The 93,112-nt window shown below is 63.6% G+C and carries 68 protein-coding genes, 1 pseudogene and 1 CRISPR repeat array; of the genes and pseudogenes, 41 read left to right on the top strand and 28 right to left on the bottom strand.

Going from position 1 to position 93,112, the window contains the following annotated elements; translation table 11 throughout:
- Window positions 1-146 precede the first annotated feature (146 nt).
- Together CKO27_RS09775 and CKO27_RS09770 are read left to right on the top strand one after the other, a co-directional pair.
- Entirely contained in the window at window positions 147-2,753 is a 2,607-nt protein-coding gene (locus CKO27_RS09775; RefSeq protein ID WP_200374698.1) for a DEAD/DEAH box helicase family protein, read from the top strand.
- A 195-nt stretch (window positions 2,754-2,948) separates the two neighbouring features.
- The gene (locus CKO27_RS09770; protein ID WP_200374697.1) at window positions 2,949-4,244 is read left to right on the top strand and encodes a peptidase MATCAP family protein; all 1,296 of its coding nucleotides are present in this window, start codon (window positions 2,949-2,951) and stop codon (window positions 4,242-4,244) included.
- A gap of 1 nt (window position 4,245) precedes the next feature.
- Here CKO27_RS09770 and CKO27_RS09765 read toward each other — a convergent pair whose 3' ends face one another.
- Together CKO27_RS09765 and CKO27_RS09760 are read right to left on the bottom strand one after the other, a co-directional pair.
- On the bottom strand, window positions 4,246-5,091 hold the full coding sequence (locus CKO27_RS09765; RefSeq protein ID WP_200374696.1) for a GNAT family N-acetyltransferase: 846 nt from the start codon (window positions 5,089-5,091) through the stop codon (window positions 4,246-4,248).
- 19 nt (window positions 5,092-5,110) lie between these two features.
- A complete protein-coding gene (locus CKO27_RS09760) occupies window positions 5,111-5,398 on the bottom strand; it encodes a YdhR family protein (RefSeq protein WP_200374695.1) in 288 nt (95 codons plus the stop codon).
- On the opposite strand from CKO27_RS09760, the gene CKO27_RS09755 reads away from it, so the two are divergent.
- The 3 genes from CKO27_RS09755 to CKO27_RS09745 all read left to right on the top strand — a co-directional run bounded on the left by CKO27_RS09755 (window position 5,397) and on the right by CKO27_RS09745 (window position 9,983).
- Window positions 5,397-5,927 (top strand): DsrE family protein, encoded by a 531-nt coding sequence (locus CKO27_RS09755; protein ID WP_200374694.1) that lies wholly within the window; start codon window positions 5,397-5,399, stop codon window positions 5,925-5,927. The two genes, CKO27_RS09760 and CKO27_RS09755, sit on opposite strands and share 2 nt — an antisense overlap.
- 313 nt (window positions 5,928-6,240) lie before the next feature.
- The gene (locus tag CKO27_RS09750) at window positions 6,241-7,497 is read left to right on the top strand and encodes an HD domain-containing phosphohydrolase (RefSeq protein WP_200374693.1); all 1,257 of its coding nucleotides are present in this window, start codon (window positions 6,241-6,243) and stop codon (window positions 7,495-7,497) included.
- Window positions 7,494-9,983, top strand: coding sequence for a sensor domain-containing protein (locus CKO27_RS09745; RefSeq protein ID WP_242470830.1), 2,490 nt, complete (start codon window positions 7,494-7,496; stop codon window positions 9,981-9,983). The genes CKO27_RS09750 and CKO27_RS09745 overlap by 4 nt, the downstream gene beginning before the upstream one ends.
- A gap of 19 nt (window positions 9,984-10,002) precedes the next feature.
- Here the strand turns inward: CKO27_RS09745 and CKO27_RS09740 are convergent, their stop codons facing one another.
- Window positions 10,003-10,782: an IclR family transcriptional regulator gene (locus CKO27_RS09740; RefSeq protein ID WP_200374692.1), complete on the bottom strand. Its 780-nt coding sequence runs from the start codon at window positions 10,780-10,782 to the stop codon at window positions 10,003-10,005.
- 358 nt (window positions 10,783-11,140) lie between these two features.
- Between CKO27_RS09740 and CKO27_RS09735 the strand changes: the two genes are divergently transcribed.
- The 10 genes from CKO27_RS09735 (at window position 11,141) to CKO27_RS09690 (ending at window position 24,806) form a co-directional block, all read left to right on the top strand.
- Complete coding sequence (locus CKO27_RS09735; protein WP_200374691.1) at window positions 11,141-13,339, top strand: phosphoketolase family protein; 2,199 nt, start codon at window positions 11,141-11,143, stop codon at window positions 13,337-13,339.
- Window positions 13,340-13,692: 353 nt separating this feature from the next.
- Entirely contained in the window at window positions 13,693-15,024 is a 1,332-nt protein-coding gene (locus tag CKO27_RS09730; protein ID WP_200374690.1) for a four-carbon acid sugar kinase family protein, read from the top strand.
- Window positions 15,025-15,160: 136 nt separating this feature from the next.
- A complete protein-coding gene (locus CKO27_RS09725; RefSeq protein WP_200374689.1) occupies window positions 15,161-16,579 on the top strand; it encodes an acetyl-CoA carboxylase biotin carboxylase subunit in 1,419 nt (472 codons plus the stop codon).
- A 45-nt stretch (window positions 16,580-16,624) separates the two neighbouring features.
- A complete protein-coding gene (locus CKO27_RS09720; protein ID WP_200374688.1) occupies window positions 16,625-17,092 on the top strand; it encodes a Uma2 family endonuclease in 468 nt (155 codons plus the stop codon).
- Between the two features lie 79 nt (window positions 17,093-17,171).
- Window positions 17,172-18,989, top strand: a complete 1,818-nt coding sequence (oadA, locus tag CKO27_RS09715; RefSeq protein ID WP_200374687.1) for a sodium-extruding oxaloacetate decarboxylase subunit alpha — start codon at window positions 17,172-17,174, stop codon at window positions 18,987-18,989.
- A gap of 82 nt (window positions 18,990-19,071) precedes the next feature.
- On the top strand, window positions 19,072-19,641 hold the full coding sequence (locus CKO27_RS09710; protein WP_200374686.1) for a Uma2 family endonuclease: 570 nt from the start codon (window positions 19,072-19,074) through the stop codon (window positions 19,639-19,641).
- Between the two features lie 71 nt (window positions 19,642-19,712).
- Window positions 19,713-20,624 carry an aldose epimerase family protein gene (locus CKO27_RS09705; protein WP_200374685.1) on the top strand — a complete coding sequence of 304 codons (912 nt, stop codon included), beginning with the start codon at window positions 19,713-19,715 and terminating at the stop codon, window positions 20,622-20,624.
- Entirely contained in the window at window positions 20,621-23,485 is a 2,865-nt protein-coding gene (glnE, locus tag CKO27_RS09700) for a bifunctional [glutamate--ammonia ligase]-adenylyl-L-tyrosine phosphorylase/[glutamate--ammonia-ligase] adenylyltransferase (protein ID WP_200374684.1), read from the top strand. Before CKO27_RS09705 ends, glnE begins: the two co-directional genes overlap by 4 nt.
- Before the next feature lie 114 nt (window positions 23,486-23,599).
- Complete coding sequence (locus CKO27_RS09695) at window positions 23,600-24,523, top strand: branched-chain amino acid transaminase (protein ID WP_200374683.1); 924 nt, start codon at window positions 23,600-23,602, stop codon at window positions 24,521-24,523.
- Window positions 24,524-24,605: 82 nt separating this feature from the next.
- The gene (locus CKO27_RS09690; RefSeq protein WP_200374682.1) at window positions 24,606-24,806 is read left to right on the top strand and encodes a zinc-finger domain-containing protein; all 201 of its coding nucleotides are present in this window, start codon (window positions 24,606-24,608) and stop codon (window positions 24,804-24,806) included.
- Between the two features lie 257 nt (window positions 24,807-25,063).
- On the opposite strand, the gene CKO27_RS09685 is transcribed toward CKO27_RS09690, so the two are convergent.
- From CKO27_RS09685 to cobF, 5 genes are all read right to left on the bottom strand, one after another.
- Window positions 25,064-26,302 carry an outer membrane beta-barrel protein gene (locus CKO27_RS09685; protein ID WP_200374681.1) on the bottom strand — a complete coding sequence of 413 codons (1,239 nt, stop codon included), beginning with the start codon at window positions 26,300-26,302 and terminating at the stop codon, window positions 25,064-25,066.
- A 2-nt stretch (window positions 26,303-26,304) separates the two neighbouring features.
- Window positions 26,305-27,453 carry a glycosyltransferase family 4 protein gene (locus CKO27_RS09680; protein ID WP_200374680.1) on the bottom strand — a complete coding sequence of 383 codons (1,149 nt, stop codon included), beginning with the start codon at window positions 27,451-27,453 and terminating at the stop codon, window positions 26,305-26,307.
- Window positions 27,454-27,523: 70 nt separating this feature from the next.
- Entirely contained in the window at window positions 27,524-28,663 is a 1,140-nt protein-coding gene (locus CKO27_RS09675; protein WP_200374679.1) for a radical SAM protein, read from the bottom strand.
- A 5-nt stretch (window positions 28,664-28,668) separates the two neighbouring features.
- Window positions 28,669-29,931, bottom strand: coding sequence for a glycosyltransferase family 4 protein (locus CKO27_RS09670; protein WP_338115967.1), 1,263 nt, complete (start codon window positions 29,929-29,931; stop codon window positions 28,669-28,671).
- A 472-nt stretch (window positions 29,932-30,403) separates the two neighbouring features.
- Window positions 30,404-31,177 carry a precorrin-6A synthase (deacetylating) gene (gene cobF, locus CKO27_RS09665; protein ID WP_200374678.1) on the bottom strand — a complete coding sequence of 258 codons (774 nt, stop codon included), beginning with the start codon at window positions 31,175-31,177 and terminating at the stop codon, window positions 30,404-30,406.
- Between the two features lie 374 nt (window positions 31,178-31,551).
- Here cobF and bchE point away from each other — a divergent pair, with 374 nt between their 5' ends.
- Together bchE and CKO27_RS09655 are read left to right on the top strand one after the other, a co-directional pair.
- Window positions 31,552-33,198, top strand: coding sequence for a magnesium-protoporphyrin IX monomethyl ester anaerobic oxidative cyclase (gene bchE, locus CKO27_RS09660; RefSeq protein ID WP_200374677.1), 1,647 nt, complete (start codon window positions 31,552-31,554; stop codon window positions 33,196-33,198).
- Window positions 33,199-33,346: 148 nt separating this feature from the next.
- Window positions 33,347-34,912, top strand: a complete 1,566-nt coding sequence (locus CKO27_RS09655; RefSeq protein WP_200374676.1) for a cobyric acid synthase — start codon at window positions 33,347-33,349, stop codon at window positions 34,910-34,912.
- 268 nt (window positions 34,913-35,180) lie between these two features.
- On the opposite strand, the gene CKO27_RS09650 is transcribed toward CKO27_RS09655, so the two are convergent.
- The 4 genes from CKO27_RS09650 to CKO27_RS09635 all read right to left on the bottom strand — a co-directional run bounded on the left by CKO27_RS09650 (window position 35,181) and on the right by CKO27_RS09635 (window position 45,126).
- Entirely contained in the window at window positions 35,181-35,897 is a 717-nt protein-coding gene (locus CKO27_RS09650) for a hypothetical protein (RefSeq protein WP_200374675.1), read from the bottom strand.
- A gap of 358 nt (window positions 35,898-36,255) precedes the next feature.
- A complete protein-coding gene (locus CKO27_RS09645) occupies window positions 36,256-40,005 on the bottom strand; it encodes an EAL domain-containing protein (RefSeq protein WP_200374674.1) in 3,750 nt (1,249 codons plus the stop codon).
- A gap of 51 nt (window positions 40,006-40,056) precedes the next feature.
- A complete protein-coding gene (locus CKO27_RS09640) occupies window positions 40,057-44,445 on the bottom strand; it encodes an EAL domain-containing protein (RefSeq protein ID WP_200374673.1) in 4,389 nt (1,462 codons plus the stop codon).
- Window positions 44,446-44,547: 102 nt separating this feature from the next.
- Window positions 44,548-45,126, bottom strand: a complete 579-nt coding sequence (locus CKO27_RS09635; protein WP_200374672.1) for a response regulator — start codon at window positions 45,124-45,126, stop codon at window positions 44,548-44,550.
- 240 nt (window positions 45,127-45,366) lie between these two features.
- Between CKO27_RS09635 and CKO27_RS09630 the strand changes: the two genes are divergently transcribed.
- On the top strand, window positions 45,367-47,712 hold the full coding sequence (locus CKO27_RS09630; RefSeq protein ID WP_200374671.1) for a PAS domain-containing sensor histidine kinase: 2,346 nt from the start codon (window positions 45,367-45,369) through the stop codon (window positions 47,710-47,712).
- Window positions 47,713-47,764: 52 nt separating this feature from the next.
- On the opposite strand, the gene CKO27_RS09625 is transcribed toward CKO27_RS09630, so the two are convergent.
- Window positions 47,765-49,105, bottom strand: a complete 1,341-nt coding sequence (locus CKO27_RS09625) for an MFS transporter (RefSeq protein ID WP_200374670.1) — start codon at window positions 49,103-49,105, stop codon at window positions 47,765-47,767.
- A gap of 221 nt (window positions 49,106-49,326) precedes the next feature.
- On the opposite strand from CKO27_RS09625, the gene aqpZ reads away from it, so the two are divergent.
- Entirely contained in the window at window positions 49,327-50,055 is a 729-nt protein-coding gene (aqpZ, locus tag CKO27_RS09620; protein WP_200374669.1) for an aquaporin Z, read from the top strand.
- 48 nt (window positions 50,056-50,103) lie between these two features.
- Here aqpZ and CKO27_RS09615 read toward each other — a convergent pair whose 3' ends face one another.
- Entirely contained in the window at window positions 50,104-50,715 is a 612-nt protein-coding gene (locus tag CKO27_RS09615) for a hypothetical protein (RefSeq protein ID WP_200374668.1), read from the bottom strand.
- A 483-nt stretch (window positions 50,716-51,198) separates the two neighbouring features.
- On the opposite strand from CKO27_RS09615, the gene CKO27_RS09610 reads away from it, so the two are divergent.
- Together CKO27_RS09610 and CKO27_RS09605 are read left to right on the top strand one after the other, a co-directional pair.
- Entirely contained in the window at window positions 51,199-52,581 is a 1,383-nt protein-coding gene (locus tag CKO27_RS09610; protein WP_200374667.1) for a V-type ATP synthase subunit B, read from the top strand.
- Complete coding sequence (locus CKO27_RS09605; protein WP_200374666.1) at window positions 52,578-53,276, top strand: V-type ATP synthase subunit D; 699 nt, start codon at window positions 52,578-52,580, stop codon at window positions 53,274-53,276. The genes CKO27_RS09610 and CKO27_RS09605 overlap by 4 nt, the downstream gene beginning before the upstream one ends.
- A gap of 139 nt (window positions 53,277-53,415) precedes the next feature.
- Here CKO27_RS09605 and CKO27_RS09600 read toward each other — a convergent pair whose 3' ends face one another.
- The 5 genes from CKO27_RS09600 to mfd all read right to left on the bottom strand — a co-directional run bounded on the left by CKO27_RS09600 (window position 53,416) and on the right by mfd (window position 60,958).
- The gene (locus CKO27_RS09600) at window positions 53,416-54,033 is read right to left on the bottom strand and encodes a hypothetical protein (protein WP_200374665.1); all 618 of its coding nucleotides are present in this window, start codon (window positions 54,031-54,033) and stop codon (window positions 53,416-53,418) included.
- A 118-nt stretch (window positions 54,034-54,151) separates the two neighbouring features.
- Complete coding sequence (locus tag CKO27_RS09595; RefSeq protein WP_338115965.1) at window positions 54,152-54,820, bottom strand: CpsD/CapB family tyrosine-protein kinase; 669 nt, start codon at window positions 54,818-54,820, stop codon at window positions 54,152-54,154.
- Between the two features lie 194 nt (window positions 54,821-55,014).
- Window positions 55,015-56,775 (bottom strand): lipopolysaccharide biosynthesis protein, encoded by a 1,761-nt coding sequence (locus CKO27_RS09590; RefSeq protein ID WP_200374663.1) that lies wholly within the window; start codon window positions 56,773-56,775, stop codon window positions 55,015-55,017.
- Between the two features lie 358 nt (window positions 56,776-57,133).
- On the bottom strand, window positions 57,134-57,346 hold the full coding sequence (locus CKO27_RS09585) for a UPF0175 family protein (protein ID WP_200374662.1): 213 nt from the start codon (window positions 57,344-57,346) through the stop codon (window positions 57,134-57,136).
- Between the two features lie 129 nt (window positions 57,347-57,475).
- On the bottom strand, window positions 57,476-60,958 hold the full coding sequence (gene mfd / locus CKO27_RS09580) for a transcription-repair coupling factor (RefSeq protein ID WP_200374661.1): 3,483 nt from the start codon (window positions 60,956-60,958) through the stop codon (window positions 57,476-57,478).
- A gap of 854 nt (window positions 60,959-61,812) precedes the next feature.
- On the opposite strand from mfd, the gene CKO27_RS09575 reads away from it, so the two are divergent.
- The 10 genes from CKO27_RS09575 (at window position 61,813) to CKO27_RS09530 (ending at window position 74,091) form a co-directional block, all read left to right on the top strand.
- The gene (locus tag CKO27_RS09575; protein ID WP_200374660.1) at window positions 61,813-62,178 is read left to right on the top strand and encodes a response regulator; all 366 of its coding nucleotides are present in this window, start codon (window positions 61,813-61,815) and stop codon (window positions 62,176-62,178) included.
- A 31-nt stretch (window positions 62,179-62,209) separates the two neighbouring features.
- Complete coding sequence (locus CKO27_RS09570) at window positions 62,210-64,477, top strand: chemotaxis protein CheW (RefSeq protein WP_200374659.1); 2,268 nt, start codon at window positions 62,210-62,212, stop codon at window positions 64,475-64,477.
- Window positions 64,470-64,973, top strand: a complete 504-nt coding sequence (locus CKO27_RS09565) for a chemotaxis protein CheW (protein ID WP_200374658.1) — start codon at window positions 64,470-64,472, stop codon at window positions 64,971-64,973. The genes CKO27_RS09570 and CKO27_RS09565 overlap by 8 nt, the downstream gene beginning before the upstream one ends.
- A 212-nt stretch (window positions 64,974-65,185) precedes the next feature.
- Window positions 65,186-67,414, top strand: a complete 2,229-nt coding sequence (locus CKO27_RS24950; RefSeq protein ID WP_200374657.1) for a methyl-accepting chemotaxis protein — start codon at window positions 65,186-65,188, stop codon at window positions 67,412-67,414.
- Complete coding sequence (locus tag CKO27_RS09555) at window positions 67,399-68,247, top strand: CheR family methyltransferase (RefSeq protein ID WP_200374656.1); 849 nt, start codon at window positions 67,399-67,401, stop codon at window positions 68,245-68,247. Before CKO27_RS24950 ends, CKO27_RS09555 begins: the two co-directional genes overlap by 16 nt.
- Window positions 68,248-68,259: 12 nt before the next feature.
- Window positions 68,260-68,871, top strand: coding sequence for a chemoreceptor glutamine deamidase CheD (cheD, locus tag CKO27_RS09550; protein ID WP_200374655.1), 612 nt, complete (start codon window positions 68,260-68,262; stop codon window positions 68,869-68,871).
- A gap of 58 nt (window positions 68,872-68,929) precedes the next feature.
- Window positions 68,930-70,138, top strand: coding sequence for a methyl-accepting chemotaxis protein (locus CKO27_RS24945; RefSeq protein WP_200374654.1), 1,209 nt, complete (start codon window positions 68,930-68,932; stop codon window positions 70,136-70,138).
- Window positions 70,139-70,155: 17 nt separating this feature from the next.
- A complete protein-coding gene (locus CKO27_RS09540; RefSeq protein ID WP_200374653.1) occupies window positions 70,156-71,250 on the top strand; it encodes a protein-glutamate methylesterase/protein-glutamine glutaminase in 1,095 nt (364 codons plus the stop codon).
- A gap of 1 nt (window position 71,251) precedes the next feature.
- The gene (locus CKO27_RS09535) at window positions 71,252-71,557 is read left to right on the top strand and encodes an STAS domain-containing protein (RefSeq protein ID WP_200374652.1); all 306 of its coding nucleotides are present in this window, start codon (window positions 71,252-71,254) and stop codon (window positions 71,555-71,557) included.
- 8 nt (window positions 71,558-71,565) lie between these two features.
- A complete protein-coding gene (locus CKO27_RS09530) occupies window positions 71,566-74,091 on the top strand; it encodes a SpoIIE family protein phosphatase (protein ID WP_200374651.1) in 2,526 nt (841 codons plus the stop codon).
- 300 nt (window positions 74,092-74,391) lie between these two features.
- On the opposite strand, the gene CKO27_RS09525 is transcribed toward CKO27_RS09530, so the two are convergent.
- Together CKO27_RS09525 and CKO27_RS24940 are read right to left on the bottom strand one after the other, a co-directional pair.
- The gene (locus CKO27_RS09525; protein WP_200374650.1) at window positions 74,392-74,817 is read right to left on the bottom strand and encodes a flagellar basal body-associated FliL family protein; all 426 of its coding nucleotides are present in this window, start codon (window positions 74,815-74,817) and stop codon (window positions 74,392-74,394) included.
- A gap of 111 nt (window positions 74,818-74,928) precedes the next feature.
- Complete coding sequence (locus CKO27_RS24940; protein WP_200374649.1) at window positions 74,929-77,715, bottom strand: methyl-accepting chemotaxis protein; 2,787 nt, start codon at window positions 77,713-77,715, stop codon at window positions 74,929-74,931.
- A gap of 195 nt (window positions 77,716-77,910) precedes the next feature.
- Between CKO27_RS24940 and CKO27_RS09515 the strand changes: the two genes are divergently transcribed.
- On the top strand, window positions 77,911-78,174 hold the full coding sequence (locus CKO27_RS09515) for a hypothetical protein (protein WP_242470829.1): 264 nt from the start codon (window positions 77,911-77,913) through the stop codon (window positions 78,172-78,174).
- A gap of 30 nt (window positions 78,175-78,204) precedes the next feature.
- Here CKO27_RS09515 and CKO27_RS09510 read toward each other — a convergent pair whose 3' ends face one another.
- On the bottom strand, window positions 78,205-78,579 hold the full coding sequence (locus CKO27_RS09510; RefSeq protein ID WP_242470828.1) for an Hpt domain-containing protein: 375 nt from the start codon (window positions 78,577-78,579) through the stop codon (window positions 78,205-78,207).
- Between the two features lie 253 nt (window positions 78,580-78,832).
- Between CKO27_RS09510 and cysM the strand changes: the two genes are divergently transcribed.
- Window positions 78,833-79,723 (top strand): cysteine synthase CysM, encoded by an 891-nt coding sequence (gene cysM / locus CKO27_RS09505; RefSeq protein WP_200374647.1) that lies wholly within the window; start codon window positions 78,833-78,835, stop codon window positions 79,721-79,723.
- 132 nt (window positions 79,724-79,855) lie between these two features.
- On the opposite strand, the gene CKO27_RS09500 is transcribed toward cysM, so the two are convergent.
- The 3 genes from CKO27_RS09500 to CKO27_RS09490 all read right to left on the bottom strand — a co-directional run bounded on the left by CKO27_RS09500 (window position 79,856) and on the right by CKO27_RS09490 (window position 81,387).
- Window positions 79,856-80,356 carry a bacteriohemerythrin gene (locus tag CKO27_RS09500; protein WP_200374646.1) on the bottom strand — a complete coding sequence of 167 codons (501 nt, stop codon included), beginning with the start codon at window positions 80,354-80,356 and terminating at the stop codon, window positions 79,856-79,858.
- A gap of 178 nt (window positions 80,357-80,534) precedes the next feature.
- Window positions 80,535-80,990, bottom strand: coding sequence for a hypothetical protein (locus CKO27_RS09495; protein WP_200374645.1), 456 nt, complete (start codon window positions 80,988-80,990; stop codon window positions 80,535-80,537).
- A 94-nt stretch (window positions 80,991-81,084) separates the two neighbouring features.
- Window positions 81,085-81,387, bottom strand: a complete 303-nt coding sequence (locus tag CKO27_RS09490; RefSeq protein WP_200374699.1) for a hypothetical protein — start codon at window positions 81,385-81,387, stop codon at window positions 81,085-81,087.
- 99 nt (window positions 81,388-81,486) lie between these two features.
- Between CKO27_RS09490 and CKO27_RS09485 the strand changes: the two genes are divergently transcribed.
- Window positions 81,487-82,086: a histidine phosphatase family protein gene (locus CKO27_RS09485; protein ID WP_200374644.1), complete on the top strand. Its 600-nt coding sequence runs from the start codon at window positions 81,487-81,489 to the stop codon at window positions 82,084-82,086.
- Between the two features lie 135 nt (window positions 82,087-82,221).
- Here CKO27_RS09485 and CKO27_RS09480 read toward each other — a convergent pair whose 3' ends face one another.
- Complete coding sequence (locus tag CKO27_RS09480) at window positions 82,222-84,192, bottom strand: DEAD/DEAH box helicase (RefSeq protein ID WP_200374643.1); 1,971 nt, start codon at window positions 84,190-84,192, stop codon at window positions 82,222-82,224.
- Entirely contained in the window at window positions 84,189-85,067 is an 879-nt protein-coding gene (locus CKO27_RS09475; RefSeq protein ID WP_200374642.1) for a hypothetical protein, read from the bottom strand. Before CKO27_RS09475 ends, CKO27_RS09480 begins: the two co-directional genes overlap by 4 nt.
- Before the next feature lie 110 nt (window positions 85,068-85,177).
- Here CKO27_RS09475 and CKO27_RS09470 point away from each other — a divergent pair, with 110 nt between their 5' ends.
- From CKO27_RS09470 to cas2, 7 genes are read left to right on the top strand one after another with little or no spacing between them, the layout of a single operon-like run.
- Entirely contained in the window at window positions 85,178-85,906 is a 729-nt protein-coding gene (locus CKO27_RS09470; RefSeq protein WP_200374641.1) for a CRISPR-associated endoribonuclease Cas6, read from the top strand.
- Window positions 85,903-88,713, top strand: coding sequence for a hypothetical protein (locus tag CKO27_RS09465; protein ID WP_200374640.1), 2,811 nt, complete (start codon window positions 85,903-85,905; stop codon window positions 88,711-88,713). The genes CKO27_RS09470 and CKO27_RS09465 overlap by 4 nt, the downstream gene beginning before the upstream one ends.
- Before the next feature lie 25 nt (window positions 88,714-88,738).
- A complete protein-coding gene (gene cas7d / locus CKO27_RS09460; RefSeq protein ID WP_200374639.1) occupies window positions 88,739-89,797 on the top strand; it encodes a type I-D CRISPR-associated protein Cas7/Csc2 in 1,059 nt (352 codons plus the stop codon).
- A gap of 3 nt (window positions 89,798-89,800) precedes the next feature.
- A complete protein-coding gene (locus CKO27_RS09455; RefSeq protein WP_200374638.1) occupies window positions 89,801-90,433 on the top strand; it encodes a hypothetical protein in 633 nt (210 codons plus the stop codon).
- The gene (locus CKO27_RS09450; RefSeq protein ID WP_200374637.1) at window positions 90,421-90,987 is read left to right on the top strand and encodes a Dna2/Cas4 domain-containing protein; all 567 of its coding nucleotides are present in this window, start codon (window positions 90,421-90,423) and stop codon (window positions 90,985-90,987) included. The genes CKO27_RS09455 and CKO27_RS09450 overlap by 13 nt, the downstream gene beginning before the upstream one ends.
- Window positions 90,988-90,990: 3 nt before the next feature.
- Window positions 90,991-91,965, top strand: a complete 975-nt coding sequence (gene cas1 / locus CKO27_RS09445; protein WP_200374636.1) for a CRISPR-associated endonuclease Cas1 — start codon at window positions 90,991-90,993, stop codon at window positions 91,963-91,965.
- Window positions 91,966-91,977: 12 nt separating this feature from the next.
- Window positions 91,978-92,256, top strand: a complete 279-nt coding sequence (gene cas2, locus CKO27_RS09440; RefSeq protein WP_200374635.1) for a CRISPR-associated endonuclease Cas2 — start codon at window positions 91,978-91,980, stop codon at window positions 92,254-92,256.
- A gap of 118 nt (window positions 92,257-92,374) precedes the next feature.
- A CRISPR array of direct repeats spans window positions 92,375-92,977; the repeat unit is 28 nt; unit sequence ATTTACGCATCCCATAGGGAGTAGAAAG.
- Between the two features lie 25 nt (window positions 92,978-93,002).
- Here the strand turns inward: cas2 and CKO27_RS09435 are convergent.
- Window positions 93,003-93,112, bottom strand: a pseudogene (locus CKO27_RS09435) (IS110-like element ISSm3 family transposase); the annotation flags it as partial.

The raw sequence follows: 93,112 nt of genomic DNA, 5'->3' as shown, positions 1-93,112 counted from the left end.
GTCGTTGCCGCTGCGCGGCGCGCTGACGAGGATGCATGGGGGCTGGCTCCACGGGTGGGCAGTTGGGTTTGGCCACTCTCAGCCTACCACCACCGCCAGCCTTTCTCATGCGTTTCAGCAGGTTGGGCTTATCTTAGTGCCATTCGGTGCTGACCACGTTCGACGCCTATCTGACCGAGCTGTCGGCACAGAAGGCGAAGGCGGATAAGATCAGCGCCGCCAATGTCGGAGAGACCGACCCGGATCTGTTGCGGGAGGTGCCCGATTTCCCCGTCAAGACCTGGCAGGCCCTCAAGACGGTGGGCCAGCTTCCACCCTCGCGCGTGGCCATCCCCTACTCACCGCGCCTGGATGGCATCGGCCGGCCAACGCCCAATGCCGTGTTCAAGGTGCCGACCGGCGGTGGCAAGACTTATCTGGCGGTTGCCGCGCTCTCCCGGCTCTTCGGGCGCTATCTGGGCCGCAACACCGGTTTTGTGCTCTGGATCGTGCCCAACGAGGCGATCTACAGCCAGACCAAGCGCCAATTGACCGACCGCCAGCATCCCTATCGGCAGATGCTCGACCGCGCGGCGGCGGGGCGGGTGAGGATCCTGGAAAAGACCGATCCGCTCGACGCCCGCGATGTCGAATCGCATCTGTGCGTCATGCTGCTGATGCTGCCATCGGCCAACCGGCAGAGCCGCGAATCCTTGAAGATGTTTCGCGATCGCGGCGACGTGCAGGGGTTCTTTCCGCCCGAGGGCGACGTGGAAACCCATCGGCTGGTGCTGGACCAGATCCCCAATCTCGACGCTTACGGCAAATCCGCCGAAGCCGGGGCCTTCTGGCCGCTGGTCAAGGATTCGCTGGGGAACGCGCTGCGCCTGATCCGCCCGGTAGTGGTCATGGACGAAGGTCACAAGGCGATTTCGGAACTGGCCTTCGCGACCCTCTACGGCTTCAACCCCTGTTTCGTGCTGGAGCTGACCGCGACCCCCAAGGACGTGGCGGCGCGAGGCGGCGCGAACCCGCGACCGGCCCGCCATGCCAATATCCTGGTCGAGGTGCTGGGGACCGAACTGGACCGCGAGGGCATGATCAAGATGCCCCTGAATCTCGATCCCCGCCAGGGGACCGACTGGCGCAATACCCTGAGCGCGGCGCTCGACCGGCTGAATCGGCTGCATACCGAGGCGCGGCGTCTGCACGGCGAGCGTGGCCGCTATATTCGCCCCATCCTGCTGATCCAGGTGGAACGCACCGGCCGCGATCAACGCGACGGCGTCCATATCCATGCGCTCGACGCCAGGGACTGGTTGCTCACGGCGGGGCTGGACGAGGCCGAAATCGCCATCAAGACCGCCGATACCAACGAACTGGCCAACCCCGAGAATCAGGATCTGCTCTCACCGGCCAACCGGGTGCGGGTCATCATCACCAAGCAGGCGCTCCAGGAGGGTTGGGATTGCCCCTTCGCCTATGTGCTCTGCGCCCTGGCGGCCAGCCAGAATCTGTCGGCGCTGACCCAACTGGTCGGGCGCATCCTGCGCCAGCCACAGGCCGACAAGACGGGTATCCCTCTACTTGACGAAAGCTATGTCATCACTCACCACGCCGCGACGGCGGGCGTGGTGGAGGCCATCAAGACCGGGTTGCAAGAAGACGGGCTGGGCGATCTGGTGAAAGAACTCAGAATCAGCGGCGACAGCGGGGGGCGTGGCGCCGGCGTCCGTCAGGTTCCCCGGCGCGCGGCATTCGCCAAGACTGACATCTATCTGCCGCAGGTGCTGTCGGTGGAAGGCGGCAGGATCCGGCCGCTCGATTATGAGCAGGACATCCTGTTCCACCTAGACTGGTCGGCGCTCGATCCCGCGCCGCTGATCGCGCGGATTCCCGACAACGCGCAGAGCGTCGAACAGCAGATGCGCCGCTTCCGGCTGGCCGATGTGGGCAAGGAACGCATCCTTGACGAGGTCATGGGTCACAGCGGGGAGAGGCTGCGCTTTGATCCCGCCTATGCGGTGCGGATGGTCTCCGATCTGGTGCCGAATCCCTGGATGGCCCGCGAGATCATCGGGCGCCTGCTGTCGGGGTTGGTCGCGCGCGGATTCGACGCCGAGAAACTGGGCACGGTGGGCGGGTTGATCATCGAGCAACTGCGCCATTGGCTGGACAGCGAACGCGACCGCATGGCCGAGGCGGTGTTCCGGGCGGCGGTCGCCGAGGGGCGGATTCAGTTTCGGCTGAGGACCGATGGGCACAACTGGCGGATGCCGTTCCAGGCCGACACCTACGAGCCGGAAGGCGCCGAGCAACTGATCGGAAAGAGCGGCGGACCACTGCAAAAAAGCCTGTTCGCACCGCTCTACAAAGGCGATTTTTCCAGTCAGGACGAGCGCGACATTGCGGTCTATCTCGACAGCGAGGCGACCCTGACCTGGTGGCATCGCAACGTCGCCCGCCAGCAGTACGGGATTCAGGGCTGGCGGCGAGGGCGGATCTACCCCGATTTCATCTTTGCCCTGCAACGTACCGAGGGAAGGAAGCGGATCGTAGCGCTGGAAACGAAGGGTGCTCAGTTGGCGGGTAATCTCGATACCGAGTACAAGCAAGCCGTGTTGCGGCTCATGTCCGATCACTACGCCATCGAGGAGGCTCCGCGCGTGGGTGAGATCGACCTGATCGACGTCAGCGGGACGGTCGTGCAGTGCGATCTGGTGCTGATGCCGGACTGGAAGACTAGGCTGCCCAACGAATTCTTGGTTGAATGATCGATCGTTTGAGGGTATCGAGACTCAAGATCGAGCCGTGTTCCACACGCCAGGAGACGGAGCCTTTGGTCGGTGCGACAGGGTCCGGGCTTTCAGGATCCGTCCATTCATGGCGAACACACGGAACTTCGTCCAGGATAAGGACTGTCCAGAGTCATCCACCAACATCCTCGCCAACCTCGTGAGTGTTTCCGTATGACCGACGCGACTGAACGTGAGAAGGAGCGTATTCGCGATATCACCCGTGTGCTCCACGGGGCTTGCCGGCCGCTGCGGATCCTGAGCACGCTGGCCTGGGCGCCGGAGGTGAAGGAGATCTTTCTGGCCAAGGATGGTCGCGAGTTGCCGGAGGTGAGCTATCCGGCCTTCGATCCAACGCCCTGCATCGAGGCGGTGCGCGAGGCGCGTCGCCGTATCATCCCGGTGACCACTATCGATCTCTGGCTGGACCGTCACGCGCTGTCGATCGAGTTGGGGGCGCGGATGCTGGCGGCGGTCGGGACCACGGGCTTTTTCGAGTACGGCCGCCAGATCTATGGCGAGCCGACGGCGCCCTTGCGCTATGTGCCCGTGACGCCGCTCGATCTGGCTCAAAGCGTTCTCGATACCATCACCAATCTCGCCCACATCGAGATCCATACGGCCCCGCCCTGCTACCACTCGGCGGAGTCGGTGGCGGAGGATCTGGAGCGCGCGGTGCGTGCCCATTTCGGCGATCAGGCTCCGGCCATCGAGCTGGTGGACCGGCTCTCCGCCAATGCCCTGGCGACCGCGCGGAGAATTCGGGTGCGGCGTGGCGCGCGCTTCACCGATCGTGATTTCACCCAACTGCTGCATCACGAGGCCCATATCCACGTCGCCACCTCGCTCAACGGCCAGGCGCAAACCGATCTGCCGCTGCTCGCGGCCGGGCATCCGGGCACCACGCGCACCCAGGAGGGGCTGGCGGTGTTCGCGGAGATCATCAGTGGATCGATCGAGCTGGATCGGCTGCGGCGTCTGGCCGATCGGGTGCTGGCGATCCAGATGGCCATCGAGGGGGCGGATTTCCTGGAGGTCTACCGCTTTTATCTGGAGCGGACCGGCGACCCGGATCAGTCATTCGAGAATACGCGGCGGGTGTTTCGCGGTGGCGTCATGACTGGCGGCGCGCCCTTTACCAAGGATCTGGTCTATCTGCTGGGGCTACTCCAGGTGAACAACTTCATTCGCGCCGGTTTCGCCGCCGGGCGGGCCGACTGTCTCAGTCTGCTGTTCTGCGGCAAGCTGGATCTCTTCGACATTCCGGCCCTGTGCGAGCTGTACGCCATGGGACTCTGTCGAGCGCCGCGCTTTCTCCCGCCCTGGATCAGCGACCCGCGCTATCTGCTGGCGATCCTGACCTTTTCCGTCTTCAGCAGCCGGGTGAATCTGGAGCCGATCGTCGAGGTGGCGAGCAAGCTGCTGGACAGCGCCCCGGTGGTGCGGATGCCCGCGCGCGCGGAGGATTGATTCAGCCTAGCTCGAAGCTGGTGACGCCATGGGTTCGCTCCAGCGCCAGATCGGGGATGGGGCCGGTGTACATGCGGGCGGTCTCGAACACGGGCGTCAGGCCATGGCGCTCGGCGAGTGCGACGGCGGCTGGGTTGGGTTCGGGGACGTCGAGGTAGATCGGATCGCCGGCGGGGAGTTGGGCGCTTAGGGCGCTGAACAGGGTCTCGGCGGCGCTTGGCGTGTCGGCGAAGAGCGGGCCGATCTTGTGTCCCTGACGGCAGGCGCGTCGCACGCCATAGCCGACGAGACGATCCTTCTGGATCAGGCCGAGCGCCAGGGTTCGGGGTTGGGCGATCCAGCGTCGCAAAAAGGCGTCGCGCTCGGTCGGGAAGAAGGCGCGGTCATAGGCGGCCAGATCCGCGAAGGGCCAGGTGTCCAGCGGGACCAGTCGGCCAGCGGTGGGGACCGGCGCGGGAGCCGGATGGCCCTGTCCCTGGTAACGCACATGGCGGTAGGCGAACTGGAAGCCGGAACGGCGGTAGTTCTCCTGTTGCGCGAGCACGCCGTCGAGGGCGATGTTCCGCCCGGCCAGGCGCTCCATGGCCGCCTGCCAGATCGCCCAGCCGTGTCCCTGTCCGCGCCGGTCCGGACGCACCAGATAGAAACCCAGGAAGCCGAAGTCCTCGCCATGTCGCACGGCGGAGATCATGGCCACCGGCTCGTCTGCGATCCGTCCGATCAGAAATCCCTCGGGGTCGGCGGCCTGATAGGGATCGGCATCGAAGAGACCCGGATTCCAGCCCTCGGCGGCGGCCCAATCGAGGGCGAGGCCGATCTCGTCGCGGGTCATGGAGCGAATGTGCATAGCGACCTCCTTGATTGAGCTACAGGGGCGCCCGGTCGATCCGGGACAGCTCCGGGTTGACGTCGAACAGCTTGCCGTTGATGCCCGAGATTCCGAGGGCTTGCGGACGTTGACCCTGCATCGTTCGGTACGACTGGGCCGAGGCTCGGTCGTTAAAGAGATCGATCCCGCCCACTTCGCCGGTATCGGGGTTCTCGGTCCAGATTTTCCAGCCGCCCGGTCGGGCGGCGGCACTCTCGGGATTCGCGCCAACGAACCCCAGATGGGGACTTATCCGACCGCGATCACCGCCCTGGGTATCCGCCATGAATCCAAACCGCCTGGCCGTTCCGGTTCTCGCGCTGTTCATCGTCCCCGCCTGTCTGACGGCGTCGCCTTCCGCGCATGCGGAGGCCCAGGTGGTGCAAACCCCTTACGGGCCTCAGAAGGTGGTGCTCGACTTCTATCTGGACGAACCGCGCAAGATCAACGCGGCGCTCTACTGGTTGCGCTCCCTGATCAACCCGCTCATGGACGCGCCCTATAACTACTCGCCGGAGTCGCTCGATATCCTGGTCATCATCCACGGCACCGAGATCGTCACCACCGTGAAGCACAACCACGCGAAGTACGAGGAGGCCGCGGAGCGCATGAAATACTACGCCGAGCTGGGGGTGAGATTCCGGGTATGCGGCCTGGCCGCGCAGGACTACGGCTATTCGGCCAAGGATTTCTACGACTTCATCGAGATCGCGCCCTCCGCCATCACCGAGCTGGCCCACTGGCAGCTTCAGGGCTACGCGCTGATCACCCCCCAGATCATGATCAAACGACAGACCATCGAGGAGATTCGCTGATCGCGCGGACGGTGCCGAGGGGGCGAATCGACGGGATCGACGTCGGCGTTGATCGCTGAAAAGATGGGCACGCTTCGCCTTGCCCATCCTGCGGATCGGGGCTGGAAAGTCTGGTCAGCCGCCAGCTATTTCTACCAGGGGTTGACGAAACCGCATCCGACTTGATGTAAGTTAGCAGGCGGATGGCTTGGGCAACCCAAGCGAGCGAGGAACCGGCCATCATCGACACCGCGCCCGCGGATAGCGCTTGATCCGCGCTTAACCGAGGCGGCCCTAAAATCGCCTAAGGGCTCCGACACAGGCACTCGAAGACGTGAGCGATACCCAGGCGCAATTCATCGATGTCGACGAACTGTGCGTCGGCATGTACATCTATCTGGATCTGGGCTGGATCGGGCATCCATTTGCCCTCAATAACTTCAAGATCGCCTCGCCGGATCAGATCGAGACGATTCGCGGCCTGGGTCTGAAGCGCGTGCGCTGGTCGCCGGACAGGAGCGATCTGGCGACGTCCAGCGTGGCCGCGTCGGTGGCCGAGACGCCGGGGGTCTTGCCCTCGCCGCTCGATGAGCGCCGCCAGCTATTGCTTGCCCAGCGCGCGAGCCTGGACCGTTGCGAGCGGGAGTTCTCCGGCGCCACGCGCGCCTTCCGCGACATTCTCAAGCTGGTGCCGGCCGAACCCGAGGCCGCGCGGGAGCGGGCCGAGACGATGGTGGGCGATCTGGTCGGAAAGCTCCTCGGTCAAGGTGAATCCTTCATCCGCCTGCTCTCCGAGCAGGCCGGCGAGAAGGCGACGCTGCATTCGATCAACGTGACGGTGATCTCGCTGCTGCTGGGTAAGCGTCTCGGATTCGATGCCGCGCGGCTCGGCGGGCTCGGACTTGGCGCCCTGCTGCACGATATCGGCAAGATCGAGCTGCCGGAGCGGCTGCGCTGGCGCGTCGACGGACTCAGCGCCGCCGAGCGCGGCCTGTTCCAGCAACACGTCGCCCATGGGGTCAAACTGGCGGAGCGGATGCGCCTGGAGTCGGAGGCGCGCGCGATCATCGCCCAGCATCATGAATACGTCGACGGAAGCGGTTTTCCTCGGCGTCTGACGGGCGAGGCCCTGACGTCCGAGTCCTGCATCGTGAGCCTGGTCAACCATTACGACACCCTCTGCAATCCGGTTAATCCCGTGGCGGCGATCACGCCTCACCAAGCCTTGTCGTTGATCTTCGCCCAGTCCAGGAAGAAATTCGATGCCGACATCCTGGGCGCCTTCATCCGCATGATGGGAGTGTATCCGCCTGGCTCGATCGTCATGCTTACCGATGGCCGGCATGCCCTGGTGGTCTCGGTGAGCGCGTCGCGTCCCTTGAAGCCGCGGGTACTCATCCATGACCCGCGGGTGGCGCGCGAGGAGGCCCTGGTGGTCGATCTCGAGGACGAGCCCGACCTGGGAATCCGCCAGAGTCTGAAACCGGTGCAACTGCCGCGGGCCGTCTTCGACTATCTCTCGCCACGCCAGCGCATGTGCTATTTCTTCGAGCGCGCCCGCGATCCGAGCGACGCGCGGGAGGGCCGATGAGCCGGATGCGCGATCTCTCACCCAATGGGTTGGCCGCGGACGACTTCGGCGCGGGTAACCGTCTCGACCTCTGGCAAGCGCTCATCGAGGGCTTGATCGAGGCGGCCTGGCTGGTCGACGCCTTGGATCTGCGTATCGTCGCCGTCAACCGGGTGGCCGAGGAACTGCTTGGACTCTCGCGCGCGAGCCTGATCGGGCGTCCGGTGATCGAGCTGGCCGTCACTCCGGAGGATGTGTTTTTCTGGGAGGACGTGGCCGCCGGGCGAGCCGACTCACTGCTGTCGGAGACCATGCTGCGCCGTCACGATGACAGCCTGGTGATGGTGCTGCGCCGGGTGAGCCGGGTGCAATGCGCCGATGGCCGGGCCTTCTATATCGTCGGCATGGCCAACCAGAGCGAGCGTCGGGCGGTCGAGAGCGAGTTGGAAAAACTGGTGGCCGAGCTGCGCGCGACCCTGGAGTCGACCGCCGATGGCATCCTCGTCACCGATCTCGACGGGGCGATCCGCGGCTTCAATCAACGCTTCGCCGAGCTGTGGAATCTGCCCGAGTCGCTCCTGACCGAACGCAACGACGCCGGGATCTACGACTGGATGGCGCGCGAGGTGCTCGATGCCGGCGACTACGCCGCGCGTATCCAGGCGATCAGCCACGATCCACTGCTGGAGGGATCGGATCTGCTCGTGCTGCGGCGTGGCGAGGTGTTGGAGCGGGTGACCTTGCCGCAGTACGCGCGCGGTCATCCCATCGGGCGCGTCTATTCGTTTCGCGATATCACCCAGCGACTGGCCGACGAGAAACGTCTCAAGCTCGCCTCCCGCGTGTTCGAGGCCAGCCTCGATGCCATCTTCGTCACTGATCCCGAGTTTCGCATCGTGGCCGTCAATCCGTCGTGCGAGCGCATGACCGACTGCCGGTCCGCCGAACTCACCGGACAGACCCTGACCCAGTCGCTCCATCGCTGGCTTGGCGACTATCCGCACCGCGCCATCGAGGAGGCGCTGGCCCGCGACGGCCTCTGGCAGGGGGAACTCCTGCAACGCAAGAAGGACGGCGTGTCGTTTCCCTGTCTGGTCTCGCTGGTCCGGGTTCTGGACGCCGATGGGGCGCCCTTTCATTACGTCGGTTTCGTCAAGGATCTGTCCGAGGCGGCGGCGGCGCGCCAGCGCATCGAGCAGTTGGCCTATACCGATGCCCTGACCGGCCTGCCCAACCGCATCCGTCTCACCGAACGCATCGAATTCGCCATCGGTCTCGCCCAGCGCGACCGGACCAGCTTTGCCGTGCTCTTCATCGACATCGATCGGTTCAAGCAGATCAACGACTCGTTGGGGCACATCTTCGGCGACCGCGTGCTGGTCGAGGTGGCGCGACGCATCAAGCAGTGCCTGCGCCAAGTCGACACCACCGCCCGTCTGGGAGGCGATGAGTTCGTCCTGCTGCTGCATCAGGCCAACGGATTCGGCGCGGAACAGACCGCGCGCCGGCTGCTGGAGACCATGGCCCGGCCGTTCGATATCGACGGGATGAAATTCTCCCTGACCTTGAGCATCGGCATCGCACTCTACCCGGAGGATGGCGAGACCCTCGACGACCTGATCAAGAACGCCGACAGCGCCATGTACCACGTCAAGGAGCGCGGGCGCGGCGATTTCCGTTTCTATCGGCGCCAGATGAACGTCGATCTCCTGACCCGCATGAAGCTCGATCATGCGATGCGCGAGGCGCTGGCGGCGGGGCATTTCCGCCTTGCCTACCAGCCGCAGGTCGATCTGCGGAGCGGTCTTGTGATCGGGGCCGAGGCCCTGCTGCGCTGGAAGGACCAGGATCTGGGCGAGATCCCGCCAGGCCAGTTCATCCCGATCGCCGAGGAGACGGGTTTCATCGTCGCCCTTGGCGGCTGGGTGCTGCGCGAGGCGATCCGGCAGGGCGAACTGTGGCAGGCCCAGGGCCTCGGGTTGACGATGTCGGTGAACGTCTCGGCGGTGCAGTTCCAGCAGGCGAATTTCATCGAGTCCCTGGCGCAATGGCTGGCGGAGAGCCATCTGCCACCCGGCTGGCTGGAACTGGAACTCACCGAATCCATCCTGATTCAGAACGTCGACGAGACCCTGGTTCGGCTCGACACCCTGGTTGGTCTCGGGATGCGGCTCGCGATCGACGATTTCGGGACCGGCTATTCCAGCCTGGCCTACCTGAAGCGATTTCCAATTCACCGGTTGAAGATCGATCGTTCGTTCGTGCAGGACATTCCCGACGACGAGAGCGATGCCGCGATCGCCACCGCCGTGATCAATCTGGCGCGCGCCCTCAACCTGCGGGTGATCGCCGAGGGTGTCGAGAACGACATCCAGCGGGCCTTTCTCCTGGAGGCTGGCTGCGATGAATATCAGGGTTATCTCTGTTCCCCGGCCCTGGCGCCATCCGACTTCGTGGCCCTGGTGGAACGGATCGGTCTCGCCGAGGGGCCGGTCCGATCCCCGTGAATGGGACGTCGTCCGCGGTCTAGAAAACCGCCTGAACCGAGTAGCCCAACTGGGCGGACAGCGTCCGGCCCGCCTCCATCAGATCCTCCACCCACTCCAGCCGTCGCCGCGCGATGGGCGCCGAGACCGAAAGCCCCGCGCTCACGTTCCCCGTGCCGTCATGGATCAACACCCCGATGCAGCCGACGTCCATCTCCGCCTCCTCGTTGTCCAGCGCGTAGCCGCGCGCCAGTGCCTGGCCGCATTCGGCGATCAGGCCGGGCAGGGTGGTGATGGTGTTGCGGGTGTAGGCGGGGAGATTGGTGCGCTGGGCATAGGCGCGGATCGCGTCCTCGCCGGCCGCGCCCAGCATCAGCTTGCCGACGGCGGTCACATGCAGCGGGGCGCGCGCGCCAATCAGTTGCTGGACATGGATCATGCGATTCGGCGTCGCCTTCTCGATATAGACCACGGAGTCGCCCTCGCGGATGGTGAGATTCACCGACTCGCCGAAGCGGTCGCGCAGATCCTCCATGATGGGGCGGGCGATGGCGCGCACATCGACGTTGCCGTGCAACCGCACCCCCAGTTGCAGCAGCCGCAGCCCGAGTCGGTAGTGACTGGCCGCGTCCTTCTCCACGAAACGGTTCTGGATCAGCGACGCCAGAATGCGATGCGCGGTCGAGACGTTTAGCCCGGTCTCCGCCGCCAGGATCTTGAGACTGACGGGATCCGGATAGCGGGCGATGGCGTCGAGCAGCGAGGCCGCGCGGTCGATGACCTGGATACGGGTCGCCTGACTGGTGTCTTCCTGGTTCATGGGAAATTATCCGACGTATTTTCGTATTATGAAAACATATGTGTCGGAGTTTGTCCCTACGGATGCTTTCGCTTCTCGCAAAACGGCCTCGGCCGACCGATCTCCAACCCATCCTGGATCGTCTCTCCTAGCTTGCCCGCCTGGTCGGTTCAACGGATAACCGAAATGACGCCGAGCGTGGAGCCCGCTTCGGCGAGCGCTCGGCGATGGCCTGAGCGGGGTGGTCTGGCGGCCCAGGTGTTCCGCATCGTGAAAACCGTTCACTATTGCGGAATATCGCTCCTCTCCGTAGAGTGGCATCAACGCCCCCACATGGGCCGAGGCGGATCCAACAAGACCTAATAGAGGGAGAGAGACGATGACGACCGCATCCACACCCGATTTCCGCGACGGCCTTCTGCATTTCAGTTCGCCTCCGGCCGATTTCGCCCGGCTTGGCCATGCTCCGGCGATCCGCGAGGGCCAGAACGGTATCCAGGAGATCGACGAGGCCGCCGTTTACCAGACGCGGCTGGTGGCCGATGCGCTGCGCTATCTGACCCTTCAGCTCTGCGCCTCCAAGCAGTCCGGGCATCCCGGCGGTTTCGCCAGCTCGGCGGATGCCTATGCCTCGCTGGTGATGCTGGGCCACACCAACATTGTGACCGAGGTGGGCCATCACGCCCCGGGCTTCTACAGCGCCATGTTCCTGGATGGCTCGCTGGAGGCGATGGGCATCCGCACGGTGACTGATCTCCAGGCACGCTTCCGTGAGCGCGACGGGCTGCTCGGGCATCTCTCGGGTGCGATTCCCGGTCTGCTGGCCCCGGCGGGTCCGCTCGGGCAGGGGCAGCACTTCGCCATGGCGGGTGCCTATCTGAATCGCGATAAGCTCTTCCCCTGCACCATCGGGGACGGTGGTCTGGGCGAACCCTATATCCTCTCGGCGATGAAGCATTTCCACACCGCCTATCCGGAGGTGACCAACTTCCTGCCGGTGCTGATCTGGAACGGCTACAGCCAGGAGCATCACTCCATGGTGTCGCTGATGAGCAACGAGGCCATGACGGCCTACTGGCGAGCGCATGACTTCGAGCGTGTCATCCTGATCGATGCCAAGACGTTCGACGACGCGGGTCAGGACGGGGCCTACGTGGACAGCACCCTCTTCGGTCCCGAGGCGCGCATGGCCTTCAGCCGCGCGGTGCTCGAAGGCGTGCGCGAGGCGGCGGACGCGGCCATGAACGGGACGCTCACCGCCGTCATCATCAAGCAGCTCAAGGGGGCCGGAGTCCATGCGAGCGGGGCCAAGTCGCACAACCTCTATCCAGGCGACACGGCCGACAAGCCCAACATCGCCGCCGCCCTGGAACGCGGCGCCCTGGCCCCGGAGATCTGGTCGCTGGTGCGGACCAACATGGCGCGCGCCGGCGGTGGTCCCGCCGGTCGCACCGTGGTGACCGAGTTCGAGCGTCCGCTCACGGACATCGGCACGCTGCCGATGCAGGCGTTCGCCCCCGGCGAGCAGGCGGTTCCGGCCAGCGCCATGGCCAACATGGTGGCCGAGCTGGGCCGGCGCGATCCGGAGTTCGTGGTGACCAACGCCGACGGCACCGAGGCATCGGCCATGAAGGCGATCAACGAGGCGCTCAAGATCCGCCATCCGACCGCCGATCCGCTCTACAACCAGACCCCGAGCGGTCAGGTCTACGAGCCGCTGAACGAGGACGCCTGCGCGGGCTTCGCGGCCGGTCTGGCGCTCTTCGGCGGGCGCTCGCTCTGGCTCTCCTACGAGAGCTTCGCGATCAACGGCTGGCCGATCGTGCAGACCGTGGGGCAGGCAATGGCCGAGCTGCGCCACCGCACCCCGGCGGTGGTCTCCATGTTCACGGCGGGCGCGCTGGAACAGGGCCGCAACGGCTGGACCCACCAGCGCCCGGAGATCGAGAACTACATCGGCGGTCAGATGCGCAACGGCAACGTCTATCTGCTCTATCCGGCCGATGCCAATATGATCCAGGCGGCCTACGGCTGGGCGGTGGGGCAGTTCAACAAGTGCATCAGCCTCATCGCCTCCAAGTCGCCGCTGCCGGTGTACACCACCATGGAACAGGCGAGCGCGGCGATCGAACGCGGGGCAACCTGTCTGTATGAGTCTTCCCAGGGGTCCGGGGGCGCCATCGTTTTCGCCGTGACCGGCGATATGGTGTTCCAGCCGGTGTTCGTGGCCAAGGATCGGCTGGAAGCGGACGGCTATCGAGTGCGAATCGTCGCCGTGGTCAATCCGCGCCGACTCTATCGCTCCCGTGACGTCGCCTGGTCGCACAGCGCCGAGCCGGACGACCGTTTCATGGACGACGCCGAGTTCGAGGCGCTCTTCGATGGCGACGCCCTGATCGGCGTGAGCGGCGGCGGGACGGTGGCCCTGGAGCCGGTGATGCTGCGCAGTCGCGCGGCGGCGCGGGATCTCTTCGGCTGGCAGCGCGGCGAAACCACCGCAAGCGCGGGCGAGCTGATGGCCTTCAACGGCATCTCACCCGAAACCCTGGCGGAACGCGCCCGGGCGATGCTGGCGTAGGATGGGTAGAACGGCCACGGAATGACCCCGAAGATCGGCACGGACGCCGATGGCCGTGAAACCCATCGAATCCCGCTCCAGCGCTTAAGGTGATTTCCGGGAAAGTCCATACCCAACCTAAAGCTCCGGAAATGGACAGGATTTACAGGATGTTTCAAGATTTACAGGATTAAAAACAGAGCCTTAATAATCCTGTTAATCCTGCGAAATCCTGTTAATCCTGTCTATGACGAGGCGGATCGCGGGTACAAGGTTTCCCGGAAATCGCCTAAGGGGATCGATGGGTTTCGCTTCGCTCTACCCATCCTTACCGCGCTTCGGAGCGGGTACATTCAATGAGGAGCCTGTATCCCATGCCCCAGACACCCACCACCAAGATCATCGCCATCGACGATGACCCGACCGGCTCGCAGACGGTTCATTCCTGTCTGCTGCTGACCCGCTGGGATCCGGATACCCTGATCGAGGCGCTGACCGACCACGCGCCGCTCTTTTTCGTGCTCAGCAACACGCGGGGCATGGACGCGGGAGCGGCGGCGGAGGTGACGCGCGAGATCTGCGTCAATCTGCGCGCGGCGCTGGAAACGCTGGCGGCGGCGGGTCGGCCGATCCAGCCGATCATCGTCAGCCGCTCGGACTCCACCCTGCGCGGTCACTATCCGGTCGAAACCGATGTCATCGCCGAGGAGCTTGGCCCCTTCGATGCCCATTTCCTGGTTCCGGCCTTTTTCGAAGGGGGCCGTATCACCCGCGACGGGACGCACTATCTGATGGTCGACGGCCAGCCGGTTCCGGTGAGCGAAACCGAGTTCGCGCGCGATTCGGTATTCGGCTTCAAGCACGCCTTCCTGCCCGATTACGTGGAGGAGAAGACCGCCGGGCGCATCCGCGCGGGTCAGGTCGAGCGCTTTTCCCTGTCCGATGTGCGTGGCGACATCGGCGCTCGCCTGCGGGCCTTGAACGGCAACGTCTGCTGTGTCGTCGACGCCGAGCGCCAGTCGGATCTGGACGGCTTCGCCCGCCAGGTGCTCGCGGCGGCGGGGGAGGGCAAGCGCTTTCTCTTTCGCAGCGCGGCCAGTCTGCTCACCGCCTTCGCCGGGCTGCCGCCCCAGCCGGTGGCGGCGGATCGAATGTCGAGCTACGTTCGCGATGGACGCGCGGGCGTGGTGCTGGTGGGCTCGCACGTCGCCAAATCGACGCGCCAGTTGGAGACCCTGATCGATACGACCGACGTGATTCCGGTCGAGATCGATCTGGAACGATTGATCCAGAACGAGGAGGCGTTATTCCATGAGCTGCTCGACCGTCTGGAGACCGCCCAGCTCGAGAATCGTGGCCTGGTGCTCTTCACCAGCCGGGGCGAGCGCCAGTTCCCGACCAAGGCCGACCGGCTGGCGTTCGGCGAGCGGGTTTCGGGCTTCCTGGTCAGGATCGTTCAAAACCTGCCGCGCGAGATCGGTTTCCTGATCAGCAAGGGCGGGATTACCTCAAACGATACCCTGAGCCGGGGTCTGGCCCTGCGCACCGCGCGAGTGCTCGGTCAGATCCATGCCGGCTGTTCGGTGGTGCGCTGTCCGGCCGATCACCCGCGTTACCCGGATCTTCCAGTGGTGATCTTTCCGGGTAACGTCGGCGACGACGCGGCGCTGGCCGAGGTGTATCGAATCATCAATGGATCTTATTGATCGATCATCGATTTCAATTTTCCCCCTGCCTTTGTACAATCCCCCCGAGTGACGATGCTGCTTAGCAGCATCGATCGCGAGACCCACGCGCTCCGCCACATCGGCCTCCACGAACGGCCGTCCCAGAGGCAAACCGATGCTTCGTAAGATCCTGATCGCCAACCGCGGCGAAATCGCGGTGCGCGTCATCCGCGCCTGCGCCGAGATGGGCATTCGCTCGGCGGCCATCTATTCCGAGGCGGATCGTCATTCGCTCCACGTCAAGAAGGCCGACGAGGCCTACTGCCTGGGCAGCGATCCGCTGGCCGGTTATCTGAATGTGCACAACATCGTCAATCTGGCGGTCATGACCGGCTGCGACGCCGTGCATCCAGGCTACGGCTTTCTGTCCGAAAATCCCGAGCTGGCGCTCGCCTGCGCTCGGCGCGGGGTGACCTTCATCGGGCCGAACGCCGAGGTGATCGCGCGCATGGGCGACAAGACCGCCGCCCGTCAGGCGATGCAGAAGGCGGGCGTGCCGGTCACGCCGGGCAGTCCCGGCAACCTGGCGAATCTCGACGAGGCCCTGGCCTGTGCCGACCAGATCGGCTATCCGGTGATGCTCAAGGCGACCTCGGGTGGCGGTGGTCGCGGCATCCGTCGCTGCGACGACCCGGCGGCGCTGCGCAACAATTTCGAGCGCGTCATCTCAGAGGCCACCAAGGCGTTTGGGCGCGCCGAGGTGTTTCTCGAAAAATGCGTGGTCAACCCGCGCCATATCGAGGTACAGGTGCTGGGCGACCATCACGGTCACTGCATCCACCTCTTCGAGCGTGACTGTTCCATCCAGCGCCGCAACCAGAAGCTGATCGAGATCGCCCCCTCGCCCCAGCTCGACGACGCCCAGCGTCAGTATGTCGGCGGACTGGCGGTGCTGGCGGCGCGCTCGGTCGGCTATACCAATGCCGGCACGGTCGAGTTTCTGCTGGACTCGGACGGGCGTTTTTATTTCATGGAGATGAACACCCGCATCCAGGTCGAGCACACCATCACCGAGACCATCACGGGCGTCGACCTGGTCGAGGAACAGATCCGCGTCGCCGCCGGTCTGCCGCTGCGCTACCGACAGGACCAGATCAAGCGACGCGGCTACGCCATCCAGTTCCGCATCAATGCCGAGGATCCCAAGAACAACTTCCTGCCCAGCTTCGGCCGCATCACACGCTATTACGCGCCCGGCGGTCCCGGCGTACGCATCGATGGGGCCATCTATACCGGCTACAAGATTCCGCCCTATTACGACTCCATGCTGGCCAAGGTGATCGTCTGGGCGCTGGAATGGGAGGACGTCGTCAATCGTGGCCACCGGGCGCTGCGCGACATCGGCGTCTATGGCGTCAAGACGACCATTCCCTTCTATCAGGAGATCCTGCGCCATCCCGATTTCCGCGCCGGGAGCTTCGATACCGGATTCCTGGAGTCGCACCCGGAGTTGCTCAACTACTCCACCAAGCGCCGCCGCGAGGACGTCGCCGCCGTGCTCGCCGCCGCGATCGCGGCCCATGCGGGCCTGTAGGTCGCGGTCGTCGTCAACCCCAGCGTCCATGCGAGTGCAGACATCATGCAATGGTCAGAGATCGTCGTCGATCCCGCGCTCAAGGATTTGCCGTACAAGATCGAAACCAACGAATACGGGCAGATCGTCATGTCGCCGCACAAACGGATCCATGCCATCTGGCAGGGCGAGCTCGAATGGCGACTGCGCCACGCTCTACCCATGGGTCGCACCGCGCCGGAGTTCGCGATCGATACCCGACTGGGCACCAAGACGCCCGATGTCGTTTGGTATTCCCGAGACCGCGAGGCCGACCTGCTGGCCGATCAGAGCCTGGCGCCAGAGATCTGTATCGAGGTGCTCTCCGGGAGCAATACCGATCGCGAACTGACGACCAAGGGGAGGCTGTACTTCGAGGCTGGCGCCCTGGAGTTCTGGCTGTGTGACGAAACCGGCGCGCTGCGCTTCCATACCCCCGAGGGTGAGCGGACGCATTCGGTGCTGGCGCCCGATTTTCCGCGACAACTGACCTGAGGGGTTGGCCCGTCCGACCGAGCCGACCCAGATCCGGTTATTCACTTGACCGATTGCCTCGCTTTCCGAGATCGAGACCATGCCGAAGATCAACATCACCGACGTCATTCTGCGCGACGCCCATCAATCCCTGTTCGCGACGCGCATGCGCACGGAGGACATGCTGCCGATCTGCCCCAAGCTGGACGCCATCGGCTATTGGTCGCTGGAATGCTGGGGCGGGGCGACCTTCGATGCCTGCGTGCGCTTCCTCAAGGAAGATCCCTGGGAGCGGTTGTGCAAGCTGCGCGAGGCGTTGCCGAACACCCGGTTGCAGATGCTGCTGCGGGGTCAGAACCTGCTCGGCTACCGCCATTACTCCGATGATGTGGTGCGTGCCTTCGTGCGCCGCTCCGCCGAGAACGGCATGGATGTCTTCCGCATCTTCGACGCGCTCAATGATCCGCGCAATCTCAAGACCGCGATCGAGGCGACCAAGGCGGCCGGCAAGCATGCGCAGGGGACCATCTGCTATACGGTCAGCCCGGTCCATGATGTGGCCGGTTTCGTCAAGCTGGGCAAGGAATTGGCCTCGATGGGGTGCGACTCCATCGCCATCAAGGACATGGCCGGTCTGCTGACGCCCTTCGTGACGGCGGATCTTGTCAAAGCCCTCAAGGATAGTCTGGACCTGCCGCTGCACCTGCACTCGCACGCCACCTCGGGGCTGGCGGACATGTGTCATCTGAAGGCGATCGAGAACGGCTGCGACACCATCGATACCGCCATCTCTTCCATGGCCGGCGGCACCTCCCATCCGCCGACCGAGAGTCTGGTCGCGGCGCTGCGCGGGACCGAATACGACACCGGCCTGGACCTGGAGGCGATCCAGGAAGTCGGCATGTACTTCTATCAGGTGCGCAAGAAGTATCACCAGTTCGAGAGCGAGTTCACCGGAGTCGACACCCGCGTTCAGACCAACCAGGTTCCCGGCGGCATGATCTCCAACCTGGCCAACCAGTTGAAGGAACAGAACGCGCTCGACCGCATGGGCGCGGTGCTGGAGGAGATCCCGCGCGTGCGCAAGGATCTCGGCTATCCGCCGCTGGTCACCCCGACCTCCCAGATCGTCGGCACCCAGGCGGTGCTCAACGTCCTGACCGAGAAGCGCTATCAGACCATCACCAACGAGGTGAAGCTCTATCTCCAGGGGCGCTACGGAGCCGCCCCGGCGGCGGTCAATCCGACCTTGCAGCAACAGGCGATCGGCATGGAGGATCTGATCGATTGCCGTCCGGCGGACCTGCTCAAACCGGAACTGGACCGGCTGACCAAGGAGATCGGGACGATCGCCGCGTCGGACGAGGACGTGCTCACCTACGCCATGTTCCCGGAGATCGGGCGCACATTCCTTGAGCAGCGCGCCGCTGGCACCCTGGTTCCGGAGCCGTTGGAGCCGCCACCAAGCGGCATGGCCAAGTCCGCTCCGACCGAGTTCAACATCAACGTCCACGGTGAGACCTACCACATCAAGGTCACGGGCGCGGGTCATAAGGATCAGGCCGAGCGCCATTTCTATTTCACCATCGACGACATCCCGGAAGAGGTCGTGGTCGAGACGCTCGACGAGCTGGTACTGACGGGCGGCGCGGATGGCGCGGTTAGGAAGGCCATCGCCGGCAAGCGTCCCAAGCCCAGCCTGCCGGGCCATGTCTCGACCTCCATGCCGGGCAACATCGTCGACGTGCTGGTGCGCGAGGGCGATCGGGTCACGGCGGGTCAGTCGGTCATCGTGACCGAGGCCATGAAGATGGAGACCGAGATCCAGGCGCCGATCGACGGCACCGTCACCGGCGTGTTCGTGGCCAAGGGTGACTCGGTCAATCCCGACGAGGTGCTGCTGGAGATCAGTCCCTAATCGGCGATCGGGCCTGGACCAGCCGAGGATGTCCTGGGGTTTATAATAGATGGACAATCCTTGGCTTCCAGAGGGATCCCGCATGGCCCAGTCCTCGACCCAACCCCTTCCAGCGACCTACGGCGATTACCAGGCTTGGCCGGACGATCAGCGCTATGAGCTGATCGAGGGCCTGGTCCAGGCGATGGCTCCAGCGCCGTCGGTGAGTCATCAGCAATGGGTCTTGAGTATCGCGACCCAGGCCAGGAACGCCCTGCGAGGCCAGCCTTGCCAACCCTTCGTCGCCCCGGTGGATGTCCTCTTTCCGCGCGGGGACGAGGCGGACAGCGAGGTGCGGACGGTCCTTCAGCCGGATGTCTTCATCGTCTGCGATCCTTCCAGGATCGAGCGCAACGCCATTCGCGGCGCGCCCGATTGGGTGGTGGAGGTGCTGTCGCCCGGCACCGCTTCGCGCGATCACATCGCCAAGCGGCGGATCTATGAGTCGGCCGGTGTGCGCGAGTATTGGCTGGTGCATCCGGAGGATCGTCTCCTCATGATCTATCGCCTGGAGCAGGGCGTCTATGGCAAGCCCGAGGTCCAGGAGCTGCATGGCGAGACGGCGATCGGGATCCTGCCCGAGGTGATCATCCAGTGGGACGAGCCGCTCTGATGTCGCCCTGGCCGCCGGCCTTTTCCCCCGCTGGCTCCACCCGAATGCCGATAGCCTCCCCAGGAGAGACCGTGGACATCGACGCCTTGAATGCCGAGTTCGGCCTGGCCGGAACCTTGCGCTTCGTCGCGGGGCGCGGTGGGCTGCCGCTGATGGAGATCGAGAACCCGCTGGCGACGGCGACCATCACGCCCCATGGCGGACAGGTGCTGTCCTACCGTCCGGCCGACGCTGCGGAGGATCTGCTGTTCGTCAGCGAGCGCGCCCTGTTCGCGTCCGGCGAGGAGATCAAGGGCGGCATTCCCATCTGCTGGCCCTGGTTCGGGCGCGATCCGGAGGATCGGGGGCGACGCATTCACGGTTTCGCGCGGACCTTTCCCTGGTCGGTGCTGGCCTGCGCGGCCCGGCCGGATGGCTCGACCTGGGTCAAGCTGGGGCTCGCGGACGATGCCGATACCAGGGATATCTGGCCCCATTACTTCAATCTCTGGGTGGAAATCAGCGTCGGCGCGACCCTGTCCGTGGAACTGACGACGCGCAACGCGGGCGACGGACCCTTCCGGATCACCCAGGGATTGCATGCCTATTTCAAGATCGGCGATCCGACCCGTCTGGCGGTCAGCGGGCTGGACGGCTGCCGCTACATCGACAAGGCCGCCGGTGCGGGGGACGCGCTCGTGCTCCAGGATGGCCCGGTGAGGGTTGCGGCCGAGGTCAATCGAATCTATGAGGCCGTGCCGTCCAGTCTCGCGATCGAGGATCCGGTGCTGGGCCGGCGCATCCGCATCGACAGCCGGCACAGCCGCACCTGCGTGGTCTGGAATCCCTGGGTCGAGAGCGCGCGGGCCATGCCGGATCTGGACGACCTGGATTACCAGCGCTTCCTCTGCGTGGAGACGGTCAACACCGCCTCGGAGGTGATCGATCTGCCGCCTGGGGGCGAGTCGCGGCTCGCCGCCGACTATCGCATCGAGCCGCTGTGAACAGGCCCCTGGGGGACGATCATCCGGACCCGGCGATCGAGTCCCATTGGCGTGACTGGCTCGACTGGGCCAGCGCTCAGGACCTCGCGCTCCCGACCGATTCCGCGTTCGAGCCGGCGCGTCTGGCGGTTTGGGAGGCGAGCGAATATGTCGCCATCTCGGCCGCGCGCCATCCCGCCGATCTGGCCGATCTGATCGCGAGCGGTGATCTCGGTCGTGCCTATGCGGCGGGCGATCTGGCCCGCCGGCTGGAGCCGAGGCTCGCCGGGGTCGCCGACGAACCGGCGCTTCAGATGGCGCTGCGCCGCTTCCGTCGCCGCGAGATGATGCGCATCATCTGGCGCGACATCGTCCGCGCGGCGCCTCTGCCCGAGACCCTGGAGGATCTCTCCGAACTGGCCGATGTCTGCATCGGCGCCGCCCTGGCGCTTCTGGAACCCTGGACCCGCGCCGAATTCGGCACCCCGCGCGACCCGGAGGGTCGGGCGCTGCGGCTGGTCGTGCTGGCCATGGGCAAGCTCGGCGCGCGCGAGCTGAATCTCAGCTCGGACATCGATCTGATCCTGGCCTTTGCCCATTCGGGCACGGTCGAGGGCGGTCATCGTTCGCTGACGAACGAGCAGTTCTTCGTGCGGCTCGGACAGCGTCTGCTTCAGGCGTTGGCGAACACGACGATCGACGGCTTCGTCTTTCGCGTCGACACCCGGCTGCGGCCCTTCGGCGAGGTCGGCCCTCTGGCCATGAGTTTCCAGGCGATGGAGGACTACTACCAGTCCCAGGCGCGCGAGTGGGAGCGCTACGCCATGATCAAGGCGCGGCCAGTCGCCGGTGACGCCGAGGACATGGCCGGCCTGATGGCGATGCTTCGGCCCTTCGTCTATCGCCGCTATCTGGACTTCGGCGCCTTTGAGTCGCTGCGCGATCTCAAGCGGATGATCGCCAAGGAACTCTACCGTCGCGGGATGGACGCCAACATCAAGCTGGGTCCGGGCGGCATCCGCGAGATCGAGTTCATCGGTCAGGCGTTCCAACTGGTGCGCGGCGGGCGCGATCCGGACCTTCAGGTTCGACCGATCCGCGAGGTTCTCGCCTTCCTGGCTCGCAAGGGACTGATGCCGGCCGAGGCCATCGCCCGGCTCGACGCGGCCTACGAGTTTCTGCGCCTGGTCGAGAATCGGCTCCAGGCCCATCGCGATCAGCAGACCCATAAGCTCCCGGAGGATGAGCTTGGACGCCGACGTCTGGCGCGCTCCATGGGCTATCCCGACTGGTGCGCGTTCGCGACCGAGCTGGAGCGCCATCGCGGTCTGGTGCAGGAGCAGTTCGACGCGGTCTTCGCCGCGCCCGCGACCGAGCCCGAGGCGCATGAGTCCAGTCTGCTCACGCTCTGGCGCGGCGGGCACGAGGCGATCGATGACGTGGAACTCTTGCAGGAGGCCGGGTTCACGGATCCCGAGGCGGTGCGGATCCGCATCGAGCAGTTCCGCGACGTCAGCGCGCGCAAGGGACTCAGCACGCGCGGTCGGGAGCGCCTGGCACAGGTGATGCCCCAGGTGCTGCGCATCGCCTCCGAAGGCCCCTGTCCGGATCTGGCGCTGGAGCGGGTGCTGCGCGTGATGGAGGCCATCGTGCGGCGCACGGCCTATCTGGCCATGCTGATCGAGCATCCGGTCATCCTCTCCCATCTGGCGCGACTGGCCAGCCTGAGTCCCTGGTTCACGGACCAGATCGGTCGTCATCCGCTGTTGCTCGACGAACTGATCGATCCGCGCCGGCTCTACGCGCCGCTGCGCCGGGAGGATCTGGAGGCTGAGCTGGATGCCTTGCTGGCCCATGTGGACGCCGATGACCTGGAGCAGCAGATGGAACGCCTCCACCAGTTCGCGCAGGGCAATCGGTTACGGGTGGCGGCGGCGGATCTGACCGAGGTCATCCCGCTGATGGTGGTCAGCGACTATCTGACCGAAATCGCCGAGGTCTCGGTGGCTCGCGTGCTGCGGCTGGCCTTCGAGCATCTGCTCTCGCGTCATGGGCGCCCGACCGCGATCCAGGGTTCGGAGACGGGATTCCTGATCCTGGGCTACGGCAAGCTGGGCGGGATCGAGCTTGGCTATGGCTCCGACCTGGATCTGGTTTTCGTCCATGGCAGCGAGAGCGTCACCGCCATGACCGCCGGTCCCAAGGAGATCAGCAACGAGCAGTTCTACGCCCGGCTCGGTCAGCGGATCATTCATATGATGACCACCCGGACCCCCTCGGGAATTCTCTACGAGGTCGACATGCGGCTGCGCCCGGATGGCGGCAAGGGCCTGCTGGCGCGTTCGCTGACCTCCTTCACCACCTATCAGGAGCGCGATGCCTGGACCTGGGAGCATCAAGCCCTGGTGCGCGCCCGCCCGGTCGCCGGCGACCCTGGACTGGCGCGGAGCTTCCAGGAGGCGCGGCGAGCGATTCTCCAGCGCGAGCGCGATCCCGAGACCCTGCGGGCTCAGGTGCGCGAGATGCGCGCCAGGATGCGCGAGAGCCTGGACAAGACCCGCGACGGCTGTTTCGATCTCAAGCAGGGCGCGGGCGGTATTGCGGATATCGAGTTTATGGTTCAATACGCTGTCCTGCGCTGGGCGGCGGCCCATCCGGAACTGACGGACTGGACCGATAACGTGCGCTTGCTCGAAACCCTGGCACGGCTCGATCTGCTGCCGGGGCAGGCCGCTCAGGATCTGACCGAGACCTACAAGTCCCTGCGCGCGGCCTATCACCGCGGCGCCTTGCAGGAGCAGCCCAAGACCATCCCGGATGACGAACTCTTGCCCGAGCGCGAACGGGTCCGGGAACTCTGGCGTGGATTGATGGAAGACTGATGGGCTCGGGAGCGCGCGACTCCGATACCTTAAGGATTAGAGCGGCGCGGGTGTTCTGGATTCATATCGAGCTTGGGATCGATGGTCCCGAGTCAAGTCAAGTGGAGTTGCGACATGACGACGATGGCGGACCGTGACGGCCTGATCTGGCTGGACGGGGAAATGGTGCCTTGGCGCGAGGCTAGGATTCACGTACTGACCCACACCCTGCATTACGGCATGGGGGTCTTCGAGGGCGTCCGGGCTTACAAGACGTCCAGGGGCGCGGCCATTTTCCGCCTGGAGGAGCACACCAACCGGCTGTTCAATTCCGCCCATATTCTCGGCATGGCCATGCCCTGGGATCGCGCGACCCTCAACCAGGCTCAGCGCGACGTGGTGCGCGAAAACGGGCTGGATTCGGCCTACATCCGTCCCATGTGCTTCTATGGCTCCGAGGGGATGGGGCTGCGCGCGGACAACCTGAAAGTCCATGGCATGGTCGCCGCCTGGTCCTGGGGTGCCTATCTGGGCGAGGACAACATGCGCAACGGCATCCGCATCAAGGTGTCCTCCTTCACCCGTCATCATGTGAATACCACCATGTGCCGGGCCAAGGCCAACGGCAACTACATGAATTCCATGATGGCGCTGCAGGAGGCGCTGCGCGACGGCTACGACGAGGCTTTGCTGCTCGATGCCTCCGGCTTCGTGATGGAAGGCAGTGGCGAGAACATCTTCATCGTTCGCGATGGGGTTCTTTACACCCCGGATCTGACCTCCGCCCTCGACGGCATCACCCGCCGGACCGTGATGGCGCTCTGCGAAGAGCTTGGTCTCAAGGTGGTCGAGAAGCGCATCACCCGCGACGAGGTCTATATCGCCGACGAGGCCTTCTTCACCGGCACGGCGGCCGAGGTGACACCCATTCGCGAGGTGGACGGACGCGCGATCGGCGCCGGAACACGCGGCCCCATCACCGAACGCTTGCAGACACTCTACTTCGACCAGGTGCATGGCCGGCGCGACCAGCACCCGGAGTGGCTTACGCTGGCGTGAGCCAGCCGGGGCGCCACGCGGGATCCGGCGGGGCTTCCCGACGGATCCCAACCTCCCGATCTCGATGAGTGAGTATCCATCCATGTCGAACACAGCCGCCGCGACGACCTCGGAAATGCCAACCATCCAGGTCACCACCAAGGATCTGCCGCTCTCATGTCCAATGCCGGGCGCCCCGGTCTGGAACATGCATCCGAGGGTTTATCTGCCGATCGAGGACGAGGCGGACCAGGAGTCGGTCTGTCCATACTGCGGGGCCAGATACCGGCTGGTCGACGATTGAGGATCGAGGCGGGTTCCAGGAAAGTCCGTACCTGGCCGAAAGGTCCGGAAATGAACAGGATTAACAGGATTCATCAAGATTTACAGGATTAAAAATAGAGTCTTAGAGCCTTATAAATCCTGTCAATCCTGCGAAATCCTGTTAATCCTGTCTATGACCGGGCGGATCACGAGTACAGAGTTGCCTGGACATGCCTCGGTGGCGACTCGCCGTTCCTTTGCCTGGTGACGGGGTGGGTGCTTCCTCATCGGGAAATCCTAGAACCCCGCGCTCACGGTCAGCCATAGGGACTGGGAATCGTATTCCCTCAGCGCCCGGTTCGACTCGCGCGATTCGTCCCGGAAGCTGAGTCCCAACTCAAGATATCGGCGTGGTTCCCAATCGAGCCCGAGTTCCAGGACGCGGACCCGGTCCCGGCGATCCCCGGTCTCGAACCCCAGCTCATCGTCCTGCCCGCCATCGAAGGCCCGATTTTCATAGCTAGCCAGGCCGCGCAGACTGGTTTTCGGCATGAATTGCCATCTGGGCTCCAGGCTGATGCCCTCGATCACGGCATAGTCGGCGATTTCATCATCCAGGTTGCTGATATCGCGCCAGGCCGTGGCCTTGAGACTGCTCTTTCCCGTGGGTTTCCAGGTGGCCGAGACGCGCCCGACGAAGCCGTCGAAATCGCGTTCGTCGGCGACATCGTGCCGGCGGGCCTTGTAGCCGGCGCTGGCGCTCAGCCGGGTCTTGCCGCTCAATTTCCAATCGACCGAAGGTCCCAGGGTGAGGTCGTCGTAATCCCGATCGTCGCGGTTCTTGAAATCCGCCGAGGCGTATGTCGCGCGCAAGCTCAGTGTATTGCCGGCTTTGCTCACATAATCGAGGTTGGCGCCATAACCCAGGATGGTCTTGTCCAGTTCCTCGGAGTCGCTGAACGACACATCCGCCCAGTCGATTCGCGCCCCCAGCCGCCAGCGGGTCGTCAGCCAGCGATTGGCGCTCGCCTGTAACCGATGTCGCGAGAGCATGTCGTTGGAGGGCAGAAGCTCGTTGGCGAAGTCGCGCTGTTTGTGGTCATAGGAATAGCCGAACTCACCCTCCCACAGGCGTCCCAGAACCCACTTCCAGAGCACTTTGGCGTCACCGCCGACATGATTGAATTCGCTGAAGCGCTCGTAGTCGTTGCGATAGACGCTGGCGTCGAGTAGGAGGCGCTGGCGGCTGAATTTGAATTCCGTGTCGAACCCGGCTTGGAGGGTGAGGTAGCGGTCGGATCGATCGCCGAGGCCGTCCGGATTGCGCAGGAGGTTGGAGTCGGTCGTCGCCGTCACGGATGCCTGGGGATGCAGATCCTTCAGGGTCTCGACCCACTTGGGCACCTCCGTCTCCGCCGCGCTGGGTCGGCACATGGCCATGGCCAGCAGCGATAGCGCCAATGGGGCGAGCCGCCGCCTCGGTCTGGGCGGTTCCCGGCCATCCGCGCTGCTCGGGCGTTGAGGTGTCCTCGCCATCGTCACTCCGGTAGCCAAGCCATGCGGATCCGCTCGCCCCAGCCGTTCTGCCCGACACGTTTGTAGACGCCCAGGGTGGCGCACGCGATCGAGCGCCAGTCGTATTCCCTCCTGATCCAGTCCTGAAGACGGACACGGTCGTCGGCCGGTCGCTCGCGGTTGGCGGCGCGGCGCAGACAGTCGGCCAGATCCTGGGTGTCGCCGACGCGGAAATACTGCTCGGGCGGGAGTCCGACCTCCAGATTGGCCGGGATGTCGCTCGCGATCGAGGGCAGGCCGTGACTGAGGGCCTCCAGCAGGGCGATGGGCAAGCCTTCATGGGTCGAGGGGAGGGCGAAGATCCCGGCATTGGCATAGATCTCGGACAGGGCGTCCCCGGTCTGGAAGCCGGTCAGCACCACGTCCGGGGATTGTCCGGCCGCCGCCACGACCCGTCGGACGTAGGTGTCATCGGCGCCCAGATCACCGACCAGCACCAGCTTCCAACCCTGGAGTCGCGCCTGCCCGAAGGCCGCGATCAGATCCAGGTGACGCTTCTCGGGCACCATTCGGCTGACCGTGAGCACGTAACGCTCCGCCGTCAGGCCGTAGCGCCCGAGCGTGCCGCTAGGCTCGAAGGCGCCCGGGATCTCGACGCCATTGGGGATGCGGAAGGAGTCACGGGCGTATTTGCGACGCACCAGATCCCGGATCACGTTGGAGATGACGATCCGCGTATCCGAGTACTGGATGCCCAGACGCTCGCCCAGCCGCAGGAGGCCTTTCGCCGCGGGGCTCCATTTCTCGCGGTCGTAGTCCGGTCCGTGGTGGGTGACCACCACCTTCAAACCCATCAGCTTGGCCAGGGGCGCAAATAGCGAGGGACCGATGGCGTGGATGTGCAGGACATCCGGGCGTCGCCAGCCGGCGTAGAGCGCCCCCAGAAAGGAGTGGATGAGGGCCTCGGCCCCCGTCGAGCCGGGGCACCAGAGGCGAGTGAAGCGAATTCCGGGCAGGCCCTGGTTGGTGCGCTTGCTCCAGTAGGGGGAGCGGACCAAGACCTCTATGTCACAGCCCATGTCGCGCAATCTCGGATAGAGATGCTCCGCGTGGGTTTCGACGCCGCCCTGAATGCCAGGGAAGCCGCGCAAGCCGAGTACCATGATGTGCATGTCCACGCTCCTGTCCAGTTCGTTACTCGTCTCGGAAGACCGGGCGGTCTTCCATCCCGCGCCAGGGGCGCTAGCGATTCACGAATTCAGCCAGTGGGTAATGCTGGGCGGGCGTCACCAGTCCGCGCTGGACGACGATCTCGTTCTTCACCTTCTGACCCAGGAATGACTTGCGCGGGACCAGCGGGCTTTCCTTCACCTCGCGGTAGTTGATGTAGGCGGCGAAATCCACGTTCTTGCCGAGCGAGACGCGCAGCTTGTTCATGACCACCCAGGCCAGGGGCGAGAACTTCGGCAGTTGCGGAGCCAGGCGCGAGCGCATGGCGGTGCGTGCCGTGGTGACCATCCAGCAGTTCTGGGTGCAGGCGTCGACCTTCTTCAGCGAGGCGCGTGTCTGGTCGCTGTTCATGATCTCGTCCCAACCCTGACGCGCCAGATTCCCGAGCGGCAGGTCGGAGCGCACATTGCAGGCCCAGACATCGGACCAGGGGTCGACGAAGGCGAAATCGCGTCCGGCGGTGCAGGGGATCAGACGGTCATGCCCGAGGATCTTCTCGATCAGACCCAGATTCAGATAGGCGCGGAACCAGTTTTTGATCTTGTTGGTGCGCAGCATGGCGGTAATGAGCGCCTCGACCTCCTTGGCGACCCTGGTGCGGTTGTAGAAGTAATTGTCGTTCTTGTAGAACTGCCAGGCGTTGTGGAGCGTGGAGGTGGCCAGCTCGACGCCTTCCCGCCGGGCCATTTCATAGACCTTGACCAGTTGCTCGGCATTTTCGTCCTGGATCACCATGGCGAATCCGAGATCGGTACCGCCCGCCTCGCGCAGCATGCGGATGCCGGCGAGCTTGGTCTGGAAGCCGTCCTTCTCGCCCCGGATCGCGTTGCTGGTCGCCTCGTCGCCTTCCACGCTGAAGCGGACCTTGATGTCGGGATAGCGCTTGATGATGGGAACCAGCCGCTCGGGGTGCAGACCGTTCGAGCTGATCTCCATGATCCTGGCCTTGGGATAGAGCTCGTCGACCAGCTCGGGCAAGTCCTTGCGCAGGGTCGGCTCGCCACCGGACAGGTTGAGGTTGTCGAACCCGCCCGGGAGTTTCGACAGGGTTTCTATCGAAACCTCGTCCTTGGGTTCGGTGGGGTTCTTCCAGATGTAGCACATCTGGCAGCGTGAATTGCAGCGGAAGGTCGAGATGACGGTCAGATCCATGGTCGTTATTCCCCTGGAGTCGAGAATTGAGGTGAGGCGTGAAGGAGATCCGGGGCGTGAACCGGCTTGAGCAGGCCCTGATAGAGACGGAGCAGGGCGCTGTTGTGTCGTTTCAGTGAGAAGTGTTCCTCCACCCTTCGCCGCGCCGCGAGGCCTTGCCGATGGCGCAGGTCTGGATCGCGCATCAGACGGGTCAGGGCGTCGCGCAGCGCCACCCGGTCGCCGGGCTGGAACAGGAGTCCGGTTTCGCCGTCGAGTACCAGTTCGGGAATGCCTCCGATGTCGCTGGCCACGACCGGCTTGCCCAGGGCCATGGCCTCCAGGACCGACATCGGACAGTTCTCCAACCACTCCGAGGGGACGACGATCAGCGAGGCCCGGCGAATGGTCTCGCGCAAGGCGTCGCCCGTCAGATGTCCGAGAAAGCGGGCCTTCGGATAACGCGCGCGGATGTCTTCTTCCAGCGGCCCCGTGCCCGCGATGGCGAGATCGACCTCGTCCGCGATCCCGGCGTGCGACGCGAGCAGGGTTTCGATGCCCTTTTCGTGCGAGAGTCGCCCCAGATAGAGGGCATAGCCGTCATCCTCGCTGGCCTCCGGCGGCGCGTCGCAATCGATGCCGTTGTGAATGACCTCGACCTGGCTCGGCGCGAAGCGATGCGCGGTCACGGATCGGTGCATGAAGGCGCTGGGCGCGATCAGCCGGTCGACCTGCTCGTAGCTTCCGATCAGACGCTGAAACCAGGCCTCGGCGTAGAGCAGGGCGCTCTTGCCGAGCGACCCATCCGCGCAGCGGTGCCGGACGACATTCGAGAAGCGGCCGCCGAGACAGTCCGAGCAGACCTGGCCCTGGCGCAATCTTGTATAGACCGGGCACACGGGTTTGTAGTCGTGCAGGGTTAGCACCACCGGGATACCGCGTCGCTTGGCGGCCCCGATGATCGATGGGGTCAATTGATGGTAGATGTTGTGGGCGTGGACGATATCGGGTCGGGTCCGATCGATCAGCCGGCCGATGTTGCGCACCGCCTCGGGGGAATGAATCAGCTTCAGGGCCGAACGGATACGCGCTCCGGCCCCGGTCGCGCCCTCGTAGGATTGGTAGCTGACGAAGTCGTCGCTGTAGTCGCTGGGCGAATTGCGGGGATCCCGCATCGAGAAGTCGATGACCTCGATGCCCGTCTTGAGCAAAAACGCCTTCTCCTGAAACATCACGGCCTCGGAGCCGCCGTTTCGGAAGAAGAACTTGTTGGCCTGAAGGACTTTCACACTGGCGGCTCCCGGTTGGATGTCCACCAGCTCACTGGAAGAAGCGTGCCAGATCACCAGGGCCAGTGAGCCTCGGGGGTGGGAGCGCGGGGGGCGTTGGAGGGCTAGAGGTTGGCTGGTGGCCTCGCACGGCCGCGGCTTGGCCGAGGAAACCCGGATGACGTGTGAATCCGGCTGGCTGTCGGAAGCGGATCCTTCCTGTCAACCTGTTGCGCGAGGCTTACAGAGTCGGAAAGACCCGGTCTCGACCGGCCGGAGGCTGTCGGTCACCGGCGGTATGGACAGGATTAGGTGGTTTACGGAAACCTTGTACCCGCGATCCGACTAGTCATAGACAGGATTAACAGGATTTCGCAGGATTGACAGGATTTTATAAAATCCTGTTTTTAATCCTGTTAATCCTGTTAATCCTGTCCAATTCCGAAGCTTTCGTCGGATATGGGGTTTTCAGGAAATCGCCAAGGGCGCGCGCTCAGGCATCGTCGCCCTTGCGGCGGCGCAGCAGATAGATATCCATCAGCCAGCCTTTCTCGTCCCTGGCCTGAGCCTTGATCCGCCGCAGCTCGTCGAGTACCTCGTCCAGCGGACCCGCGACCAGCGTCTCGTCGGGGGTGCCCAGATAGCCGCCCCAGTAGATATCCATGTCCTGGCCGGTGAAACGCTGGAAGGAGGCGTTGTAGTCGAGCATGACCACGGCGTTGTGAAACTCGGCCGGGTCGCGGGTCTCGGCCTGACGGCCGGTGGTGATGGTGATGCTCTCACCGATGCGGTTGAGCGGGATTTTGTGCCTGGCGGTTAGAACCTGCACCGAGGTAATGCCCGGAATCACCTCGAAATCGAGCGGTTCCGCCGAGGTCGCGACCAGATCCGCGATCAGGCTGACGGTCTGGTCGTATAGGGATGGATCGCCCCAGATGAGGAAGGCGCCGGACTCCCCGTCGCGCAGCTCGTCGGCGATCAACGAGGCGAAGAGGGCGCGCTTCTGGTCATGCCAGACGAGAACGCCTTCCTCGTAACCGGGTTCCCGCATGGTCCGCGGCGGACTGGTCGCCGTGACCACCCGATAACCATCCTCGCCGAGATAGCGGCTCAGGATGTCGCGCCGGAGCCGCAGCAGTTCCTCCTTGCCCCGGCCCTCCTTTTCAAGCAGGAAGAAGACATCCGTTTTCTTCATGGTCTCGATGGCTTGTATCGTCAGGTATTCGGGGTTACCCGGTCCGACGCCGATCAGATAAATTTTCTTCATGTTGATTCGTCATTTTCGAACATTGGCGCGCGGAACCGGCACGCCCAGGTCGTGGCCGAGGACACGGTATCCTGGATAACAATCGCTGCCGATAACCACTCATTTTCCGTGGTGATGGCGGGGGAACCAAGCCTCGCAATCACCCTCGAACCCAGCGCTGTTTGATGGGCGCGACCCCAATCGCCACCGCGCTCCGGGGCTGGGACCACGCGGCGGTGGCGAATGCCGACAGGATCGCTTGCGCCGGCCCAAACAGTCTCATGAGCCATGGCGGTTTCGCCTATCCATTGGTAACATGCCCAATTCTCGGTGCTTTACCTACCCACGCCGGAGCCTAATTCGAGGCCGACGATCAAGAGAACCCGGAGCTGATCATGCGTATCCTTTTTGTCCACCCAAACTATAGCGCCGGTGCCGCCGATATCGCTGGCAACTGGTCGCCGGCCTGGGTCGCCTATATCGCGGGCTATCTGAAGGCGGGCGGCTACCAAGACTATCAGTTCATCGACGCCCTGGTGGACAAACTGGACGACGATCAACTGCGCGCCGCCATCCGCGCCGCCAAGGCCGACGTGATCGCAACCACGGCCATGACACCCATGATCTACACCGCGCAGCGCGTGTTGCAGATCGCCAGGGAAGAGCACCCCAACGCCATTACCGTGCTTGGTGGCATCCATGGCACCTTCATGTTCCAGCAGGTACTGGGCGAGGCGCCCTGGATCGATGTCATCGTGCGCGGCGAGGGCGAGGCCGTGACCCTGAACCTGATCCGCGCCATCGACGAAGGCCGTTGGCCGGCGGAGCGCGAGAAGATCAACGGTATCGCCTATCTGGATGACAACAGCCAAGTCGTCGCCACCCCGGCCGAGCCATCCATCAAGGATGTCGACTCCATCTGGCCGGACTGGAGCGTCCTGGAGTGGAAGAAGTACATCTACATCCCGCTCGGCGTGCCGGTCGCGACTCCCAACATGGCGCGCGGCTGTCCCTTCACCTGTAGCTTCTGCTCGCAGTGGAAGTTCTGGCGCGACTACCGCGTGCGCGATCCCAAGCGCATGGTCGACGAGATCGAGGAACTGGTGAAGGTCCACGGCGTCGGCTTCTTCATCCTGGCCGACGAAGAGCCTCAGATCAACAAGGCGAAGTTCGTCGAGTTCTGTCAGGAGCTGATCGACCGCGACCTCGGCATCCACTGGGGCATCAACACCCGCGTGACCGACGTTATGCGCGACGAGGACCTGCTGCCCTTCTACCGCAAGGCCGGACTGGTGCATATCTCGCTCGGAACCGAGGCCGCCGCTCAGCTCAACCTCGACCGTTTCGTCAAGGAAACCACGATCGAGCAGAACAAGCGCGCCATTCAGCTCTTGCAGCAGAACGGCATCGTGACCGAGGCGCAGTTCATCGTCGGCCTCGAAAACGAGACCCGCGAGACGCTCGAAGAGACCTATCAGATGGTCATGGACTGGGGCGCGGACATGGCCAACTGGTCGATGTACACCCCCTGGCCCTTCTCCGACATGTTTGCCGAGATGGGCGACAAGGTCGAAGTCTTCGACTATTCGAAGTACAACTTCGTCTCGCCGATCATGAAGCCGGACAACATCGACCGCGCCGAGCTGCTCGACGGGGTCATGGCCAACTATCGGCGCTTCTACATGCGGCGCATGTTCTTCCAGTATCCCTGGGTGAGAGACCCCTTCCGCCGCCGCTATCTGCTTGGCTGCATCAAGGCGTTCCTGAAGAGCGCCATGGAACGCCGCTTCTATCAACTGGGCGATCAGCACTACTGGGGACCGCTGTTCAAGAAACTCATCCGCTTCGACTACGACAAGAGCAAGACCAAGATCGTCGAGCCCGATCACAACGCCTGGAAGAAGGCGCCCGCCGCCAAGCGTCCGGCGGTCATCAGCGCGGTCGGCGCGGCGCCTCAAGCCTGCGGCGGTGGCCCCAAGGCTTGCGGTGGCGGTAACGAGCAGATGACCGAGGAGCAGATCAAGCAGTACGACAACGCCTGATCGGCCGCCAGCCCCCAGCTTTTTTGATCAAGTCCGACATGTTTGGAGGACTGAAAGCTGGAGGCTGAAAGCTGAGAGTCCATTATTCATTCGGCCCGTATTCGCCAAGGATGGTGAATACGGGCCTTTTCGTTTCGAGACCGAACCGATGACCGATTCCGCTCCCACCATCACCATCGACCTGCCCCCGATGCAAGATAGCGGCCCGCGCCGCGCCCGCGTGCTCATGATCCAGGGCACCGCCTCCGATGTCGGCAAGAGCCTGTTGGTCGCCGGTCTCTGTCGGGCCTATGCGCGACGCGGGCTGGTGGTGCGCCCCTTCAAGGCGCAGAACATGAGCAACAACGCGGCTGTCACCATGGATACCGACGCCCGGCCGGGTCCGGACGGCGAGACTCCGCGCGGCGAGATCGGGCGCGCCCAGGCGCTGCAGGCGCGCGCCTGCGGTGTGCCGCCCTCCATCCATATGAACCCGGTGCTCCTCAAGCCCCAGACCAATATCGGCTCGCAAGTGGTGCTGCGCGGGCGCGCCCTCGGCAACTGCCCGGCGCGGGTCTATCACGAGATGCGCCATGGCCTGATGCCGGCCGTGATGGACAGCTTCGAGCGCCTCTGCGCCGAGGCCGATCTGGTGCTGATCGAGGGTGCCGGCAGTGGCGCGGAAATCTATCTGCGCAAGAGCGACATCACCAACATGCACTTCGCCGAGCGCGCAGGGGCGCCGGTGGTGGTGCTCGGCGATCTGGACAAGGGCGGGACCATGGCCTCGCTGGTCGGTACCTGGCTGCTGTTGGATCAGGCCGACCGCGACCGGGTCGTGGGCTATATCGTCAACAAATTCAGAGGCGACTTCTCGCTCTTCGAACCGGCTTGCGTGACCATCACCGAACACACCGGCTGGCCCTTCGTCGGCATGGTGCGCTGGTTCGAGGGCGCGGCCCGGCTGCCGGCGGAGGATTCGCTGGCGCTGGAGCGCCCCGCCGAGACCAGCGGTGGCACCCTCAACGTCGCCATTCCGCGTCTGTCGCGGGTGGCCAATTTCGACGACATGGATCCGCTCGCCGCCGAGCCCAGCGTCAACCTGCGCTGGATCAATCCCGGTCAACCCATTCCCGCCGAGACGGACGTGATCATCCTGCCCGGATCCAAGACCACCCGCGCGGATCTGGACGTGCTGCGTCGCGAGGGCTGGGATATCGACATCCTCGCCCACGTTCGCCGGGGCGGGCGCGTCGTCGGACTCTGCGCCGGTTTTCAGATGCTTGGCCGTGTCGTGCGTGATCCCCTGGGCATCGAGGGCGATCCGGGCGAGACGCTCGGGCTTGGCCTGCTCGACATCGAAACCGAGATCGGCGGTGATAAACGTCTGATCGAGATCGACGGAGAGGACCGGCGCAGCGGCTGCCGGATCACCGGTTATGAGATGCACATGGGGCGCACCAGCGGAGCGGGACTGGAGCGCCCCTGGCTTAGGCTCGTGGACGGGGGAGACCCGCGTCCCGAGGGCGCCATCAGCCCGGACGGCCGCGTCATGGGCGGTTATCTGCACGGCATCTTCGGCGCGGACGCCTTCCGCGCCCACTGGCTGGAACAGGTCGGCGCCCTATCCTCGGGGCTCGATTTCGAAGCCCGCACCGAAGCCGCCCTCGACGCCCTCGCCGACCACTGCGAGGCCTGCCTGGACCTGGACGCCCTGCTCAAGCTGGCCCGCTGAGTTCGGAGGCTTCTCGGTAGGATCCGATAGGCGGCAATCGTGGTGAATGGCGATCGATTCCCGGATAGAGCCGAATAGGCGGCCTTATTTCGCCTTTTCGCTCCTGTCACCAACAATTCTCATTGTGGCCAAAGGGCGAGAGATTCGCCCATCAAGCCGCGCCATCAGCCGCTGGATCGGACGTTTAAGGCGGCGTGTTTTCAGTCGCGCTGACAGGCCGTCCCGACGAATAGGGCGGCCTGTCGTCAGATAGTTGAGGCTTTGGCGGCTATTTATCGCAGGCAACAGGATTCAAGTCATCCGTCCAGGGTGCGCCGACGACAAAGGTTTCCACGTCCCAGGCGGTCCAAGTCGATTGATCGGCAAAATCCGGTGTGGCGGCTGAGTCCGCGACGATGCCGACCAGTCCCCAGATGCCCGAGTGCAGATCGTCGAATGATACATAGGAGCGCAGCAGTATATCAGTGACTGTTCCACCGAGATTTTCAAAGGCAGACAGATAGATATGTTTCACAGGATCGATATCGCTCACGTCCGCGAGCGGTATCATGGTGATCTGGTTGAAGCCATATGCGGTACGCACCAAGGCCCAGATCTTCGGATCACAGGGGACGGGGAGGTCATTGGCGTCCTTGCAAGGAGGACTGAAGGGATTGTCAGGGTTTGCCGCATTATCGGCCGAGGCGCCGAGGGCATTGGGGTTATAGAAGAATAAATAGACATCCTGTGTTGGAGCCGTGGCATCTAGGTAAGCCTTGCCCGCGTTGTAAACCATCTTGAAGGAGAGCGCGTCTAACTTATCTGTCGTGCAGGGGGTATAAGAGGTTGACGTGGGCAAGTTTTTCTGTTTTCCGACCGCGTCGGCCGCACTGCCCTTGGGCTTGGATGCGGTGATCTTCATTGAGTAACTGTAGGCTGCGGAATAGCTCGCAAAGGGGATCAGGGTGAGACAGGCGGCGAGAAGGATGCTGAAATATTTCGACATGACAGATGCTCCGAAATGAAAATCCACGAACAGAGCGATTGTATTGAGGCTCTCTAGTGAAAATCGAGAATACAATCACGTTTCCCTGTCCACGCGAGCCGTTTGTTGCTCGTTGCTGAGATGTTTTGCACATCAATAGCGATTAACGGCCGACGGTGGAGTTACTGAAGCGGTTTTTGAACGGGCCCAGGTCAATCGCTGCCTGGAAGACTGGGTAGCGCCCCAATCGATAAGATTTCGTGGGAGCGGCTTTTAGCCGCGATGAGCGCCGACGCGAGGTTTTTCGCGGCTACAAGCCGCTCCCACGGCTGTGCTCGTTTGTCGTTATCCTACGAATCGAGGCACTACCCCACCCATCTCATCCCGGCACCGACTCCTGCAAGGAAACCGACTCCTTGCGTGCCTGGTGGTCGCCGAGAAACGCCTCGAATGCCTCGCGGCCGAGCGGTTTGGAGAAGAGAAAGCCTTGGCCGATCCGACAGCCTTCGCGTATCAGGAAGGATTCCTGGGCCGGGGTTTCCACTCCCTCGGCCAGGACATCGAGCGAGAGGCTCTTGGCGAGACCGATGATGGCCTTGGCGATGGCGACGTTGTTGATGTCGTTGGGGATGTCGGAGACGAACGACTGATCGATCTTGAGCTTGGTCAGGGGTAGCGCCTTGAGATAACTCAGGGACGAGTAACCGGTTCCGAAGTCGTCGATCGCTACCTTGACGCCCAGTTGACGCAGCCGCGACAGGCGCCGTGATGTCGATTCCGGCGATTGCATCATGGTGGATTCGGTGATTTCCAGCTCCAGTGTGGTTGGGTCGAGCCCGACCTTGGCCAGTACCGACTCGATCATGTCGATCAGGTCTTCCTGTTCGAACTGCTTGGCCGAGAGATTCACGCTCATCTGGGCGCTGGGCTGGATGAACCCCGCGTCCTGCCACGACTTCATCTGGCGCGTGGCCTCCCGCAGTACCCATTCGCCGATCGGGATGATCATGCCCGATTCTTCCGCCAGTGGGATGAACTTGGCGGGCGAGACCAGCCCCATCCCTGGGTGCCGCCAGCGGACCAGCGCCTCCATGCCGCACACCGCGCCACTGGCGAGATCGAGCTGGGGCTGGTAGTGGAGCACCAGTTCATCGTTGACGACCGCCTGGTGAAGATTGGCTTCGAGCAGCACGCGTTCGAACGCCTTGGCGGTCAGCTCGCGCGCGTAGAACTGGTAGCTGTTGCGGCCCTCTTCCTTGGCGCGGTGCAGCGCGGCATCGGCGTTGCGGACCAACTCGTCCACGGTCGTTCCGTGGTCGGGGTATAGGCTCATGCCGATACAGGCGCCAAGAAAGAGATCGTGGCCCTGGATCTCGAAGGAGTCGCCGAAGAGCTTCAGAATCTTGCGCGCCACCACGGCGGCGTCGGCGTCGTCGCGAATCTGGCCGAGGATGACCGCGAACTCGTCGCCGCCCATGCGCGCGATGGTATCGTCTTCCCGGAACAGTGAGCGCAGACGTCCGGCGACCGCCTGGAGAACCTTGTCGCCATAGCTGTGATTGAAGCTGTCGTTGATCTGCTTGAAGCCGTCCAGGTCGATAACGAGCACGCCGAGCTTGGCGCGGCGCCGGTGGGCGCCATGAATCGCCTGGCTCAGACGGTCGGCGAACAGCAGGCGGTTGGGCAGCCCGGTCAGGGCGTCGTGCTGGGCGAGGTGCGCGTAGCTGAGATCCTTCTCCTCGATCCGCGCGAGCAAGGCCAGGTGGTCGGTGATGTCGCGCGAGACCTCGATGATGCCGAGGATCTGGTTGGCCTCGTCCCGCAAGGGGCTGGCGGCGACCTCGAAGGTCCGCGCGAAACCATCTCGGGCGCGGTGGTTGTGCATCAGCTTGCAGGGAAGGCCGGTCTGGAGAACCTGTTCCAGCGGACAGGGATGATCCTCGCCGGAGCAGGGTAGCTCGCGGCCGTGCGATATCCGATGGCATTTGAGGCAGGACTCGGTGAGTCCGGTGTCGGCGATGGTTTCGCGCGCCACCCGGTTCATCCGCATCACCCGGTAATCGGCGCCGATGACCAGAAGCGGGTCATCGATCCCATCGATCACATGCTGCAGGAAGGCGCGCTCGCCCTCTAGGGCGCGTTCGGAGCGGTTGCGCTCGGTGATGTCGAGCGCGGTGAAGGTGGCGCCGGCGCTCGGATCCTCCTTGTCGAGGAGCGAGGAACTCAGGAGAACCTCGATCCGCTCGCCGTTCTTGCATTGCATCCGGGTCTCGATGCTTCCCGTGCCCGACTCCCGGATCCGTTGATATTTCTCGCGTCCGACCCGCTCGAATTCGGCCTGGTCGGGATAGAGGATCCGTGCGCTCCGACCCATGAGTTCGTCGCGCGCGTAGCCGAGCATGGCGCAGAAGGTCTCGTTGACCTCGCGGATCACGCGATCGACGACCAGTCCGATACCGATGGGCGCGGCCCGGAAGATGCTGCCAAGCGTCTGTTCACGCGCGCGCAGCCGGCGCTCGGCCTCCTTGCGTTCGCTGATGTCGCGGGCGATCCCGATGCCGAGCCGGCGATCGCCTAGGCGCATCGTCGAGAGCGACAGCTCGACGGGAAAGAGTTCGTCGTCCTTGCGACGTCCCTCGAGTTCGATGGTCTTGCCGACGGCCGATCCCTCGCCGGTGGCGGCGAAATGGCGGCGTCCGCGATCGGCCGCCCCTTGGTAGGACGCCGGAGCGATCAACGCATGCAGGTTGCGTCCCAGGGCCTCGTCGGCGCTGTAACCGAACATCCGCTCGGCGGCCGGATTCCAGGCGGTGATGCTGTCGTCGCGGCTATCGAAGATGACGAAGGCATCGCGCATGCTCTCCATGGCGACGCGCAGACGCTCCTCGCTCTCCGCCAGTCTCAGCTCCGTGGCCTTGCGGGCGCTGATGTCCTGGAGAAAGCCTTCCAGATGGGTCACCGCGCCCTGTTCATCGAACCGGGGGCGCGCGCGGCAGTTGATCCAGCGGATCTCGCCATCCGGCCCGAGGATCCGATAGTCGCTATCGTATTCGAGCCCTGTCGCGAGGCTGGCTTGGATGGCCTCCAGGACCGACTGGGCATCCTCGGGATGCAATACCCGCCGCAGGGTCTCGATGCCGGCGGGTGTCTCCGGCGGGAGACCGAACAGACGATGGATTTCCTCGGACCATTCCGCGGTCATGGTTTTCGCGTCCAGCCGCCAATGTCCAAGATGCGCGTAGGTCTGGGCCTCGCGCAGTTGCTGGTCGCGCTGGTCGATCCGATCGGCCATGCGGTTGAAGGCGGTGGCCAGGTCGGCGAGTTCGTCCCGGCCCTCTACGCGCACCCGCGCCGCGTAATGGCCACGCGCCAGTTCCGCGGTGGCGTTGCGAATGCGCCGGAGCCTGCCGATGACGAAATACTGAATCAGTCCGCCGGTGACGGCGAAGAGCATCAGGAAGATCAGCAGATGATCGCGCATGGAGCGCCGGAACAGGCTGTCGGCACGCCGCTCGATCTCCTCGACCGGCAACCGGATACTCAGGATGGCGCGCATATCGCCCTCGACATAGCCGGTGGCGGGCTTGAAGCGGGCGCCGATCCCCGCGGGCCAGGCGCCTGGATCGCCGTGGCAGGCCAGACAAGCGGCCTCGGCCCGGATGGGTTGCGTATAGACGTAGAAGCGCCGGCCCTCGGGGCTTGTGAAGGGCGTCAGGTGCTCTTCCTGGTCGGGGTTTTGCTGAAAGAAGGCGATCGCCTCGGACTCGATCGCGTCCGGCCGATTGTCGGGGTCGCGGCTCTCCCGACTGGCGATCCTGACCTCATGACCCGATGGATACCACTGGCCTATGTCCTGGGAGAAGCGCGCCAGCGCGTGCACGGGCAGTAGTCCAATGGTTTGGTCCGTGACCGGCAGTCCGGTTTCGGCGAAGGTTTTCTCTTGGACGTGGCGCGCGGCCATGAGCACCGTGCGGATGGTTCTCGCCTCGATGAGAACCGCGTCCTCGACGCTCTGGCGTGTCGCTTGGTAGTGATCGATCTGCATGACCACCAGCCCGATCAGCAGGGCCGCGCCAATGCCTAGCCAGAGTTTGAGCTGGAGTCGGGACATGCCAATGGACTTCGTCATAGCGTTCATCAGGGGGCCAGGCGTCGTGGGCCTTCAGGTCGGGCCGAGGGTTCAAGGCGTCGCGAACGGCGATAGGAGCGAACGCGCGTCGGCCCAGCCGGTCTCCAGGTCGAACGGCGCCAGGGGCCGACCGAAGAGATAGCCCTGAACCTCCAGACAGCCCGCCCGGAGCAGGAAATCCGCCTGCTCCTGGGTCTCGACACCTTCGGCGATCGTTTCCAGACCCAGGCTCGTGCCAAGCGCGATGATGGCGCGCACGATGGCATCGTCGTTGATATCCAGCGTGAGGTGCTCGACGAAGGAACGGTTGATCTTGAGCCGATTGAGCGGCAGGCGTTTCAGATAGGCCAGCGACGAGTAGCCGGTCCCGAAGTCATCGACGGCGAGCGTCACGCCAAGCGATCGCAGTTCCTCCAGGGCCAGGATGGCGCGCTCGGGTTGACGCATGATCATCGACTCCGTGACCTCGAGCTCCAGACGTCCCGGCTCGATGCCGGACAGGGCCAGGATCTGGCGGACCTGTTCGACCAGTCCGCCGCCCTCGAGTTGGTGAACCGAGAGGTTGACGGCGATCCGCGGCACGCGGAATCCCATTCCATCCCAGGCGAGGATCTGGCGGGCGCTTTCCTCCAGCACCCAGGCGCCGAGCGCGTCGATGATTCCGATGTCCTCGCACAGTGGAATGAAGGTCGTCGGAGAAATCATGCCGAGTTCCGGATGGCGCCAGCGGCACAGCGCCTCGACGCCGATCAGGCGCAGGTCGCCCAGGCCGAACTGTGGCTGATAGTGGATCAGGAACTCCTGGCGTTGCAGCGCGCCGCGCAGATCGTTCTCCAGGCGAAAACGGTCCGCGGCGCCTTCGTCCATGGACGGGTCGAAGGGGACGAAGGCGTTACGTCCGAGCGCCTTGGCCTGATACATGGCGATGTCCGCGCGCCGCAGCAGGGTGTCGATATCCTCCCCGTCGCGGGGATAGACGCTGATACCGATGCTCGCGGTCACGAAGATCTCGCGCACCCCGACCCGGAAGGGCTGATCGAAGACCGTCAGGAGCAGGCGTTGAGCGAAGAGCGTCGCGTCCGCCTCGGTTTGAATGTCCTCCAGGATGACGACGAACTCGTCACCGCCGAGACGGGCGATGGTGTCTTCCGAGCGCACCTGAGCCGCCAGCGCCTCGGCGACCGTCCTGAGCAGCCCGTCGCCGATCGGATGACCCAGCGTGTCGTTGATGATCTTGAAGCGGTCGAGATCGATGAACAGCAGCCCGACACGTCGTGCGTGGCGGCTCGCGCGTCGCAGACAATGTTCGAGGCGCGCCTGAAACAGGCTGCGATTGGGCAGGCCGGTGAGCGGGTCGTGATGGGCCAGGAATTCAAGCTGCTTCTCGGAGCGCTTGATGTGGCTGATGTCCCGGAAGACGCCAACGTAGTGCGTCAGCTCGTTGGAGCCGTCCAGCACGGCACTGATGGTCATCAGCTCGGGGTAGATCTCGCCGCTCTTGTGACGATTCCAGATTTCGCCACGCCATAGCCCGGTGCGTTTCAGCTCGCTCCACAGCGCCTGATAGAAACGTTTGTCGTGACGCCCGGATTGCAGCAGGCGCGGCGTCTTGCCGAGGATCTCCTCTTCCCGATAGCCGGTGATCTCGGTGAAGGCCCGATTGACGGCCAGGATGCACTCGTGCGGATCCGTGATGATGACCCCTTCCGCCGTGCTCTCGAAGACCCGCGCGGCCTGGCGCAGCGATTTATCGGCCTCCATCCGCGCACTGATGTCCTGAATGGCGCCCAGCAGCTTGATGACCTTGCCGTCCTGAAGCGCCGGTTGGCAGGTCAGTTGGATCCAGACACCGCGCTCGGCCTCGAGATCGCCGTCAAGGATCAGACGGATCTGGAGGTCGTAGTCCTGACCGGCCGACAGCGCGCGCTGGTTGGCCGCGCGCAGTTTGGGCCGATCGTTCGGATGGACGAGCCGCATCGCCTCCGTGGCGCGAAGCGAACGCTCCGGCGGAAGACCCAGAAGCTCGCGAGCGACCTGGGTGACATGCAACTCACGGGTCGATGGATAGAACTCCCAGCCGCCCACCTTGGCCATGCGGCCGGTCGCGTTGAGAAAATCCTGGCTGCGTTGCAAGGCGTCCGCGAACCCCTTTCGTTCTGTCATGTTCAGCACCGTGAAGACCAGACCCCGTTCTGGATTGTTGGCCACGAGGGGGGAGGCGCTCAACAGGACGTCCAGCCGAAGACCGTCCCGCCGCTGCCATTGCGTTTCGAGCGTGCGGGTTTCGGCCAGCGCCTCGCGCGCATGGATCAGGCGGCCAACGGCCTGATAGATTTCTTCGTCGCAATAGAGCCGTTGTGTCTCGCGACCGATCAGTTCCTCGCGCGCATAGCCCAGAAGCTCGCAGAGATAGGCGTTGACCTCGCGGATGACGCCCCCCTGCGAAACCCCGATGCCGACCTGGGCCGAGCGGAAGATCGCCGACAGATACCGCTCGTGCTCGGCGATGGCCGCCTCGGCCTCACGGCTGGCGCGTTCCTGGGCGATGACGTCGAGCGCGAAGGAAACGTCCGCCGACATCTCATCGAGCAAGCGGACGGTATCGGGCGCGAAGAAGGAGGGATCGTCGTCATAGAAATACATCGCCCCGATCGGCCGCCCGGCCTGCGACAGGGGGTGGATGGCGGCCGAGCGCAGTCCCTCGCGCTCAAGTTGGGCGGCATATTCCGATGTCTCGCCCTCTGGCGCGTTCCGCGTCCTGCCGGAGCCCGCTCGCGCGCTGGCCGCCACCAGTGTCCGCGCGGCCTCCAGGCTCAGGCCCTGGACGACGACCAGGCGCGGATCCTCCGCCTCCGGCGCGCCGAGCGCGATCGCGCAGACCTTGATGCCACCGAGGACCACGGCGATCCGGCAGATCTCGCGCAGCAGGCTGTCTTCATCCTTGCAGCGCACCATGGCCTGACTGCAAGCGCTGGAGGTGTTGTAGAGATTGGCCATGCGGGCGGCGAGCGCCTCGGCCCGCTTGCGCTCGGTGATATCCCGGTTGACGCCGCGCTGCCCAAGATAACGGCCGTCCGTCGAGATGACCGGGCCGCGAACGTTCTCGATCCAGCGTTCCTGGCCGTCGCGTGCGAGCAGGCGGAATTCCAGTCCATCCCGATCTCCGTCCTGGGGCCGCGCGCCCTTGGCGTTGTGCCGGATCCAGCTCGCTCGATCGTCCGGGTGAACGAGCCGGCCGAGCAGGTCTGGATCCGCGATGAAGGCCTCGGGGCCGTAACCGGTGAGGCGGGCGCAGGCCGGCGAGACGTAGCGATAGCCACCGGCGGGACCGAGCCAATATTCCCAATCCGGGCTGTACTCGGCGAGTACCCGAAAATTCTCCCGGCTCTCGCGCAACAGCTCCTCGTCATGTCGGCGGTCGAGAAAGACGGCGACGTGGGTGGCGATGGTGTCGAGCAGCGTCTGTTCCTCGTCCAGGAAGAACAGATCCTCGGTTTCCGGCGGTTGCTCGCGATAGGCGATGCGGATCTCGCCCTCCAGCCCGCTCGCGAGCGGAACGCCAGAGCGCAGCGTCCATTGAGTCGGGCGGAAACCGGGGGTCGCGAGCGTGATCTCGGGCAAGCGGATGCTGGCCTCGGCCAGCGCGGGGAACCTCCAGGCCGCGGGGAGATGTTCGACCAGACGCCGCAGCACCTCCTCGGTCGGTCGATCGGCATGGCTGGTTTCGGCGAGGACATGGTGCAGCGCGGCCAACTCCCGGAGCCGCCCCTGGAGGTCGGCCTCGCTGTGCCGCAGCCGTTCGGTCGTCGCGATGACGGTGAGACGTTGTTCCGTCGCCTCGCGGCGGTCGATCACGACACAGACGAAATGCGCCGCTTCATCCTGGGATTCGGGTAGCGGCGCGAGATGCAGATCGCCGATGAAGCCGCCGGCGTCCGCGTTCTTGAAGCGGACGTCCGTCAAGTGCAATGACCGACCGGCGGCGAGTGGCGTCCAGGCGCCGATCACCCGCTCCCGGTCGCACTCGGCGATCAGTCGCGAGAAGAAATGATGGCGCAGATAGGAGCGATCCAGCCCGAACAAGGCTTGCGCGCCGGCGTTGGTTTCCTTGACCAGCCCCTGACGATCGATCACCAGTCCGGCGACCGGCAGACCCTGGAATAGGGACGCGAATCGCGCCAGCGCCTCTTGAGTCTGGCGCTGGCCGTGCATCAGCTCGTCGTTCTGAATCTCAAGCTCGGCCTGATGGACGCGCAGGTTCTCGACCAGCTCGCGCACTTCGATATCGTCGGTTCGCAGGAACCGATCGGCGAGATCGAAGCGCTTCTGGCGCAACGCCGCGAGGGCGCGCTCGCGATAGGCGTCGGCTGGGGTGTCGAGCGCCTCCTGGAGTGCTTCGCGCTGGGTCTGGTCGACCTGTTCGACGGGTGTTTTTTTCATACGACCACCAGGAGCCTGACTCTCAACGGCATGGTGAACTCTGGACCGCCGGGGCGGTCTCGACGACGCGCTCGGCATGGCTGGATGCGTCTCTCCCGCGCACTAGATCGGGGCGGCGAGGCTGGGCGCCGGTTGCTCGGAGCGATTGCGCGCACCCAGGATGGCCCCCAGCAATTCGCTTGTGCGAAAGGGCTTGGAGAGACAGGCCTCCGCCCCCGCGTCCAGGATGCGGGTGACGTTTTCGGGTGTGTCGTAGCCCGTCATGGCGATCACGCGCAGACGGCGGGTCTCCGGATCGCGGCGCAACCCCTGGCAAATGGCGAAGCCGTCGAGGCCGGGCAGCATCAGGTCGAGCAGGATCAGGTTGGGCTGAAAACGCTGGAGCCGCCGTCCGGCCTCGAAGCCCTCGCGCGCGGTTTCCACCTCGGGTGCTGGATCGAGCGTTCCCAGGGCCTCTTGGATGAAGAGCGCGAACTGCGGATCGTCCTCCACCAGCAAGATGCGCAGAGGCTCCGGGGCGGCCGAGAGCCGCGTCATCCCGCGCTGGCGCGCGAACAGGGCCAGATCCGCGTGGGCGAATCGGCGATGTCCGCCGGGGGTGGCGTGAGACGGCAACTCGCCCTTGCGAGCCCAGACCCGAAGCGTGGCGGGCGAGACGCCGAGCAGGCTGGCGGCTTCCATGGGAGTCAATAAGCGTCTGGGCGACATATCCTTACCCCTCGCCTTGGCCGCGAGAATGAAGTTATCGATTCGAGCGATTTTACCGATAGTATCGATTCGGAATGGGGCTCCCGAGGGAGGGCGTCGAGGATTGCCTGACCTGGATCAGGTTCGACGCCGGAATCGAACCCCTGGACGACTGGACCGCTCCAGGTCCGGGGCCTTACGACATCACCGCGGATTCATTGCTTGGGTAGGCTCATGATCGACTCTCGAACGGCTTCGCTGCTGAACCTGGTGCTGCGCGAATGGGGGCCGGGCGGATATCTGTGCTGGGAGGCGGGAGGCGAGATCGTCGGCGCGAGCGAGGACTTCGCGCGATGGCTCGGCCTGATCGAACCGCCGTCCCTGGGGGCGCCGATCGCGCGCTTCTGGGAACGACTGAGTCGGCGGTGCGCGAGCGATCCTGAGGAATTGCGGCAAGCACTCGCGACGCTCGATCACCTCGATCTGAGGGTTCGCGAGGATGGCCAACCCCTGGAACGGCGGATACGCCTCTCGCTGCGCACCCTGTGCGAGCCGGACATCCGGCACGTCCTGCTGGTTCGGGATTTGAGCGGATCCCTTGCGGCGGAGCTTGCCACGCGCGCGAACGACGCGCGGATCTCCATGGTCCCACCGCGGGATACGCTGGGCGAGGTCCGGCTGTGTCTGGCCTTCGAGGATGTCAGGGAGCGCCTGACCACCGAGGCCGAGCTGAAGTGCTATCGGGACATGGTGGAGGCGAGCAGCGATGCCCTGGTCTTCATCGATCGCGCGCTCAGATATCGGGTGGTCAATGTCGCCTATGCGCGACTCTGGCGGCGATCCGCGAAAGCGGTTCTGGGCAAGCGCGTCGAGGATGTCGTGGGCCGGGAGTTGTTCGAGACCAAGCTCAAGGCGCGCCTCCAGCGCTGTCTCGATGGCGGCTGCGAGGCGTTGTCGTTCGTCGATGAGATCCTTGTCGCCCCTGGTGTCGCGAAACACATGGAGTCGACCTACACGCCGCATCGTGGCGACGAGGGCGCGGTGATCGGCATCCTGGTCACTATCCGCGACGTCACCGAGCGCGTCGCGGCGGAACTGGCCGTGCGCGACAGCGAGCAGCGCGCCCGTGCCCTCCTGGACGCCATGCCGGATCTCATGTTCCGTCTCGATCGCGCGGGCGTCTATCTGGACTACAAGGCGAACCGCGAGGAATTGATGGTCCAGGATACGGACCTGATCGGCCAGCGCGTTCGAGACATCACGCCCACCGCGTTCGCCGATCTGATCGAGGACAAGATCGCCGCCACGCTCGCCTCGTCCGGGTTTCAGGAGTTCGAATACGCCCTGGAGATCCCCGGACGCGGTCGGCGGGAGTGGGAGGCGCGCATGGTGCGCTCGGGGGCCGGGGAGGTGATCGCGACCGTGCGCGACATCACCGATCGCAAGGCCGCGGCGGCGCGTTTGCATACCCTGTCCTTTGTCGTGGAGCAGTCGCGCGAGGCGATCCTGCTGACCGACGTCGCCTTCCGCGTCACCTATCTGAATGCCGCCTTTCAGACGATGTTCGGTTGGTCGCTCGATGAGTTGCGGGGCCAGAGGCCGGATCGGCTCAACGCGGAACCGGATTCGGTCGCCCATCAGACCAACCTCTATCGCCGGCTGGAGTCCGGCCAGGAGGTGTTCAGCGAGGCGATCAACCGACGCAAGGATGGCTCGCTGTTTCACTGCCAGTTTTGGGTTTCTCCCTTGCGCGACGAGGAAGGCCGGTTGGTCGGCTACATGGGTTCGCAGCGCGACGTCAGCGAGCCCCGACGCTTGCGGCAAGCGCTCATCCAGACACAGAAAATGGAGGCCATCGGGCGGCTCACCGGAGGCATCGCTCACGATTTCAACAATATCCTGGGGAGTGTGCTGGGATTCGCCGAACTGGCCAGGCGGCGCCATGGCGGCGCCGACGCCAAGCTCGACGCCTATCTGGAGCAGATCGATATTGCCGGCACCCGCGCCCGCGATCTGGTCCGGCAGCTCCTGATCTTTTCTCGCGGCGATCGCACCGCCAAGGCCCGTCCACTCCCGCTCGCGCCCATGGTCGAGGAGGTCATGCGGATGCTACGGCCGATCCTGCCGGCCAATCTGGACATCCGCCTCAAGCTGCCGGACACGCCGCTCAGGGTCAGGGTCGACCCGCCGCATTTCCAGCAAATCCTGATGAACCTGGCCCTGAACGCCAGGGACGCCATGCCGGAGGGAGGCGTGCTCGGCGTGACCCTGCGTGCCTCCCGCCTGGACGATGGTCTGGAATGCCTCGTCTGTGCCGAGCCAGTCGATGGTGATTGGGTCGAACTGATCGTCTCCGATACCGGCGGCGGCATTCCCAGCGAGCACCTGGATCTGGTCTTCCAGCCCTTTTTCACCACCAAGGCGGTGGGCGATGGGTCCGGGATGGGGTTGGCCGTGGTCGCCGGATTGACGCGCACCTATGAGGGACACGTCCTGGTTCGCTCGCGGCTCGGGCAGGGCAGCGCCTTCCATCTGCTGTTGCCGCCGGTGGATCCTATGACCGGCACGGATACCGAGTAGCCGCGTGACCCATCATCCCAAGCACCCGGTACCGACGGAAGCCGGTCAAGGCTCACCAAATCCCCCGGCCCGCGTCATGCTCGGCCGCGATCGCCCGTCCGCGCGTCTCGTCGATCCCGCGCGCGACCAGCAGCGCGGCGACGAAGAGTAGGACGCAGAAGAGCATGGCCTCGCGCAGACCGAACAGGGCTTGCAGCAGACCGATGGCCAGCAGGCCGAAGACCCCGGCCAGCTTCATGGAAAGCCCCCAGAATCCGAACATCTCGGCCGAGCGCGAGAGCGGCGAGAAGAGACCGATCAGGGTCCGGGTGGTGGACTGGCAGGCCCCGAGACTCATCCCGGCGACGCATCCCACGACCAGAAAGATGTGCTGGGCCTCCCAGTCGAGTCCGAACCGCTCGCGCGCCACCACGGCCAGCCAGGGCGTGAGATAGATAAGCAGGATCGCCAGGATCCACAGGACCAGGGTGATCCGGTAGGTCCGCAGCGCGCCGAGCCGGTCCTGGATGTAGCCGAAGCCGAAGGCGCCGGCCGCGGCGGTGAGTTGCACCAGGACGAACATGAGTGTGCGCACCGATTCGTTCCAGCCAATCACCTGCGCCCCATAGATGAAGGCATAGGTGATGATGATGCCGATGCCGCCCATCGAGAAGAAGACTGCCACCAGCAGCACCGCCAGGTCGCGATGCACGCGCAGATGCCCCAGGGTCTGTCCGACCCGATCGAAGCCGAGCCGCGCATAGGTCATGCCGGTGGGGAGTCGCCTCGGCCGGCCGCGCTCGCGCACCCAGAGGAAGGTCGGGATGGCGGCGACCAGGAAGAAGGCGGCGGTCCAGGGTCCGACCCAGCGGATGCGCTCGTAGTTCTCGGCGCTGACCTCGCCGAGCACGAAAAGTACGAACAGGGCCGAGACCATGCCGCCGATATAGCCCAGCGCCCAGCCGAAGCCGGAGATCTTGCCCAGATCCTCCGGCGGGCCGAGATCGGGCAGGAAGCTGGCGATGAAGGACTCGCCGATCGAGAAGGCGAAGTTCGAGAGGATCAGCAGCAGCATCGCGAGCCAGATCAGACCTGGCTCGGCCCAGTAGAGCATCGCCGTGCTGACGACCGTGAGCAGATAGCTGGCGAACAGAAAGCGCTTCTTGCTCGCGGTGTAATCCATGATGGCCCCGGCCACCGGCGAGCCGACCACCACCAGCAGATAACTGACGGCCAGGGCCAGGCTCCAGAGCAGGTTGCCCAGACGGTAGTCCGGCGCGTCGCCCACGATGACACGGGTGAAGAGATCGCCGAAGACGACGGTGATGATCAGCAGCGTATAGGCCGAGTTGGCGAAGTCGAACATCGCCCAGCCGAGGATCTCCCGCTTCGGGGCGCGCGCGCGGGTGCTCATGGGGTTTGGCTCGTGATCGTATAGAGGGTGGTCGTCTGGTCGCTGGGCATGGCATTCACTGTTCATGGGTCGGTTGAGTCTGGCCGGTTCCGATACCTGACTTTTTTCCTTGTTTGCCGCGATATGCCGCTAGAATGCGTCGCACGATACGTGGCCACCGTTGGTGACGCATCGTGCATTCACGATCATGACGCATTAGCTAAGCTTCGAGGAGAATCCAAATGACATTGATGAAGCGTTCCATCGCCGAGCTGATCGGTACCTTCTGGCTGGTGCTCGGCGGCTGCGGTAGCGCCGTGCTGGCGGCCGTGTTCATGGCCGGATCCAATGATATCGGGATCGGTCTCTTGGGCGTTGCCTTCGCCTTCGGTCTGACCGTGCTGACCATGGCCTACGCCATCGGTCATATCTCGGGTTGCCACCTGAACCCGGCGGTCACCGTCGGTCTGGCGGTCGGCGGCCGCTTCAGCTTCGCCGAGGCCCCGGCCTACATCGTCGCGCAGACGGTTGGGGCGATCCTGGCGGCCTATCTGATCCTCTTCATCGCGAGCGGCACCGAGGGCTTCACCCTGACCGCCAGTAGCCTGGCGGTCAACGGCTATGGCGAGCTGTCGCCCGGCAAGTATGGCATGACCGCCGGTCTGGTCACCGAGGTCGTCATGACCGCGATGTTCCTCTTCATCATTCTGGGCGTGACGGACAAGCGCGGGACGGCGGTCGCCGGCGGCCTGGCGATTGGCCTGACCCTGACCCTGATCCACCTCATCTCGATCCCGGTCACCAATACCTCGGTGAACCCGGCGCGCAGCACCGGACCCGCCCTGGTGCTCGCCCTCTCGGGCGAGGGCAAGGCCCTGGCGCAGCTCTGGCTGTTCTGGGTCGCGCCCATCGTCGGCGCGGCGCTGGCGGGAGTGATTTACCGTTGGTTCGAACAGGACGCGCGGGACTGATTCCCGGCCTGGCCTAGCCCCGGACTGAGTCCGGGGCCAGGCCCTGTCTCAACGGGATGGGGATTCGGTGACGAGCAGGGTTTCCAAATCGGCGGGGGATAAGCGGGGGGCGCGGGCGATGGCCTCGACCATCCGGCGATACCGTTGCTCGGTTGCCTGCAAGGAGGCTTCCACCTGCTTGCGACGGTCGATTTCTCGCTTCAACTCGACATCGATCGCCTCGGCTCGGGCGTGCGCCGCGATCGCGCCTTCAAGCAAACTCACGGCCGCGGCTCTCGCCTGTGCGAGCGACTGCTCGACGCTCGTGTTTTTTTCCGGTTCCGGTTCCGGAGTCATGGCATCAAGGCGCGTCTCGCCGATCGCCTCAGCCCCGGCGAATCGCGGATGATGCGCCTGGCGGATCGAGGAGTGGCCCTGACCTCCCGCCCGCATGGCCGCGAGGGTCCGTTCCGCCTCCATCAGGAGCGCCGTCAGACGCGCGCATCCCTCGCATGGATCTGGTCTCGGTGGAGCCTCGGTCAAGCGGTTCATCCCAGGATGGGCCGCCAGCGCCCAACCGCCAGCCTCGCGCGATTGGATGAGGCCCGCCCCGCGAGACCTGTCGTCCACCAGGCCAACATCGGCCGGCTGATCGATCGGATGGATGGAAACATCTCGCAAACAGTCCTCTAGGCGGGTTATTGGGGGCCGATGGCTGGTTCTGGAGGCACGCTCGAACACCCGATCAGCGCGGTCGCATCGACCGGCGCGGGGAGGTGGTTTCATTAGTATTTCAAGCTAATAGAGCAACGGACAGGCAGCTATCCGTATGACTACGTAAATTCGAACTGGTAGCGCCCCAATCGATAGAATCTCGTGGGAGCGGCTTTTAGCCGCGATGAGCGCCGACGCGAGGTTTTTCGCGGCGGCAAGCCGCTCCCACGGGTAGGCTCGTTTGTCGTCATCCTACGAATCGAGGCACTACCTTCGAACTCGGCATGGGGGATTCGCCGATTCGATCATTGGGATTTCGCGTGGTCCCGTTTGGCGAGATCCAACATGAACTATGATCCAAAGGTACGACCCCATGGATGCGTTCCGAGCACGGGTTATCCTCCAACTGACAACTGACAACTGACAACTGACAACTGACAACTGACGCCCATGTACGCCAGACTCATCGGAGAAGACATCGCCTACCGCGCGGAAGGCCCCTTGCTGTTTCTCAAGCGCCGTCTGGACGTTGGGCTGAACGAGGCGGTGGAGGTGGAGGGCGAGGATGGGTCGGTGCGCCTCGGGCGCATCGCCGCGCTGGACGAGGAGTCCGTCACGGTCGAGATGCTGGACGAGACCGCCGGGCTCGCCTTGAGCGGAACGCGGGTACGCTTTTTCGGCGAGCCACTGCGCTTCCATGTCGGTCCCGGACTGCTGGGACGGGTGTTCAACGGGATCGGCAAGCCGCTCGATGGCGGACCGCCGCTGGCGGCGGCGCGCGCCTTTCGGGTCGATGGGTTACCGATCAAACCGTCGGCCAGGGAGGCGCCGAACGAGTACCTGGAAACCGGCTTCACCGCCATCGATCTCATGAACAGCCTGGTGCGCGGTCAGAAGCTCCCGCTCTTCTCGGGCGGTGGACTGCCACACGATCGCATCGCGGTGGACATCGCCCGCAACGCGCGGCTTCCGGAGGAGGATGGCGAGGGACGGGATTTCGCCATCGTCTTCGGTGGGATCGGCATCCCGCATGCGAGCGCCGAGTTCTTCCGCGAGGAGATGGAGCGGAGCGGGGCGCTCGCGCGCACGGTGCTGTTTCTCAACCTGGCCAGCGACTCCAGCGCCCAGCGTCTCCTGACCCCGCGGTTCGCGCTCACCGCCGCCGAGTACCTGGCCTTCACCGAGGGCAAGCATGTCCTGGTCATCCTGACCGACCTCACCAACTACTGCGAAGCCTTGCGCGAGGTCTCGGCCAGTCGTGGCGAGATGCCGAGCCGCAAGGGCTATCCGGGTTACATGTACTCGGATCTGGCGACCCTTTACGAACGGGCGGGGCGCATTCGCGGGCGACCTGGGTCGATCACCCAGATCCCCATCCTCACCATGCCCAACGACGACATCAGCCATCCCATCCCGGATCTGACCGGCTATATCACGGAAGGTCAGATCGTCCTCGACCGCGACCTGCATCGTCGTGATCTCTATCCGCCGATCCGCCTGCTGCCGAGTCTCTCGCGTCTGATGAAGGACGGCACCGGCAAGGGCCGCACCCATGCCGATCATCCGGCGCTCGCGGCGCAACTCTACGCCTCCTACAGCCAGGCCCGGCAGACCCGCGTCCTGGCCAGCGTCGTCGGCGAGGATGGCCTGTCCGACAAGGATCGGCGGTTGCTGAGCTTCGGCGACGACTTCGAGCGTCTGGTCGTCAATCAGGGCGACGAGGCGCGCACCCTGGAGGAGAGTCTGGAGGTCGGCTGGTCGGTCCTGCGCGCCATACCCTCGGGCGAGTTGCATCGCCTGGACGACCGCCAGATCCACGAGCATCTGCGATGAGCGATAACGCCATCGTCCCCACCCAGAGCGCCCTGCTCGAACTCAAGGAAGAGCGGATCGGCTTGCGGGAAGGCTATCGATTCCTGGACGAGAAGCGGCTGATCCTGGCGGCGGAAATCCTGGCCGAGATCGCCGATTACGAGCGGGAGAAGGTGTTGTTCGACGCCGACCAGGCGAAGGCCGCCGAAGCCCTCCAGGCGGCGGTCGTCCGGCATGGATTCGAGGGGCTTTCGCTCTATCCGCCGGTCCAGGATCTGGACGTTCGAATCGAGCTGAAGCCGCGCGTCGTTCTGGGCGTGACCCTGCACGAGGCGAGTCTGACGGGCGAGGCTCCAATCCCGCCAGCCGTCAGCGTCGCCGCGAGTCCAGAGGCCGACGCCTGCCGCGCGGCGTTCATCGGTCTCGTTCCGCGCGCCGCCCGTCTGGCGGCCAGGGTCGCCAACCTGGAGCGTCTGCGCGTCGATTATGCCCGCGCCGCCCGCCGGGCGCGCGCGCTGGAGGACGTGCTCCTACCGGAGACCGAGGAACGGATCAATGGCATCGAAACGGTGCTGGAGGAACTCGAACGCGAGGAGGCGATCAGGGCACGGCTCGGCGGTGATCGTGACCAGCCATCGATTCCGGAAGGAGGTGATCGAACATCGATCTTGCGTGACGCCCCGGACCTCCCTCGCGGAAAGTCCGAGAGGTTGTGAAACGATTCAATCCGGCCTGGGCTCGATCCGTGGATGGGCTACGAGGTATCTTGAGTCTCGGAGTGTACAGGATGGGCATCGCTCTCGCTCTGCCCATCCTACGAGGGGTTTTTCACGATCTCCGAGGTCGGGCGATGAATCAGGGATTCTCGTCCGTAAAGATCTTCAGGCCCGATGCGGCGTAATTCAGCATGGAATCCACCGCGAATGGAAGGGTCGTCCGCCCATCGTAAACCAGCGCCGATGAGGCCTCCCAGACCGGGCGTTTGACGAAGAAGCCGCCCACCGTCGCTGGACCTCGATCGATCCCGAACGAGGTCGCGTCCTGATTCCCCGTGTCCACATAGAGCCGGGTACAGAGTTGCGCTTCGTTCTGATAGTCGCAGGCGAATGAGCTGATAAAGAGCAGGCTATCCGCCGGTTGTCCCGCTACGTCGCAGGCACCGACCCCGCTGGACAGGAACTCCGCCGCCATCTGTTCCCCGGATTGACCTCTCGCCAGGGCCACGGAAGGCAGGGTATGCGCAAAGGTCGCGCCCTCGTCCGCCTGTTTCGCGAGATGATCGGTCAAGTGGTTATAGAGGACATCCGCCTGCTGGACACTGTAGGAATCGGTCCGGAATCTCATGAAGGAGCAGATATTTCCCGCTCCGGTATAAATGAATGAGTAGCCAACGTACCATTCGGGCGCGGCCCAGGATGGCGAGGAGCCGATCGTCAGAATCAACAGCGCCATGGAGCGAATGATGGTTTGCATGATATAAGACCTCATCGTGAGAAATAGCTCGAAAGAACAGGCGGACTCCGGAATCGCGCGGGCCGATCAAGCGCTCAATCCGGCTTCGGATCCGGGAGGAGTCCGACTCAAACCGAATTCAATAATAGCCGACCGATGCCCCGGCCATGTTCGCCTTATTGAGCACGAGCCCGATGCACTTGTCGCCGAGCAGATCCTGTGACTGGGCCAGTTCGCCCTTGCTGATTTTTCCATCCTCCACGACCAGCATGACGCCATCCACGTAAGGCAGAAAGGCGATGACATCATCGCCCGCGAACAGCGGCGGCATATCGAACAGAATAATCCGATCCTCGTAGCGACTCTTGAGCTCGTCGACGAGCTGAATGACGCGAGGCGAGGAAAGAATTTCGGAAGAATGGGTTATCTTCTTGCGGCCAGGCATGATGACGAGCCGCTCGATCCCAGGGTGAATCAGGATGTCCGCGAGATTCGTCTCTCCAGTCAAATAATCACTGATTCCAAGTGACTCCTGGTCCGTGAAAAATCGACCGATCGCGGGGCGTTTCAGATCCAGATCCACGAGCAACACGGTCTGGTTGACCTCGCGCGCCAGGCTGATCGCAAGGTTGATCGCCGTCGTGGTTTTGCCCTCGCCCTCGCCTGGGCTGGTAATCGCCAGGGTCTTCCAGGAGTTCGCGCGCATGCGCTGAAGGATGTGCGTGCGCATGATCTTATAGGTATCGGTGATCCCTTCGATCCCTTCGGCCAGCAATATCCGGCCGTCCCGCAGTGATTGCGTATCCACCGAAACGGTCGCGGTCCGGGTGTACTGGATCTTGACCCCTGCTCGGTCGGATGGCGCGGTTCCCTTGCCTGGGAGAAGCCCCCTGATTGTCGTAGTGGAAGACGCCCGAGCCGGCCGGATGACGATCTGCCGATCCGCTCTGGCGCGCTCCATTGCATTCTTCAATCGTTCCATAGCTGTATGGCCCTTCTATTTCAGTTGCTCAAACCCGGCAATGAGACGTCGAACCGACGCATGACGACGAACCAGAGGACGTCCAATGGTAAAACAGCCCAGTGGAACACGGCCACCAGGGTCAGAATACCCACGACACCGAACGCCATGATGGTCCGCGTCCGTTTCCGGCGTGCTCCTTGATCAGTCGCTGTTTCGATATAGGGAACGATCGCCAGCAAAGGCAGATTCGTCGCCATTTGAATCGCCCGAGGGCCATGCAAACCCTTGTCCAACGCTTCCGAGAGGGCCAAGCTGCCCACGCCGCCGGCACCGGCAAGCACGAAACCCAGTACGAAAATCGCCAGTCGATTGGGTTTGAATGGCTTCTCCGGCAGCAGGGGCGGTTCGATCAGCGAGAAACGCTCACTCTTCCTATCACGCTCCAGGGACTGGGCCAATTCCGCCTGTAAACCTTTTTCACGGATTTCCTGGTACTTGGCCATGGCATTCTCGTAATCGCGGGTCAGCGCGCGATATTCCTGCTCCACTCTCGGGGCCTTCGTGATTCTCTCCTCATAGCCCCGGAGCTGGTCCTCGAGCTGCTTACTCGTCCGCTTCAAGGATTCGAGTTCCTGCTGCGTGCCCTCTAGTTTCACTCGCAGTTGAACATGCGCCGGATTATTGATGGTCGCCGTTGAAGCCGACTGAGTGCCGATCGATTTCCTGGCCTCTTCCAGCTTTCTCCGGGTATCCGCGATACTCCGGTTTAAGGCGATGACCTCGGGGTGCTCGTCCGAATAGCGTTTTTTCAGCGATGACGATTCCGCGATCAAGCCATCCAGGCGAGACTGAATGAACGCCGCGCTGGATGCGCTGGAGTTTTGCTGCAAGGCTTCGATTTCCTTCTCGAGTTGAATGCGATCCGGGTGGTCTGGAGAATACCGCTCCTTGGCCCTGACGTAGCGTGTTTGCAACTCTTCCAGATAAGCTTCGACCGAATTCGCCTGAATGCCCGAGTAACCCCCGAGGGTCGGGTCCAACTGAGCCAGCTCGGATTCGAGATAAAGCACCTGTTGCTGGAGTGTTCTGATCGCTTGCCCATTGTCGCGCAGACGCTCTTCCGTGCGGATCATGAGCTCCCGATTCAGCGAGGCGAGTTCCGGAAGATTATCGCTGTTATCCTCCTTGAAAGTGGCGAGCCTGGCTTCCAGGGTACTGATCTCGGATCCCAGCCGACTGGCCTCTACTTGCAGAAAATTCGTCGCTTCATTTGCCGCCGCCGCGCGCCGCTCAAGGTTCTCGTTTAGAAACAGGGAAACCAGGTCGCTGGTCACCTTCTGCGTCATCGCGGCCGAGCGGTTCTCGAAGGAGAGCGAAAAGGCGATGGTCGCCTCCTGCGCCCGGCCGCTTTGTGGATCGAGAACGTCGGCGCTGATCATGTCCAGCTTGACCCATTTTCGCATCTCCTCGACCGCCGCATTGATGCTCTGCTTGCTTCGGATATCCGGATAGAGATCATAACGCTCGATCAAGCCGCTCAAATTACTCGTGGTCATCACCCGCTGACTGATGACTTGAATGCGTTGATCGGCGTAGCTCGTGACCGTGGTTCGCACCAGATCCACGGGAATTTCCTGGCGCTCGATCAGAATCGTTGCCGATGAACGGTATACCGGTGGAATCAGAAGCGCGGCGAGTATGGCGATCACCAGCAATACGAAAGCGGGAATGATCGCATGCCACTTACGTCGTTTGACGATTGCGATATAATCGTCCAGTGTCAGGATATTTTCTTCCACAATCAGACCCTTGATATCGACAGCATCTTGTAGGCTTCCCTAATTCGTTCTCCGGAATCATTTCCGTGAAAGGCATTTAAAGGCATCGGCTGGTCTCGTCCGAAAGGCCCCTGATGTTAAGGAATGGTCCTGGTGGTCCTAGGATAAGCGAAGCAACAGGCCCTGGCTTCTGAAAAGCTCGGGGAAGGTAGGAAATAGGCGGAACGAGCCAAAGCCAATCCACCACATCGGAAGCCAGCCCCGAGGCATCCTAACCAGCGTGTGGCCGTGCGGCAACGAATTCTCGCCCGTGCTAACCGTGCCGACGCAACGGATTTTTCAACCTATCTGGAAGGGGCCGGCATTGATGACGGCACACTCAATCATCCCAGGAAAACTCGGGCGCCATCTCGTCGGTTGAGAGTGTGACGACCGGTGTTCCAGCGCGACTGGCGGCCAACAGGAATTCGACTCGCCCCATGCCGCGGAGGCGTCCGGCCTTGCCGGAGGACACCCGCCCCAGCTCGAACAGCATCAAGGCCAGCAGAAAACCGGCCTCGGCGGCAAATAGCTCGGGTGGATCGGCGGGCATCGGCCAGGCATCGGTTGGAGTTTCAAATAGGAGCGTCGGCATGCGATGGCCTGCGGGGTGAGCGTGGCGATGGGTCGATTGTAGTCCGGTCCCGGTTGGTACGTCGGGGCCAGCGCGGCGCTTCCAAGGCTACCCCACCAACTGCTCCACCACCGCGCCGACCGCCAGCAACCGCTGCCCTGGCTCGGCCATGTCCCTAAAGAACTTGAGCTTGTCGCCGCCTTCCAGCTTGTATTCCTTGGGCTTGGTCTGAATCAGCCGGATGAGCTTGGTGGGATCGATCTTGGGCTCATCGGTGAAGAGGATACGGCCGCTGGCCGGGCCGGCTTCGATCTTGCGGATGCCCCAGGGCTGGACCCTGAGCTTCAGCTCGGTGATCTCCAGGAGGTTCTTGGCGGGGTCGGGGAGGAGGCCGAAGCGGTCGATCATCTCGACTTGCAGCTCGCGCAGCTCATCGCGGTCGCGGGCGCTGGCGATGCGTTTGTAGAGCACCAGGCGGGCGTGGACGTCGGGGAGGTAGTCGCTGGGGAGCAGGGCGGGGATGCCGAGGTCGATCTCGGCGCCGTGGTCGAGCGGGCGGTCCAGCTCGGGGGTGCGGCCGGCCTTGAGCGCCTGCACGGCGCGCTCCAGCAGGTCCATGTAAAGGGTGAAGCCGATCTCGGTGATCTGACCCGATTGCTCGTCGCCCAGCAGCTCGCCCGCGCCGCGGATCTCCAGGTCGTGGGTGGCGAGGGTGAAGCCGGCGCCCAGATCTTCCATGGACTCGATCGCCTCCAGCCGCTTCTTGGCATCCGCCGTCATGGTCTTGGCCGGCGGGGTGATGAGATAGGCGTAGGCGCGGTGGTGGGAGCGTCCGACCCGGCCGCGCAACTGGTGCAACTGGGCCAGCCCCAGCTTGTCGGCGCGGTTGATGACGATGGTGTTGGCGCTCGGCACGTCGATGCCGCTCTCGATGATGGTGGTGCAGACCAGCAGGTTGAAGCGCTGGTGATAGAAGTCGCGCATGACGCGCTCCAGGTCGCGCTCGCGCATCTGGCCGTGGGCGACCTGCACCCGCGCCTCCGGGATCAGGGCCTCCAGCTTCTGCGCCTGGTTCTCGATGGTCTCCACTTCGTTGTGGAGGAAGTAGACCTGGCCGCCGCGTTTCAGCTCGCGCAGCACCGCCTCTTGAATCAGCGCGTCATTCCAGGCGCTGACGAAGGTCTTGATCGGGTGCCGCTCGACCGGCGGGGTGGCGATGATCGACAGATCCCGCAGCCCGGACATGGCCATGTTGAGGGTGCGCGGGATAGGCGTGGCGGTGAGGGTCAGGATGTCGACCTCGCTGCGCAGGTTCTTCATCTGCTCTTTGTGGCGGACGCCGAAGCGGTGCTCTTCGTCGATGATGGCCAGCCCCAGGTTCTTGAACTTGATGCTCGGCTGCAAGAGCTTGTGGGTGCCGACCACGATGTCGACCGTGCCGTCGGCCAGGCCGTCGAGGATGACCTTCTGCTCCTTGGCGGTGCGGAAGCGCGACAGGCTCTCGACCCGGATCGGCCAGTCGGCGAAGCGGTCGGAGAGGTTCTCGAAGTGCTGCTGGGCGAGCAGGGTGGTGGGCACCAGCACCACGACTTGTCGGCCCCCGTTGATCGCCATGAAGGCGGCGCGCATGGCGACCTCGGTCTTGCCGAAGCCGACATCGCCGCAGACCACACGGTCCATGGGCTTGGGGTCGGCCATGTCCGCCAGCACCGACTCGATGGCACGCTGCTGGTCCGGCGTTTCCTCGAAGGCGAAGGCGGCGGCGAAGGCGGCGTATTCGTCACCCCCATCAGGGAAGGCCACGCCTTGGCGCGCGGCGCGGCGGGCGTAGATGTCCAGCAGCTCGGCCGCCACGTCGTGCGCCTTTTGCGCCGCTTTGCGCTTGATCTTGTCCCATTGATCGCCGCCGAGCTTGTGCAGCGGGGCGTTCTCGGGCGAGGCGCCGGTGTAGCGTGAGATGAGGTGCAGCGAGCTGATGGGGACATAGAGCTTGTCCCCATTGGCGTACTCCAGCGCCATCAGCTCCGTGGTCATGCCGCCAACGGTGAGGGTCTGAAGCCCCAGATAGCGTCCGACCCCATGGTCCTCGTGGACCACTGGCGCGCCCTCGGTCAGCTCCGTGAGGTTGCGGACGATGGCGTCGCTGTCGCGCTCGCGGGCGCGTCGACGGCGCTCCTGGCGCACCCGCTCGCCGTAGAGCTGGGTCTCGGTAACGATGGCGAGCTGGGTGTCCTCCAGCAGCAGTCCCTGCTCGATTGGCGCCACGGTGAGACCGATGGGGTCGGTTCCGTCCAGGAAGGCTTGCCAGCCTGGCAGCGCGCGGGCGCGGATGTCGAAGCCCCGTAGGTGCTCGGCGAGCTGCTCGCGTCGCCCGGTACTCTCGGCGACGAAGAGCACCCGGCGCGCGGGCGCGGCGAGGAAGTCCTTGAGCGCCTGGGCGGGCTGGGTGGCGCGCGCCTGGATGGCCAGCGGGGGCAGGGTGGTGGTCGCGAAGTTGCAGACGTCCGTGTAGCCCTTGCGGCGGCTGGGAACCTCGGGCGACTGATGCAGCACGCCGGAGAGCCGGTTCAGCGCCGCCGCCAGCTCGTCGGGCGGCAGATAGAGCCGTGCCGGGGGGAGTAGGGGTCGCTCGATATTGTGTCGGCGCTGTTCGTAACGCTGTTCGACACCGGCGAAGAAGGTGGTCGAGGTCTCACGGGCGTCGGCCGGCTCGAAGACGAGGACGCCCTCGGGCAGATAGTCGAAGAGGGTCGCGGTCTGGTCGAAGAAGAGCGGCAAATAATATTCAAGTCCGCCCGGGGTCTGGCCGTTGGAGACCTCGCGGTAGATGAGGCTCGACTGGGGATCGCCCTCGATGGCGGCGCGGTAGCGCTGGCGGAATCCGGCGATGGCCTCCTCGTCGAGCGGAAACTCGCGCGCGGGCAGTAGGCGGATCCGCTCGATCTTGTCCTTGGAGCGTTGGGTGTCGGGATCGAAGACGCGGATGCTATCGATCTCGGCGTCGAACAGATCGATGCGCAGCGGAACCTGGCTGCCCATGGGGAAGACATCCAGCAGCGAGCCGCGCACCGCGTATTCGCCGTGTCCGATGACCTGGGAGACGCAGGAATAGCCGGCCCGCTCCAGACGGCGGCGGGTGGCGTCCAGGTCGAGCCGATCCCCGACCGCGAGCACCAATGAGTGGCCGTCGACATAGTCGCGCGGCGCCAGGCGCTGCATCAGGGTTCCGATTGGAACCACCAGCACGCCCTGGGTCAGGGTGGACAGCCGGTGCAGCGTCAGCAAGCGCTCGGATACCAGCTCCGGCAGCGGTGAGAAGACGTCGTAGGGCAGGGTCTCCCAGTCCGGGAAACTCAGGATCGGCCGCTCGCTCCCGGCGAGGAAGAACTTGAGTTCGGCGCGCAGGCTGGCGGCGCTCTGGACGTCGTCGACCAGCGCCAGGATGAGTCCCTGATGCTGGCTGGCGGCGCGGGCGATGGCGAGCGCCGTGCTTGCCCCGTAGAGTCGGCCCCACAGCAGACGCTCGCCTAGGCGTCGCGGCAGCGGCGGGTCGAGTGGGGAGTGCGGGGTTGCCGGGGGCTGCGAATGCATCGTGCTGAAACAACCTCGTTTCTTCGGAATGGGCGGGGATTTTCGCACACTGGGGTTTGGGTTTCAGTGCGATCGACCGTGGGAGCGGCTTTTAGCCGCGATGAGCGCCGACGCGAGGTTTTTCGCGGCTACAAGCCGCTCCCACGGGTGTGCTCGTTTGTCGTCATCCTACGAATCGAGGCACTACCCGATCGTGGAGGGCGCGACCATGACCGATACCTGCCCGAGGTGGGCGGGAGCTTGGCCCATTCTTGTATCTTGGGCCTCGGAGCGTACGGGATGGGCATCGCTCTCGCTCTGCCCATCCTACAAGTGGTGGCCGGTAGGTATCACTTTTGGTCGCGTCCGATCGCGGAGGGCTGGGTGCCGCTTCCGACGCCCCGCGAGATCCTCGTAATGTCCGACGCCGATAATGTCCGGCGCCGATAGGGTCACGTCTCATAGGAGCGATCTTTGTCACACAACGCGGCGCCCCGTTCGGAGACACTAAGGGCTTCGGAATCGGGGTTGGCGGGACGCCGGACTCAAGAGCCTGGGCCACGCCTGGTCTGGCGCCTGGGGCGCCGGTCCGTGACGCATGTCAACAATTCGGTGGAAGCTTTCCGGTATTTCTCTTGTAATGGGGCGTTCGATGACGCTTCATCGGCAACGGGCAACGGGCAACGGGCAACGGGCAACGGGCAACGGGCAACGGGCAACGGGCGACTGGCGGTTCGGCGGCGTTTCGGGGTCGAGTGCGTGGTGGCCCCGAGGTGGGTCGCCTGTTCAGAAGCATGGATTAGGAGCGAGGCGCGGTCCACTGGTCGGACCGGGCTTCTTGGATTAGAACCATAGTAATTCTCGGGGCGCATGACATGGCCAAGACAATCCTTACCGTGGACGATTCCGCGTCCATTCGACAAATGGTGTCCTTTACCCTGAAAGATGCCGGCTACTCGGTTTCAGAGGCGGTCGATGGTCAGGATGGCCTCGATAAGGCGCGGGCGGGTAACTTCAACCTCGTCTTCACCGACCAGAACATGCCGCGCATGGACGGGCTGACCCTGATCAAGCAGTTGCGTGGACTGCCTCAGTACAAGACGGTCCCAATCCTGATGCTGACGACCGAGTCGAGCGATGGAATGAAGGCTCAGGGACGGGCGGCTGGGGCGACCGGCTGGCTGGTCAAGCCCTTCGATCCGCAGAAGCTGCTCGAAGTCGTTCGCAAGGTGATCGGCTGACCGCGCGGCACCATAGGCAAGGAGAAGGGCAATGACCATCGATATGAGTCAGTTCTATCAGGTGTTCTTCGAGGAAGCCGGTGAGAATCTGGCGACGATGGAGGGCCTGCTGCTGGAGTTGGACGTCGACGCGCCGGATCTGGAGACGCTCAACGCGATCTTTCGCGCGGCCCACTCCATGAAGGGCGGCGCCGGCACCTTCGGTTTTAACGACATGGCCCGGGTGACCCATGTCCTGGAGACCCTGCTCGATCGTCTGCGCAAGCAGGAATTGGCCCCGACCGTCGAGATGGTCGACGCCTTTCTGCAGGCCGGCGACGTGCTCAAGTCGCAACTGGCGGCCCACCAGGAGGGGACCGAGTACGAGGCCCCGCGCGTTGCCGAGGTATGCGCGCATCTGGAGGTTCTGGCGAGCCTGGACGACACGTCGGGCGAAGGTTTGGCCTCGCCCGTTCGGGACACGGGCGTTCGCGAGAGCCTGGAAGGAGGCGGTTGGCGGATCGAATTCCGGCCCGCCGATATCGGGCGGCGGGATGGACTCGAGCTTCAGGGACTTTTCGACGCCCTGGGCGAGCTTGGCACCATCGAGGGAACGGTCCCATCCGATCTGGACGGCGCGCGTGAGATGGATGTCTGTGTCTGGCGTCTGTTCGGCGATGTCGGCCGGGGGGCGGTCGAGGAGATTTTCGCCTTCATCTGCGAGCCGAACCAGGTCAGTCTCGCGGCGATCCAGCCGGATGAGTCGTCGCTATCGGCGGAGCCTGATGAATCGGACGACGACGGTTACGGTTTTTTCATGGGCGCGCCCGGAAGCGAGTTCGCGTTGGATCAGGAGCTGGACGGCTTCGGTCTCTTCGGCGGCAGCCCTGGAATGGATCAGGTGGTCGAGCTGGCGAATCAGGATCGCCTCGACCGGGATCTGGGGTATGGCTTTTTCGATGCCTCTCCCGGATTCCCGGAGCCCAATGGCGAGGCCCGGCGCGAGTCCCCGGCCCAAACGGTCGCGGCTCAGCCGAAGCGCTCCGTCGACGCGGGCGGATCCAGGGCGACCGCCGCGCCAAAGAGGGCCATCGCCGCCGACACCTCGATTCGGGTCAGCGTCGAGAAGGTCGATCAGCTGATCAATCTGGTCGGCGAGCTGGTCATCACCCACGCCATGCTGGCCGAATCCGCCACGGTTCTGGATCCGGCCCTCCATGAACGCATCTTCGGCGGGCTCTCCAACCTGGAGCGCAACTCGCGCGATCTCCAGCAGGCGGTGATGTCCATCCGCATGATGCCGATCAGCTTCGTCTTCAACCGTTTCCCGCGAGTGGTGCGCGACACGGCGGCCAGTCTCGGCAAGAAGGTCTTGCTGCGGCTCGTCGGCGAGGACACCGAGCTGGACAAGGGGCTGATCGAGCGCATGGCCGATCCGCTCAACCATCTGGTGCGCAACAGCATCGACCACGGTATCGAGCAGCCGGAGGCGCGCCGCGCGGCGGGCAAGCCGGAGCAGGGCGAAATCACCCTGCGGGCCAGTCATCGCGGCGGCAGCGTGGTGGTCGAGGTCAGCGACGACGGGGCTGGACTCAACCGCGAGAAGCTGCTGGCCAAGGCCGCCAAGCAGGGCATTCCCATGCCCGACAACCCGAGCGACAAGGAGGTCTGGGCGCTCATCTTCCATGCCGGCTTCTCGACCGCCGAGCGCGTGACCGACATCTCGGGTCGCGGCGTCGGCATGGACGTGGTGCGGCGCAACATCGAGGACATGAACGGGCGCGTCGAGATCGAGTCCTCGCCGGGACGCGGAACCCACATCACCATCCGGCTGCCGCTGACGCTGGCCATCCTCGACGGACTCTCGGTGCGGATGGGCGAGGAGATCTTCATCCTGCCCCTGACCGTGATCCAGGAGTCGATCCAGCCCAAGCCCGAGCAGTTCAAGTCGGTCGTCGGCAAGGGGCGGGTGGCGCTGGTGAACGGGGAATATCTCCCGATGGTCAGCCTGCGTGATGTTTTCAACAGCGGCGGACCGGAAACCCGCCCCGAGGACGGGATCCTCGTCATCGTGGACACCAATGAAGGTCGCGCCGCCGTTCTGGTCGACGAGCTGGTCGCGCAACACCAGGTCGTGATCAAGAGCCTGGAGACCAATTACCGCAAGGTGGATGGCGTTTCCGGCGCCACCATCATGGGCGACGGGCGGGTGGCCTTGATCCTGGATGTCGACGCCTTGGTGCGGCTCAATCGCCGCGCCACCCGAGGCTCCGTTCGCCCGATCCAATTTTCAGTCACGGGGGATCCCAACGATGAATGACGAACGCAAGGACGGGAGCGCGGTCGCGACCGACGGCGCGCGTGAATATCTGACCTTCACCCTGGGCGACGAGGAATACGGTATCGATATCCTCAAGGTCCAGGAGATCCGCGGCTATGACGCCGTGACCAAGATCGCCAATTCGCCGGCCTTCATCAAGGGCGTGATCAACATGCGCGGCGTGATCGTGCCGATCATCGACATGCGCCTGAAGTTCAATCTGGGGCAGGTCGAGTACAACGAATTCACGGTGGTCATCATCCTCAATATCGATTCGCGCATCGTGGGTCTGGTCGTCGATGGCGTCTCCGATGTCATCGCGCTCGCTGGCGATCGGATCCGGCCAGCCCCGGAATTCGGCGCCCTGCTCGATACCGCCTACATCGATGGCCTGGCCACGCTCGACGACCGCATGATCATCATGGTGGACATCGCGCGACTCATGACCAGTCAGGAAATGGGTTTGGTCGAGCAGGTTCACGAGGCGGTGGCCTGATGCCCCGGCGTCAAGGTTCCAAGCCCTGTTCGCGCCGTCGTGGCGGCCCGTGTTTTATATAAGCGGTTTCCTGAAATCATGGCCTTTCGCCGCTGCCCCTCGGTTCCAGGGTGGCTTGGCTTGCCTCGGCGCCGATGGCGAATTCCGGCTCCGGCAACTGTCCGCGAATCAGGACAGAGGTCGGTTGTTCGAATTTTATTGAGAGGTTAGACATGATTTCCTTTGAAAGGATGTCCGTGAGCGCGAGACTCATGACCGCGGGCGCGGCGGTTCTGATCGGTTTGGTGGTGATCGCTGTCTATACCCTGGTCGCCATCAAGAGCGATGCCCTGGCCGCTCATGGCCAGAGGATCAAGCATTTGGTGGAACTTTCCAGCGGGGTGGTCGCGCACTATCGGAAACTCGAGGTCGAAGGGACGCTCTCGCGCGAAGCGGCGCAAGGGCAGGCCAGGGGGGCTTTGCGCGCTCTGCGCTTCGGCGATGATGACTATCTCTTTGCCTATGACTTCGATGGCCGAACCCTGGTGACGGCCGACCCCAGGATCGAGGGCCAGGTATTCCTGGGTAAGACCGACGCCAACGGGTTCAAATTGTGGGATGCCATTATCGAAAAGGGCCGGGCGGGAGATGGCTACATTGACTATGTCTTTCCGCGTGCCGGCCAAACCGAACCCCTGCCGAAGCTCGCTTACGTGGTTGGCATTCCCGAATGGGAGTGGGTCGTCGGCACGGGCGTCTATATCGATGACGTGGATGTGGCCGTCCGCAAGGCGGCTCTGAACTATGGTCTGATATCACTGCTGGTTCTGGCCGTCGCGGTCGTCATCGCCTTTCTGGTGTCGCGCAGCATCGTCAGGCAACTGGGCGGCGAACCCCAGGCGGCGGCGGCGAGTTTGAAAAGAATCGCCGATGGCGATTTGAGCGAGGACATCCAACTGGCCAAGGACGATAGCGGCAGTCTGCTGGCCTCGCTCAAACAGATGCAGGAGGGACTGCGGCGGCTGCTCGGGGAGATCGCGGCGATCGTCCAGGCCGGGACGCAGGGCGATTTCAGTCGGCGGCTGGATCTCGCGGACAAGCGCGGATTCGGGAAGGAACTCAGCGAGGGTTTGAATCGCCTGGTCGAAACCACCGACGTAGGACTCTTGGACGTAACCCTGGTGGCCAACGCCCTGGCTGTCGGCGATCTGTCACGCACCATCACCCGCGATTATCCGGGTCGCTTCGGCGAGATGAAGACGGGCGTCAACGGCACCGTGACCGCCTTGACTCTGGTGGTGAGCGAGATCCGCCAACTCGTGGATGCCGCCAACCGGGGCGATTTCAGCGTCAGCATCGAGCTATCCGGCAAGCAGGGCTTCGCCAGGGAGATCGCCGAACTGCTCAACCAACTGTCCGAGACCACCGCGGTGGGCCTCAAGGATGTGATGCGGGTGGCCCAGGCGCTCGCCGAGGGCGATCTGACCCAGTCCATCGCCAAGGACTATCCGGGACTCTTCGGCGAGACCACGCTCGGGATCAACACCACGGTCGGCAACCTCAAGGAACTGGTGTTCCGCATCAAGGAAGCGGTCGAAACCATCAATACCGCCTCCGGCGAGATCGCGACCGGCAATCAGGATTTGAGTCAGCGCACCGAGGAACAGGCCAGCTCGCTGGAAGAGACCGCCAGTTCGATGGAAGAATTGACCAGCACCGTCAAGCAGAACGACGACAACGCCCGTCAGGCCGATCAGCTCGCCCGTTCGGCCTCCGAGGTGGCGGTTCAGGCCGGGCTCGTGGTGGAGGCCTCCGTGGCGACCATGGCGGCGATCACCCAATCGAGCCGCAAGATCGCCGATATCATCAGCGTCATTGATGGCATCGCCTTCCAGACCAACATTCTGGCCCTGAACGCGGCGGTCGAGGCGGCGCGGGCCGGTGAACAGGGACGCGGCTTCGCCGTGGTCGCCTCGGAGGTCAGGAGTCTGGCCCAGCGCTCGGCCGATGCCGCCAAGGAGATCAAGATCCTGATCGGCGACAGTGTCGACAAGGTCGATGCCGGCACCATCCAGGTGAACGAGGCCGGGGTGCGCATGACCGAGGTCGTCGCCTCGATCAAGCGTGTCACCGACATCGTGGCCGAGATTTCCGCCGCCTCGGCCGAGCAGTTCTCCGGGATCGAGCAGATCAATCAGGCGATCGTCCAGATGGACGACGTCACCCAGCAGAATGCCGCCCTGGTGGAAGAGGCCGCGGCGGCGGCCGAGGCCATGCAGGATCAGGCGCGCGCGCTGTCCGAGGTCGTTGCCGTCTTCAAGTCCGGTCACGCGGTCGCCGTGCGCTCCCGGCCACCGTCGAGCGGCTCGTCTTTTCAACTGGATCCAGTGCCTGGGAAACGACCCGAGCGCCGGACGCGGATCGCCACCGAGGCGGAGAGCGATGAATGGACGGAGTTCTAGCCGTGTCGCGCGAACGCGAATTCAGCTTCACCGATCGGGACTTCGAGAAGATCCGCGGGCTCATCTACGAGCACGCCGGGATCTCGCTCAGCGCCGGTAAGGTCGACATGGTGTATAGCCGCATCGCCCGCCGTCTGCGCGCGAACGGACTCAACTCCTTCGAGGGTTATCTGGAGTTCCTGGCGGCGAATCCGGAGGAGTGGCCACACTTCACCAATTCGCTGACCACCAATCTGACCTCCTTCTTCCGGGAGGCCCATCATTTTCCGGTGCTCGCGGAGCACGCCTTGGAGGCCAAGCGCAATGGACACAGTCCGATTATGCTCTGGTCCTCCGCCTGTTCGACCGGCGAGGAGCCCTATTCGATGGCGATGGCCCTGATCGACGCCTTCGGCTCCTGGACGCCGCCGGTCAAGATCCTGGCGACCGATCTCGACACCAATGTGGTACGCCATGCTGCCAAGGGGGTTTACCAGATGGACCGGGTGGAGAAGATGCCGGAAGAAACGCTCAAGCGTTTTTTCCAGCGCGGCCGGGGCGATCAGGAGGGTCTGGCGCGGGTGCGCCCCGAGGTCCGCGCGCTGGTCAATTTCCATCCCCTGAATCTGCTCGACGACCAATGGCCCATGAAGGGTCAGTTTGACGCCATTTTCTGTCGTAATGTAATGATTTATTTCGATAAGAAAACGCAGTCCAAGATTCTGTCGCGGTTCCATCCATTGCTGCGTGCCGACGGTCTGCTCTTCGTGGGGCACTCCGAAAGTTTGACGCATGTCGCGGATCTGTTCCGTTTACGGGGCAAGACTGTCTACGCCCCATTGCCCACCAAGTGAGATGCAACCGAGATGGACCATGGATACGAGGAAGTCCTGGCGCCCAACCTCTATTACGACCGCCACTTCGAGACGGATGCGGTCAAGATATTGCCGGGCGAGTACTATGTCTCGACACGCGAGATCCTGATGGTGACGGTATTGGGATCCTGTGTCGGCGCCTGCGTGCGCGATCGGGTCAGGGGGATTGGTGGAATCAATCACTTCATGCTGCCCGACGACAAGCGCGACGAGAACGACCGCTTCGGTCGTTCCATGCGCTATGGCGACTACGCGATGGAAATCCTCATCAACCAGTTGCTCAAGCTGGGCGCGCGCCGCTCCAACCTGGAGGCCAAGGTCTTCGGCGGGGGCAATGTCCTGCCGGGCTTCAAGAATCACGTCGTGGGCGAGCGTAACTCCCGATTTGTGATCGATTATCTCGCCACGGAAGGAATTCCGGTGGTCGCCAGGGATCTGCTCGGCAATCATCCACGCAAGGTCTATTTCTTCCCGACGACCGGCCGGGTGCTGGTCAAGAAGCTACGCAGCATGCACAACGACACCATCATCGAACGCGAGCTCAGTTACAGTGAGACGCTTCGCCGGGCGAAGGTCGAGGGCGACGTGGAACTCTTTACCTGAGCGTGCGCGCCGGGTTCGCGATGGTTCGATAAGGGATGGATTTCGGGAGTCAATCGAGATGTTGGATACGTTGAAGCCGCACTGGCCGCCGCTCCTGGTCGGCCTGGCACCCCTGCTGCAATCCACTCTGGCACCTGATCTGTTGCCGGGCTGGGTGGGCGTTCTGCTGCTGGTGGCGATCTGGCCCCTGTGGCTCCTCTTGCGCTCGGCGACGGACAGGCCGGTGCCCGCGACGGATGGGGGACACGATCTCACGGTGGGGATGCCGACACGTCAGGCCGAACGCGAATTGTGGGATCTGGTGGTCGAAACCGATCGTCTGATCGGTCCTCAGATGCTGGAGCTGAGGGAGCTGGTCCAGCAGGCTTCCGATCTGGTCGGGCATGCCGCCGGTGACCTGCAGGCGAGTTTCCAGGGGCTCTCGGACGAATCCACGGCGCAACAGCAGTTGGTGCTGCGCCTGGTCTCCAAGGAGGATGGCCACATCCATGAGAACAAGAGCGAACTCATCGATATCAACGCCTTCCTCGATGCCAACAGCCAGCTGCTGGCGGAGAACGTGGAGCGTCTGATCGACATGGGCAAGAACAGCGTGCGGGTCGCGCATCAGATCGATGACCTCTCGTCGCAGATGAACGATATCTTCGACCGGCTCGACGGCGCCAAGCGGATCGCGCGCCAAACCAATCTGCTCGCGCTCAACGCGGCGATCGAGGCGGCGCGCGCCGGGGAGGCGGGCCGAGGTTTCGCGGTGGTGGCCCAGGAGGTTCGCAAGCTCTCGCAGGACGCCACCGAATTCAATGACGAGATTCGCAACCAGGTCGAACAGGCGCAATTGGTCTTTGCCGAGACCCGCGAGATCGTCGGGCACATGGCCTCCCAGGATCTGAACGCCTCCATCACCGCCAAGGGCGCCATGGATGAGATGATCGATCAGGTGCAGGGACTCAACAGCGTGATGGCGGCCGGGCTGCACGAACTGACCTTCGTCGTCGGGCGGGTGCGCGAGAACGTCGGCGCGGCGGTGCGGCTGCTCCAGTTCGAGGACATCACCCGTCAGGTGCTGGGGCAGGCGGGGATGCGGATCGATTTCATGGATCGCTTCGTCGCCGAGCTGCGCCATATTCCGCTCGGCAAGTCGCGCTCGCCCCAGGACATCGAGGAGGCCAAGGGACGGTTGGAGGTGCTGCACGCGCAACTGATCGCGGCGGCTCATCGTCCGGTGAGTCAGAAATCCATGGACGAAGGCGACATCGAGCTGTTCTGAGGTTCCGAGGTCAAACCATGATTCGTGTCCTGATCGTCGATGACTCGGCCCTGGTGCGTAAACTGCTGACCGAGATCCTGGGCGAAGCGCCGGGGATCGAGGTGGTGGGGACGGCGCAGGATCCCTTCGTGGCGCGTGAAAAAATCAAGGAGCTCAATCCGGATGTGCTGACCCTGGATGTCGAGATGCCGCGCATGGATGGCCTCACCTTTTTGCGCAATCTCATGCGGCTGCGGCCCATGCCGGTCGTCATGGTCTCGTCCCTGACCGAGCGCGGAGCCGAGGTGACGCTGCATGCCCTGGAGCTGGGCGCCGTGGATTTCGTCCGCAAGCCCGACCGGGATCTGCTCAACAGCCTCGGTGAGTACGCCGATGAACTGGTGGACAAGATCCGCGTGGCGGCCTCGGTCAAGGTCAGGCCATGGCCGACGGCCCCGCCGTCGACCGCCAGCTTGTCCCTGGACGCGGTGGTTCCCCAGCGTTCGATCCAATCCTTCCGTACCACGGACCGGGTTCTGGCGATCGGTGCCTCCACCGGCGGAACCGAGGCGATCAAGGAGGTTCTGACGCGCTTGCCGCCGGATACGCCCGGCGTGGTCATCGCGCAGCACATACCGCCCGGTTTCAGCGCCGCCTTCGCCGAGCGGATGAATCGACAGACCGGATTGGTCGTCAAGGAGGCCGCCGACGGTGATCGCGTACTGCCGGGGCATGCCTATATCGCCCCCGGTGACTACCATCTCCTTCTGGCCCGCGATGGCGCCCGCTATGTCTGTCGCCTGACGCAGGCCGAACACGTCAACCGGCACCGTCCCAGTGTCGATGTTCTTTTCCGCTCGGTCGCCAAGGCGGCCGGGACCAACGCCTGCGCCGCCATCCTGACCGGCATGGGCGCCGATGGCGCCCAGGGTCTCAAGGAGCTGCGCGATCTGGGGGTGCATACGATCGCCCAGAACGAGGCGACCAGCGTGGTCTGGGGAATGCCGGGCGAGGCGGTGAAGCGTGGCGGCGCCGACGAGGTGCTTCCCTTGTCGGAGATTGCCGCCGCGTTGCTCAAGGGCCTGTCCGGAAAGGGAAACGCCAGGGAAAAACCAACTAACAGAGGTTCATGACGTGAGTGTCACATCGAGTATCGATAAAGAGAAAGGGGTGGTGACCATCGCCATCGAGGGGCGCTTCGATTTCGCGCAGCACAAGGCCTTCAGGGATGCCTACAAGGGCATCGACTCCAAGAGCATGAAATTCGTCGTGGACCTTTCGGCGGCCTCCTATCTCGACAGCTCGGCCCTGGGGATGCTGCTGCTGCTGCGCGAGTTCGTCGGCAGCGATCCCACGCGCGTGCGTATCAAGGGCAGCGGCGAGGACGTGCGACGGGTTCTCCGGATCGCCAATTTCGACAAGCTCTTCAGCTTTGACTGAGCCGGGCCATGGCCGCCATGCGTCCTGTACTGGACGGTTCCATCTCGGGGAATTTTGACTTCGCCAGAGATCGGCGGCCGTTCGCCATGGGATTGGCGCTGATCGTCGGAGCGGATCCGGATCAAGCCAATGTCCTGGGCCGTCTGCTGCGCCGCGAGGGTTACCGGACCCTGGCGGTCGCCGATGGCGAGGCGGCCGTCGGACATTGTCGCAACACCCGTCCCGCGATCATCTTCATCGAGCTTGGCTTGACGGGACTCAAGGGTTTCGAGGCGGTTCGAGTCCTCAAGCGGGATTGCGGGGACGAGGAAACCCCGGTGGTCTTCATGACCCAGCGGCTCGACGAGGACATGCTGCTCAAGTGCGTCGAGGCGGGTGGCGACGACTTTCTCGCCGAGCCGATCGAGCCCTCGCGTCTCAAATCCCGACTCCTGGTCCTGGAGCGCTTGCGCGGACTCCGGAGCGCGATGGTGGATCGCAAGCGCGCGCTTTCGGAGTTGTTGGACTGGGAGCGCGAGGAAGAAGCCCTGGCGGAGCGGGTTCTCGGCCGCGCGGTCAAGAACCGTAATGTCCTCATGGATCGGATCGGACTGGTTCAGCGTCCGGCCGCCGTTTTCAGTGGGGATCTGGTTCTCACCCAGCATCTTCCGGACGGTGGGCTAAGGGTTCTGCTCGCCGACTTCACCGGCCATGGCCTGGCGGCGGCGGTGGGGGCGTTGCCGATCGCGGACGCCTTTCATGCCATGACCCTCAAGGGGGTTGGCGACGATATCCTCCTGGAGGAGATCAACCGCAAGCTCTATCAGTTACTCCCGGCCGACCGCTTCATGGCGGCCTGTCTGGTGACCATCCCGGTGCATGGCGAGGAGCTGCTGTGGTGGAACGGCGGCATGCCGAGTGGCTGGCTGAGAACCGCGCAGGGATTGCGCGAACTCACGGCCCACGCGCTGCCACTGGGAATCCTGCCCGAGTTGCCGGTCCTGGAGGCCCCGATCCGCATCCGCGTGCAAGCGGGCGATCGTCTGCTGCTCATGACCGACGGACTGCTGGAAGCGGAAGACAGCCAGGGCCGCATGTTCTGGAATTACGGGTTCGAGACGCTCCTCGGCGACTGGGAATACGGCGGCAGCCTGCTGAGTCGGCTCTTCGAGCAACTCGATGTCCACTGCGCCGATACCGAGCAGGCCGACGATATCGCCGTGTTGGAAATTCCCTTCGGCCCCGATCTGATCGCCGCTTCCGGGTTGGCTTCGGGCATGGCGGCCAAGGGCGGCTGGACGGCCCCGCACGCCTGCGACGAGACGCCGGTGTCCGCCGGATTCTCCAGCCCGCTCGTCTCCCCCTCCCAGGCCGAGCCGAGCGCCCGAGGCACGGCCTTGATCGTGGACGACTCGGCCATCAATCGGCAGCTTTTGAGTTACATGCTGCGACAGGAAGGGTTCGTCACGCTCACGGCGAACGATGGCGAGGAGGCGATCGCCTGTCTCGAATCCACGCGGCCCGACATGATCTTCATGGACGTGGTGATGCCCCGCATGAACGGCATCGAGGCGACGCGCGCCATCAAGACCCGGTTGGGCGAGGATTTCGTCCCGGTCATCTTCCTCAGCGCCTTGCGGAGCGAGGAGACCATGATGGAATGCATCCGCGCCGGCGGGGACGATTTTCTCACCAAGCCGTTCAATGTCGCCTTGCTGAAGGCGCGCATCCGTTCCATGGAGCGGGCGCGCGATCTGCGCCGCCGCGACGCCGCGGCCAATCTGGTGCTGATCGAGTTGCTGGAGCGTCGGCAACAGGAACAACTGCTGGCCGAGCGGGTGTTCAGTCGCGCCATCAAGAACCGCAACGTCGCGATCGAGCGGCTCGGACTCATCCAGCGCCCGACCGCCACCTTCAACGGCGACCTGGTGCTGACGCAGTATCTACCCGACGGTGGATTGCGTGTCCTCATGGCGGATATCACCGGGCATGGCCTGGGCGCGACCATCGGCGCGCTGCCGGTCGCCGAGGCCTTTCACGCCATGACCCTCAAGGGGGTCGCGGATAATGCCGTGCTGGCCGAGATCAATCGCAAGCTCCATCTGCTGCTGCCCACCGAACGTTTCATGTCGGCCTGTCTGGTGACGATCTCGCGCGATGGCCGCGTACTGCGCTGGTGGAATGGCGGGATGCCAAGCGTCTGGGTGCGTACCCGCCGGGGTCTGATCGAGCTTGTCTCGCATGCCTTGCCGCTGGGCGTGCTGCCGACCTTGCCCGTGGAAGACAAATCCCGGCGACTCGACATTGAATTGGGTGACGCCCTCCTGCTGTTCACGGACGGTTTAGCGGCGGCCAGTGACCGTCGCGGGATTCGCTTCGGGGAAGCCAGATTGAAGACGCTTCTGAATCGATGGAGCCGGGATCGGCCTCTCCTGCCGGACTTGGAGAGCGCCCTGAACGCGCATTGCGGGGATGTCGAGCAGCCCGACGACATCGCGGCGCTGGAGATTCACATCGAGGCGACGCTCTTCACGGGTGCTCCAGCGCGCGATTGAACCTGAAAAGAGCTGTCAGCCTTCAGCTATTGGAAATCAGCCACTTGGCCATTGACCGAGACCGGCCGAGGCTCATTGGGTGAAACCCGCAAGAAGCGAAAACCCCGGCCATACAACGGCTGGAGGCGGGTCGCTGGCGGCTGACGGCTCTTTCTATGTTGAACGAGGGTCGAGACGGACGCTCGGGGAGACAAGGATCACGGCGAGCAACAAGGCTTCTCCGTGTGCTTTCCTCGTCTCCCCCGAGCGATCGGCGGGATTTTCCGGATATCGGACCCCAGGGCGCCCGTGCCGGGCGGACTATTGAACGATGAATCCCGTGAAGTAAAGGGCGCTGATCGCCGGTGTTCCGGTTTGCTTGCTCATGGCTTCCCGCAGACTCGCCAACAATTCCGTGCGCAACGCCTCGCGTGCCTCGCTGGTCATCATTCCATCCCCATCACGTCCGCCGAGCAGGCTGATCATGTGGTCACGAATGAGTGGCATGTGGAGGGTCACCAAGTCCGCCTCCGCCTGGGTCTCGATGAAGAACTGAATATCCACGCGCAAAAAGCGGGCCTTGCGCGGATTCGTGAGGTTGACGACCAGCGGCGGATCCAGGGCCAGGTACCCTGGATAGGCGCCTTCCGCCCCCGAGCCGCCACCACTGGATGTCTGGCCGATCACTGGAATCAAGCCAATGATCAGCGCCAGGAAATACGCGGTCCCACGATGCATGACCTTCATCGAAATCTCCAGGTTGAAACCTCCCCCTTCAGGGGGATCATGCCGCACGGAAGAGGCGTAACCTCTTGTGTGCCGTATCGTCCGGCTTGGCCGGGCGTGGATTGAAGCATGTCAAAACTCCTCCCATTCATCCTCGCTCGGCGAGGGCTTCGCGGTTGATGGATTCCGTGGCCTGTCCGACTTCGCGGCCAGGCTCGCGGCGGCTGGTTTTTTCGGGCCGGACGTATCGGCCGGCTCGGGGGCGAGCCGGGTGACATTGGTCGCCCGGTCGGGACCGCGTCGCTCGGCGCCAGTCCAGTCCTGATTCCGAAGGCCGCTGGTGTCCAGTTTGAAAAGAGACACCGCGCGCTTAAGCTCGCGCGCCTGATCCTCCAGGCTTTCGGTGGCGGCCGCGGCCTCTTCCACCAGGGCCGCGTTCTGCTGCGTCATCTCGTCGATCTGGCTGACCGCCTGCGTGACCTGCCCGATGCCCGAGGATTGCTCGCGGCTGGCGTCGGCGATCTCGGAGACCAGGGTCGCGACCTGCTGGAAACCCGCGACCACCTCGTCCATCTCGCCCCCGGCCTGACGCGCCAGCTTGGCGCCGCCGTCCACCTTCGCCATGGAGTCGACGATCAGCCCCTTGATCTCCTTGGCCGCCTGGGCGCTGCGTTGCGCCAGTTGCCGGACCTCGGAGGCGACCACCGCGAATCCCTTGCCCTGCTCGCCGGCGCGCGCCGCCTCGACCGCCGCGTTGAGCGCCAGAATATTGGTCTGGAAGGCGATGGAGTCGATCACGCCGATGATGTCGGCGATGCGCCGGCTGGAGTCCTGAATGCCGTCCATGGTGCCGACCACCGCCTTGACGGTCTCGCCGCCGCGCTGGATGCGCTCATTGGCGGTCACCGAGAGCTGATTGGCCTGCTGGGCGTTCTGGGCGTTCTGCTGGACGGTGGCGTTCAGTTCCTCCATGGAACTGGCGGTCTGCTCCAGCGAGCTGGCCTGGGATTCGGTCCGCTCGGACAGATCCGAGTTGCCGGCCGAGATTTCCTGCGCGGCGCTGTTGATGGACTCGGTCGATTCGAGGATGCGCCCGACCACCTCGCGCAACTGTTCGAGCGTGGCGTTGGTGTCGGTCTTCATCTGACCGAAGGTGCCTTCATAGTCCGCCGTGATGCCTTGCGTGAGGTCGCCCTGCGCGATCGCGTTCATGACCCGCGCCAGGTCGGTGAGGCCGGCCGAAACGATCTCCATCAAGCGGTTGAGGCCATCGGTCATCTGCTGGAAAAAGCCGGTCTTGCCCGCCGGATCGAGGCGCGCGCTGAAGTCGCCACGCACCGCCGCCGCCAGCAGCGCGGCCAGCTCCTGCTCGACCTTCGCCTCGTTGGTGCGGTCGGTCCATTCGACCACCGATCCGAGTCGCTCGCCCTGATCGTTCATGACCGGGTTGGAGACCAGCTTGTAGAGACGTCCGCCGATACGGATCTGAGCGACATGCTCCTGGGTCAGGCTGCCCAGCATGTTCTTCTGACGCGCCGGATGGCGATGGAAGTCGTCGAAGTTGGCGCCGAGCAGGCGCTCCGCCTGGAAGTTAGGCAAATCCTTGCGCATGTCCGGCTCCGAGTCGCGCATCATGCGGGTCACGGCGGCGTTCATATAGATGATCCGGCCGTCGTTGTCGGCCACCATCATGTTGGTCGAAGCCTTGTCGAGCGCGCTCTGGATGCGCCGACTCTCGGCGGCGAGGCGTCGCTCGGTCTCGATGCGCTCATGGAGCTGTTGCTGCATGTGCTTCATCGAGGCCAGGAGGCTGACGCTGTCGCCGGATTTGACCGGGATCTCGTTGTCCAGCCGGCCCTTGGCGATGTCGTGGGCAACCTGGACCGCGAACGCCGGCTCGCCGCCCATTTGCTTGAGGATGCCCCGCACGATCGAGACACCGAGCCAGAGCGTCAGCAACAGTGTCAGGCCGATCAGGCTCGCGAAGCCGCTGAGCGCGGTCATGGCCTGGCGCGCGCTGACGGCGACGGCGGTGGCGATGTCTTGCGAGAATTGCTGCTCGACATCGCGCAGCAGATCGATTTTCTGGGTGATCTGGTCGAACCAGACCTCGGGTGGATAGAAGATCTCCCGGTCGGCGCCTGTCTCCTTGACCATCCGCTCGACTTCCCCGACATCCTTGACGACCGGCTGACTCAGCTTGGATTCCAGGAGCGCGGTCTGTTCGGGAAGCGCGAAGGATTTGGTCAGACGCAGAAAATTGGCCTGATCGCTGAGCAGGGTGAGCAGAATGTCGTAATTGGCCGGGGTGATCCGGCCCGCGCTGAAGGCCCCGGAAAGGATCGCCCGCTCCTGGCCATTGCGTTCCTTCAGGTAGAGGAGCGCGGTCTTGGCGTTGGCGAGGCGCGCGATGGCCGCGTCGGGCAACTCGTTGCTGGAGCGGGTGGCGACCTCCAGCAGATCCGCGATCAACCGGCTGTATTCCTGGAAGGAGGCCGGTGGCGGCACCTGAAGCTGATCGATACGCTGTCTGAAGTCTGGAAGCTGGCTCAAGCCTTCGCGGGATTGCCCCAGGAGCCTTTGGTATTCGGGCGCCATCGTGGCGAGATCGACCCCGGAGAGCGCGGATTCCAGCCCCGCGATCCCGGTGTCCGAGGCTTGACGCTGGCCCGGCAGTCGATCGGCGAACTTGACGCCCTTGCTGGAAAGGAATCCGGCCGACATGCCGCGCTCCTTCTGCAACTCATGGGCGACCTCGCCCAAGGCGACCACCACTGAAGCGACGCCCTCGGCGTGTCGAACCTGCTGGATCTCGGCGATCAGTCGCGCGGTTCCGAACAGGGTGAGGGCGAGGAGCGCCAGGATGGGTACGCCGGCGAGCAGCAGGAGCTTGGTTTTGATTCCGAGACGATTAAGCATGTCGAATGCCTGTGTGAGTGGTGAAGCTACTTCCTTGGCGCGCGAGCTGAACCGCGTGGCGGGTCCATCCGTCGTGCCTGGATCGACTCTTCCGGTCGATCATTGTCGATGTCTTAAAATTTAGGGTGAATGATGGCACGGGACGTTGAATCCGATCGGAGACATTCGTCGCGAAAACCCGACGTTGGAACCGCGATGCGGGATCTGATCCGACAACTGCGCGAGGCCCTGCCCTTCGCCTCGCCCGAGGCTCAAGTCTGCTCGGGCGTCTGTCAGGGCTGCTCGAAAACGCTGCTGGACTTCCTGGAGAGCGAATTGGAGGACTGGGAGCGCCGGCTGGACCTGGGCGAGAAACCTGGCCTGGCCGATCTGTCACGGCTGATCAGGATCAGCCAGAAGTCGCGCCGGGTTCTCGTGCGCAACGGGCTGATCGAGGGTAGCGTGGGCGGTGAGGGTTGAAGGGTCCGAGGCCCCGTGGTCGGTCGAGCCTCAAGCGATCCCTGGTCCCAGTCGCTCCAGGAGTCGCCGCGCCTGAGCCTCGACCAGTCCGAAGCCCTCCCGACAGCCTTGCTGGTCGCCGATCCGGGCGGACCGCTCCAGCGCTTCCATGGCCGCGTCCAGGGCCGGCACGCCGCAATAGCGGGTCGCGCCCCGAACCCGGTGGGCGTACTCGGCCAGTCCCGGCCAGTCGGATTCGGCGAGACAGGCCCGCAGGGACTCCAACTCCTCGGGAAGTCCGGCGAGCAGGGCGGCCAGCAACTCGGCCGCGAGTTCGTCATCACCTCCGGCGAGCGCGAGGGCGGCGGCCTCGTCGCGCATGTCCAGGGAGTCGGTTCCGGTTGGCTGGTCGTTCGTGTTCGACATGGGTTCATCCTGATCGTGTTCGACAGGGCCGATACTCTAACGAGAACCGCGATTGCCGGTCCATTCGATTGGCGGGTAGTGCTCCAATCCGTAGGATGGGCAGAGCGAGAGCGATGCCCATCCTCCATGCGCCGATCCTCTCGATTGGGGCACCATCCGATTGGCGTTTGCGCCGGCTGGAAACTAGAGTGTCGGGATCGACCGACCCTGGGCGCCAAGCCGGCGTCCGCTCCAACCGATTCACGAGGATCGCATGTCCCATCCGACCATCGAAGACTTCGTGGGCGAGACCCCGCTGGTTCGGCTCCAGCGTCTGCCCGGCGCGACGGACAACCTCATCCTGGCCAAGCTGGAGGGCAACAACCCGGCCGGCTCGGTCAAGGATCGCCCCGCGCTCAACATGATCCGACGCGCCGAGGAGCGCGGGACCATCCGCCCCGGCGATGTGTTGATCGAGGCGACCAGCGGCAATACCGGCATCGCGCTCGCCATGGCCGCCGCCATCAAGGGCTATCGGATGCGCCTGGTCATGCCCGAGCACATGAGCGAGGAGCGCCGCGGCGCCATGAGAAGCTTCGGGGCCGAGATCGTCCTCACCCCCAAGGACGGCGGCATGGAGGCGGCCATCGATCTGGCCATCGCCATGGAGACGCGCGGTGAGGGCATCCGGCTCGATCAGTTCTCCAACCCGGACAACCCGGCCGCCCACTACGAGACCACCGGCCCCGAGATCTGGCGCGACACCCAGGGCCGCGTCACCCACTTCGTCAGCTCCATGGGCACCACCGGCACCATCATGGGAACGGGCCGCTATCTCAAGGAGCAAAACCCGGCGGTCCAGATCGTCGGCGTCCAGCCGGAGGAGGGCTCCAGCATCCCCGGCATCCGCCGCTGGCCGGAAGCCTACCTGCCCAGAATCTACGATCCATCCGGAGTCGATCGCATCATCGATGTCTCCCAGGCGATTGCCGAGCAGACCGCGCGGGAATTGGCCGCCAGGGAAGGGATTTTCGCCGGCGTCTCCTCCGGCGGCGCGGTCGCCGCCGCCCTGCGGCTCTCCGGCGAGGTCGGCGGGGCGGTGATCGTCGTCATCGTCTGCGACCGAGGCGATCGATACCTATCGACCGGCGTCTTTCCCGCCTGACGAGTGGGATCCCGATCGCCAGCCGGGCGAGCCACGGCGGAAGCGTCCGGTCTGGGCTGGGGTTGTCCCAAGGATCCCCTGACCGCCGTCGGCAAGCCTGGCCGTCGGCCCAGGCTCCGGTCGCCGGGGAATCTACTTGGCTAGCGTGAAGCGATAGCTGGATTGATACAGATTCATCGCACGTCCCCGATCCGCCGAAATTTCCCGGCCACAGAGACGAAAATAGGCATCCACGAAGGTGCGATCGGCACCCAGGATGTGGGCAAGCAGCCAATCCCGAACAAGACCCTGGCTTGCTTCGTCGAAGACATGCAGACCTTCGGCGCGCCACTCGCGCAGAAGCGTGGTGAACTCGGCCATGAGCAGGGCATGATCGCACTGATGCTCACCGATGCCGGCATAATCGAAGGCCCGCATGAAGTCCTCTTCCCTCTGGAAGTGCTCCCGCATCGACTCGCCCAGACCGTATAGGGCCTCGATCAGCGCGTTGGCGTTTCCCGCCCGGCCGCTGCTGGCCTCGGGACAAAAACGCAGACAGATATCGCCGAGCTGGTCGATCAGGGCCCGATGGTCCCGATCCAGGGTCTCGATGTTGAGCGACCAGTCTTCGCGCCAGGTCAATAGTTTGGGCATGAATTCCTCCGTCTGTCGGACTCTTCGGTCCGATCTGTAAGAAAGGCGCCTCTCGGCGCCCGATGTGGACGGCCGTCGTGTCGATCGCGCCATCCGGCGCTCGTGGGCGGTGCTCCGGTGGAGCGCGCGCGTTTGGGGATGTCGGGGATCGGAACGGGCGATGATTTTTCGGTTCCGCTCAATCGATCCGTTTAAATGGAAGGATTTGTCCGTTCCAAGTCTTGATATCGGCGCCTTGTCCTGGCCCCGTCACGCGGTCTAGTGCTGGACCTATCTCGGACAAAAGCCGAGCCCGCACCCCCTCCAGGCCCCTAAAATAGTAGACCATTTCACAGAAAACGGGGGCGCTGAGCGAATTCCGTCCAGCCATCGGACGCCAGGCCAGGCGGATGAGACGACCGCCCTCGCCTCGATGGTGGGCATAGCCGCCCAGCGCGTCGACGAACAGAACCTCGTCGGACTCGATCACCGCCAGGTATTGCATGGAGCGGATCGGCACGAAGAGACTGGAGCCGCCCGCGCGCTTCAAGAGCAATCGCATGGCATTGTGTATCCGCGCCGGAATGGCGCGCGTCTCCCGCGCGTATTCCTCGTCGGGGCGGAAGAAGGTTTCCTGGACGAAATAACTGGACATAGGGGGAGTCAGCGCTCAAGTCGGACGCGGATGGACAAGGCTCCCGATGGATCCTGTCCATCCCCGGCGAGCGCGCGACCGCCTCGCGTCCGATTCAGTCGTCGTCGCCGAGAGCCGGATCCCAGCCGGCGGCACGCGCGCTCTCGACCGCCTTGGCATAGATGCGCGCATGACGCTCGCGCAGCTCCGGCGGCAGATTGGAGGCCAGGTGTCCGTAGGGCATCCAGGCCTCGGTCACCTTGTCGTACAGGGCGTCGATCCCCTGGATCGTCCAACCCTCGCAGGTCTCCTGCTCGGGAATGATCCCGAACACCCAGGCATCCCGGATGATGTTGGCCGTCGGCGTCATGGCGCCATGCTCCTGCTTGTGGATACCCTCGTAGACCTTCGGTTTCATCATGATCGCTCGCTTGCGTCTTGGACGCTTGATTGGGCCGTTTCTTTTCGAAGCTACTTAAATACAGCCGATCGCCCCAGGGCTCAAGGAGACGCCGGCATGCAAGACACCCGAGTCGATGTAATCCGACATGGCGAACCGCTCGGAGGGCGGCGCTATCGCGGCCATGGCGTGGACGACCCCCTGTCCCCGGCCGGTTGGGAGCAGATGCGCCAGGCGCTCGGTGGCAGGCCCCACTGGGATCAGATCCTCAGCTCACCCATGCGCCGCTGCCGCCTGTTCGCCAGCGCCCTGGCGCAACGCCACGCCCTACCCCTGGCCATCGATCCGGCGTTCCGCGAGATCGGCATGGGCGCCTGGGAGGGCCGTCTCCACGCCGAGGTCGCGGCCACCGAGCCCGATCGTCTGGCCGTCTTCCAGCGCGATCCGGTCGGTGGCCGCCCACCCGGCGCGGAGCCGCTGGCGGTCTTCCTCGCCCGGATCGCCGACGCCTACGAACGTCAGATCGCCGCCTATCCCGGCCGACGGCTGCTGATCGTCTGCCATGCCGGCGTCACGCGCGCCATCCTGGGCCATGTGATGCGCGCGGATCCGGAACGCTGGTCTCGAATACGGATCGACCATGCCGGAATCAGCCGCATCCGCGCGGGCCGGTTCGCACCCTCCGTCGAGTTCGTCAACCGTCGTTCGCTTGAGTAAGGCCAGATCCAGCCAGTCACCTGGCCAATGGAGAGGGGGCAAGGCCGGGGAATCGTTCGGGGGCTTCAGTCAGTCGAGCGCCGCTCCACGGTGGCCTGTTGGAGTGGACAGCCCAGGGCTTGTGAAATAATCCTCTCAAACCACCATGCTTCCCGAGCAAAAGGACTGTGATCGGCTCGACACCTTGGGATCCAGTACGACCAGACCGGTGCGGCTGATAAAGCCGTTGATGAGTTTCGCGAGATCGCCGTTTCTGAGCTTATCGCGGAGATCCTTTTTGACCAGTTCGGCGTATTGCTTCGGCAATCTCTCGGTTGACCAAACCTCGGAAATCCGATTCCGCCCCACGGGAGTCAGAACATCGACTGAGCGCGGTTCTGGCTTCTCGCGCATGCAAAGATCGCGTGGTCCACGGTAGCAGAGGGCATCCCCGTCGTAGAAATCCGGCAGTCCCAGGTACGTCTCCACGAATCCAAGATCATAGGGAGTGGCCTGCGATTCCGGGTCATCCGCACGGAAACGTACCATGACGGTTGGCGAGAAGCCGCGGATATCCTGGAGATTATCGTCGATCTGTTTCAGCCACTCCTCCAGCATGTCCCGATGCTTGTGATTCGACTGCGCTTCGATTGCCTTGCGCACGGCATTGAGCAGCGAACGCGGTTTGATTGGGCGCCTTCCGTGTGCTTCCTCGATCTGCTGGAATAATGCGGCAAAGGCATTCCCCGTGTTTCGATCCAGCCGCCGTAACATGTTGAAGTAGGCGCTGCCCAATTCCGCCGCTCGTTTGGCGTCAAAGGGCTTCAATTTTTCAAATTGCCGAACGAAATCCGTGACTGAGATTCGCCCCTGCAAGCCGCGTAACTGGAGGATATGCCGCTCCGATGTGCCGCGCACACCGCGACCGCCGGCCACCACATGAACCTCGCCATCGTCCTTGCCGCGCGCGACGCGCCCGATGCGTTGAATCAGGGTGGCGGCATCCCGCCCGGAATCCGTCACCAAGGCTCTGACGTTTTTCAGCGAAATCCCGACCTCGATCGCCGAGGTTCCGATGATGAGACGGGCCGTATCGGGGATCCGAGCCCCGGAACTGAAACCCGCGCTGCCCGCCGTGCGGGCCAGATGACGATCCTGTCCCGAGACCACATGAACCTGTTCGTGCGGGAGCCCCGCTGCCACCCTGACCTGATTGATCAGTCTTTCGTCCAGGTCGAGACGCGCCACGCTGTCGTGGATCACCATCACCTGCTGCCCCGGATAGCGATTCAGGAGCGCAGGGATCAGATCGATCCGATCGCGAATGTCCGATGCCTCGTCATGCACGGTCACCGCGACATCGCCATGAATCGGCCGCGCATCGAGCGGCCAGGCGTCATCATCCGCCCGGTCGATAACCTGCTCTTCCAGGATCTCGATCCACTCGGGCGGAACCCCGGCAAACGAATCCTCCTGAATCAGGGTCTCCTTGAGTTCGCTATGGGTGGCTGACAACAAGGTGAGGCGGGTCCGTCGTCCGGCCTGATTCTCATCCATCCGGTAGGCATGGCCGATCAGGGCCGCCCACCCCATCAGAAAGCCAAAGGCGCGTTCGTTCAGCAGATGGGCCTCGTCGAACACCAGTTCGTCCACTTGATCCAGAATGGTCATGGGCGATAGCGTCGTCACTCCTGAGCGCACGCCCCAGCCCTGGAGAATCCCGTGGAAGGCTTCCAGTGTCGCAAGGATCATCCCGCCTGCTCCCGCGGACGCGCCGTGCTTGCGCAGATCATCGAGTCGCCATGACCAAACATTCTCTCCCGCGGCTTTCGCCCTGGCGGTCTGATTCGCATCCCAGACGCTGACAGGAAGCTGTATGGACTCCAACTCCTCTTTCACATTGTGTGCAAGCGCTTGTGTCGGGACGATGAAGAGCACGGAGCGACGCCGATCCTGAATCTGGCGCACGAACCCATAGGTCTTGCCCGCCCCCGTGGGCGCGGACACGATCCGAATCGGACGTTCGCCGTCCGTGGCGAGTTTGGCCTGGACCGCGCTCAAGGTGCCCGATGACCCGGCAAGGGCCTGTTGGGGAACGCAATGGGCTTGGATGACGAACTGATTCATGACGATGGTTCCTCGTGTTCCGCCAATCGCGTGATGGAAACGCCAGGCAGGTTCAGATGGGTTTGTTCACCTGGACGGTCACGGGTCCGCCAGAGATAAGCGGCCAAACGGTCCAGGGTCATGACGGCCGCCTCGGCATCGACCTGCAACAGGAGCCGCTTTCCGCCGCCGCTCAATCCCTGAAAGGTCTGTGAGAGCGCGCGGGCATCCTCGATATCCTCGAACTCGATCAGGTAAACGGACGTGCGCATCGTCGCCGGCATTGGTGGCAACCGGGTGCCGGTCCGCTCGACGGGAAGACTGACCCGCGCGAGATTCACCTGAAACCTGTCCTGGCCATTCCACAGACGGACGTAGGCGGAGTCGCTCCCGGGCACCAGCGTGACCGGGCAGCCTTTGAGTGCCCGAAATTCCCAGGATTCTCCGGCCTTGCGGATCGATCGATACCCAAAGGACAACTCCACGCCATCCGTCTTCGCCAGCAGAAAGGCGCGCGCGATCGCCGAGGACAGCCTTGGTCGCAACGGGGCATCCAGCCAGGCCTCGCCGAGGAAAAAGCGAATCGCGTCCCGATCGGCGTCCAGATCGATCCGATATCCCGCTCCCTCGCCCGAGGCCGTCGGCACGAAGGCGTCGCACCAGTCGGCATAGTCGCTTAGATCACGCTCCAGCAGTCGGCGGGTGGCGCGGTCGGAAATCGCCTCTTCCGCGTCCGCGAATTCTCCCGCCTGGGCCAGCACTCGGGCGTAATCCTGAACACGAAAACGTTGATCGGCCGCCGGGGATAGGGCGCTGAAAAGCGCGCGCTCCAATCGCTGCAAGCGACGCAAACGCTTCTCCGAGAAGGCATGAGAACAAGGGGTTTCTAGCAGCATGTGTAAATCGTATTTGACGCCAACTGGGTAAGTGTGGATGATTCGCCTGGCTTTTGCAATTTTTCGCCAATTGATATTTACGACATAATTTTTATCGCAAATGGTGTTTTATGATCAGACGCCTCATCCTCATCCCTAAATCCGCGAGGCATTCCGGGCGACACCTGATCCGGGACCGCGGCCAGGTCGCTGATCTTTTGGGCGCGGCCCTGCGGCGACAGGGCGTCAACCCCCACGATGGCACGGATCCCGCGCGCTGGGGCTTTGGCGTGGTGGCCCGACGCATCCGGACGCAGGGTCCGCGCCTCTATGCCATCGACGCCATTCACCTGGGCTCCAGCGACCCCGCGATTGCCGATGCCATGGCCCGGATCGAAGCCCCTGATCTGGTGCTGGATGACGCCACGCCTGGCTGGGAACTCGATCTGCGCGGCGCGCAGGTACATAACTACAGTCAGATCCCGGACGGACTGGAGGCCATCAACCTCTATTGCGTCTCACCGATACGGCTTACCCGCCGTCTCGCCGACGGGTCTCAGGAAGATGTCATCGCGCTTGCGCCGGACCTCAACGCCCTGATCAACCGCACCATGGAGCGCCGTTTCGGCCGGCCTTTCCGGCTGCAATTGCTGCCCGACCGTCTCTATCTGCGCGGCAGGAGCAGCATCAGCGCGGGGTTTGCGATCAAGAGCGATGACCGGGGACGCGCCATCGTCAAGCGTGGAATCGCGCTTCCTTTCACGCTGGCCGGTCCCTTCGAGGATCTGCAACACGCCTGGTACGCCGGACTTGGACGGACGACCGGACTGGGGTTTGGCATGCTGGAGATGGCCTCATGACGGCCTTCCGTGACGAGTTCCAGCGGTCCCCTCTCGCCTGTTTTCGGGCGAATGGTGTCTTTACTCAGGCGTTCGATGCCTTACGCGATGCACTGGATGAGCAGCAGCGCGCGGTGGGCGAGCAACCAACGCCCTGGCTCACCCGCTATGGCAAGGGTGGCCCTGACTACCCTGAGTACCGCTCCGTCTGCCTGGCCCAGCATTGCCTGGATGTCGGCTTCATTGCCGCGCTGATTCTGGTCATCCAATGGTGTCGCGGGGATCTGCGCGATCACGGCATCGGCCCCGATGACGAGGCCGCCATGGTGGCCTTGCTCAAGCGTTTGCTGGCCCTGGCGATGGCACACGACGGGGACAAATATGTCGGTGGCAAGTCGCGTTCCCCCGACGAGACGGATGTGGCAGCGGTCTATCGTGAGCTGAACATCGAGACCTGGACGGGGATGAGCCTGAAGACCTTGCAGGCCCTAGTCGATCGCATCGAGCGGCGCGGCCTGTCAGCGGCGGTCCTTCACGGACGGATCAGCGGCGCGGATGGCCTGATCGCCGATGCCGTCCATCTGGCGGACAACGCCTTGAGCAAGGCGGCCCGCGCCGAGGCGGAGCAGACGGCGGATCCCGACCAGGCATTTCTTGATGCCTTGCGGATTGGGTTGAAGAACAACCTGCGGCTCGATCTCGGGCGTTGGGAGATGCGCCGTTTCCGACATAACCCCGCCGTGCTTTATTGGTTGCGTGATGCGCTGCTGGACAAGATTGCCGATCAGTGTGGTTTTCCGCCTTGGGTACTGACCTTGAACGGCGATGAGCTTGCGGTGTCGATCCCTGCTGACCTCGATCTACGGGATGTGGGGTATGCGCTCTTGGAGCGGTTGGATGAGCCCTATGCCACTTTTAGAGTCAATCCGAATGATGGATACACTAACTTACAGGATGTCGCCGATCCGGAAGACTTGCTTGAAGCTCTTCATAACGGAGATCGACATGGATTATTGCTACGCATCGCGCGTACCGATATCAGCGCCGCTCTGCCTTGGCTCGTTCAATGGATCGCTCAGCATGGCGTGCTTGCGATCAATGAAACGCCGACAGGTGAAAGCCTGCTTCAGGTGCTCAATTTTCGCACCTTTCAGGCCGATGACTGGAGTTGTCCCGTCACGCGGGCGTTGGGAATCGCCATGGTCCTGAAAGCGGGTGTTCGCAGCCCAAACAAGGAATTGCCGGTGCGTTTCGAGCTTCTGATGCAGGCACTGGAACAGCGCAACCTGAAATCCCTGGAAGCGCTGGAGGCCGATTGGACCGAGCGCAATCCGCATACCCGCATTTCCCAAGCCGCACTCCAGGTCGCGGCGGATCTCGACGATCCCGGCGACTTCGAGGCGCTGCTCGCCAATGTCATGCATGGCGCATTTGGGGATCGGTATGCACATCGGCCCGATCCAGGAAGCACCTGGATCGTGGCGGATCTATTACGGCAGGTGGGCTTGGAAACGGACGACCAAGTCGTCAGCACGCCTTATGCATCCCATCCCAAAGGTGGCACTTGCCTGGCCTGTAGCCAACCAACCCAGGACATCTACAAGGCGACCGAATCAACGGTTCCAGGCATCAAGGGAACGGCCTTCTCCAATCGTATCGGCCATGTGAAGGACATCTTCTCCGAAAAGGCAGGAACCACTTACATCTGTCCCGCCTGCGTCAAGGGTCTCGGGCTTTTGGGCAATCTGATGCAAAGTGCCGGCAGGCCGCTGGTTCTGAAAGACGAGAATCTGGTCAATGTCGGTTTTTCGATTCAGAGCCGCATCCTGCCGACAGCCGCCGCGAGAACGCATGGATTACAACTGCTCGGCAAAGATCGGTTCGGTACGAAAAGGCTCGAACAGCGCCTGAATCTCACTCCCTGGCATGTGAATTACAGCGATACGGCGGTGCTCTATGTGGAGCGCGTCAAGGATGGTCTGGCCGAAGCGATCGATCTTCACTTGCGAACGGCTGAAACGGCCATGTGGAACGGCAATGCCGTGCAACTTTTTCGTGGTCGTCAGCATGTCACGCGCGGCATTTATTACAGCGAGTTGGTTCCGCCGGTGGTCGCGGCATTGATCCAGGATCTCACCCTGCCCGATCAGCCCGCCTGCACCATCGCCCCCGGTTGTCTCGATGCACTCGTGCAGCGTCTCGACATACTGAATGATTTGATCCGCCGCAAGGACAACAACAAGCTCACCGTCATCAATGATCTGGCCTGGGCTGGTTGGTGGCCGCTAGCCTGGATGCGGCTTCTGAATCCTGAAGATCGGTTTTTCACAGATGAACGGCTTCGCCGCGCGAAGCAGGAGTTCCCGATGACTGAAGATACATTATTGGGCCAACTCGGCTCCTATGCCGCCAACATTCAACGGATGCCATGGGGAGGAATCCGCGCCTCCGGAAACCTCCTCGGATTGAGTTTCGATACCGCGCTGGATGTATTCATGGAATCACTGGCCGGAGACCGGGAAGAGGCCGACGGCATGGCAGCCATTCAACGGCGGCTCTACGACTATCTCTATCGTCGCGGGGAATTGCAGGATTACGGTCACCCGCGCGACCTTGACGCCCGCTGCCAGACCTTCGCGCGGTGTGCCTGGGAAGTCTTCAGGCGACATGCCCAGGAAGACGGCGATCTGTCCGGAAAGACCCGGCGCTATCTGCGCGCCGCCTACATCAGCTATTTCCTGGAGGCCGCCGAGGCGAAGCAGGCGGCGCGTAAAGACGATTCCAATCCGAAGACCACCCCGCTAACGGAGGCCGCTGACAATGACTAATCCATTAGACCAACTGCATGCTGTCATGACCCAATCAGTGGCACAGGAAATCACGTTTAAGAAGGATGCGAAGCACACCATTCCACGCCTGGCCGAGGCTCAGGTCGTCGTGATTCCGCTGATTCGAGAAGCGATCGCCCCCCTGCTGGTCCGCAACAACGACGCCGACGACGTCACCGATCTGGTGCTTGCCGGAAAGAACCGGATCCTCATGATTGCCTCTAAGACCAAGGGGGTCGAGCGGCGTGTTGGGTCTCGCATCCTGCGTGCGCTGACCAATGCGGAAGGTCAATCGCTGGGAGGGCGCTATCCGGCGAATAAGACCATGTTGAGCGCGGACAATGTTCGCGATGCTTATGATCTGAATACCTTCGTTTTCGGTGACTCGGCCAAGGATGCCAAGGGGGACAAAGCTATCTACAGCGTCCATGCCGCCGTCCTTTATAGCGATGCCATGTCGATTCAGCCGCGCGCTAAATCGATTTACGAGCAATTCCGCCATGGCGGCATTGCCGAGGATGGCGGCAGTTTCGACGCCGAAAATAGCGGTGCGTCCAGCAATATCTTCACCACCCGTTATGTCAAACCGGGGACGCTATTCGTCCAAAGCTTGGTAATCCCCGGCAACCGATTGACACGGGCGGCTCTGGATCACCTGCTGCTCGCCATCGGGAGTGCGGGCGCCTATGGGGGCCAGACGGCGATCACCGGCACCAACCTGCGCACCCATGCCTGCGGAATCTATTGGGGGCGCCTGGAGCGGGAGATCAATGCGCCGCTGCGCATGCTGGAGCAGGTAGACGATGACACCGCCGCTCCCAAGGTCGAAACAGTACGCGACCGGTTGGCCGCGGCCTTTGCCAATGCCTATCCCCATGGCTGTGCGCCGACCGATCTTGACGGCTACATCCTCGAACTGATGCAGGCGTTCGAGCAGGATGATGCGGATCTCCTCGACCGCTATCGGACGGCTTCGATCCAACTGGCCGATCTCTACCAAGGCTGGTTTTTCGGCGGAGAGAAAACGCCCAAGGGCAAAGGTAAGGCCAAGGCCAAGACCCCGGCCCCGGCGGACGAGGGCTGAAGGATGGAGTGCCAGGCGATCCCGCTGCATGCCGAAATGCTAACGCCCTGCTACTACCACGGACGCTATGCCATGGATGGCTCGGCCAGCGATCCGGACGTGATCACCGACACGGCCTTGTTGTTCGCGCTCCGGGCCACCCTGCTCGGCGCGCCAGCCACCCTCAAGGCGCGACCCGACTATCGAGCGGATCTGATGGACATCCCTTGGCGCGCCTCGCTCCTCATGGGGCAGGGCAATGCCCTGCTGCCGCCGCTGAGACGGTCGGTCGACATGGAGCGCGAGGGCGGGCGATCGGTCAGTGTGCAGTCCAACATGAACAAGGGGCACTACAAGAACATCTTCTTTACCCACTCCATCGCGGCGGGCGCGACCTATCGGGGTCTGCTGGTGGGGCCGGACCCCTTCGCCTGGACGGATAGCGGGAGTCTCATCGTCCGTGTCGGCGTGGGGCGGGCCGGAATGTTGCGACTGGCTCGCGACGACGGGGGGAAGGAGGTACGGCTCAATGCCGCGACTGGACTCCTGTTCAACCGGTCGCTGACCGAGCAGGAGCGCCGGCTCGACACCATCCGTCCCACCGCGCCCATGTCGGTCGAGAAGGCCGCGGAGGAGTTGCGCCAATGGCTGAACTGATGCCCGATTTGATCGAACTGGTTCAGGAGGCCGAGCGTCGGGAACTGCATGGTCTCCTGTTTCAGAACATCGTTTTGTGCCCATTACGCGCCTGGCTGCATCATCAGCGGGTCGATTGCGCCCATCTGAACCGGCACATGCGGCGCGGGCTGGCCGATCAGGAGGGCCGCTATCGCGGAAAAATCGCCCAATGGGGCGATCTGGGCATCGCGCCGGATCTGGTCGATTTCAACGCGGCGGAGATCAGCGAGGTCAAGTCCAGCCGCAGTTTTCCGGACGCCTCCAAGGCGCAACTGCTTTTTTACATGGCCGTGCTCAGTGTCAACACGGGCCGGTCGTGGCGCGGCGCCCTGCGCTTTCCGGGTGCCCGCCGAGTGGAGCGGCTCACGCTCGACACGGCGGCTCAGCAGTGGCTCATGGGCCTTGCCCGCCAACTGATCGCGGTGCTGGACGCGGAAGAGTCGCCCAAACCCCAACGCACCGGGGTATGCGACGATTGCTCCTATCGTCTGCTCTGCTGGGGACGTTCCACCGATGACGAGGACCGGACATAGCCGATGGACGCACTCTATCTCGCCTCGCCCGTGACCTTGAAACGGCATGAGAACACCATCCTCGTCGTCCTTGAGGATGGCCGGAAGACACGCTTTCCGGTGGAATCGCTGAAGCACATCATTGCCGCCCATGATGTGCGCTTCAATGGTGCCTTGCTGGGCCTGCTCAAGAAGCACGATGTTCGGGTCACGGTGCTCGACTACTACGGGCATGTGACCTGCACCGTCGAACCGGCGGGAGAGCCGAGTTCGGGGGCGGTTCACCTCAAGCAGGCCGCTGCTATCCTCGACCCCGAACGGCGCCTTGCGGTCGGCAAATCGATCATCGCGGCCGCCCTGCGATCCCTCGCCGCCAATCTGCGTTATCACGCCTACCGAGGTTGCGAGGAGATCAAACCGACGATTGGAGAGATCGATGGCTTCGTCGATCAGGTCAAGCGCACCGAGGACATCCAGGCACTCATGGGTTGGGAAGGGCAAGCGCGGCTCTCCTATTACGCGGCCTGGGAGCACATCAACCCCGCTCTGGCTCTGCGACGCCGCACCCGACGCCCTCCCGGCGATCGGATCAACTGTCTGCTGTCCTTCCTCAATGGTCTCGTTTATGCCCTGTGTCTCAACGAGATTCGCAAGAGCCAGCTCGATCCGACCTTGAGTTTCATCCATTCTCCACAGCAATCGCGCCATTCGCTGTCACTTGATCTGGCTGAACTGTTCAAGCCGATCCTGGCAGACCGCGTCCTCTTCACCCTGGTCAATCGATCCGAACTCAAGGATGTTCATTTCGATGAAACGCCTGGAGCCTGTCTGCTCAGCGAGCAAGGCCGCAAGCATGTCCTAACGGCATTCTCCAAGCGGATCGATGGAGACCTTAGTGGCGAGCGAACCTATCGTCAGCGGATTCTCGAAGAGGTCTTCGCCTTGCAAGCAGGGCTGCTTGGCGTGCGGGAGTACGTGCCCTTTACGCTCAAAGTCTAGAGGTAGTGACGTTTGTTCACGCTCATTTCCTATGACGTTCCAGCCGAACGAACACGGATCTTTCATAAGATTCTGTCGCGGTATCTGATGCGACTCCAGTTCAGCGTCTTTTGCGGGGATCTCAGACAAAGCGACTACCTGAAGCTGCTCAAGGATCTGAAGTCGGCACGGACGACCGACGATCGGTTAATGATCCTGCGAACGGCCAACCGGCGAAATATCGAGATGGAGATCCACCACGACGACATCGAAGAGTCCTACGAGAGTCATATCCGTGGGATGGTCCTCTGACTACGACCCCCGGTTCGTCCGAACGGCCAGGAGGTCGAAGTGCGGATCAACCCTTGTAAGCCCATTTTTTCCTTGAACGGAGGTCTTATTTCGAGACAAAATTTAGTGAAATCAGGAGATTTACGCATCCCATAGGGAGTAGAAAGTTCTGGCTCGCGGCCCGGTACGCCGGGAACGGCAGTATTTACGCATCCCATAGGGAGTAGAAAGTATGAACGATCTCGCTCTCACTACCCAAGAACTCGGATTTACGCATCCCATAGGGAGTAGAAAGACTAAGCAAGCCGAGTCCATTCGGGAAGATCTGTGGATTTACGCATCCCATAGGGAGTAGAAAGATGCTCCTTGAAGTATTGGAGCATGAGGGCGGCCCAATTTACGCATCCCATAGGGAGTAGAAAGGTCTTTCAGGTCTTTGGTTGAACAGATCAAATGAACATTTACGCATCCCATAGGGAGTAGAAAGAGCCGTGCCGCTCATCGTTGGGCAACCCGTGAAGGCATTTACGCATCCCATAGGGAGTAGAAAGGCGTCGCGTCCAGTCTTGGCTAGGGTTTTCACCGAGATTTACGCATCCCATAGGGAGTAGAAAGCAAATAGGACGAGCTAGAGGCGTTGTTGAGCACGTATTTACGCATCCCATAGGGAGTAGAAAGATTCTCGTTAAGTCGCGTAAGCGCGTCGGCATGCTTATTTACGCATCCCATAGGGAGTAGAAAGTACGGGCGAGCAACTGTGTTTCAGGTCAAGCGGTTTTCCCATGAGCAGGATCCCAGTGCGCCTGATCGCGCAGCATGGCGTTGACGATGGTGAGGAGCTTGCGCATGCACGCCACGAGGGCCACCTTGGCGACCT

The organism is Thiocystis violacea, from assembly GCF_016583575.1.
GTDB classification, from domain to species: Bacteria; Pseudomonadota; Gammaproteobacteria; order Chromatiales; family Chromatiaceae; genus Thiocystis; species Thiocystis violacea.
This window is presented reverse-complemented; position numbering and strand designations above follow the sequence as displayed.

Coding starts and splice junctions, on each gene's coding strand:
- oadA (WP_200374687.1), top strand. CDS start 17,172: ATGCCGAAGATCAACATCACCGACGTCATTCTGCGCGACGCCCATCAA.
- CKO27_RS09575 (WP_200374660.1), top strand. CDS start 61,813: ATGGCCAAGACAATCCTTACCGTGGACGATTCCGCGTCCATTCGACAA.
- CKO27_RS09655 (WP_200374676.1), top strand. CDS start 33,347: ATGACCGATTCCGCTCCCACCATCACCATCGACCTGCCCCCGATGCAA.
- CKO27_RS09690 (WP_200374682.1), top strand. CDS start 24,606: ATGTCGAACACAGCCGCCGCGACGACCTCGGAAATGCCAACCATCCAG.
- CKO27_RS09725 (WP_200374689.1), top strand. CDS start 15,161: ATGCTTCGTAAGATCCTGATCGCCAACCGCGGCGAAATCGCGGTGCGC.
- mfd (WP_200374661.1), bottom strand. CDS start 60,958: ATGCATTCGCAGCCCCCGGCAACCCCGCACTCCCCACTCGACCCGCCG.
- CKO27_RS09480 (WP_200374643.1), bottom strand. CDS start 84,192: ATGAATCAGTTCGTCATCCAAGCCCATTGCGTTCCCCAACAGGCCCTT.
- CKO27_RS09770 (WP_200374697.1), top strand. CDS start 2,949: ATGACCGACGCGACTGAACGTGAGAAGGAGCGTATTCGCGATATCACC.
- CKO27_RS09630 (WP_200374671.1), top strand. CDS start 45,367: ATGATCGACTCTCGAACGGCTTCGCTGCTGAACCTGGTGCTGCGCGAA.
- CKO27_RS09500 (WP_200374646.1), bottom strand. CDS start 80,356: ATGCCCAAACTATTGACCTGGCGCGAAGACTGGTCGCTCAACATCGAG.
- CKO27_RS09625 (WP_200374670.1), bottom strand. CDS start 49,105: ATGAGCACCCGCGCGCGCGCCCCGAAGCGGGAGATCCTCGGCTGGGCG.
- CKO27_RS09515 (WP_242470829.1), top strand. CDS start 77,911: ATGCGGGATCTGATCCGACAACTGCGCGAGGCCCTGCCCTTCGCCTCG.
- CKO27_RS09465 (WP_200374640.1), top strand. CDS start 85,903: ATGACGGCCTTCCGTGACGAGTTCCAGCGGTCCCCTCTCGCCTGTTTT.
- CKO27_RS09530 (WP_200374651.1), top strand. CDS start 71,566: ATGGCCGCCATGCGTCCTGTACTGGACGGTTCCATCTCGGGGAATTTT.
- CKO27_RS09755 (WP_200374694.1), top strand. CDS start 5,397: ATGAATCCAAACCGCCTGGCCGTTCCGGTTCTCGCGCTGTTCATCGTC.
- CKO27_RS09475 (WP_200374642.1), bottom strand. CDS start 85,067: ATGCTGCTAGAAACCCCTTGTTCTCATGCCTTCTCGGAGAAGCGTTTG.
- cheD (WP_200374655.1), top strand. CDS start 68,260: ATGGACCATGGATACGAGGAAGTCCTGGCGCCCAACCTCTATTACGAC.
- CKO27_RS09555 (WP_200374656.1), top strand. CDS start 67,399: ATGGACGGAGTTCTAGCCGTGTCGCGCGAACGCGAATTCAGCTTCACC.
- CKO27_RS09735 (WP_200374691.1), top strand. CDS start 11,141: ATGACGACCGCATCCACACCCGATTTCCGCGACGGCCTTCTGCATTTC.
- CKO27_RS09455 (WP_200374638.1), top strand. CDS start 89,801: ATGGAGTGCCAGGCGATCCCGCTGCATGCCGAAATGCTAACGCCCTGC.
- cysM (WP_200374647.1), top strand. CDS start 78,833: ATGTCCCATCCGACCATCGAAGACTTCGTGGGCGAGACCCCGCTGGTT.
- cobF (WP_200374678.1), bottom strand. CDS start 31,177: ATGAAGAAAATTTATCTGATCGGCGTCGGACCGGGTAACCCCGAATAC.
- CKO27_RS09740 (WP_200374692.1), bottom strand. CDS start 10,782: ATGAACCAGGAAGACACCAGTCAGGCGACCCGTATCCAGGTCATCGAC.
- CKO27_RS09485 (WP_200374644.1), top strand. CDS start 81,487: ATGCAAGACACCCGAGTCGATGTAATCCGACATGGCGAACCGCTCGGA.
- CKO27_RS09685 (WP_200374681.1), bottom strand. CDS start 26,302: ATGGCGAGGACACCTCAACGCCCGAGCAGCGCGGATGGCCGGGAACCG.
- CKO27_RS09540 (WP_200374653.1), top strand. CDS start 70,156: ATGATTCGTGTCCTGATCGTCGATGACTCGGCCCTGGTGCGTAAACTG.
- CKO27_RS09650 (WP_200374675.1), bottom strand. CDS start 35,897: ATGTCGAAATATTTCAGCATCCTTCTCGCCGCCTGTCTCACCCTGATC.
- CKO27_RS09695 (WP_200374683.1), top strand. CDS start 23,600: ATGACGACGATGGCGGACCGTGACGGCCTGATCTGGCTGGACGGGGAA.
- CKO27_RS09765 (WP_200374696.1), bottom strand. CDS start 5,091: ATGCACATTCGCTCCATGACCCGCGACGAGATCGGCCTCGCCCTCGAT.
- CKO27_RS09675 (WP_200374679.1), bottom strand. CDS start 28,663: ATGGATCTGACCGTCATCTCGACCTTCCGCTGCAATTCACGCTGCCAG.
- CKO27_RS09495 (WP_200374645.1), bottom strand. CDS start 80,990: ATGTCCAGTTATTTCGTCCAGGAAACCTTCTTCCGCCCCGACGAGGAA.
- CKO27_RS09490 (WP_200374699.1), bottom strand. CDS start 81,387: ATGAAACCGAAGGTCTACGAGGGTATCCACAAGCAGGAGCATGGCGCC.
- CKO27_RS09730 (WP_200374690.1), top strand. CDS start 13,693: ATGCCCCAGACACCCACCACCAAGATCATCGCCATCGACGATGACCCG.
- CKO27_RS09525 (WP_200374650.1), bottom strand. CDS start 74,817: ATGAAGGTCATGCATCGTGGGACCGCGTATTTCCTGGCGCTGATCATT.
- CKO27_RS09640 (WP_200374673.1), bottom strand. CDS start 44,445: ATGAAAAAAACACCCGTCGAACAGGTCGACCAGACCCAGCGCGAAGCA.
- CKO27_RS24940 (WP_200374649.1), bottom strand. CDS start 77,715: ATGCTTAATCGTCTCGGAATCAAAACCAAGCTCCTGCTGCTCGCCGGC.
- cas1 (WP_200374636.1), top strand. CDS start 90,991: ATGGACGCACTCTATCTCGCCTCGCCCGTGACCTTGAAACGGCATGAG.
- CKO27_RS09510 (WP_242470828.1), bottom strand. CDS start 78,579: ATGTCGAACACGAACGACCAGCCAACCGGAACCGACTCCCTGGACATG.
- CKO27_RS24950 (WP_200374657.1), top strand. CDS start 65,186: ATGATTTCCTTTGAAAGGATGTCCGTGAGCGCGAGACTCATGACCGCG.
- CKO27_RS09610 (WP_200374667.1), top strand. CDS start 51,199: ATGTACGCCAGACTCATCGGAGAAGACATCGCCTACCGCGCGGAAGGC.
- CKO27_RS09605 (WP_200374666.1), top strand. CDS start 52,578: ATGAGCGATAACGCCATCGTCCCCACCCAGAGCGCCCTGCTCGAACTC.
- CKO27_RS24945 (WP_200374654.1), top strand. CDS start 68,930: ATGTTGGATACGTTGAAGCCGCACTGGCCGCCGCTCCTGGTCGGCCTG.
- CKO27_RS09710 (WP_200374686.1), top strand. CDS start 19,072: ATGGCCCAGTCCTCGACCCAACCCCTTCCAGCGACCTACGGCGATTAC.
- CKO27_RS09720 (WP_200374688.1), top strand. CDS start 16,625: ATGCAATGGTCAGAGATCGTCGTCGATCCCGCGCTCAAGGATTTGCCG.
- CKO27_RS09680 (WP_200374680.1), bottom strand. CDS start 27,453: ATGCACATCATGGTACTCGGCTTGCGCGGCTTCCCTGGCATTCAGGGC.
- CKO27_RS09635 (WP_200374672.1), bottom strand. CDS start 45,126: ATGGAAGCCGCCAGCCTGCTCGGCGTCTCGCCCGCCACGCTTCGGGTC.
- aqpZ (WP_200374669.1), top strand. CDS start 49,327: ATGACATTGATGAAGCGTTCCATCGCCGAGCTGATCGGTACCTTCTGG.
- CKO27_RS09745 (WP_242470830.1), top strand. CDS start 7,494: ATGAGCCGGATGCGCGATCTCTCACCCAATGGGTTGGCCGCGGACGAC.
- CKO27_RS09760 (WP_200374695.1), bottom strand. CDS start 5,398: ATGGCGGATACCCAGGGCGGTGATCGCGGTCGGATAAGTCCCCATCTG.
- bchE (WP_200374677.1), top strand. CDS start 31,552: ATGCGTATCCTTTTTGTCCACCCAAACTATAGCGCCGGTGCCGCCGAT.
- cas7d (WP_200374639.1), top strand. CDS start 88,739: ATGACCCAATCAGTGGCACAGGAAATCACGTTTAAGAAGGATGCGAAG.
- CKO27_RS09645 (WP_200374674.1), bottom strand. CDS start 40,005: ATGACGAAGTCCATTGGCATGTCCCGACTCCAGCTCAAACTCTGGCTA.
- CKO27_RS09600 (WP_200374665.1), bottom strand. CDS start 54,033: ATGCAAACCATCATTCGCTCCATGGCGCTGTTGATTCTGACGATCGGC.
- CKO27_RS09570 (WP_200374659.1), top strand. CDS start 62,210: ATGACCATCGATATGAGTCAGTTCTATCAGGTGTTCTTCGAGGAAGCC.
- CKO27_RS09585 (WP_200374662.1), bottom strand. CDS start 57,346: ATGCCCGCCGATCCACCCGAGCTATTTGCCGCCGAGGCCGGTTTTCTG.
- CKO27_RS09470 (WP_200374641.1), top strand. CDS start 85,178: ATGATCAGACGCCTCATCCTCATCCCTAAATCCGCGAGGCATTCCGGG.
- CKO27_RS09450 (WP_200374637.1), top strand. CDS start 90,421: ATGGCTGAACTGATGCCCGATTTGATCGAACTGGTTCAGGAGGCCGAG.
- CKO27_RS09565 (WP_200374658.1), top strand. CDS start 64,470: ATGAATGACGAACGCAAGGACGGGAGCGCGGTCGCGACCGACGGCGCG.